This window comes from Limobrevibacterium gyesilva, from assembly GCF_025989185.1.
Taxonomy (GTDB): domain Bacteria; phylum Pseudomonadota; class Alphaproteobacteria; order Acetobacterales; family Acetobacteraceae; genus Limobrevibacterium; species Limobrevibacterium gyesilva.
On record NZ_JAPDNT010000005.1, the window covers coordinates 1 to 115343 of the forward strand.

The 115343-nt window shown below is 67.5% G+C and carries 96 protein-coding genes and 2 pseudogenes (1 of these 98 running past the window's edge); 57 read left to right on the top strand and 41 right to left on the bottom strand.

Annotated features, from left to right (window positions below; translation table 11 throughout):
- Nucleotides 1-541: 541 nt before the first annotated feature.
- The 3 genes and pseudogenes from OL599_RS09095 to OL599_RS09100 form a co-directional block, all read right to left on the bottom strand.
- Complete coding sequence (locus OL599_RS09095) at nt 542-1012, bottom strand: recombinase family protein (RefSeq protein WP_408886926.1); 471 nt, start codon at nt 1010-1012, stop codon at nt 542-544.
- 127 nt (nt 1013-1139) lie between these two features.
- Nucleotides 1140-1631, bottom strand: a pseudogene (locus tag OL599_RS26145) (hypothetical protein); the annotation flags it as partial.
- Nucleotides 1632-2085: 454 nt separating this feature from the next.
- Nucleotides 2086-3198: pseudogene (locus OL599_RS09100) on the bottom strand (IS3 family transposase).
- 290 nt (nt 3199-3488) lie between these two features.
- Between OL599_RS09100 and OL599_RS09105 the strand changes: the two are divergent.
- The 7 genes from OL599_RS09105 to OL599_RS09135 all read left to right on the top strand — a co-directional run bounded on the left by OL599_RS09105 (nt 3489) and on the right by OL599_RS09135 (nt 12301).
- Nucleotides 3489-4988, top strand: a complete 1500-nt coding sequence (locus OL599_RS09105) for an ABC transporter substrate-binding protein (RefSeq protein WP_264713392.1) — start codon at nt 3489-3491, stop codon at nt 4986-4988.
- Between the two features lie 189 nt (nt 4989-5177).
- Complete coding sequence (locus OL599_RS09110) at nt 5178-7001, top strand: hypothetical protein (protein ID WP_264713393.1); 1824 nt, start codon at nt 5178-5180, stop codon at nt 6999-7001.
- Nucleotides 6998-7870, top strand: coding sequence for a hypothetical protein (locus tag OL599_RS09115; protein WP_264713395.1), 873 nt, complete (start codon nt 6998-7000; stop codon nt 7868-7870). The genes OL599_RS09110 and OL599_RS09115 overlap by 4 nt, the downstream gene beginning before the upstream one ends.
- Nucleotides 7871-7880: 10 nt before the next feature.
- A complete protein-coding gene (locus tag OL599_RS09120; protein ID WP_264713396.1) occupies nt 7881-8870 on the top strand; it encodes an alpha/beta hydrolase in 990 nt (329 codons plus the stop codon).
- A complete protein-coding gene (locus tag OL599_RS09125; protein ID WP_264713398.1) occupies nt 8867-9805 on the top strand; it encodes an ABC transporter permease in 939 nt (312 codons plus the stop codon). The genes OL599_RS09120 and OL599_RS09125 overlap by 4 nt, the downstream gene beginning before the upstream one ends.
- 38 nt (nt 9806-9843) lie before the next feature.
- Nucleotides 9844-11385: an ABC transporter substrate-binding protein gene (locus OL599_RS09130; RefSeq protein WP_264713399.1), complete on the top strand. Its 1542-nt coding sequence runs from the start codon at nt 9844-9846 to the stop codon at nt 11383-11385.
- A 214-nt stretch (nt 11386-11599) separates the two neighbouring features.
- Nucleotides 11600-12301: a GntR family transcriptional regulator gene (locus OL599_RS09135; RefSeq protein WP_264713400.1), complete on the top strand. Its 702-nt coding sequence runs from the start codon at nt 11600-11602 to the stop codon at nt 12299-12301.
- A gap of 27 nt (nt 12302-12328) precedes the next feature.
- On the opposite strand, the gene OL599_RS09140 is transcribed toward OL599_RS09135, so the two are convergent.
- Both OL599_RS09140 and OL599_RS09145 read right to left on the bottom strand, forming a co-directional pair.
- Nucleotides 12329-12931 (bottom strand): amino acid synthesis family protein, encoded by a 603-nt coding sequence (locus OL599_RS09140; RefSeq protein WP_264713401.1) that lies wholly within the window; start codon nt 12929-12931, stop codon nt 12329-12331.
- Between the two features lie 70 nt (nt 12932-13001).
- The gene (locus tag OL599_RS09145) at nt 13002-13805 is read right to left on the bottom strand and encodes an alpha/beta fold hydrolase (RefSeq protein ID WP_347403195.1); all 804 of its coding nucleotides are present in this window, start codon (nt 13803-13805) and stop codon (nt 13002-13004) included.
- Here OL599_RS09145 and OL599_RS09150 point away from each other — a divergent pair.
- From OL599_RS09150 to OL599_RS09170, 5 genes are all read left to right on the top strand, one after another.
- Complete coding sequence (locus OL599_RS09150; protein WP_264713402.1) at nt 13796-14851, top strand: aldo/keto reductase; 1056 nt, start codon at nt 13796-13798, stop codon at nt 14849-14851. The genes OL599_RS09145 and OL599_RS09150 overlap by 10 nt on opposite strands.
- 144 nt (nt 14852-14995) lie before the next feature.
- Nucleotides 14996-16474, top strand: a complete 1479-nt coding sequence (locus tag OL599_RS09155) for an aldehyde dehydrogenase (RefSeq protein WP_264713403.1) — start codon at nt 14996-14998, stop codon at nt 16472-16474.
- Between the two features lie 48 nt (nt 16475-16522).
- Complete coding sequence (locus tag OL599_RS09160) at nt 16523-17311, top strand: ABC transporter permease (RefSeq protein ID WP_264713404.1); 789 nt, start codon at nt 16523-16525, stop codon at nt 17309-17311.
- Nucleotides 17308-18327 (top strand): ABC transporter ATP-binding protein, encoded by a 1020-nt coding sequence (locus tag OL599_RS09165; protein ID WP_264713405.1) that lies wholly within the window; start codon nt 17308-17310, stop codon nt 18325-18327. Before OL599_RS09160 ends, OL599_RS09165 begins: the two co-directional genes overlap by 4 nt.
- Nucleotides 18324-19295 carry an ABC transporter ATP-binding protein gene (locus tag OL599_RS09170; RefSeq protein WP_264713406.1) on the top strand — a complete coding sequence of 324 codons (972 nt, stop codon included), beginning with the start codon at nt 18324-18326 and terminating at the stop codon, nt 19293-19295. The genes OL599_RS09165 and OL599_RS09170 overlap by 4 nt, the downstream gene beginning before the upstream one ends.
- Nucleotides 19296-19320: 25 nt before the next feature.
- Here the strand turns inward: OL599_RS09170 and OL599_RS09175 are convergent, their stop codons facing one another.
- Nucleotides 19321-20061 carry an SDR family oxidoreductase gene (locus OL599_RS09175; RefSeq protein WP_264713407.1) on the bottom strand — a complete coding sequence of 247 codons (741 nt, stop codon included), beginning with the start codon at nt 20059-20061 and terminating at the stop codon, nt 19321-19323.
- A gap of 176 nt (nt 20062-20237) precedes the next feature.
- On the opposite strand from OL599_RS09175, the gene OL599_RS09180 reads away from it, so the two are divergent.
- The 11 genes from OL599_RS09180 (at nt 20238) to OL599_RS09230 (ending at nt 31966) form a co-directional block, all read left to right on the top strand.
- Nucleotides 20238-21176, top strand: a complete 939-nt coding sequence (locus tag OL599_RS09180) for a LysR substrate-binding domain-containing protein (protein ID WP_264713408.1) — start codon at nt 20238-20240, stop codon at nt 21174-21176.
- A 155-nt stretch (nt 21177-21331) separates the two neighbouring features.
- Nucleotides 21332-22216: an NAD(P)-dependent oxidoreductase gene (locus tag OL599_RS09185; protein ID WP_264713409.1), complete on the top strand. Its 885-nt coding sequence runs from the start codon at nt 21332-21334 to the stop codon at nt 22214-22216.
- 38 nt (nt 22217-22254) lie between these two features.
- Nucleotides 22255-23676: an MmgE/PrpD family protein gene (locus OL599_RS09190; RefSeq protein ID WP_264713410.1), complete on the top strand. Its 1422-nt coding sequence runs from the start codon at nt 22255-22257 to the stop codon at nt 23674-23676.
- A gap of 136 nt (nt 23677-23812) precedes the next feature.
- Nucleotides 23813-24769 (top strand): branched-chain amino acid ABC transporter permease, encoded by a 957-nt coding sequence (locus OL599_RS09195; protein WP_264713411.1) that lies wholly within the window; start codon nt 23813-23815, stop codon nt 24767-24769.
- Nucleotides 24769-26547 carry a branched-chain amino acid ABC transporter ATP-binding protein/permease gene (locus tag OL599_RS09200; RefSeq protein WP_264713412.1) on the top strand — a complete coding sequence of 593 codons (1779 nt, stop codon included), beginning with the start codon at nt 24769-24771 and terminating at the stop codon, nt 26545-26547. Before OL599_RS09195 ends, OL599_RS09200 begins: the two co-directional genes overlap by 1 nt.
- Nucleotides 26548-26578: 31 nt before the next feature.
- On the top strand, nt 26579-27241 hold the full coding sequence (locus tag OL599_RS09205; RefSeq protein ID WP_456306696.1) for an ABC transporter ATP-binding protein: 663 nt from the start codon (nt 26579-26581) through the stop codon (nt 27239-27241).
- A 44-nt stretch (nt 27242-27285) separates the two neighbouring features.
- The gene (locus tag OL599_RS09210; RefSeq protein ID WP_264713414.1) at nt 27286-28518 is read left to right on the top strand and encodes an ABC transporter substrate-binding protein; all 1233 of its coding nucleotides are present in this window, start codon (nt 27286-27288) and stop codon (nt 28516-28518) included.
- 36 nt (nt 28519-28554) lie between these two features.
- Nucleotides 28555-29790, top strand: a complete 1236-nt coding sequence (locus OL599_RS09215) for an ABC transporter substrate-binding protein (protein WP_264713415.1) — start codon at nt 28555-28557, stop codon at nt 29788-29790.
- A gap of 62 nt (nt 29791-29852) precedes the next feature.
- On the top strand, nt 29853-30245 hold the full coding sequence (locus tag OL599_RS09220; RefSeq protein ID WP_264713416.1) for a carboxymuconolactone decarboxylase family protein: 393 nt from the start codon (nt 29853-29855) through the stop codon (nt 30243-30245).
- 99 nt (nt 30246-30344) lie between these two features.
- A complete protein-coding gene (locus OL599_RS09225; protein ID WP_264713417.1) occupies nt 30345-31178 on the top strand; it encodes an N-acyl homoserine lactonase family protein in 834 nt (277 codons plus the stop codon).
- Entirely contained in the window at nt 31178-31966 is a 789-nt protein-coding gene (locus tag OL599_RS09230) for an SDR family oxidoreductase (RefSeq protein ID WP_264713418.1), read from the top strand. Before OL599_RS09225 ends, OL599_RS09230 begins: the two co-directional genes overlap by 1 nt.
- On the opposite strand, the gene OL599_RS09235 is transcribed toward OL599_RS09230, so the two are convergent.
- The 7 genes from OL599_RS09235 to fdxA all read right to left on the bottom strand — a co-directional run bounded on the left by OL599_RS09235 (nt 31963) and on the right by fdxA (nt 40333).
- Nucleotides 31963-33309: an MmgE/PrpD family protein gene (locus tag OL599_RS09235; RefSeq protein ID WP_264713419.1), complete on the bottom strand. Its 1347-nt coding sequence runs from the start codon at nt 33307-33309 to the stop codon at nt 31963-31965. The two genes, OL599_RS09230 and OL599_RS09235, sit on opposite strands and share 4 nt — an antisense overlap.
- 152 nt (nt 33310-33461) lie before the next feature.
- Complete coding sequence (locus OL599_RS09240; protein WP_264713420.1) at nt 33462-35741, bottom strand: adenosylcobalamin-dependent ribonucleoside-diphosphate reductase; 2280 nt, start codon at nt 35739-35741, stop codon at nt 33462-33464.
- A 458-nt stretch (nt 35742-36199) separates the two neighbouring features.
- Entirely contained in the window at nt 36200-36472 is a 273-nt protein-coding gene (locus tag OL599_RS09245) for a hypothetical protein (RefSeq protein WP_264713421.1), read from the bottom strand.
- A 208-nt stretch (nt 36473-36680) separates the two neighbouring features.
- Nucleotides 36681-37028: a carboxymuconolactone decarboxylase family protein gene (locus OL599_RS09250; protein ID WP_264713422.1), complete on the bottom strand. Its 348-nt coding sequence runs from the start codon at nt 37026-37028 to the stop codon at nt 36681-36683.
- A gap of 33 nt (nt 37029-37061) precedes the next feature.
- Entirely contained in the window at nt 37062-38657 is a 1596-nt protein-coding gene (gene ctaD, locus OL599_RS09255; RefSeq protein WP_264713423.1) for a cytochrome c oxidase subunit I, read from the bottom strand.
- A 126-nt stretch (nt 38658-38783) separates the two neighbouring features.
- Complete coding sequence (locus tag OL599_RS09260; RefSeq protein WP_264713605.1) at nt 38784-39983, bottom strand: NnrS family protein; 1200 nt, start codon at nt 39981-39983, stop codon at nt 38784-38786.
- Nucleotides 39980-40333 (bottom strand): ferredoxin FdxA, encoded by a 354-nt coding sequence (fdxA, locus tag OL599_RS09265; protein WP_264713424.1) that lies wholly within the window; start codon nt 40331-40333, stop codon nt 39980-39982. Before fdxA ends, OL599_RS09260 begins: the two co-directional genes overlap by 4 nt.
- Before the next feature lie 671 nt (nt 40334-41004).
- On the opposite strand from fdxA, the gene OL599_RS09270 reads away from it, so the two are divergent.
- The 3 genes from OL599_RS09270 (at nt 41005) to OL599_RS09280 (ending at nt 43045) form a co-directional block, all read left to right on the top strand.
- Entirely contained in the window at nt 41005-41439 is a 435-nt protein-coding gene (locus tag OL599_RS09270) for a hypothetical protein (protein ID WP_264713425.1), read from the top strand.
- Nucleotides 41440-41718: 279 nt separating this feature from the next.
- Nucleotides 41719-42585, top strand: a complete 867-nt coding sequence (locus tag OL599_RS09275; RefSeq protein WP_264713426.1) for a hypothetical protein — start codon at nt 41719-41721, stop codon at nt 42583-42585.
- Between the two features lie 13 nt (nt 42586-42598).
- Nucleotides 42599-43045, top strand: a complete 447-nt coding sequence (locus OL599_RS09280) for a hypothetical protein (RefSeq protein WP_264713427.1) — start codon at nt 42599-42601, stop codon at nt 43043-43045.
- Between the two features lie 39 nt (nt 43046-43084).
- Here the strand turns inward: OL599_RS09280 and OL599_RS09285 are convergent, their stop codons facing one another.
- From OL599_RS09285 to OL599_RS09310, 6 genes are all read right to left on the bottom strand, one after another.
- On the bottom strand, nt 43085-43663 hold the full coding sequence (locus tag OL599_RS09285; RefSeq protein WP_264713428.1) for a PqiC family protein: 579 nt from the start codon (nt 43661-43663) through the stop codon (nt 43085-43087).
- Nucleotides 43663-45354 (bottom strand): PqiB family protein, encoded by a 1692-nt coding sequence (locus tag OL599_RS09290; protein WP_264713429.1) that lies wholly within the window; start codon nt 45352-45354, stop codon nt 43663-43665. Before OL599_RS09290 ends, OL599_RS09285 begins: the two co-directional genes overlap by 1 nt.
- A complete protein-coding gene (locus OL599_RS09295; protein WP_347403196.1) occupies nt 45351-46679 on the bottom strand; it encodes a paraquat-inducible protein A in 1329 nt (442 codons plus the stop codon). The genes OL599_RS09290 and OL599_RS09295 overlap by 4 nt, the downstream gene beginning before the upstream one ends.
- A 355-nt stretch (nt 46680-47034) precedes the next feature.
- Entirely contained in the window at nt 47035-47478 is a 444-nt protein-coding gene (locus tag OL599_RS09300; protein WP_264713430.1) for a hypothetical protein, read from the bottom strand.
- Between the two features lie 2 nt (nt 47479-47480).
- Nucleotides 47481-48242, bottom strand: a complete 762-nt coding sequence (locus OL599_RS09305; RefSeq protein WP_456306698.1) for a bestrophin-like domain — start codon at nt 48240-48242, stop codon at nt 47481-47483.
- Between the two features lie 55 nt (nt 48243-48297).
- The gene (locus OL599_RS09310; protein WP_264713432.1) at nt 48298-48789 is read right to left on the bottom strand and encodes a hypothetical protein; all 492 of its coding nucleotides are present in this window, start codon (nt 48787-48789) and stop codon (nt 48298-48300) included.
- Between the two features lie 281 nt (nt 48790-49070).
- Here OL599_RS09310 and OL599_RS09315 point away from each other — a divergent pair, with 281 nt between their 5' ends.
- Nucleotides 49071-50519, top strand: a complete 1449-nt coding sequence (locus OL599_RS09315) for a DUF1254 domain-containing protein (RefSeq protein WP_264713433.1) — start codon at nt 49071-49073, stop codon at nt 50517-50519.
- A gap of 78 nt (nt 50520-50597) precedes the next feature.
- On the opposite strand, the gene OL599_RS09320 is transcribed toward OL599_RS09315, so the two are convergent.
- Both OL599_RS09320 and OL599_RS09325 read right to left on the bottom strand, forming a co-directional pair.
- Nucleotides 50598-51398: a slipin family protein gene (locus tag OL599_RS09320; protein WP_264713435.1), complete on the bottom strand. Its 801-nt coding sequence runs from the start codon at nt 51396-51398 to the stop codon at nt 50598-50600.
- 85 nt (nt 51399-51483) lie between these two features.
- Nucleotides 51484-52845: an NfeD family protein gene (locus tag OL599_RS09325; RefSeq protein ID WP_264713436.1), complete on the bottom strand. Its 1362-nt coding sequence runs from the start codon at nt 52843-52845 to the stop codon at nt 51484-51486.
- Between the two features lie 580 nt (nt 52846-53425).
- Between OL599_RS09325 and OL599_RS09330 the strand changes: the two genes are divergently transcribed.
- The 4 genes from OL599_RS09330 to OL599_RS09345 all read left to right on the top strand — a co-directional run bounded on the left by OL599_RS09330 (nt 53426) and on the right by OL599_RS09345 (nt 60421).
- Complete coding sequence (locus OL599_RS09330; RefSeq protein WP_264713437.1) at nt 53426-54250, top strand: hypothetical protein; 825 nt, start codon at nt 53426-53428, stop codon at nt 54248-54250.
- Nucleotides 54241-55620 carry a lanthionine synthetase C family protein gene (locus OL599_RS09335; RefSeq protein WP_264713438.1) on the top strand — a complete coding sequence of 460 codons (1380 nt, stop codon included), beginning with the start codon at nt 54241-54243 and terminating at the stop codon, nt 55618-55620. Before OL599_RS09330 ends, OL599_RS09335 begins: the two co-directional genes overlap by 10 nt.
- Before the next feature lie 22 nt (nt 55621-55642).
- Nucleotides 55643-58810: a lantibiotic dehydratase gene (locus tag OL599_RS09340; protein ID WP_264713439.1), complete on the top strand. Its 3168-nt coding sequence runs from the start codon at nt 55643-55645 to the stop codon at nt 58808-58810.
- Nucleotides 58811-59254: 444 nt separating this feature from the next.
- Complete coding sequence (locus OL599_RS09345; RefSeq protein ID WP_264713440.1) at nt 59255-60421, top strand: Hint domain-containing protein; 1167 nt, start codon at nt 59255-59257, stop codon at nt 60419-60421.
- A 49-nt stretch (nt 60422-60470) separates the two neighbouring features.
- On the opposite strand, the gene OL599_RS09350 is transcribed toward OL599_RS09345, so the two are convergent.
- Nucleotides 60471-62237, bottom strand: a complete 1767-nt coding sequence (locus tag OL599_RS09350; RefSeq protein ID WP_264713441.1) for a Hint domain-containing protein — start codon at nt 62235-62237, stop codon at nt 60471-60473.
- Nucleotides 62238-62906: 669 nt separating this feature from the next.
- On the opposite strand from OL599_RS09350, the gene OL599_RS09355 reads away from it, so the two are divergent.
- Both OL599_RS09355 and OL599_RS09360 read left to right on the top strand, forming a co-directional pair.
- Complete coding sequence (locus tag OL599_RS09355) at nt 62907-65651, top strand: beta strand repeat-containing protein (RefSeq protein ID WP_264713442.1); 2745 nt, start codon at nt 62907-62909, stop codon at nt 65649-65651.
- A gap of 32 nt (nt 65652-65683) precedes the next feature.
- Nucleotides 65684-66910 (top strand): hypothetical protein, encoded by a 1227-nt coding sequence (locus tag OL599_RS09360; RefSeq protein ID WP_264713443.1) that lies wholly within the window; start codon nt 65684-65686, stop codon nt 66908-66910.
- Between the two features lie 66 nt (nt 66911-66976).
- On the opposite strand, the gene OL599_RS09365 is transcribed toward OL599_RS09360, so the two are convergent.
- The 6 genes from OL599_RS09365 to OL599_RS09390 form a co-directional block, all read right to left on the bottom strand.
- Nucleotides 66977-68158 (bottom strand): response regulator transcription factor, encoded by a 1182-nt coding sequence (locus OL599_RS09365; RefSeq protein WP_264713444.1) that lies wholly within the window; start codon nt 68156-68158, stop codon nt 66977-66979.
- A 272-nt stretch (nt 68159-68430) separates the two neighbouring features.
- Nucleotides 68431-70254 carry a glutamine--fructose-6-phosphate transaminase (isomerizing) gene (gene glmS / locus OL599_RS09370; RefSeq protein WP_264713445.1) on the bottom strand — a complete coding sequence of 608 codons (1824 nt, stop codon included), beginning with the start codon at nt 70252-70254 and terminating at the stop codon, nt 68431-68433.
- Nucleotides 70255-70342: 88 nt separating this feature from the next.
- Nucleotides 70343-71350, bottom strand: a complete 1008-nt coding sequence (locus OL599_RS09375; RefSeq protein WP_264713446.1) for an SDR family NAD(P)-dependent oxidoreductase — start codon at nt 71348-71350, stop codon at nt 70343-70345.
- A 53-nt stretch (nt 71351-71403) separates the two neighbouring features.
- The gene (locus OL599_RS09380) at nt 71404-72138 is read right to left on the bottom strand and encodes a sugar transferase (protein WP_264713447.1); all 735 of its coding nucleotides are present in this window, start codon (nt 72136-72138) and stop codon (nt 71404-71406) included.
- Nucleotides 72139-72143: 5 nt separating this feature from the next.
- A complete protein-coding gene (locus tag OL599_RS09385) occupies nt 72144-73268 on the bottom strand; it encodes a DegT/DnrJ/EryC1/StrS family aminotransferase (protein ID WP_264713448.1) in 1125 nt (374 codons plus the stop codon).
- Between the two features lie 47 nt (nt 73269-73315).
- Nucleotides 73316-74056, bottom strand: a complete 741-nt coding sequence (locus tag OL599_RS09390; protein ID WP_264713449.1) for a nucleotidyltransferase family protein — start codon at nt 74054-74056, stop codon at nt 73316-73318.
- 603 nt (nt 74057-74659) lie between these two features.
- Between OL599_RS09390 and OL599_RS09395 the strand changes: the two genes are divergently transcribed.
- From OL599_RS09395 to OL599_RS09430, 8 genes are all read left to right on the top strand, one after another.
- The gene (locus OL599_RS09395; RefSeq protein WP_264713450.1) at nt 74660-75964 is read left to right on the top strand and encodes a glycosyltransferase family 4 protein; all 1305 of its coding nucleotides are present in this window, start codon (nt 74660-74662) and stop codon (nt 75962-75964) included.
- 56 nt (nt 75965-76020) lie between these two features.
- Nucleotides 76021-78051: an asparagine synthase (glutamine-hydrolyzing) gene (gene asnB / locus OL599_RS09400; RefSeq protein WP_264713451.1), complete on the top strand. Its 2031-nt coding sequence runs from the start codon at nt 76021-76023 to the stop codon at nt 78049-78051.
- A gap of 114 nt (nt 78052-78165) precedes the next feature.
- Nucleotides 78166-80343: a GumC family protein gene (locus tag OL599_RS09405; protein ID WP_264713452.1), complete on the top strand. Its 2178-nt coding sequence runs from the start codon at nt 78166-78168 to the stop codon at nt 80341-80343.
- A gap of 65 nt (nt 80344-80408) precedes the next feature.
- Complete coding sequence (locus OL599_RS09410; protein WP_264713453.1) at nt 80409-81920, top strand: hypothetical protein; 1512 nt, start codon at nt 80409-80411, stop codon at nt 81918-81920.
- A gap of 22 nt (nt 81921-81942) precedes the next feature.
- Nucleotides 81943-82716 (top strand): AAA family ATPase, encoded by a 774-nt coding sequence (locus OL599_RS09415; RefSeq protein WP_264713454.1) that lies wholly within the window; start codon nt 81943-81945, stop codon nt 82714-82716.
- An 88-nt stretch (nt 82717-82804) separates the two neighbouring features.
- Nucleotides 82805-84205 carry an oligosaccharide flippase family protein gene (locus tag OL599_RS09420; protein ID WP_264713455.1) on the top strand — a complete coding sequence of 467 codons (1401 nt, stop codon included), beginning with the start codon at nt 82805-82807 and terminating at the stop codon, nt 84203-84205.
- An 88-nt stretch (nt 84206-84293) separates the two neighbouring features.
- Nucleotides 84294-86129 (top strand): tetratricopeptide repeat-containing sulfotransferase family protein, encoded by a 1836-nt coding sequence (locus tag OL599_RS09425; RefSeq protein WP_264713456.1) that lies wholly within the window; start codon nt 84294-84296, stop codon nt 86127-86129.
- A 3-nt stretch (nt 86130-86132) separates the two neighbouring features.
- Complete coding sequence (locus OL599_RS09430; protein WP_264713457.1) at nt 86133-87602, top strand: tetratricopeptide repeat-containing glycosyltransferase family protein; 1470 nt, start codon at nt 86133-86135, stop codon at nt 87600-87602.
- On the opposite strand, the gene OL599_RS09435 is transcribed toward OL599_RS09430, so the two are convergent.
- The 5 genes from OL599_RS09435 to serB all read right to left on the bottom strand — a co-directional run bounded on the left by OL599_RS09435 (nt 87544) and on the right by serB (nt 92499).
- On the bottom strand, nt 87544-88293 hold the full coding sequence (locus OL599_RS09435; RefSeq protein ID WP_264713458.1) for an ABC transporter permease: 750 nt from the start codon (nt 88291-88293) through the stop codon (nt 87544-87546). The two genes, OL599_RS09430 and OL599_RS09435, sit on opposite strands and share 59 nt — an antisense overlap.
- Complete coding sequence (locus OL599_RS09440) at nt 88290-89222, bottom strand: ABC transporter ATP-binding protein (protein ID WP_264713459.1); 933 nt, start codon at nt 89220-89222, stop codon at nt 88290-88292. The genes OL599_RS09435 and OL599_RS09440 overlap by 4 nt, the downstream gene beginning before the upstream one ends.
- Complete coding sequence (locus OL599_RS09445) at nt 89219-90406, bottom strand: ABC transporter permease (RefSeq protein ID WP_264713460.1); 1188 nt, start codon at nt 90404-90406, stop codon at nt 89219-89221. The genes OL599_RS09440 and OL599_RS09445 overlap by 4 nt, the downstream gene beginning before the upstream one ends.
- Before the next feature lie 16 nt (nt 90407-90422).
- A complete protein-coding gene (gene osmF / locus OL599_RS09450; protein ID WP_264713461.1) occupies nt 90423-91367 on the bottom strand; it encodes a glycine betaine ABC transporter substrate-binding protein OsmF in 945 nt (314 codons plus the stop codon).
- 256 nt (nt 91368-91623) lie between these two features.
- A complete protein-coding gene (gene serB, locus OL599_RS09455) occupies nt 91624-92499 on the bottom strand; it encodes a phosphoserine phosphatase SerB (protein ID WP_264713462.1) in 876 nt (291 codons plus the stop codon).
- 38 nt (nt 92500-92537) lie between these two features.
- Here serB and miaA point away from each other — a divergent pair, with 38 nt between their 5' ends.
- From miaA to ilvC, 4 genes are read left to right on the top strand one after another with little or no spacing between them, the layout of a single operon-like run.
- On the top strand, nt 92538-93497 hold the full coding sequence (gene miaA / locus OL599_RS09460; protein ID WP_264713463.1) for a tRNA (adenosine(37)-N6)-dimethylallyltransferase MiaA: 960 nt from the start codon (nt 92538-92540) through the stop codon (nt 93495-93497).
- A gap of 49 nt (nt 93498-93546) precedes the next feature.
- Entirely contained in the window at nt 93547-95370 is a 1824-nt protein-coding gene (locus OL599_RS09465) for an acetolactate synthase 3 large subunit (RefSeq protein WP_264713607.1), read from the top strand.
- 51 nt (nt 95371-95421) lie between these two features.
- A complete protein-coding gene (ilvN, locus tag OL599_RS09470) occupies nt 95422-95940 on the top strand; it encodes an acetolactate synthase small subunit (RefSeq protein ID WP_264713464.1) in 519 nt (172 codons plus the stop codon).
- 31 nt (nt 95941-95971) lie between these two features.
- Nucleotides 95972-96991, top strand: coding sequence for a ketol-acid reductoisomerase (ilvC, locus tag OL599_RS09475; protein ID WP_264713465.1), 1020 nt, complete (start codon nt 95972-95974; stop codon nt 96989-96991).
- A gap of 193 nt (nt 96992-97184) precedes the next feature.
- Here the strand turns inward: ilvC and OL599_RS09480 are convergent, their stop codons facing one another.
- Complete coding sequence (locus tag OL599_RS09480) at nt 97185-98177, bottom strand: NAD(P)-dependent oxidoreductase (protein WP_264713466.1); 993 nt, start codon at nt 98175-98177, stop codon at nt 97185-97187.
- Between the two features lie 314 nt (nt 98178-98491).
- On the opposite strand from OL599_RS09480, the gene OL599_RS09485 reads away from it, so the two are divergent.
- Nucleotides 98492-100072 (top strand): 2-isopropylmalate synthase, encoded by a 1581-nt coding sequence (locus OL599_RS09485; protein WP_264713467.1) that lies wholly within the window; start codon nt 98492-98494, stop codon nt 100070-100072.
- A gap of 69 nt (nt 100073-100141) precedes the next feature.
- On the opposite strand, the gene OL599_RS09490 is transcribed toward OL599_RS09485, so the two are convergent.
- The gene (locus OL599_RS09490; protein ID WP_264713468.1) at nt 100142-100354 is read right to left on the bottom strand and encodes a hypothetical protein; all 213 of its coding nucleotides are present in this window, start codon (nt 100352-100354) and stop codon (nt 100142-100144) included.
- A gap of 217 nt (nt 100355-100571) precedes the next feature.
- Between OL599_RS09490 and OL599_RS09495 the strand changes: the two genes are divergently transcribed.
- The 5 genes from OL599_RS09495 to rodA all read left to right on the top strand — a co-directional run bounded on the left by OL599_RS09495 (nt 100572) and on the right by rodA (nt 106185).
- Nucleotides 100572-101615, top strand: coding sequence for a rod shape-determining protein (locus OL599_RS09495; protein ID WP_264713469.1), 1044 nt, complete (start codon nt 100572-100574; stop codon nt 101613-101615).
- A gap of 104 nt (nt 101616-101719) precedes the next feature.
- A complete protein-coding gene (gene mreC, locus OL599_RS09500) occupies nt 101720-102583 on the top strand; it encodes a rod shape-determining protein MreC (RefSeq protein ID WP_264713470.1) in 864 nt (287 codons plus the stop codon).
- A gap of 17 nt (nt 102584-102600) precedes the next feature.
- Nucleotides 102601-103149 (top strand): rod shape-determining protein MreD, encoded by a 549-nt coding sequence (locus OL599_RS09505; RefSeq protein ID WP_264713471.1) that lies wholly within the window; start codon nt 102601-102603, stop codon nt 103147-103149.
- Nucleotides 103146-105005 carry a penicillin-binding protein 2 gene (gene mrdA / locus OL599_RS09510; RefSeq protein WP_264713472.1) on the top strand — a complete coding sequence of 620 codons (1860 nt, stop codon included), beginning with the start codon at nt 103146-103148 and terminating at the stop codon, nt 105003-105005. The genes OL599_RS09505 and mrdA overlap by 4 nt, the downstream gene beginning before the upstream one ends.
- A 28-nt stretch (nt 105006-105033) precedes the next feature.
- Nucleotides 105034-106185: a rod shape-determining protein RodA gene (gene rodA, locus OL599_RS09515; protein WP_264713473.1), complete on the top strand. Its 1152-nt coding sequence runs from the start codon at nt 105034-105036 to the stop codon at nt 106183-106185.
- A gap of 17 nt (nt 106186-106202) precedes the next feature.
- On the opposite strand, the gene tam is transcribed toward rodA, so the two are convergent.
- The 5 genes from tam to OL599_RS09540 are packed head-to-tail and all read right to left on the bottom strand — an operon-like array spanning nt 106203 to nt 110367.
- A complete protein-coding gene (tam, locus tag OL599_RS09520) occupies nt 106203-106967 on the bottom strand; it encodes a trans-aconitate 2-methyltransferase (protein WP_264713474.1) in 765 nt (254 codons plus the stop codon).
- Between the two features lie 7 nt (nt 106968-106974).
- Nucleotides 106975-107280 (bottom strand): ATP-binding protein, encoded by a 306-nt coding sequence (locus tag OL599_RS09525; RefSeq protein ID WP_264713475.1) that lies wholly within the window; start codon nt 107278-107280, stop codon nt 106975-106977.
- Nucleotides 107281-107298: 18 nt separating this feature from the next.
- Entirely contained in the window at nt 107299-108219 is a 921-nt protein-coding gene (locus OL599_RS09530; protein WP_264713476.1) for a patatin-like phospholipase family protein, read from the bottom strand.
- Between the two features lie 27 nt (nt 108220-108246).
- The gene (locus tag OL599_RS09535; protein ID WP_264713477.1) at nt 108247-109662 is read right to left on the bottom strand and encodes a dihydrolipoyl dehydrogenase family protein; all 1416 of its coding nucleotides are present in this window, start codon (nt 109660-109662) and stop codon (nt 108247-108249) included.
- Nucleotides 109663-109668: 6 nt separating this feature from the next.
- Nucleotides 109669-110367, bottom strand: a complete 699-nt coding sequence (locus tag OL599_RS09540; RefSeq protein WP_408886927.1) for a TVP38/TMEM64 family protein — start codon at nt 110365-110367, stop codon at nt 109669-109671.
- Between the two features lie 207 nt (nt 110368-110574).
- On the opposite strand from OL599_RS09540, the gene rpmH reads away from it, so the two are divergent.
- The 6 genes from rpmH to argB all read left to right on the top strand — a co-directional run bounded on the left by rpmH (nt 110575) and on the right by argB (nt 114821).
- A complete protein-coding gene (gene rpmH, locus OL599_RS09545) occupies nt 110575-110709 on the top strand; it encodes a 50S ribosomal protein L34 (protein ID WP_150040004.1) in 135 nt (44 codons plus the stop codon).
- A 37-nt stretch (nt 110710-110746) separates the two neighbouring features.
- On the top strand, nt 110747-111097 hold the full coding sequence (gene rnpA, locus OL599_RS09550; protein WP_264713479.1) for a ribonuclease P protein component: 351 nt from the start codon (nt 110747-110749) through the stop codon (nt 111095-111097).
- Between the two features lies 1 nt (nt 111098).
- Complete coding sequence (gene yidD, locus OL599_RS09555) at nt 111099-111353, top strand: membrane protein insertion efficiency factor YidD (RefSeq protein ID WP_264713480.1); 255 nt, start codon at nt 111099-111101, stop codon at nt 111351-111353.
- The gene (gene yidC, locus OL599_RS09560; protein WP_264713481.1) at nt 111353-113110 is read left to right on the top strand and encodes a membrane protein insertase YidC; all 1758 of its coding nucleotides are present in this window, start codon (nt 111353-111355) and stop codon (nt 113108-113110) included. The genes yidD and yidC overlap by 1 nt, the downstream gene beginning before the upstream one ends.
- Nucleotides 113111-113136: 26 nt before the next feature.
- Entirely contained in the window at nt 113137-113802 is a 666-nt protein-coding gene (gene yihA / locus OL599_RS09565) for a ribosome biogenesis GTP-binding protein YihA/YsxC (RefSeq protein ID WP_264713482.1), read from the top strand.
- 101 nt (nt 113803-113903) lie between these two features.
- Nucleotides 113904-114821: an acetylglutamate kinase gene (gene argB / locus OL599_RS09570; RefSeq protein WP_264713483.1), complete on the top strand. Its 918-nt coding sequence runs from the start codon at nt 113904-113906 to the stop codon at nt 114819-114821.
- A gap of 141 nt (nt 114822-114962) precedes the next feature.
- On the opposite strand, the gene OL599_RS09575 is transcribed toward argB, so the two are convergent.
- On the bottom strand, nt 114963-115343 hold the end of the coding sequence (locus OL599_RS09575; protein ID WP_264713484.1) for a DUF2336 domain-containing protein. It continues 840 nt past the right edge of the window; only the last 381 of its 1221 coding nucleotides appear in the window; the start codon falls outside the window, past its right edge — the gene reads right to left on this strand; it ends in the stop codon at nt 114963-114965.

Here is a 115343-nt window from a genome sequence, read left to right on the forward strand (position 1 = left end):
GATCGGAGCGCAGGTGGGGATCGCCTGACACCTTGACGAGCACATCCTCCAAACATAGCGCAAAACCGCGCGGGCGCTCGCGCATGTCAGTCCCCGTGACGATCGCCATGGATTGGTAGTGCGACGGGTCTTCCTGAGCCGTGGCTGGTTCCGTCTGCGGCAAGGCGGCGAGGATTGCTGCCGCTGCGACACAGCGAGCGCCAGCCGACGCGGATCTGATGGGTGTGAAGGACATCGCGGGTCACATGCTCGGTGCCAATGAGGCTTGCTGTCGGCCTTCCACTTGGCTGTGGGGCTGCCGAAGTTCCAGACATCGCCCGGTATGCATCCCCGGAGAGCCGGACATAGTGAGGTGGCCCCGAAAAGGCTCCTGGTGCGATTAGCACACACGACCAAACGCGTCCTATTGAGCCTCAATGACCCTACGCCTCAAGCGCGGCGTCCCATGACTGCGCACCCAGTCCGAATATAATACGCTGATATTCATGACAAATTCGGCTAGAGGTCCAGGAAAATCCGATTGCATCCGGGAAATCTGGGATTAGAGCGTTAAGCCGCGCCTCGGATCATCAGGTTCCGTACGGTCGTCGCGTGCCAGTCGCCGCCCCGCGCGGTGCGGATGCCTCTGAGGTTGAACGCCTCTGCCAGTGCGCGAAAACCCCTTCACGCCGACCGCCTCCCGCTCCCGGATGATTGGCAGCACGTTCGCTGCGAAGGCGTCGGCCACAGCCCGATTGGCGCTGGCTTCAGCGAGATTGGTTCGGTTGCCTAGTCTGGCCCCCTGCGCCTTCTTTGCGGCAACGGCAACGGCAACGGCAACGGCAACGGCAACGGCGACGCGCATGCGCTCGGCGATCAAGGCACGCTCCTTCTGCGCCAGCTCAGCGTAGATGTGCAGCATGAACGGGTCGGCATTTGCACCCAGCTCGGCGACAATGAAGGGCACGCGCTGCGCCATCAGGCCGGAGATGAAAGCCACGTCGCGGGAGAGACGGTCCAGCTTGGCCACCACTACGGCAGCCTTTGCCTTGCGGGCCTGTGCCAGGGCGTCGCGCAGCTTTGGGCGGCGGTCCAGCGCGTCGCACCCCTTGCCGGTCTACCTCGACAAACCCGGTCAGCAGATCCAGCCCCTCGGCCGCGATGAACCGCGCCACCGCCTCGCGCTGCGCTTCGATCCCTAGGCCGGACTTACCTTGCCGATCGGTCGAAACCCGGATGTAGGCGACAACCTGACGCATCGTGGCATCCCCCGCCGTGTATAAAGGCCATATGCTTATATTGTCCTTGACCAAACTGACGGTCAGGGGAGGGGACAGATAGATGCCTGCCAGCCCCCGGGTGATTCTGCCGCCCGAGCCGGCCGGAGACATGGCGAGCAGCTCGCGCCAGAAATTCGATCCCGGGCGCCCCGCCGTCGGTCCCCGGCTAGCCAGATCAGCACGGTGTTGATGCTGGAGCCGGCGCGGTCGTCCGTAATCGCCTCGTCCGCAGCCGCGCCTCCAGGCCGCGCCCTTGAGTCCGACGGAGACGGGGACTAGGCGATCGCCGGTGCTGCGCGACTCGGTCGAAGACGTCGGAGCGCACCAAGAAGCGCTCTTCGCGGAAAGGTTCGCCCCCCGAGTCGCCCGCATCGTCAGGGCGTGCGCGGACCCCCGACATCTCGCTCAGACTGCCGTCGCAAGCGCACGCGGAAGCATGTATTTCGTATCTTGTGCACGCTGACACCGACGCTCTCCTCGTCTCATTTGCCGACAAGGTTCAAAACGCCGGCGCCATCGCCACTGACCTGCGAGCCTCGGCGCAGCTGGCTCTCTACCAGGTCCGGCGCAACCGCGTGAGCCGAGCCCTGCAATATGGTGTCCGCGTGGCCGACGGTCAGCAACTCGCCCGAAGCGGAGGCAACTGTCGGTGGTTTCGCGTCCCCGCAACCAACGTTCCCATCACTCCACCAGAACGGCCGTTCTCCATATGGAGAGCGGCTGTTCGCGTTTGGCTGCCATCCGGCGGATCAGGCAGATAGACGAACGCGGCCAGGTCGCCGCGCAACTCCACGCGCACTTCACCGCAAGCCTCGCCCGCCCTCGTTCATAACCAGAGTCCGTTCTGGTTGCGGTCCGTCCTGGACCGGGCTGCGAATTCGTTGGGGTCAGCCCGCGCAGGCTGGTGTGTGGGCGGTGGGCGTTGTAGGCGGCGCGCCATAAGCTTCGATGATCCGCCGGGCCGCGGGCAAGCCCGCAAACACGTGCTCGTTGAGGCGTTCGTCCCGCAGACGGCCGATCAGGCTTTCGGCAAAGGCGTTCTGCACCGGCTTGCCGGGCGCGATGTAGTGCCAGCCGACGCCGCGATCCTGCTGCCAGCCCAGCACCGCGTGCGAGGTCAGCTCGGTGCCGCTGTCGCTCACCACCAGCAACGGCGCGCCACGGAGTTCAATGATGCGATCAAGCTCGCGGACCACGCGATGGCCGCTCAGCGACGTGTCCACCACCAGCGCCAGGCACTCGCGGGTGAAGTCGTCCACCACGACCAGCACGCGGAACCGGCGGCCGTCAGCCAGCACGTCGGAGACGAACTCCAGGCTCCAGCGCTGGTTCGGTCCTTGCGGCAACGTCATCAGCGCCCGCGTCCCGAGCGCACGCCTGCGACCACCGCGGCGTCGCACCGTCAGCCGCTTCTCGCGATAGAGCCGGAACAGCTTCTTGTGGTTGAGGCGGATGCCCTCTCGCCGCAGCAGGATACGCAGGCGACGATATCCGAACCGGCGTCGCTCGGCCGCCAGCGTCCGCAGCCGGGCCCGCATGTCCGCGTCGTCGCCGTGGCGCGAGACGTGACGGAACACCTTTTGCGCCATGCCGATCAGCGCGCAGGCGTGGCGCTGCGAGTAGCCCTTCTCCCCGATCCCCCAGGTCACGGCTTTCCTCCGCGAGCCGGGCGTCAGAAGTTTTTCCCAAGCGCCTCCTTCAGCGCCGCCACGTCCAACATCGATTCCGCCAGCAGCTTCTTCGGCTTGCGGTTCTCTTCCTCCAAAGCCTTCAGCCGCTTGGCGTCGGATACCTCCATGCTGCCATACTTCGACCATCACGCGTAGAATGTCGCGCCGCTGATCCCCTGCTTGCGGCACAGCTTTGCCACCGGCGGGCCGGCCTGGTGCTCCTTCAGCACCCCAATGATCTGCTTCTCATTGAACCGACTCTTCCTCATCTTCCGTCTCCTTCGGAGAACGGATTCTAGCGCAGATCGGGGACAACGCCGGGGGCAACGTCATTATCCACGTGTCCGAATTCCAGGGACCACCTCACAGAGGGACACGCTGCCCGGGCAACCGATAATACGCGAATAGACGAATGACGCCCGTCGCGTCGCTTACGCTCCTTGCGCCGTTTTGGCATACCATCTTATCGTATTCCGACATCAACTGGGGCATGCACTCCCCAGGGGGAACAGGGAGTTAAAAGATGCCGCCGATCCGCGGACGGATTGTATTGGCCGCCATGGCCGTGATTGCTGCATTGGCGAGTCCGGCCGCGGCGCAGGGGGACAAGCCTCAGTATGGTGGCACCCTGACGGTGGCTTTCTCGTCGGACACGAAGACGCTCGATCCGACGTTTTCGATCAACTTTTCCGAACGCCAGCCCCTCTACCTCATCTACAACACGCTGCTCGCCCTGAAGCCGGACTTCTCCGTCGCGCCGGAACTGGCGGAGCGCTGGGAGATCCTGGACAACGGGCAGCGCGTCGTCCTGCATCTGCGCAAGGGCGTGAAATTCCACGACGGCACGGACTTCAACGCCGCGGCGGTGAAATTCAACCTCGACCGGCGCATGGACGAAAAGCTCAATTCGCCGCAGCGCGGGCAGTTGAAGGACATCATCGACAGCGTCGAGGTCACCGATCCCTATACGGCCACATTGAAGCTGAAGGGGGCTTCGCCCAGTCTCCTCGGCATGCTGGCGCAGCGCGAGGGCTTCATGGTCTCGCCGGCGGCAGCCGAGAAATACGGCAAGGATCTCGCCACCAATCCCGTCGGCACGGGGCCCTTCATCTTCAAGGAATGGGTGCCCGGCAACCGGCTCGTGGTCGAGAAGAATCCGGCCTATTGGGAGAAGGGCAAGCCGTATCTCGACCGCATCGTCTTCAGCGAGATCACGACCACGGCGGTGGCGATCCAGCGTCTCCTGACGGGGGAGGCCGACTATGCTTCCGCCCTGTCGCCGATCGACGTGCGCCAGATCGAGAACCGCAAGGGCATCCGGCTCGACCCGAGCGCGGTCGGCCGTTGGTATGCGTTGCAGTGGCAGGTGGACAAGCCGCCCTTCAACAATCTCAAGCTGCGCCAGGCGATCGCCCATTCCATCGATCGCAAGCGCATCGTCGATATCGTGATGAGCGGCCGTGCCGCCATTTCGAACGGCCCGACGCCGGCGGCCTTGTGGTGGGCCGATCCGGCCCTGAAGCCCTATGACTACGACCCTGCCAAGGCGAAGGCGCTGCTCGCCGAAGCCGGCCATCCCAACGGGATCGAACTCAGCCTGGCGACCCCGCAGATCGCCCTGCTGCAGCAGGTCAACCAGCTGGTGCAGGAGCAACTGAAGCCGGCCGGCATCGCCGTGAAGCTCGATCCGGTGGCGCAGAGCGACTGGTATCCGCGCGTCGTCCAGCTCGCCATCAACTTCACGCCCATGCGCTGGTCGCACCGGCCTGACCCGGACGGCCTCATGACGCTGCTGTTCCACAGCAAGGGCGCCGGCAATTCGACGCGTTACAGCAACCCCGAAGTGGACAGCCTCATCGATCGCGCCCGCGCCGTGACGGACCAGGGCGAGCGACAGAAGCTCTACCGCAAGGCGCAGGAGATCATCATGCAGGATCTTCCTTATGTGCCCCTGTTCTTCTCGCTCGAATTCGCGGCGATGCGCGACGACGTGAAGAACCATGTCTGGGTCGCGGACGAGATTCCGCGTCTGCGCGACCTGTGGAAGGCAAAGCCCTGACGGACTGCTGCTCGAGGCGGGCGCCCTGCGAGGGGGCGCCCGCCTCATGCTCAAGCGCGCTACTGCCCTTCGGCCTCGATCGAGCCGCGGCCTATGGCGCCGCCAGTTCGTATCGGGCGCCGGTGCACCTCCGGCACGGCGTGTGGGTCCTGGGAATTGTGTCGCGCCTCACTGGCGTCGCGTCTCGTTGTGGTATACCGTAAGACAGCGGACAAAGAAGAGCGCGCGAGGCACGGTTCGATGCAGCTACCCGACTATCTCGATACGGTTCTCTCCACCTTTGCCGATGCGCCTGGGCGGGAAGCGGTCTTCCGCTGGTTGCGGCGGCCCGAGGACTGCATGACGGCGCTGAGCCTCAGCACGATGAAGGCGACGCGGCTGAGCTTCGCGCCCCTCCTTGCCCGGCGCATCATCCAGGAACGCTGGAGGATCACGCGTGTGCGCTTTCATTGCGACAGCGAGGGCGAGGGGCACGGTGTCTACAGGATCGATGCCGGCGGGCATGTTCTGACCTATATCGCGCGGTGTTTCCGCTGGGACGGCATCGAAAAGGCCGGCCGGCGCTCGGACGGAGCCAGTCGCGACATGTTCGGCGCCATCTTCCTCGGCGTGCCGGACGAGGCGCGCATCGCCAGGGAGTTCGCGACCTTCGACCTGCGCGACGTCGACAGCATGCGCACCAATTCCGACGTGACGGGCTGGACCCCGGCCAGCCGAAGCGCGCGCTTCTTCGATCATGTGGTGGATTCGCTGGCGGCCGGCCGCCAGCCCGATCCCGGCATTCTTGGCAGCGGCACCGGCTATCTGCTGCGCAACGGCGGCTATCTCGGCAGTGGCCGCCAGGGCTCCCTGTCCTTCGAGGGCATTCCCGAGGACCATCCCTTCCACCATCCCTTCTTCGCCGACCTGTTCGGGCTTTTCCTGATACGGCAGGTGTCCATCGATCTCGTCAACGGGATCGCGGCGGCGCGCAGCCCTCATGCGGTCAAGCTCGCCCCGGAGATCGCCCGCTATATCGGCGTCGGGAATTCGTCGGGGCAGGGCATGTGCGTGGCCCTGCAGCGCTGGCCGGAATGGGTTTCGACCTGGCTCACCGTGCGCGAGCTGGCACTGGCGTACGCGAAATCGCAGCCGGCGAACGCCGATCCGGCGCGGGCGGAACGCTTGTCGCGGCTGCTTGCGCGCGCGAGCGCCTATTACGCCTCGATCGAGCTGCAGTGCGAGGATTACGTCGTGCCGACCGACGTCCTGGCCACGAATCTCGAGGTGCTTCGATCGTGGGTCGCGCAGGCGGCGCACAGTCAGGCGCCATGGGGGGAACTGGCCGAACGGGCGGCGGCGGCGTTCGACATGGAGACGGTCGAGCAACTGAATTCCCTCCTCATCGAAACCTATCCGGAGTTCGCCGACGCGCTGGCGCCCTATATTCCCCTCGGCGCCCGGCGGAACCGCGACCTCGTTGCGGACATGCGCGTCGGCGCGCTCAAGGCCTTGCTGCGTACACGCTATGATTGGGCGCTCACGTACGACATGCGACCGTCGAAGACGCGCCAGCACTTCTGGTACCACTCGATCGACAATGGTGAGCAGCGGCGCGGCGAGCGGATCATCGATCCGCACGAGGAGTTCGAGTCCTTCATCGACCACATCGGGCTGATCCAGCGGCTGTCCTGTGTTCTCGCCTCCTATGAGGATGACGCGCCGGTGGCGGAGGTGGTCGCCGATGTGCCGGAGCTCGCTTATGGCGTCGCGCGGGTGCAGTACCTGTCGGGGCTTCCTTATGCGGAGATCCGCGACAACCTGTTGCATCGCGACTTCCTGCCGGCGCATCTGATCCGCTTCTTTCTCGGGGTCCTCGGCATCGAGTGCACCAGCCCGCTCAGCATCCGCTACGTTCGTGGCGTGTTCTTCCAGGGGATGCCTCTGCCCGAAGAGATTGCTCTGGGCGCCAGCGAGGACTGGATCTTTCCCATGCAGCCGCAGGCCACTCCGCTCGAAGGAGCGGTCGCATGACGACCACGACCACTGTCGCGGCTTTCTCCGAAATCATCCGGGTCGGCGGCTGGTCGCTGCGGGGCATCGGGTATCCGTTCGGCATTGCCGAGCGGGCGATCAGAATCCTCGCCTGGGCCGAGGCCGTGCACGGCGGGACAGTGCGGACGTTGCGCGTGGCGGAAACCGCCATTGCCGAGGCCACCACGCGGCCGCGGCTCCTGCGCCAGCGCGACAGTCTGGCGGGCTGGCGCCTCGATGGCCAGGGCAAGCACCTCATGGAGGCAGGCCCGCCCGCCGTCGATCTTCTGACGAGCGATGCGCGCGAGCACGGCTTCGGCCATGTTGTCCTCGCGAATACCATCGGCAGCGGTCTTGTCGCGGCGCTCGCGGATCTGGCGGCGCGGCGGGGCCTGGCGTGTTTCGCGGCCTATCGCGCGGCCGAGGGTGACGTATTGCCCGATGGCGTTGCCCGCGCCGGCTGGCTCATCGCCGTTCCGGCATCGGGCGGTGCGGTTTTTGCCCTCGGCGCAATCGAGGCCGGCGCCGATGCCGTCCTGCAGACGATCCGCTCCGTCTGGCCGATGCTCTCCGAGGCCGGGGAGCGGTTGATCCATGCAGACGTGGCCCAGAGCCTCGATGGTGGTGCCGGGTCCTATATCGGCCTGGCTGCCCTGCCTGCGGATGCCGGCATGGCGGATCGTCTGAAGGCGGGCGATGCCGGTGGCAGCTTGACGCTCGTCGATTACGCGCAACGGCTCGTCGAGGGCTACCGATCGGGCCTGGTCATGGACATGGCCGATCTCCTTCATCTTTACGCTCTGGAGCGGCTGACCTGGGCCCCCACCTCCGAAAGGTCCCGCTCGCAGGCCGGATATGGACGATTCTAGGAAAAACGCCATGCAGAAGCCGGAGTTCGACGTTCATCCCGACATGCACGAGCTCCTGGCGGCGAAAAAGGCGCTGCCGCAGACGCAGGAGCAGGACGGTCAGCGGGCGGGCTGGGCTGCCTATGCGGCATCGATGCAGCGCGATTATCCCGCCGGCATGTCGGTGCGCGACACGTCGTTCGTCTGTCCGGGGGCGGGCCGCGACGGCACCATTGCGGTCCGCATCTATCGTCCCGCCGATGCCCCGGCCTGTTCGCCATGCGTCGTCTATCTGCACGGCGGGGCCTTCATCAAGGGCAGCCTCGACAGCGGCGATCCCATCGCCTGGGGCGTCGCCGATCATGTCGGCTGCGTCGTCATCGGCATCGACTACCGGCTGGCACCGGAACATCCCTTTCCGGCGGGCGTGGAGGATTGCTACGCCGTCGTCCGCCATGTCGCGGAGAACGGGGCGGCCTACGGCATCGACCCATCGCGACTGGCCGTGTGGGGCGACAGCGCCGGCGGCAACATGGCAGCCGCCGTCTGCCTCATGGCCCGCGACCGTGGCGGCCCGGCGATTCTGGCGCAGGCCCTCAACTATGCATGCCTGACGGACGATCTGAGCGCCGAGGCCTATCGCCATTACGCCGAAGCGCCTGTGACAACCGCCTCCATCGACCGCGCCTGGAGCCTTTATCTCGGCGACCGCAGGCCGACATCCGACCCCTATGCCGCGCCGCTGAAAGCGCAGGATCTCGCGAACCTGCCGCCGGCGCATGTGCATCTGGCTGAGATCGACTGTCTCGCCGACGACAGCCGCCAATATGCCTGGCGCCTGACTGCCGCGGGCAACCGTGCCGTGCTGCGGACGGCGCCGCGGATGATCCACGGCTATCTCAGGGCACGCTTTTCCGGCCCCGTGGCGGCCGAGGAATTCGCCGCACCCTGCCAGTTCCTGCGCGATATTCTGTTCCAGGGCCTGCCGCCCGGGAACGCCCGATCCGAGGGCGCCGCATGATCGCTGTCGTGGCGCGCCGGCTCCTCTGGGCAATCCCGAGCGCAATCCTCATCACGGCGTTGCTCTTCTTCAGCGTGGCCGGGCTTCTCGGAAGTCCGGCCGCCCTCATGCTGGGACAGGACGCGACGCCCCAGAGCATCGCGGAACTCAATGCACGGCTGGGGTTCGACCGCCCGCTGCTGACGCAATATGCCGACTGGATGAGCGGCGCGCTGGTCGGCGATTTCGGGCGCTCGTATTCGACGCATCAGACCGCCGCCGCCGCGATCCTGCCCCGCCTGCCGGTGACGCTCGAACTGGGCATCCTGGCCATCGGTCTCGCCGGTGTGACGGCGGTGGTCATCAACAGCATCACCGCAGGACGTACGGTCGTCCGGCCGGTCGCCACGGCGCTGGCGGTCGCCGGCATCACCCTGCCGAATTTCGCGCTCGGCCTCAGCCTGATCTTTCTGTTCTCGGTCAAGCTCGGCTGGCTGCCCTCGATCGGCTGGGCGCCATGGTCGGAGGGGCTGTGGACCCACCTCAAACATATCCTTCTGCCGGTGCTGACGCTCTCGGCCTATTACTATGGCTCCTTCACGCTGGTCTATCGGGCGGAATACGACGCCGTCAGCCGGCGCCTGTTCGTGCGGGTGGCCAAGGCCAAGGGGTTTTCGGAGCGGCAGGTCTCGTTCCGGCACGTGCTTCCCAACGCGATCATGCCCGTGATCACCTATGTGGGCCTCAGCCTCGGCCAGCTCATGGGCGGCGCCGTCGTGACGGAATCGCTGTTTTCGATCCCGGGCATCGGCAGCCTCCTGGTCGATTCCATCCTGTCGCGCGACTACCCCGTCATGCTGGCCATCGGCATGATCACGATCGCAGCGGTCGTGATCATGAATGCCGCCGCGGATGCGCTCTATTCGGTCGCCAATCCGCAGATTCGCCTGAAGTGAAAACGAGACCCTGCCCCCTTTCCTTACTGGAGACGAGCATGCAGTTGAGGCGCGATCTGTTGAAAGCCATGGCCATGACGCCAATTTTCGGCGCGGGCCTCGCTCAGGCGCAGCCGTCCGCGGCGGACAAGCCGCAATACGGTGGTACGCTCACCGTGGCCTTGCAGAATGACGCGAAGTCGCTCGATCCCACGTTCCAGATCAATTTCTCGGAGCGGCAACCGCTTTACCTGATCTTCAATACGCTCGTCGGCCTCGCCCCGGACTTCACCATCCTGCCGGAGCTGGCGGAACGCTGGGAGACGAGCGGAGACGGGCGGCGGCTCGTCCTTCACCTGCGCGGCGGGGTGAAATTCCAGGACGGAACGCCCTTCAACGCCGGTGCGGCCAAGTGGAATCTCGACCGGCGCATGGATGCGAAGGTCAATTCGCCATCGCGGCTGCCGCTGCTCGAGCTCATCTCCTCGATCGAAGCGCCGGACGACAATACTCTTGTCCTCAATCTGAAGGGGCCGGCGCCGAGCCTGCTCGGCATGCTTGCCCAGCGCGAGGGCTTCATGATCTCGCCGCAGTCGGCCGAGAAATACGGTGACGCCGTCGGCCAGAATCCGGTGGGAACGGGTCCCTTCGTGTTCAAGGAATGGAGCCCCGGCGCCCGCATCGTGGTCGAGAAGAATCCGAATTACTGGGAGGGCGGCAAGCCCTATCTCGATCGGATCGTCTTCGTCCTCACGTCCAACTCGGCCGTCGGCATTCCCCGCCTGATTACACGGGAGCTGGATTTCGTGGGCGCGCTGTCGCCGCTCGACATCCGGCCGCTCGAGAAGCAGAGCGGCATCAAGCTGGCGCAGAGTCCGGGAAGCCGCTGGCTGGCCCTGCAGATGCGCGTCGACCGCCCGCCCTTCGACAACCTGAAGCTGCGTCAGGCCATGGCCCACGCCATCGACCGCCAGCGTCTGATCAACATCGTCATGGATGGAAAAGCGACGATCGCCGACGGCTTCACGCCGCCGGGTCTTTGGTGGTTCGATCCGGCGCTGCGGTCTTATCCTTACGACCCCGCGAAGGCGAAGGCCTTGCTTGCGGAGATTGGGCCCATGCCGGGCCTCGAACTGGCGCTCTCCACCCAGCCCGTGGCACTGTACCAGCAGATCAGCCAGCTCGCGCAGGAGCAGTTGAAGGCCATCGGCCTCACCGTCAAGTTGCAGCCGGTGTCGGTGAGCGACTGGTATCCGCAGCTGATCCAGGGAGCGATCAACTTCCTGCCGATCCGCTGGACGCAGCGTCCCGACCCGGATGGGCTGTTCACCTATCTGTTCCACGGCAAATCCGCGGCCAACACCAGTCGCTACGTCAATCCCGAGGTGGACAGCCTTCTCGACAAGGCGCGCGGCCTTAGCGACCAGTCCGAGCGGGCGAGGCTGTACCGCGAGGCGCAGGCGCTGATGACGCATGATCTTCCCTACATTCCGTTGTTTTTCTCGATCGAGTTTGCCGCGATGCGCGACAATGTCCGGAATTTCACCTGGGTTGCGGACGAGATCCCGCGCTTCCGGGAGGTTTGGAAGGCGGCCCAGTAGAACGCGAAGGACCGGGTGGTCCGCGTCCTTTCGGGCACGCACTCACTTCTTGCGTGGCGCGGCCCCCGGCGTATAGGAAGGCGCGGCTGGCTGGAAGGTCCGGCTGGCTCGGACGGGCATTGCCGCAATGACGCGGCCGGCTTCACGAAGCGGAGACCGGCCGCCTGGCATTCGGGTTGGAGCGGCCGAGGCGGGCTCCGGGAGACCAAATACGATGAGTGTCGAATCCGTTCTCTGGGTCGAGCGGCAGGCGGAGCCACTGCGGGAGAAGACCCTCAAAGCCCTGCGGGAAGCGATTCTGTCGGATCATCTCAAGCCCGGCCAGCGGCTCGTCGAGCGGGACCTGTGCGAACAGACCGGGGTCAGCCGCAGCAGTATCCGCGAAGCCCTCCGCTACCTTGAATCCGAAGGCCTCGTGGAGAGCCACGGCCCGAAGGGCATGTTCGTCTCCGTGCTCACGCGCCAGCAGGCAATGGAGATCTATGAGGTGCGCGCCGCCCTCGAGGGCGAAGCCGCGCGGCACTTCGCGGAACGTGCCAGCGAAGCCGCCGTCGCGGAACTCCGGGAAGCGTTCTCCCGCGTCGAGCGGGTGGCATTGAACGATCCCGAGGCCTACGGGCGCGAGATCGACCAGTTCTTCGAGGTCCTGTTCACCGGTGCCGGCAATGCCACCGCCCATGCGCTGATGCGCTCGCTGAGGGCGCGCATCAACTTCATGCGCAACACGACCATCCGCATCGCGCCGAAGACCCGCGTGAAGGGATCGATGGCCCAGATGAAGCGCATCATCGACGCCATGGAGCGGCGCGATGGTGAGGCGGCCGCCGCCGCCTGCCGAGGCTATGTCGCGCGGTCGGCGGAATTCGCCGAGCAGCACTTCAGCAAAATGGCCAAGGACGCGCCCCAGGGCGCGTGAAGCGCCCCTGGGGCGGCCAGAAAGGCGTCAGGCGGCGGCTTTGCCGGTCTGATCGACGCCCATCTCCTTCATGTCCTCGTAGCGGTCGCCGATGCGATGGTGCGGCCGTCCGCTCGTGGACGCACCGAGGGCCACGACGATCTCGTCGGCACCCGGCGCGTCGGCGATGGCGAAGGTGGTCGTGAGGAAATGCGAGCGGGTGCCTTCGGCAGTGATGTGCTTCAGCGGGATGTCGATCGAGCAGCCCGGCCCGGCGCGCTTGTTCGTGAAGGAGAGATAGGACGTGCCTTCCACCGCCTGGCGCAGCTGGTTGCCGAAACGCAGCGTATGGATGAGGGCAGACGCATGCTCGATCTCGCCGGACGTCCCGACCACGGCCGCCTTGCCATAGGCCTCGACCTTGTCGGCGCCGCCAATGATCTCCAGGAGGCGGGGCACCAGGAATTCGCCTAGCCGCGGTGCGATCGCGTCGATCTCGGGTTTCAGGTTTTCGACAAAGCCCCGGCCCACCCAGGGGTTCTTGAGGACCGCCGCGACGGCGACCACCCGATAGGGCTTGGCCACCTTGCGCCCGCCCTCGATCAGAATGTCTTCGGCATGGGCCGTGATTTTCCGCAGCAGCTCTTCCATCATCCGCTTTCCGTCTCGATTGTTGGTGTTCTTCGCCCCGGTGGAGTCATCCGGTGGTGGGTGCCTGTCGTCAGGCGCGAGGTTCCGAAAGGAACTCCATGAGCAGCTCGCCGATCCGCCCAGGGGCTTCGATGAGGACGCTGTGCCTCAGCTCCGGCAGGATGACGAGTCGGGAATCGGCGATGCGCTCATGCAGCAGGCGCGCCATGCGCGGACTGGAGCCGATGTCGTTCTCGCCCGTCACGACCAGCGTCGGCGCCACGATCGCATCGAAGTCGAGGCCTTCGTCCGCCTCGGCAAAGACGCGGTAGGCGGCGGCGTAGGACGGGTGGTCGTTGGCCTGGAGCTGCGCGAGCCGTTGGCGGATGCGGTCGGGATTGGCCGCCTTGAAGGCGGGGGTGAACCACCGGTCCTCGGCCGCGCCGACGACCGCGGCGATGCCGTCGCGGCTTACGATATCGGCGCGCTGCAGCACGCGGGCGCGCTCCTCGGGCGTGCGGGCGGCAACGGTGCTGATGAGGGCGAGGCGCCGCACGCGATCAGGGAAACGCTGGGCGAAGTGCTGGGCGATGAGCCCGCCGAGGGAAAAGCCGACGAGATCGATTTTCGCGACGCCGGCTTCGGCGAGGAGTCCGTCGAGATCGCCGACGAAGTCGTCGATATGGCACGTCGTCATGTGGCCGGACCGGCCATGGCCTCGCAGATCGGCGCGGACCACGGTGAAGTGCTTTGCAAGGGCCGCAGCGACCTCGTCCCAGCTCTCCAGATCGGCGCCAACGCCGTGCACGAGCACCACGACCGGGCCGCTGCCCTCGGTGCGGTAGCGGAGGGAGAGGCCGTCGCTGGCCGAAAAAATCCGATCGCGTGTTTGCACTGGCCACCTCTTTCTGTCTGATGGTATACAGAACTGAAAGAGCCGCGCAAGGAGCCTCTCTGTCCATGGACTACGTTCGTTTCGGCCGCGCGAATCTGCGCATTTCGCGTCTCGGCCTCGGTGCCATGGGCTTCGGCGACCCGAAATGGCGGGCCTGGGTGCTGCCGGAGGATGATGCCCGGCCGATCATCCGCCGGGCGGTCGAAGCGGGCATCTCCTTCGTCGACACCTGCGACTTCTACTCAGGCGGCGCGAGCGAGGCCGTTCTTGGCAAGGTGTTGTGGGAGTTCGCGCGCCGCGACGAGATCGTCCTTGCCACGAAGGCCGGCAATCCCATGGGCAAGCACGCTAATGCCCGGGGATTTTCACGCAAGCATTTGTTCGCCGCCCTCGATGCCTCGCTGCAGCGGCTGAAGACCGATTACGTCGACCTGTTCCAGACCCATGTCTGGGATGCTGCGACGGATCTCGACGAACTCGTGGGGGCCTTCGGCGACATCGTCCGTTCGGGCAAGGCGCTTTACGTCGGAGCCACCACCATGCCCACCTGGAGCTTCGTGCGCTCCATCGCCCTGGCCGAGCGTTTCGGCCGCGCCGGCTTCCAGTCCATGCAGTGCGAATACAATCTCTGCCATCGCGAGGCGGAACGCGAGCTCCTGCCGTTCTGCCGGGACCAGGGCATTGCCGTCATCCCCTTCAGCCCCATGGCGCGGGGTTTCCTGTGCGCCGATCGCCGTCTGCCGGACACCGGGACCGCGCGCCATCGCAGCGACGACTACACGCTGAAGTATTATCATCGGCCCGGCGATTTCGCTGTGCTGGAAGAGGTTGCCGCCGTGGCGCGGGATCACGGCGTGTCGCCGGCGCAGATCGCCCTGGCCTGGACGCTGCATCAACCGGGGGTGACGGCACCCATCCTCGGCCCCACGTCGGTCGGGCATATCGACGATGCCATCGCCGCCATGGCACTGCGTCTCGGCACCGACGAGCTCGCCCACCTCGAGCGCGCCTATCAGCCCCGGCCACCGCGCGGCGGCGGTCATTGAGATCTGCCGTCCGGCACATCTCGCGTTCCCCGACCACATTTTGCGGATAGCCGCGGCTTGCTGAGCAGCGGGTATCTGTATACCGTATGACAAACTGGGGCCCAGTCCCGCCCAAGCCTGCCATGTGCAGCGCCAGGAGTTGCCATGGTTCGATCGTTCGAGATGTATGTTGACGGCGCCTTCAGCGGGGCCGAGCAGGATAGGCGCTTTCTGTCGGTCAACCCGGCGACCGGCGAGCCCTGGGCCTCTATCCCCGATGCCAGCGCCGCGGATGTCGATCGCGCGATCCAGGCCGCGCACCGGGCATTCCGTCAGGGACCGTGGCCGAAGCTCGGCGCGAGCGAGCGGGGCGAGCTGTTGCGCAAGCTGGCCGACCGCCTCGCGCGTGACGGTGATTCGCTCGGCCGCATCGAGACGACGGATACCGGCAAGCTGCTGAAGGAGACGACGTGGCAGGCCGCCAACACGGCGCGGATCTACAGCTATTATGCGGGGCTGGCCGACAAGCTCGAAGGCCGCATCCCGCCCGCGACTGGCAACAAGCTCCTGAACCTCGTCTTCCATGAGCCGGTCGGCGTGGTCGCCGCGATCATTCCGTGGAACTCCCAGCTGCAGCTTGCTTCCTACAAGATCGCGCCGGCGCTTGCGGCCGGCAACACCATCGTCGTCAAGGCTTCGGAGGATGCCTCCGCGCCGCTTCTGGCGTTCGCGCGCGTCATGGCGGAGGTCGGCTTTCCGCCGGGCGTGTTCAACGTCATCAGCGGCCAGGCCGATCCGTGCGGCATCGCGCTCACGCGCCATCCCCTGGTGCGGCGCATCGCCTTCACGGGTGGCCTCGAGACCGCCCGCCGCATCATCCCGAACACGGCGCACAACATCGCCCGCCTGTCGCTCGAGCTTGGCGGCAAGTCTCCGGTCATCGTCTTCGAGGACGCCGACCTCGACAGTGTCGTCAACGGCGCGATGGCTGGCATCTTCGGCGCGAGCGGACAGAGCTGCGCCGCGGGATCGCGGCTCATGCTCCAGGACAATATCTACGACGAGGTCACGGCCCGGCTGGTGGCGCGCACCAAGGCGATCCGTATCGGCGATCCGCTCGATCCGGCGACCGACATGGGGCCGCTGGCCACGGACAAGCAGCGGCAGCGCATCGAGCAGCTGCTGGCGCAATCGCTGACGCAGGGCGCAAAGTTGCTGTGCGGCGGCGAACGCCCTGCCGACCGGGAGAACGGCTTCTACTACACGCCCACCATCGTCGCCTGTGACAGCCAGGACTATCCGATCGTGCGCGAGGAACTGTTCGGGCCGGTGCTCAGCGTCCTTCGCTTCAAGGACGAAAACGAGGCGATCGCCCTCGCCGATGACTCGCAATATGCCTTTGCGGGCGGCGTGTTCACGCGCGATTTTCCAAAGGCGTTGCGCGTCTGTCGAGCCATCCAGGCGGGACGGATCTGGGTCAACACCTACCGCGCCACGGCAGCAAACGTGCCCTTCGGCGGCTTCCGCTCCAGCGGCTATGGTCGCGAAGGTGGCATCGAGGCGCTGCACGACTATACGGAGACCAAGGCCGTCATGATCAACGCAACGGGCGAGCCCGTGGCTGACCCCTTCGTCATGCACTGACGGCGGCTGTTGCATGATCCTTCCCGCAAGCGCGTGCGTGACACAACTATGCTGAGCCTCTTCACCAAGCCGCGCGGGGTCGCCGGCCTTGCCATCGTGCTGGCGGTCGGTCTGATCGTCACCTTCGCTCCGCTCCTCGCACCCTTCGATCCGACCCAGAGCAGCGTGTTCTTCCTGGCACCGCCCGATGCAGAGCGCTGGATGGGTACCGACGACCTGGGCCGCGACACTTTTTCCCGCTTGCTCTACGGCGGCCGCTCCTCGCTCATCGTCGGCATGGGGGCCGCCGTGATCGCGACGCTCGTGGGCGTTCCCATCGGCCTCGCCGCTGGTTACCTGGGCGGGAAGTTCGACGTCGTGGCGCGGCAGTTCATCGACCTGTTCATCGCCCTGCCGGGTCTTGTCCTCGCGCTGATCATCACAGCGGTGATGGGGCCGACTTTGTTCAACCTCGTCCTGGTCCTCGGCTTCGTGAGCTGGCCCAAGGTGGCGCGCCTCGCCCGCGGACAGGCGCTCGCGATCCGCGAATCCGTCTTCGTGGAAGCCTCGCGCGCGGTCGGCGCGGGACCGGCCTGGATCATCCACGCCCATATCTGGCCGAACGTCGTACGCATCATCGCCGCGCAGTTCGCCCTCACCGTCGCCTATTCGATCTTCACCTCCGCCAGCCTCAGCTTCCTCGGTCTCGGCGTGCCGCCGCCGACGCCCGATTGGGGCGCCATGGTGCGCACGGGCTTCGACTATCTCGCCCTCAACCCCAGCATGAGCATGGCCCCGAGCGGCGCGGTCGCGCTCACCGTGTTCGGCTTCTATCTCATCGGCACGAGCATCGAATGACGGGCATCACCGAGGCAGCGCCGCTGCTCGTCGTTGACAACCTGGTCGTCAGTTTCGGTCGCGCCCCGCGCAGCGTCGTGGCCGCCCGCGGCGTCTCTTTCGAAATGCGCCGGCAGGAAGTGGTCGCGCTCGTCGGCGAATCCGGCTCGGGCAAGTCGACCACGGGCCTCGCCCTGCTCGGTCTCGTCGGCGACGGCGCCGCGTCGGTCGAGGGATCGATCCGGATCACGCGCAAGAATGGCATGACAGACGATGTGGCCGCCCTGCCGGAGCGGCGGTTGCGCCAGCTGCGCGGCAACGACGTCGCCATGATCTTCCAGGAGCCGATGTCGTCGCTCAACCCGATCTATACGATCGGCACACAGATCATCGAAGCCCTGACCGTGCACCGCCGCATGTCCCAACGCGAGGCGAGGGGCGAGGCCCTCAGCCTGTTGACGCAGCTCGGCGTGGCAAGTCCAGAAAAATGCCTCGTCAGCTATCCCCATCAGCTCTCGGGCGGCATGCGTCAGCGGGTGATGATCGCCATGGCCCTCAGCGGCAGGCCCGCCCTGCTGATCGCGGACGAGCCCACGACGGCGCTCGACGTGACCATCCAGGCGCAGATCATCGACATCCTGAAGGCGCTGCAGCACGAAACCGGCATGGCGATCCTGTTCGTGACGCACGACCTCGGTCTCGTCAGCGAACTCGCCGAGCGGGTGCTCGTGATGTATGCCGGCCAGATCGTGGAAGAGGGGCCGGTCGACCGGGTCTTCGCGCAGCCACGCATGCCCTATACGCAGGCCTTGATGCGGTCGCGCCCGCGCCTCGGCGGCAAGGGCACGAAGATCGAGGCCATCCCTGGCACGGTGCCAAATCTCGCCGCCTTGCCGCAGGGCTGCAGCTTTCATCCGCGCTGCCCGCATTTCCTGCCCGGCCGGTGCGACGCAACCGAGCCACCGCTGGAGGTGGCCGAGCCAGGGTGGAAAATCCGCTGTATCCGCTGGCGCGAACTCGAAGAGGGCGGCCTATGACGGCGGAACCGCTGCTGCAGGTCCGACGCCTGAGCAAGCTTTACGATATCCGGCAGGGCCTGTTCTCCCGCCTCGTCGGGCATGTGCGGGCGGTGGACGACGTCTCCTTCGACATCGGCACCAGCGAGGTGCTGGGCCTTGCGGGTGAATCGGGTTCGGGCAAGACCACCATCGGCCGCTCGGTGCTGCGGCTCGTAGAGCCGACCTCCGGCAGCATCCGTTTCGAGGGAAAGGAAGTCACGGCCTTCGATCGGCCGCAGCTGCGCGACTTTCGTCGGTCGGCACAGATCGTGTTCCAGGATCCCTACGCCTCCATCGATCCGACGATGAGCGTCGGCGATGCGATTGCCGAGCCGCTGCGCGTCCAGGGCCTGGCCAGCCGCTCCGAGATCCCGGACCGGGTGGAGAAGCTGCTGACGGACGTGGCGCTGCCCGCCGATTTCGCCCGGCGGCGGCCGAGCGACCTGTCAGGCGGCCAGCGGCAACGTGTGGTGATCGCGCGGGCGCTCGCGGTCGGCCCGCGCTTCATCGTGGCGGACGAGCCGGTCTCGGCTCTCGACGTATCGATCCAGGCGCAGATCATCAGCCTGCTCGAAGATCTCAAGAGTCGGCTCGGTCTGGCGATGCTGTTCATCTCGCACGATCTTGCGGTGATGGAATATCTCTCCGACAGGATCGCGGTCGTCTATCTCGGCAAGCTCATGGAGATCGGGCCGAGCCGCGACGTGGTCGCCACGCCGAAGCACCCGTATACCGAGGCGCTGATTTCGGCCGTGCCGGACCCGTCGAGCCGCCGCAAACGCATCATTCTGAAGGGCGACGTGCCGAGCCCGGTGTCTCCGCCCTCAGGCTGCGTCTTCCGCACGCGCTGTCCTTATGCGCTGCCGGACTGTGCGGCCGCGGTGCCGGCCACGCGTGAGGTGCGTCCCGGCCATTTCAAGGCCTGCATCCGCGACGACATCCTGTAGCGCGCGGGTTCCGGCCCCCTGCTCGTCAATACCGGTTGGCAGGGAGGACCATGATTTCGGCGATCTGGACGTGAGGCGGTTGGTCGAGCGCGAAGACGATTACACGTGCGACGTCTGCCGGCTCTAGCGCCATCTTGAACTGGTCGAAATATGCCTGCTCCTTCGCGCGATCACCGCGATAGCGCGTAACGATGATGCCGGTGCGGGTGAGGCCCGGCAGAATCTCGGTGACGCGGATCGCGGTTTCGGCGAGTTCGCCGCGGACCGTCTCGGTGAACATCCGCACGCCCGCCTTGCTGGTCGAGTAGGCCGCCATGTCCGGGACGATCCGGACCGCGTTGATCGAGCTGATATTGACGACGTGGCCACTGTTGCGGGCGACCATCCCGGGCAGGATGGCGCGGGTCACGCGCATCGTCCCGATCAGATTGGTGCGGATGATGTCTGTCCAGTCGTCGGGCGAGCCTTGGTCGAAGCGCGTGCGCCCGCCGATATCGTGGCCGGCGTTGTTGATCAGGACATCGATTGGACGGAACGTTTCGGGAAGGTCGTCGAGAATACGGTCGACGGCCGCGTGATCTGAAATGTCCAGGCAGACCGTATGCGCCATGTTGCCGAGCTCGGCGGCGAACTCCGCCAACGGCCCGGCATTGCGGTCGACCAGAACGACGCGCCGGCCGGTCGCCACCACGGCACGCCCGATCGCGCGCCCCAGCCCTCCGGCCGCTCCCGTCAGGAGCACCACTCCAGTCGTTTCCTGGTCCATCATCATCTCCCTGAACGCGTCCGGGGCGCCTTTCGGCGGGTCTGCCCGTCGTCTTGCCCGGGGCCGACCTTCCCGAGAATGGCAGAGACGCAGGCCTATGTCCGCTACCGGGCCCATGCTAACTGTTATGCTGAAATCAAGGTCACCGAACCGACTCCGAGTGGAATTGGACGCGGATGGATCTCAAGCAACTCAAGGCGTTCGAAACGCTGGCCGAGTTCGGCTCCTTCTCGCGCGCCGGTGCCGTGCTGTCGGTCGCCCAGCCGGTGCTCAGCCGGCAGATCAAGGCGCTTGAGCAGGAACTGGGGATCGAACTGTTCCATCGGAACGGCCGCGGTATCGTGCTGACCGAGGCGGGGAGGCTGCTGCATAGTTATGCGAGCGGTGTCCTCGATACGGTTAGGCGGGCGACGACCGAGGTGATTGCGCTGCGATCGAGCCCACGCGGCACCATCGCCATCGGCATGCCGCCCTCGGTGGGGTCCGTCCTGACGGTGCCGCTCGTCCAGCACTTCCGGTCCGAATTTCCACTGATCGCGATGCGGGTGGTCGAGGGGTTCAGCGGCCACCTCCTCGAATGGTTGATCACCGGCAAGATCGATGTCGCGGTTCTCTACAACGCGCCCCGCACCAGCAACCTGCGGGCGGAGCCGCTCGTCCAGGAGGAGATCAGCCTGCTTGGCCCGGTGGACGACCGGATGGGGCTCGCCGCAGGGCCGGTGCCGGCGTCGCGGCTCGCCGAGATTCCGATGATCCTGCCCAGCCGCCCGCACGGGTTGCGCATCGTGCTGGACGCCTTGCTGGGCAAGGCCCAGATCGTGCCGCGCATCGAGCTTGAAGTGAACGCCATGCCCTCGACCCTGAGGCTCGTCGAGTCCGGCATGGGTTACACGCTGCTGTCGTATGGGCCGGCCCGCTCCCTGGTCGAGGCAGGCCGCCTGCGCAGTTGGTCGATCGTCGATCCCGTGCTCACCCGGCAGTTGATTCTCGCGACCTCCAGCCAACGGCCGACCACCACTGCGACGCGCGCGCTCGCCCTGATGGTGCGCCAGCAGATCCACGATCTCGTCCGGCGGGGCCTGTGGGCCAGCGGCGCACGCACGACCATCCCCTGATCGGGCAGACGCGGCGGCGAATGCCGGGCGCGGGAAAGCTGTTATTCCGCAAACAACGATGCCTCTCACCGGCCGCAACGCTTAACGTCCGCCCCGCGTGAATGGATCGGCGGGCGCCGCCTGTCGGTGAGGGAGAATCGTTGATGGCAAATGAGATGCTTGGCTTCGTGGGTGTCGGCCGCATGGGGGGGCCGATGGCAGGCCGGCTGCTCGATGCCGGTTATTCGCTGTGCGTGTACGACAGGGACCCGGAAGCCGCAGCGCCGTTGGTCGCCCGCGGCGCGCGGCTCGCCCGCTCCCCGGCCGAGGTCGCCTCGACCGCCGAGATCGTGCTGATGAGCCTGCCGACGCCGGACGTCGTCAAGGCGGTGACGCTGGGGGAGAACGGCATCGCCGGTGGCAACCGTGTGCGCAGCCTCATCGACCTTTCGACCACCGGGCCCGGTGCGGCCACGATTGCGGCGCGCGGGATGGCCGAGCGCGATGTAACCTGGATCGATGCGCCGGTGAGCGGCGGGGTCGCTGGTGCCAAGGCCGGAACGCTGGCCGTCATGGTGTCCTGCCCCCGCGAGACCTATGATACGAAAATCGCGCCGATCCTGAAGGTCTTCGGCAAGACCTTCTATACGGGCGACAAGCCGGGCCTGGCCCAGACCGCGAAGCTCGTGAACAACCTGCTGGCGGCGGCGGCGCTTGTCATCTCGTCGGAGGGGATGGCGATGGGGGTCAAGGCGGGCCTCGACCCCAAGGTCCTGCTCGACATCATCAATGTGAGCTCCGGCCGCAACAGCGCGACGCAGGACAAATTCCCGCGTTCGATCCTGCCCGGCACCTTCGATTACGGCTTCACCACGGCGCTCTCCTACAAGGATGTCAGGCTCTGCCTCGATGAGGCCGAAGCCATGGGCATTCCGATGATCATGGGGGCCGTGGTGCGCCAGATCCTGGCTTTGACCCAGGCCAAATACGGGCCGGATTCCGATTTCACGTCCATCGCCAAGCTGTCGGAGGAATGGGCGGGCGTCGAGATCAGGGGATAGCGGACCGCAGGAGCGGGGGCAGGCACGGGACAAGCGGCATGATGACGATCGACTCGCCTGAGGTGAACGGAACCTCGGTCGCCCGCGCGATGCTGCGCTCGGTGCGTTCGATGGAATTGTCGGACCTGTCGGCGCCCGCATGCGACAAGCTCAAGATCTGCCTGCTCGACTTCCTCTCATGTGCGTTCGAGGCGCACGACCTGCCATGGAGCCGGCAGGCGACCGCCATTGCCGCCAAGGCCACGTCCGGCGCCACCATCCTGGGGTCGGACGTCGTCGCGCCGGCGGCCGACGCCGCGTTCGCCAACGCGACCCTTGGGCATGGGCTGGTCCGCGAAGACATGCATGCGGGCAGCATCGGCCATCATGGCGTGGTGATCTGGCCCGTTCTGCTGGCGCTCGCGCAGCGCAATACTGTGTCGGGCGCGCGGTTTCTGACTGCCGCGGCGATCGGCTACGAAATCGGCGGGCGGATCGGGCGGGCGTTGTTCACTGCCGATCTCGCATTGTTGTTCCGCCCGACCGGGATCCTCGGTCCGCTGGCGGGTGCCGCGGCAGGCGGCTACCTGCTGTCGTTGCCGGAGGATGCCGCGGTTTCGGCCCTGGCACTCGCGGCCAACACGGCTTCGGGCCTGAATCAGTGGCCCTATGAGGGCGGCAGCGACATGTATTTTCATCCGGGGTTCGCTGCCCGCGGCGCGATTACATCGATCGCGCTCGCGCAGGCGGGCGCGTACGGGTCCGAAAATATTCTGGAGGGAGAGGGCGGGCTGTTCGCCGCATTTCGGCGCGCGGCGGCGCCGGCTGCGATCCAGCTGTTTCCGGACGGCCAGGAGGAAATTCTTGCCGTCTACAACAAGCCCGTTCCGGCCTGCAATTTCGCGCAGACCGCCTGCCAGGCGGCGATCCGCGTCGCCGAGGAAGTGGACAGCATCGACGCCATCGAATCGGTTGCGGTTCATCTGCCGGAGGCGGCGATCCGCTACCCGGGATGCGACTTCAACGGCCCGTTCGAGCGGGCCCTGCAGGCCAAGATGAGCATCCAGTACGGCGTGGCCGCGGCACTCGTTCGCAAGGCGGTGGCGGAGGAGAACTACCGGCGGCTCGACGACCCGGCGGTGTTGCGCCTTGCCCGCCTGACCCGCCTCAAACGCGACGCGGATTTCACCACCGCCTTCCCGGACAGGCAGGGTGCCGAGGTCGAGGTCTCGCTGTCGACGGGCGCCAGGATCAGCCGCCGCATCACCGACGTCATCGCCGCCACCGAGGGCGAGATTCGCGTGCGCTTCCGCGCCGCGGCGGGCGCCGTGCTCGGGCCGAGCCGGGCCGATGCGATCGAGCAGATGGTGGACCGGCTGGAGCGTGCCGAGGATGCAGGGCGCGTCGCGGCACTCTGCGCGCCGCATCTGCGAGGTGCCAGGCCACGCTCGGCCGCCCGTGCCGCGTCCAGGGGTGACTGACAGGCAGCCGGGTCGGCCGCGCTGACGACGCAATGAGGCAAGCGAGCGGAAAGCTCGAAGGGAACACGAATGGGAGGAGATCACCAATGGGCGACGGGTTGACCGGCATCTCGGCCGGCCGCGCGGGACCGCTCGGATGACGTCGCAGGTCGTCGAGAACATATTGCAGGCACTCGCGGCCGGAATTCTTGCCGGGGCGACGTACGGCCTGATGTGTGTCGGGCTCGGGCTGATATTCGGGGTGATGCGCGTCATCAATTTCGCCCAGGGCGACTTCATGATGCTCGGGATGTACGCGGCCTACTACCTCTTCGCCTCCGCCGGCATTCAGGCGGGGTTCGGCAATGTGGTCGGGCCATATGTGGCAATCCTGCTGTCCGGACCATTGCTGTTTCTGTTCGGCTACTGGATCCACAAGCTGCTGATCTCGCGCGTGACCGGCCAGCGCATGGCCGGGCTCGAGGGCGAGGGCCACTCCGCGCAGCTCATTCTGACGCTCGGCGTTGCCCTCGTGCTGCAGAATGGTGGGCTGATCGTGTTCGGCTCCGTCCTTGCATCGATCCGTACGCCGCTGTCGTCCAGCGCCTGGGAAGTCGGGCCGTTCTGGGGTGACGACATCAGCATCTTCGTCAACAGGTCGCGTGGGATTGCCGCCGTGGTTTCGATCGTCGCCATGGTCGCGCTCGCTGCCCTCATCACGCGGACACGAATGGGCAAGGCGCTGCGCGCCGCGGCCGACAACCCTGTCGCGGCAACCTACATGGGCATCGACATCGACAAATCATATCGGGTCGCGTTCGGACTTGGCACCGCGGTCACCGCCATCGCCGGCGGGCTGCTTGCCACCAACTACCCGTTCCATCCCTATATCGGACTCGACTACGTCATCGTCATGTATGCCGGGGTCGTGCTCGGCGGCCTGGGCAGCATCACCGGCGCCTTCTGGGGCGGCATGACGATCGGGCTCGTGCAGCAGATGTCGACGCTGGTGCTGCCGACGCAGCTGCAGAACGCGGCGATCTTCGTCGTGTTCCTGCTGATCATATTCCTGCGGCCCCAGGGCTTCTTCGGCCGCGCGGTGGAGAGAACCTGATGCAGACGCTCCGGTCTCTCGCACTGCCGCTGCTCGTGGCCGCGGTCTATGCCTGCATCGCGCTGGTCGTTACCAATTCCTATTACCAGCTGATGCTGACGCTGGTTCTCGTGTGGGCGAGTTTCGGCCTCGGGTGGAATATCCTGTCCGGCTATACGGGGCTTGTCTCGTTCGGCCACGCGGCCTTCTTCGGGCTCGGCGCCTACACCACGGCGCTCGGCCAGCTCTACTTCGATCTGACACCGTGGCTGTTGATCCCGGCCGCCGCCGGCGTCGGCGGGGTCGCAGGCCTGCTCGTTGGCCTTCCGACCTTCCGTCTCCGCGGCCATTATTTCGCGCTCGCCATGCTGGCCTACCCGCTGGCGCTGCTCTACGTGTTCGAATGGTTGGGGTATCAGGAGCTCACGCTGCCGATCAAGCGTGAGGCGCCGTTCACCTACATGCAGTTCACCGACCCACGGTTCTACACGCTGGTGGCGCTGGTCATGCTGCTGGCCATCGTCGCCATCACCCGCGCGGTCGAGCGGTCGCGGTTCGGCATGGCGCTGCTTGCCATCAAGCAGAACGAGGCCGCGGCGGAGGCCGCCGGCATCGACACGCTCAACTGGAAGCTCCGTTCCATCGCGCTCTCCGGCGCGATCACGGGCGCGGTCGGCGCGTTCTACGCGGTGGTGCTGCTTGTGGTCACGCCGTCGTCGGTGTTCGGCATGCTCGTCTCGGCGCAGGCGCTGACGGTGTCGATGTTCGGCGGCGTCGGCACCGTGTGGGGCTCGCTGATCGGCGCGGCCGTGCTGATCCCGGTTTCGGAGATCCTGCATGCCCAGCTCGGCGCCCGCATTCCAGGAATCCAGGGAGTTGTTTTCGGGATCGCCATCGTCGCGGTGATCATTGCCGCACCGGAGGGCGTGTACTGGAAGGTGCGTGACCGGCTGCGGCGCGCCGGTCCGGCGGCGGCGCCGACCCCGGCGGCCCCCGCCCGAGTCGACCTCGCGGCGCCGTCCACGCCCGCCCGCGCACAGCGGCCCGACGCCTGGCGGACCGGCAAGGTGCTGCTGTCGGTCAAGGATCTGTCGATATCCTTCGGCGGCCTGAAGGCGGTGCAGGATGTCACCTTCGACATATACGAAGGGATGATCCTGGGGATCATCGGGCCGAACGGCGCCGGGAAGACGACCTTGTTCAATCTGCTGAACGGGTTCCTGTGCCCGGACGCAGGCGAGGTTCTGTTCGACGGCCGCAACATGGTCGGAAGCAAGCCGCACGTGCTCTGCCAGGCCGGTGTCGGCCGCACCTTCCAGATCATGCGCCCATTCCCGCGCATGTCCGTACGCGACAACGTTCGCGTCGGTGCCTATGTGCGTGCGCAAAGCGAGGAGGAAGCCCGCCGCCTGGCCGATGACGCGGTCGATCGCGTGGGGCTGAGCGCGGTCGCCGACAAAGTCGCCGCCGAGCTCACGACCAAGGAGTTGCGCCTCATGGAGCTTGGCCGCGCACTCGCGGGCAAGCCGCGCCTGCTGCTGCTCGACGAGACCTTGGCCGGGCTCGGCCACGGCGAGGCGGACGAGGTCGTGGCGGTGGTCCAGCGCCTCGCGCGCGAGGGCGTCACCATCGCGATCATCGAGCACACGATGCAGTCGATGGTGCGGCTGGTCGATCGCTTCCTGGTGCTCAATCACGGTGCGGTTCTGGCCGATGGCGAACCGGAAGCGGTGACCCGCAACCCGCAGGTGATCGAAGCCTATCTCGGCAAGAAATGGGTGGCCCATGCTGACGCTTGAAGGGGTCTGTGCCGGCTATTCCGTTGTCCCCGTGCTGAAGGATGTGTCGCTGCGCGTCGAGCCGGGGCAGTTCGTCGCGATCGTGGGGCCGAACGGCGCCGGCAAGACGACGCTGTTCAAGACCATTTCCGGCATCGTCCGGCCGAGTGCGGGCTCGATCCAATTCGAAGGTATCGATCTGCTCGCGGTCCCGGCCGCGGCGCGGCCGCATCTCGGCATTGCCCATGTGCCTGAAGGGAGACAGGTCTTTCCCTCGCTTTCGGTGATGGAGAACCTCGAGATGGGGGCGATGACCGCTGCGGGCCAGCGCGGCTGGAAAGAGAACATCGAACGCATTTTCGCGCTGATGCCGGTTCTCGCCGAACGGCGCAGCCAGGTCGCCGGCACGCTGTCCGGGGGTGAACAGCAGATGCTGGCGATCGGGCGCGGCCTCGCCTCGGCCCCCAAGCTTCTGATGCTCGACGAGCCATCGATGGGGCTCGCACCCGCCATTGCCGATTTCATCTTCGAGAAGCTGCAGGAGATCCGTGCGCAGACGAAACTCACGATCCTGCTCGTCGAGCAGCGCGTGGCCGAGGCGCTCGAATCCGCCGATCGCGGCTACGTGCTGGAAGCCGGACGCGTCGTGCTCGAAGGCAACAACGCGACGCTGCGGGCGGACGACCGCATCAGACAGGCCTATCTCGGAATGTGAATGCGCTCGCGGCCCGCAAGGCGAGACAAGAAGGAGGAAGGACGATGACGGACAAGACATTCGCTTTGACCCGGCGCGCTTTGGTTGGCGGTGCCGCGATGGGGCTGGCGACGGCGGCGCACGCGCAGGGACCAGCCAACGTCAAGGTTGGACTGATCGTGCCGCTCTCCGGCCTCTACGCCAGGCCGGGCGCGGTGATGCGCATGGGTGCCGAAATGGGCATCGCCGACGTCAATGCGGCCGGCGGCGTCAAGGCGCTTGGCGGCGCCAAACTGCAGCTCGTCGCACTGGATTGCGGCGACACGGTCGAGAAGGCGAAGAACGCGGCGCAGCGCATGGTGGCGCAGGAGACCGATCTTGTTGCGGCAACGGGGTCCTATCTCAGCTCCTTCACGCTCGCGGTCAGCGAAGTCACCGAGCGCGCGGGCCTGCCGCTGCTGACGCTGTCGTATTCGGATCTGCTGACGGAACGTGGGTTCCGCCACATATTCCAGACCTCGGCGACCGCGGCCGCGCAATCCGAACTCGGCCTGCCGGAGTTGATGAAGCTGGCGGAAGCGGCGTCCGGCAAGCGGCCGAAGACGGTCGCCATCGCCATGGACAACACCGGCACCTCGATTGCGACCGCCAAGGCGCTCAAGGAAAAGCTGTTCCCGCAGCTTGGCCTTCAGCTCGTCATGGACGAGGTCTGGACGCCGCCGCTTACGGACGCAACAGCCTTCATCCAGAAGGTGCGCTCGACCCGCCCGGATTTGTTCCTGTTCATGCCGAACGCAATCTCCGACGCGAAGCTTGGGCTGGAGAAGCTGAACGAGTTCGGACTCGGCCAGGGCCGGATCCCGACGATCTCGTTCAGCATCACGATTGCCGAGCCGGACATGCTCCAGAGCGTCTCGCCGGATGTCGTGCAGGGCATCATGACGATCGTGGCGAACTGGGGCGTAAAGGGTCAGGAGAAACTGCTCGCCGATCTCAAGGCGAAATACAAGGAACCGTGGATGACCCAGAACGTGGTCTCCACCTACGGCGACATGTGGATCGTCAAGGAAGCGCTGGAAAAGGCCGGCAAGGCCGACCGTGCCGCCGTGTCCGAGGCGCTTCATACGCTCGATGCAGGGCCGGCGAAGTATTTCCCCGGTGGCGTTCTGAAATTCGACGACAAGGGAAGGCGCATCGGGGCAGGGGTCGTCGTCGTGCAATGGCAGAACGGGGTGCCCGCGACCGTCTACCCGAACGACCTTGCGGTTGCGACACCGTTCTGGCCGAAACATGCATGAACAACCTACGCAAGAACAGCAACAATGGAGGAAACCATGACGGACCGTAGGGCGCTGTCTCTGACCAGACGCGCGATTCTCGCTGGTACCACGGCCAGCATCGTTGCACCGGCCGCCTTCGCGCAGGCACCCGCGGAGGTGAAGGTCGGCCTGCTGGTGCCGCTCTCGGGCCTTTACGCGCGCCCGGGCGCGGTAATGCGGATGGGCGCCGAGATGGCGATCGATCACATCAACCGGGCTGGCGGGGTGAAGGCGCTCGGCGGCGCCAAGTTCAAGCTCGTCGTGCTGGATTGTGGCGACACGGTCGAGAAGGCGAAGAACGCGGCGCAGCGCATGGTGGCGCAGGAGACAGATCTCGTTGCCGCCAGCGGCGCCTATCTGAGCTCCTTCACCCTTGCCGCGACCGAGGTGACCGAGCGGGCGCAATTGCCGGTCCTGACGCTGTCCTATTCGGACCTGATCACCGAGCGCGGATTCAAATACGTCTTCCAGACGTCGGCGACCGCGGCATCGCAAGCCCGCCAGGCCTTGCCGCTCATCATGAAGCTCGCCCAGAGCGCCTCCGGCAAGGCCCCGAAGACGGTTGCGATCATTACCGACAACACAGGCGCGTCGGTGGCCTCCGCGAAGCCGATGCGCGAGGGCTTGCTCAAGGAGGTCGGCCTCGACCTCGTCATGGACGAGACCTTCACGCCGCCGTTGTCGGACGCGACCCCGCTGATTCAGAAAGTGCGGGCTGCCCGGCCGGATCTTCTGTTCTTCCTGCCGACCGTCATCTCCGACGCGAAGCTCGTGCTCGAGAAGATGAACGAGTTCGGGCTGAGCCAGGGACGGATTCCGACGATCTCGTTCGGGATCGCGATCGCCGAGCCCGACATCCTTCAGACGATCAGCCCGAATCTGCTCCAGGGCGTGCTGACCTGCGTGGGGAGCTGGGCGACCAACGGGCACGAGGAGCTCGTGAAGGAACTGAAGGCCCGATACAACGAGCCCTGGATGACCCAGAACGCGATCTCCACGTACGGCGATATGTGGGTGATCAAGGACGCGCTGGAAAAGGCTGGCAAGGCCGACAAGGTTGCCGTCGCCGAGGCGCTGCGCACGATGGATGGCGGCCCGTCCAAATATTACCCCGGCGGGATCATCAAGTTCGACGACAAGGGGCGGCGGGTCGGCGCCGAGATGACCGTGGTGCAATGGCAGAATGGCATTCCCGTCACCGTCTTCCCCGGACAGCTCGCCGTTGCCGAGCCGTTCTGGCCGAAGCGCTGAAGTCCACCCACCCGGCTGCGAGGCGGGTGGCAGTCTGTAGCTCAACTTAAGGAGAGACCATTATGAGCAAGGAAGTCTTCGATCGCGGCCTGGCCATCCGCAAGGATGTGCTGGGCAAGGAGTTCGTCGAAAAATCTTTCGAGTCCGCCGATGATTTCAACATGCCGATGCAGCACCTCACCACCGAGTACTGCTGGGGCTATGTCTGGGGCCGCGACGGCCTGCCGCGGAAGACGCGCAGCATGCTGAACCTCGCCATGCTGAGCGCGCTCAACCGCAACCACGAATTGCGCATGCATTTGAAGGGCGCGCTCAAGAACGGCGTTACCAAGGCGGAGATCCGCGAGATCTTCCTGCAGGTCGCGATCTATTGCGGCGTGCCGGCGGGGGTGGACTCGTTCCGCACCGCTCGTGAGGTGTTCGCACAGCTGGACCAGGAGGCAGCCGCTCGCTAAGCGGCCCGGCTGGCGCCTCCGCCTCGTTTGTGGAGAGGCGGAGCCGCCAGTTGCGCTCTGGGTCGGGGGTCGCCCGGGAATTCCGCAGGAGCATGAACAATGAACACGACATCGACGAGCCCGGCCGGCCCTGAACCATTCGAGCTTTTCGCGATCCGTTACGGGCGCCACACCGGCCGTCGCGCCTCCGACAACTTCATCGGGGCGGATCTGCACGAGGCTGGCACAGATCTCGAATATTTTGTCTGGGTCGCGCGCCGCTCGGACCGGGTGTTCGTGATCGATACTGGCTTCAATCCTGCCTCGGCCGCCGCGCGCGGCCGGACGATGCTGCGGCTCCCGGCCGACGGGGTGCGCGCGCTCGGCATCGATCCCGACCACGTCGATCAGGTGATTCTCACGCATCTCCACTACGACCATGCGGGCTCGCTCGCCGCCTTTCCGCGCGCCTGCTTCCACGCGCAGGATGCCGAGATCGCCTACGCGACGGGCCGCTGCATGTGCCACCCCTTCCTGCGGCATCCCTATGACGTCGAAGACGTCGTAGGCTTCGTGCGGCACGTCTACGCGAACCGCGTCGCGTTCCACGATGGCTTCGCCGAACTCGCGCCCGGGCTGACGCTGCACAGGGTTGGCGGGCATTCCGCCGGGCTCCAGATCGTGCGGGTCTGGACCCGGCGCGGCTGGGTGGTGGTCGCGTCGGATGCGAGCCATTACTATCAGAACATGCTGCGCGGCATGCCGTTTCCCGCTGTCCACAATGTCGGCGAGATGATGGAGGGGTTTCGGACGGTGCGCGCACTCGCCGATAGTGACGATCATATCGTGCCCGGCCACGACCCGCTTGTCATGGCCATTTATCCTCCCCCTTCGGCGGAACTGGACGGGATCGCGGTCCGTCTCGATACCGCGCCGCGCACTGGTCGGGCCTGATGGGTGCGACGCCGCGCCGGTCCGCCCTCATAACCGGCTCGAGCGGCGGCCTCGGCTACGCGGTGGCGGAGAGCCTTGCCGCCGTGGGATGCGATGTGGTTCTGCACGGGATCGAAGCGCCGGATGGCGTGGAGCCGGCCCGGGCCGCGTTGGCAACGCGGTACGGGATCAGCGCCGCCTACTACCAGGCCGATCTGTCCGATCTGTCCGCGCTCGATCGGCTGATGGCGTTCGTGGCGGACCGGTTCGGCGGGCCCGACATCGTCGTCAACAATGCCGTGGTCCGCCACTTCGCGCCCGTCGAGTGCCTCGCAACAGCCGATTGGCAGCGTTCGCTCGCGGTCAACCTCACGGCGCCGTTCCAGATCATCCGGCTGGCGCTGCCTGGCATGAGGGTGCGCGACTTCGGCCGGATCGTGAACATGTCGTCGCACTATGGGCAACGCGGGGCGACAAACCGCGCCGACTACGTCACGACCAAGGCCGGGATTCTCGGCCTGACGCGGGCCGTGGCGCTGGAGACGGCCGGAACCGGGATCACCTGCAACGCGATCAGCCCCGGCACCTTGCCGACCCCGGCGATCACCGCCCGGATCGACGCCCTGGCGGCAACGCGCAACCTCTCGCGTGAAGAGGCCACGCGCGTCTACATGAAGGAACGTCAGCCGAGCGGCCGCTTCGTCCAACTCGAGGATGTCGGGGCCGCGATATCGTTCCTGTGCGGGCCAGCCGGCCGCGACATCACTGGCGCAGTGATTCCTATCGACGGCGGCTGGTCAGCCGCCTAACCCGCGAGAGCGGCTGTCAGGCGGCTCAAGCCCGCCTTTTCGTCGAGTGTCCAGACCGCCTCGATCACCCTGTCGGCGTCGCAGTGCGGCGAGCCATCGCGCGCAAGTCCGCGCAGCTTCGCTTCGATCTCTGCGTCCGAGAGCGGGCGCTCCAGGCTGCCGCGGGCGTTCACCACCGTCGCGGAGACCGTTTGGCCGTTCGTAAGCGCGACGGTCACCTTTGCGGCCCCGACCGGCATCGTATTGTCGCGTTCGGCCTTCACCTTCGCCCGGAGCGCAACGACGTCCGGGTCGAACACCACCGCATCGGAGAACTCGCGCACGCCCGCCGCGCCGAACAGAAGTGCCACACCAGCGCAATGATGGATGCTGACGCGTGCGTCCCGCGCATTCGCGACAGCCCGGTCGCCACGCGCGAGGAGCAGCGCATCGCCGGAGACGGTCACGGCCGCGATGTCGTTTGCGCGCAGATCGTAGGTGGCGCGCAGATCGAGGCAGGCGTCGATCACGGCGTGCATGACGATCCCGCACGGATACGGCTTGAACGTGTTGCGGGCAAATTCCCAGCGCACACCGAGATCGCCCGTCAATGCCGCCATGTTCAGTTCGTTGCCGCCGGCCCGCGCCCACCCGAGCGGCCCTTCGATGGCGGTGGGCGCGGCTGCCTGTCCCGCCTCGGCGAGCACCGCCGCCAGGATGCCGTTGCGCGCGGCATTGCCGACGCCGGCATTCTTCGCCGCCGTCGGCAGGTTCTCGACGAGCCCCGAGGACAGGCTGGCCGCGATGCCGAGGGCATCCGCCACCTGATCCGCCCTGAGGCCAAGCAGCTTGGCCGCCGCAGCGGCTGCTCCGAACACCCCGCAGGTGGAGGTAATATGCGCACCGCGCGCGTAATGGCCAGGCGAGACGGCAAGCCCGATCCGGCATTCGATCTCGGCACCCGCCACGAAAGCCTCAAGCACCTGCCGGCCGGATAGGTTGCGCCATTCGCCGAGCGCGAGGGCGGTCGGCATCACGGGCGCGGTCGGATGGATGACCGTCGGCAGGTGCGTGTCGTCGAAGTCAAGCAGGTTGATCGCGACAGCGTTGACGAAGGCGGTGCTCGGAGCATCCATGCGCTCGCCACGGCCGATCAGCGCCGCCTGATCTGCACCCGCAAAGCAACGCAGCGTCCGAGCCAGGGTCTCGACCACCGGATCGCGTGCGGACCCGAGGGCGGTCGCAACTCCGTTGAGGAGAGAGCGCTTGGCCGTGTGTCTGACGGAGTCCGGATAATCTTCCCAGCGTGCGTTCGAACTGAATTGGCCGAGCGCCGAACTTGCGGTCTGTTGTTTCGCCAGCATCACTGGAACTTAGAGCCATGCCGTGTGATGCGTAAAGCCGTGCTCACCCACCCAGCCGTACGCATGGCCCGGCTCCACCGTCTCCCGGGCCATACGCGATCTGTCGTCGGCCCCGTCGTTCGAGAAGATGGTGTCGGGCTTTGGGGCAGCCTTCAGCTGCATTTCGACCAGCCGCAGTGCAGGCAAGAGAGGCAGCCGGCCTCCTTGACCAGTCCGGGCTGGCTGCATTTCGGGCAGATCGGGCCGACATGGCTGATGGCCCTGGCCGTCAGGGCGAGCGGCGGCACGGCGTTGTCCGCCATATCGGGCTGTTCCAGAAAGCCGGTCTCGGTCATGTGTCGTTCGATGACGTCGCCGATCGCCGCGACCAGGGAGGGCACATAGCGGCCGTTGCTCCACTGCCCGCCGCGAGGGTCGAACACCTGCTTGAGTTCCTCGGCGACGAAAGCGACCTCGCCGCCGCGGCGGAATACCGCGCTGATCATGCGCGTCAGCGCCACCACCCAGGCGTAGTGCTCCAGGTTCTTCGAGTTCACGAAGATCTCGAACGGCCGGCGCACCCCATCCTGTTCGGTGTCGTTGATGGTGACGTACATCGCGTGCTCGCTGTCCGGCCAGCGCAGCTTGTAGGTGGCGCCGCTCAGTCTGTCGGAACGAAGCAACAGCTCACCTGGAGCCGATGCGACAGGAGGCGGTGGCGCTTCGGCGGGCTTCACCTCCAGCACGGACCCGGTGATCGCGTTCGGCCGGTAGGTCGTGCAGCCCTTGCAACCGCTGCGATAGGCGTCGAGGTAGACCTCCTGGAACGCCTCGAAGCTGATGTCCTCGGGGACGTTCACCGTCTTCGAGATGGCGCTGTCCACATGGCGCTGCACGGCGGCCTGCATCCGCACATGCTCGGCCGGCGACAGGTCCTGCGCGGTCACGAAGTGGTCGGGCAGCTCGGCATCGGCGCCGAACATCTCGCGGAACAGGCGCACGGCGTGGTCCGACACCTCTTCTTCCCGCAGCGAGCCATCCGGTTCGCGGACCCTGCGCGTGTAGCTATGCGCGAACACCGGCTCGATGCCGCTCGATACATTGTCGGCGACCAGCGAGATGGTGCCGGTCGGCGCGATGGACGTCAGAAGCGCATTGCGGATGCCGTTGCGGGCGATCAGGGCGCGCACGTCCTCATCCAGCCCGCGCACCGTCTCCCCGGCCAGATAGGCGTCGCGGTCGAACAGTGGAAAGGCCCCTTTCTCCTGCGCCAGGTGGGCCGATGTTACGTAGGCCGCGCGGTTGATCCGGCGGGCCCAGTCGCCGGCGGCGTGAGCCGCCTCAGGCGATCCGTAGCGCAGGCCGCACATCATCAGGGCATCGGCCACACCAGTCATGCCAAGCCCGATGCGCCGCTTGGAGGTCGCTTCGAAGCGCTGCATCTCCAGGGGGAAGCCCGACACGTCGATCGTGTTGTCCATCATGCGGATCGCCGCCTCCACCAGCTGGTCCAACTGCCGCTCGTCGAGGCGGGCTTGCGGCGTGAAGGGATCGCGGATCAGCCGTGCCAGGTTGATCGAGCCCAGCAGGCAGGCGCCGTAGGCCGGCAGCGGCTGCTCGCCGCAGGGGTTGGTGGAACGGATCGTCTCGCAGTAGGCGAGGTTGTTGCGGGCGTTGATGCGGTCGATGAACAGCACGCCCGGCTCGGCGTAGTCGTAGGTCGCACGCGTGATGCGGTCCCACAGATCCCGCGCCTGGACCGTGCCGTACGTCTTGCCCTCGAACACGAGCGGCCATTCGGTGTCGGCCTCGACCGCCGCCATGAAGGCATCGGTGACCAGCACGGAGAGGTTGAAGTTGCGCAGGCGCCCGGGCTCGCGCTTGGCCGCGACGAAGGCCTCGATGTCGGGGTGATCGCAGCGCAGCGTCGCCATCATCGCGCCGCGTCGCGCGCCGGCCGACATGATGGTGCGGCACATGGCGTCCCACACGTCCATGAACGACAATGGGCCCGATGCGTCCGCGCCGACGCCGTTGACCGGCGCTCCCTTCGGACGCAGCGATGAGAAGTCGTAGCCGATGCCGCCGCCCTGCTGCATGGTCAGCGCCGCCTCGCGCAGGTGCTCGAAGATACTGCCGAGGTCGTCGGGGATGTCGCCCATGACGAAGCAGTTGAACAGCGTCACGCGCCGGTCGCTGCCTGCACCCGACAGGATGCGCCCGGCTGGGAGAAAGCGGAAATCGGAGAGTGCCTCGTAGAAACGCTCCTCCCAGATCGACGGCTCCTTTTCGGAGGTCGCGAGCGCACGTGCGACCCGCCGCCAGCTGTCCTCGATCGTGAGGTCGGTCGGCGTGCCGTCGAGGGCTTTCAGGCGATACTTGGCATCCCAGATCTGCAGCGAGATCGGCTCAATCCGGCTGGCGGCTCCGGTCTCCGCGATGTGGGTGTCCATGACGATCTCCTCGGGGTGTGCGGTTAGTCCAGACGCGTTTCGGTAGCTGGGCCCCGGTCAGTGTATCCGCGAGGACTTTGAGTCGCTACGACGTCGAGGAAGCGGGGCGGCGCAGCCGGCCGGGAGCCCGGCGCGACGTTCAGGTGCGAGCCGCCTGGTGTCGTGCGCATGTCGGCTGCGGCGAAGCGGCGGTCGGGGACGGAAGGGGCAAGCACCGCCTGTCCGAGGCGATGGAAGCCTGGAGGCGGGGGCGCAGGGAAGCGGGCGAGCGCTCGGTACAGCCCCTGGCGTGGAAGGAGGCCGCCGCGGTTCATCGCCGACGACCTGCTGGTGAACTGCGACGACGCGCGGGCCTCCCGGCATACATGCTGCTCTCGCGCCGGGGCGGGCGGCGCGGGCCCGGTCTTACCCTCCCGCGCTCTCTCCGGACGTCGTCGGTAGCGTGACCCCGCCCAGGACTACGCGGCGGTTCCATCGTCCCGTGTCGTTCCGCGCCGCCAGATCCAGGCAGGTGGGTCGCTGGCAGGGAAGGATTCATCGGATGCGACATCGACCGTGTCCGATGGTCCAGCCGGCGCCGGCCGATCCGCCGTGGCCGCCTGGACTTGCCTCACCACCTCCTCGATCAGCACGGCGTGGATCGTGGACAGCTTGCCCTCGACAGCGTCCGAGGCGCCCGTCACGCAGGAACAGAATGTCTCGATAACCGCCCGTTCCGCCAGCGCGTGCAACGGGACAGAACCCTGCGTCAAGATCAGGCGACGTGTTCGCTGCACTGCGGCATCGAACTGCTGGGGGCTTACCGGTTCGTCATACTCGTGCGTCATCAGGGGTCATCCCGACTCGGGGGGCCGGCGAACCGTTGCCCGCCCCACTGGGACCGGAGGGGGCCGCGCGCATGCCGGCCCCACCGCTTCTACGGTCCCGCCTGCACAAGCGTCATGCGGGGTGACGCTCCTCCTCTTCGGCGATCGTGCTCAGCGACAACATGGTATGCGCGTAGGCGCCTCCCGCTCGCATCTCGGCGGCAACCCAGATGGCTTCCATCAACTCCTGCGGCGTGGCGCCGTGTCGCAGCGCCGCCTTGGTATGACCCTTGATGCAATAGGGGCACTGCGTCACATGCGCCACGGCCACCGCGATCACCTGTTTCATCTTGGCGCTCAGCGCCCCATCGGCGAACACGCTGGCACTGAAAGCCTCGAAAGCCGCCTGCGTACCGGGGGCAAGCTCGCGCCGCTTGGCGGCCAGTTCCCGGGTTGCGGCGGGATAGATCGGTTCAGACATGCCTGTTACTCCTTTGCTGCTGCGTTCACGCGGCTACCGGATCTGCGGCAGTTCCTCGAAGGTGTGGAACGGCGGCGGCGACGGGAGGGTCCATTCGAGCGTCGTCGCTCCGTCGCCCCAGTAGTTGGCGGGCACACGTTCGGTCGAGGTGACGGTGCGGTACACCACGTAGAGAAAGACCAGCACGCCCAGACCGCCGATATACGACCCGATCGAGGCGACGAAGTTCCAACCGTAGAATGCGTCCGGATAGTCGGCATAGCGGCGGGGCATTCCCGCCAAGCCCAGGAAGTGCATCGGGAAGAAGGTGAGGTTGACGCCGATGAAGGTAACCCAGAAATGCACCTTGCCCCAGAACTCGGGATACGGGTGCCCCGAGATCTTGCCGACCCAGTAGTAGAAGCCGGCGAAGATCGCGAAGACGGACCCCAGCGACAGGACATAGTGGAAGTGGGCAATCACGTAGTAGGTGTTATGCACGGTCTGATCAATGCCGGCGTTGGCGAGCACCACGCCGGTGACGCCGCCGATCGTGAACACGAAGATAAAGCCCACCGCCCATAGCATCGGCGTCTTGAACTCGATCGACCCGCCCCACATCGTGGCCAGCCATGAAAAGACTTTGATGCCGGTCGGCACGGCGATGATCATTGACGCCGTCATGAAATAGACGCGGGTATCAACGTCCATGCCAGACACGAACATATGGTGAGCCCAAACCACCGAGCCCACGAAGCCGATCGCCACCATGGCATAGACCATGCCGAGATAGCCGAATACGGGCTTCCTGCTGAAGGTGGACACCACATGACTGATGATGCCGAAGCCCGGCAGGATCATGATGTAGACTTCCGGGTGGCCGAAGAACCAGAAGAGGTGCTGGTACAGCACCGGGTCGCCGCCGCCGGCGGGATCGAAGAACGCCGTGCCGAAGTCGCGGTCGAAGATCAGCATCGTGATCGCGGCCGCCAGCACCGGAATCGTCACCAGCAGCATGAACGCCGTCACCAGCTGCGACCACACGAACAGCGGCATCTTATGCAGCGTCATGCCCGGCGCGCGCATGTTGAAGATAGTGGTGATGAAGTTGATCGATGCAAGCAAGGAGCTGATGCCCGTCAGGTGCAGCCCGAACATCGTGCAGTCCAGGCCGATGCCCGGCTGGTAGGTGCTGTTGGACAGCGGCGGATACAGCGTCCAACCGGTACCGGACTCGCCCAGGAGCAGCCCGGTCATGACCAGGCAGAAGGCCGGGACCAGCAACCAGAAGCTGATGTTGTTCAGGCGCGGGAATGCCATCTCGGGCGCGCCGATCAGGATCGGGATGAACCAGTTCCCGAAGCCGCCGATCAGCGCCGGCATGAGCGTGAAGAAGATCATGACCAGCCCGTGCGCGGTCACGATGGTGTTCCATTCCTGGCCGGACGTCACGATCTGCGAACCCGGATGCATCAACTGCGCGCGCATCAGGACCGACAGCAGCCCGCCGACGACGCCGGCAGAGGCCGAGAAGATCAGGTAAAGGGTGCCGATATCCCTGTGGTTGGTGCTGAACAGCCACCGCCTGGCAAAACTCATATTGTGGCTGTCGTGGCCGCCAGCCACCTGATCGTGGGTCGTCACCGACATTTTCGTCCTCCTAAGCACGCAGATCGACTGGGGTACTCAAATCGCTGGGAATCGTCTGGACCGATGCAGGTCGCCATCGGATCAAGATCCGACCCCGGCCTTTGGTCATGAGCGCGCCAGACACCGTCAGGCCGCCTCTCGTGTCTTTGCGGCGGTCACGAGCATGCGGCCGTAGACGATGTCGAACAGGCCGAAGGCGGCGATCCAGCAGATGCCGGACAAGATGAGGAGCGGCATCAGGATGGCTCCGTCCCAGGCGGCCCAGAGCCGCATCAGTGCGGCCAAAGTGACAAGCACGTAGATTGCGATCGTGGCCGGACTCGCGGTCAGCGCCCGTCCCGTATGGCCCAGCGTGACGCGCGTCATGACCGCGAGGATCATGGTGGCGATGGCCCCCGCGGTCAGTGCGTGGATCGCCGCCGAGGTCGGTACCGACGGCACAAGCAGGGAGAGGCCCAGAAGGGTCACACCCAACGCCAGCCACGCATAGCCGACATGGAGAACCAGCAGCAGAGGCTCGGCCGTGGTCGCCGCGCCGCGCCAACGAGAGAGTCGCCAGCCGTTGAACACCCCGCCGATGATGAGGAGGTATCCGAGCGGACGCAGATCAGGGAAAAACGCCCACCCGAGCAGTCCCGTGTGGAGCGTTCCAAGGGCGGCGCGATCCACCCAGTTGCGGCTGGCGGGCGCTGCCCGGCCGCCGTGGGTTGCAAGCCAGTTTCTGGTGAAAAGCGGAACGATCCGACCTCCGATTGCCGAGATCAGGACGATCGCGGCCGTGATGCCCAGTCGCCAGCCGAGTCCGAAGGGTATGGCGACGCCCGCGGCCTCCAGATGCATGAGCAGGTTCGCCAGCGCGAAGACGCCGACCGGAACGGCGAGTGGCAAGTTGCGCCAGTTCCGGGCCGCGACGATCTCGCGGACCACGATGATGAACAGGGCGACCGCAAACGACAGGTCGGCGACGATGGTCAGCCAGGCCGGCATCAGGTCCGAGACCAGACAGGCGGCGCGGCCCAGAACCCAGAGGCCGAGCAGGGCGGTCAATGCCCACCCGTTCACCGGCGGCCGGCCGGTCCAGTTCGGGATGGCCGTGAGCAGAAATCCGGCGACGCTGGCCATCACGAAGCCGAACAGCATTTCGTGGATATGCCACGCCATCGGGCCGAACTGCGTGGGCAGGCTCAGTTGGTCGTTCAGCATGCAGATCCATAGCGCCAGCGCGATCGCGGCCCAGGTTCCGGCGGCAAGAAAGAATGGCCGGAACCCGACGCTCAGAAACGCCGAGGTGCTGCGCCGGGCCGCCCCGGCGACGGCACTGCTCATGTTTCGGAGTCCGGCGTACTCCCCCCGTGCGGCTTGGGACTGAACATGGCCTTCTTTCCCGCAACGCCGTTCCACGCGTCGGCGTCGGCTGGCGGCGGCTCCTTGCGTGCGAGGTTTGGCCATTGCTGCGCATAGGTACGGTTCAACTCGAGCCACGCGGCCGCCTGGCCGTCGCTATCCGGTACAATTGCCTGGGCTGGGCATTCAGGTTCGCAGACGCCGCAGTCGATGCATTCGTCGGGATGGATGACGAGCATGTTCTCGCCAGCGTAGAAGCAGTCCACCGGACAGACTTCGACGCAATCCATGTACTTGCACCGGATACAACTCTCGGTGACCACATATGTCATGGCGTCGCACTCCGACGTACGTTTTGGAATGGTGTGACGAGCGGCGCCCGTGGCGGCGTTCGCCTGGTTCGTTTGGCCAGACGCCGGGCTCGCCCTGTGATGCCTCGATCCGCTCGCGCGCACGATACCTGGATGGAGGAATCGCCCGGCGTCCATGCGGTCCGAGGCATTGAGAGCGCGCCCACGGCCGGGCGCCGCCGGCCTGCAGAGGCAGGCCGGTAAACGGAGGGGCAAACACCCCCTTCGCACCTCTCGCTCCTGCGTTTCATAGCGGCTTCTCGTGTCTGGAAGAGGTATTCGACATGCGTCTTATAGCCGCCCCCGTGCGAAAAGCAATACCTGCGGTACATGTTTTTGAGCGCTGGAACACCGGGCAGAACGGGTGCGTCACGACGCCGTCCGATCAGCGTGCGACGTCACGGGCGCGGGGACAACGAGCCGCCGCGAGGGTTGACTTAGGTTAATGACAAACCGCCTGAACTTCTATTCGGTTGAAGCCTGAGGTCGGCTGCAACCTCGAGAGAGCGTAACCGCCTCGGGCGGCCGCTGGGGTCATGCAATGGGTGGCGCCGGCCAAGATATCACCGCACCTGAAATACGGAGCGCCAGGACAAGCCATGCAGCACCCTAGCTCAAGAAGGCGGCTGGTTCTCACGACAACAGGTCTCACGATGGGCCTGCTGGCGCTTGCCGCGTGCGCCGGCTCGCAATCGAACAATGGCACCCCAGCGGTGCTCAATGGCCAGTCGCCGACCGGCTATATCGACATGTCAGAGATCCAGGCGGCCTATATCGGCAGCGGCACCGGCGGCACGGGCACCCTTCAGTTCGGCGGCAAGACCTATCCCTTCCGCGTCGATGGCGTCGGCATCGGCGGAATCGGCTTCTCTTCGGTGGAAGCGAGCGGCGAGGTGTACAACCTCCTTGACCTCCGGCAGTTTCCCGGCACCTACGCGCAAGGCCGCTACGGCTTCGCCCTGGGTAACGTGAGTGGCGGCGACCTGTGGCTGAAGAACGAGAACGGCGTGGTTCTCCACCTTGTGGCCAAGCGCACCGGGCTGATGCTGAGCCTGGGCGCCGACGCCATCATGATCACGCTGACCTAGAATGCCGTCCCCCGCCGTCCGTCCGGGGCGGCGATGCTCCGGCCTGCGGCGGGCGCCTGGTGGGGCCACGATGCGCGCGCTTCCGATGGCCGTCGTATGGCCCGGCCAGGTACGGGCGGGCGCATACACCGCGCATTTCCACACCGGTGTCCCAACCTTCGCGGAGTTGAGACAGGTGCTGACGGCCACATTCATGCGCGCGGGTATTCTCCGCTCTATGGCATGGCCGGTGGAGACGGAATGAGATGCCGGGTTTCGGGACATGAGGGAACGGTCATCATGTGCGCAAGAACCATTCTTGCCGCCGTCACGGCGCTCGGCGCTCTCACCGCCGCGTCCGCCCGTGCCCAGATCGCGACTACCCAGCCAACCCTGGATTCGAAACCCGGCTGGACCTTCGCTGTCACGCCCTATGTGTGGCTGCCCTCGCTCTCGGCCAAGCTCAACTACAACACCCCGCGTGCTGGGAGCGTAACAACCACGATCAGCGCAGGCCCCGGCGACTACCTCTCCAAGCTCAATTTCGCGCTCATGGGCGGCGCCGAGGCACGCCACGACCGCTTCATCATCATGACCGACCTGGTCTACGCCAACGCCAGCCTGACCACGAGCAACAGCCACTTCGCCTCGTTCAATCCCGGCTCTGGCCCGATCTTCATCCCGCGCGAGCAGCAGCTCGACACCGGCTCGCGGCTGGCGGCGACGGTCTGGTCGGTCGCCGGCGGTTATACGCTGCTGCAAGGCGGCTGGGGCAATGTCGACGCCGTCGTCGGCATGCGCATGCTGGTCGTGGGCGACACCACCAATTACACGCTCACCAACGACATCTTTCTGCCCAACCGGACGATCGGTCTGTCGCGCACCGGCAGCCTCAACCTGAACGATGTCAACGTCGAAGGGGTCGGCGGCGTGAAAGGCCGCATCAATATTCCCAACAGCCGCTTCTACGTCCCCTTCTACGCCGACGTCGGCGGCGGCGGCCTGCCGCTCACCTGGCAGGTCTACGCCAGCATCGCTTACCGCGCCGCGAACTGGGTCGATCTTTCGGCCGGCTACCGCTACCTGGCCTTCGAGACCGGGGGCAACAAAGGCGTGCACAACCTCGACCTCGGCGGCGCCATCCTCGTCGCCAACTTCCGCTTCTAGGCGCGACTCGCGCATGCAGAAGCATCGCCTTCTCCTGGCCGCCTTCGCCCTGACCGGCATGCTCACGGCATGTTCGCCCCGTCCCCCGCCGGCGCCGCCACCCCCCTCCGGGACGGTCGAGCTCAACCCGGGGTCCGAGTTCGATGTTGTCGGCGGCGGTGGCGGCGCCGGGATCTTCTTCCTCAACGGCGGCCGCTACCGCTTCACCATCGACGGTGTGGGGCCACAAGGCGCCGACATCGCGGTTCTGCAGACGAAAGGAGAGGTTCATCGCCTGGCGGACATCCAGCGGTTCCCCGGAACCTACAGGGTCGCCCCTGCTGGCGACGTGCCCGCCGGGGCCCAAGCGGGCGGCCTCTGGCTTGAGAATGGCCACGGTACCCTGTTGCACCTGCTGACGCCGTCTGGCGGCCGCATGCCGCCATTGGGCACGGATGCAGTGTCGATCCTCATGCAATGATGGGCCCGGTGCGCCCGGCGGCCCATCCGCTTCCGGGCATCAGCGGATCATGCGTGCGATCTCATCGGCGAGCTGGGCCATGGCGGTACTCATCGCCGCGACCACGTCATCGTTCGAGTTCGAGGCGGGGTGCTGGGTGATCCGGATGGTCCGGGACGCCGGCGGAATGCGGGTGCCGTCGTGACGAACCGCGACCTGCGCGACCAGCACGACATCGCCCGTCACATCCACGTCGAGACGCTGCATGTCGATTTCGAGAATCGTGTCGGGCTGCATGGAAAGGCCGCCGGACTCGGAGTACACCGACGCATCGGGCAGCCGCATCAGCAGGTTCTCGATCGTCACCCGCTCGATCATCCGAGAGAGCGGCTCACCCCAACGCGCCATGTCGGTGACGACCAGGCGATACGGCGTTGTGGCGCGCACGAGCCCCGGCCGGTCCAGATAGCCGGCCAGCCCGACGCGCCGCATCTCGATGCTGCGGCTCTTCGTCGCGTGCACGACAATGCCGGGCTGCGCCGCCATGGTGTAGAGCGTGGGATCGGGCCCGCTGCTGCAGGCGGCCGGAAGCAGCAACAACAGCACGGCGGCCAGGCGCCGCGACAGGCGACCGGCCATCACTTCTCCCCCGTCGGCGAGGCGTTGCGGCCGCGCAGCAGCGCATCCGGATGCTGGTCGATATAGTCGGCCAGCAGCCGCAGCGAGCGAGCGGTGTCACTGAGCTGCCCCATCATTCGCTGCAGGTCGCGATTGAATTGCGAATTCGAGCCATAACCCGTGTCCATCGAACCGAGCAGGCGCGTCGCCCGATCGATCGTCGCCTGCAATCCCTGCGCCATCTCCGGAAGGCGCTTGAGCGCCGGAGCGGCACCGGCATCCGCGCTGTGCACCAGGTCCTGCACGCCCTCAAGCGTGGCCGTCAGCGACTGCAACGCCTGGCGCAGCTCGTCGCCATTGGTGATCTTGTTGGCCCCGACCAGAATGCTGTTCAGGTTGTCGGTCATCTGCTGCAACGGCAGCGACGCGAGCGACCGGGTGAGCTGGCTGACATTCGAGATGATCCTGTCCAGGCCGCCGGAGACGCTCGGCAGCACCATGATGCCGTCCTCGAACTTCAGCTCGGCCTGTTGTGAATCCGACGCGAATTCCAGCGCGACAAACATCTGGCCGGTCACCAGGTTGGCGCTGCGCAACTCGGCGCGCAGTCCCGCGGCCACTAAGCGGCGGGCCGCTTCGGTCAGGCGATCTTTCGGCACATCTCGATCCGGGAATACGCGATCGCCCTGGAGATCGCAGCGTACCACGACATAAGGCGCAGTGCCGGAGTTCGGATCAAAATGGAGCCGTATGTCGCGCACGACGCCGACCTGGATGCCGAACAACTCCACAGGCGCGCCAACAGCGAGGCCACGCACGGTTCCGTCGAAATGCGTAATGAACGGGACGTTGCGTCGCTGAGATGCGGTGTTTGCGGTCGCCTGGTCCGCATAGAGCGGGAAGGAGCGGACTGCCGCTGCTTTCGGGCTGCGTTCCGCCTCCGGCGAGGTGTCGAAGGACACACCACCGGACAGCAGCGCCTGGAAGCTCTCCAGCCGCACGCTCACGCCGGTCGCGCCGAAGTCGACGGCGAGGCCCGAGGCGTTCCAGAATTGCGTGTCCTCGTGCACGTAGTCGTCGAAAGGCGCGCGGACGAACACCTTGAAGGTGACGTTGCTCCCCTGCGGGCCAAGATCGTAACCCAGGACTTCGCCGACATTGATGTCGCGGTAGAACACCGGCGAGCCGCTGGAAATCGAGCCGATACGCGGTGAGGTCAGGAGGAACGTGCGACCGGGCTCGTCGGAGCGGATCGCCGGCGGCTCGTCCAGCCCGACATAGTTGCGTTGGGAACGCCCGCCGGGTTCCCCGGGATCGATCTCGATATAGGCGCCCGACAGCAGCGTATCGAGGCCGGAGACATTGTTCAGGCCCAGCCGCGCGCGGACGACCCAGAAGCGCGCGTGATCCGTCAGGTGTGCGGTTGCCTGGCGCTGCGTATCCACCGTCACTGTCACGTGGCTCAGGTCCTCGCTTAAAGTGATCGCGCGCACGGTGCCGAGATCCACTGCCTTGTGTCGCACTTTGGTCTGCCCGGCCGTCAGCCCGTCGGCGGTGGGGAAGGTGATGGTGATGGTCGGCCCACGCTCCTGAAGCGCGCGCCAGCCAAGGAAGCCCGCGATCAATGCTGCGACGATCGGAATCACCCAGACGGCCGAAAGGCCGCGCCGGCGGCGCACTTCCGACTCTGGCACGGTTTCGACCGACTTCACCGTGCCGCCGCCTGCGCGGTGCGCATGGTCGCAGGGCCTCGCTGCTCCTGGCGGCGTTCGGCCGCGTCCCACATCAGGCGCGGATCGAAGATCATCGCCGCGAACATCGTCACGATCACCACGCCGCAGAAAGACGTCACCCCCGGGCCAGGGCGAATGGTGGCGAGTGTGCCCAGGCGCACGATCGCGGTCAGGATGGAGATCATGAACACATCGATCATCGACCACCGCCCGACGCCTTCGACGATGCGGTAGATGCGGGTGCGCTCACGCAAGCGCCAGCTGCTGGCGTTCCTGGTCGTGATGACAAGAAGCCACAGGCCGATCAGCTTGAGCACAGGCACGGTGATGCTGGCGAAAAAGACGAGTATGGCGAGCGGCCACATTCCGGCGTCCGCCAGTTCCACCACGCCGCCGAGGATGGTGCTGGGGGAGCCGCTGCCGAACGAGATGATCGTCATCACCGGCAGCAGGTTGGCGGGAATGTAGAGGATCATGGCCGCCACCAGCAGCGCCACCGTGCGGTTGAGACTGTCGGGCTTGCGGGCATGCAGGCGCGAGCCGCAGCGCGGGCAGCGTGGTGCCGCGGGGGTAACCAGGCCACAGCACTCGCAGCCGAGGAGACGCACGCCGGGCACAGGCAGTTGCGGCGCATCGGCGGCGTTCATGGGACGAGCGGTGAGGCCGCGTCGTTGGAGCGCCTCCCAGACGGCCATGTGGTCCAGGGTGGCGTCGGCGGCCGCGGTCGCGAGCATCAGCGCGCCCAGCGTGTAGACGGCCACACCCACCTCCACATGCGCCAGGTCGATCAGCTTCGTGTAGGCGACGAAGACGCCGAGCAGGAACACCTCGACCATCGCCCATGGCGACAGCAGTTCCACCCATCGGAACACGGCGTGCAGATGGCGCGGCGCGCGCCGAAGCTGCAGGCAGCCAAGCACCCAGACCAAGGAGATGAGCTTGGCCAAGGGCGCGAACATCGTGGTGATGAAGACCACGATGGCCAACTCCCACATGCCCTGGGCCTGAAGTTCCAGCGGCCCGCTCTCAAGCGTCGTCTCGTTCACGCGACCGCTGAGGTCGAACACAAGGAATGTCATCCGCGCGGCCACCGCAAACATGAACAGCCCGGTCACGGCGAAGGCCAGTGGCCGGCGGAAGGGATCGGTGCGCTGGCGGCGCAGAACGGCACCACAGCGCGGGCAGATGGCGGCGCCGCCCGCTTTCATGTCCGGAACACGCTGCAACAGCGCGCAATGCGGGCATTCCCGAAGCGTGTGGCCGGGTTTGTCGGCTGTGAACCGGTGCAAAGCTGTGGTGTCCAAGCGACATTCCTTGCATGAGCCGTACGTGCGGTCGTCGGTCGGCTGCGCGGATCTACGTCGTTATGGGCAATCCCGTCTTTCGTACGGATGGCTTGTCCGCGAGGCGCAAAGCCCGAAGCTGGCAGCGGCGAGGCCGGGTGTCGGTGACGAGCAGGAGCCGATCGGCTTCGTCAGGATGCTGCCTTTCCTCATTGCTTTTTCGCAAGCAACGCGACCACGGCAACTGATAACACCGGAGCGATCATCAGAGCGGTCAGCCACGATGGCTGGGCTCAGTACAGTGATCTGCGTCTCCGGCTCGGAGGCACACGAAATTAGACCATCGGGCCGTCTCTGCCAATGAAACAAGCGGCTTCTAGCTCCGTAGAAGCCTGATCCGCCAGCGGCAGACCTCGCCGTCGCCCATGGTGCCGAGGAACTGGCCCTGCGTGAACTGTCCGCGGACCCAGGCCGCGCCGGCTGCCATGCGCAGCGAGCCGTCTGCCTCGATGATCCCGCTCATCTGGCCGTATCGCGCCATGAAGCCGCTGACCTGGAAGCCATCGACGCGCTGCACCGTCTTGCAGGTCTGCGCAGGGATGGAAACATCGGTGATGACGGCGTCGCCGAAATACATGCCGTCCCAGCCCGCCGAAACCGGCGCGGCCGAGGTGGAAGCCGGCGGCGGGAGCAGGCTGGCGGGGGGCGGAAGAGCGTCGGGGGCGGGTGGCGCGCCGAAAGGCGCAGAGAGGTTGCCCTGCGAACAGCCTGCGGCGAGAACGATGCCGCAGGCGAGAAACGCCGCCGTGCATGTCCGCATGGCTAATGGCCGATCACGGCCAGCGCGTCGCGCGCCGGCTCGCTCGAGATGCGCATGAGGCCCGAGTACGGGTTGTCCAGCTCGAGAATCAGGAAGACCGCCCCGGCAACGGATAGCGCGCCGATCAGCAGGGCCGCCACGACGGTCGGGTTCGCGGGTGAGAGCATGCCGAAGCCCCAGAACAGGATGACCAGCCAGAAGATCAGGACGACGAGGAACGGCCATTTGATCGAACTGCCTCTCTGTCCGTACATCAGCAGGCGCGTATGGCCGAGTTCGCTGCCCAGTTGCAGGATCTGGCCGCGCAGGAAGCGTTGCGTGTCGTTCTGTGGAGACAGCCTCACGATCCCGTTGGAGAAATTGTCGAAGCTGGAGCTTCCCGTATTCTGCACAACGCCGATCGGCCGCGCGTCACCCTTGTTGAATACCCGGTCGACCGCAGCCGCAACCGCGTCACGCAAGGCCGCGCGCGCTTCGGCCGTCTCTGGCCCATAGCGTGCCAGGAGGCGGTCGAGTTCGATGATCCCCGCCGAGAGCTGCACGACTTCAGTGCTCTGCGTATCCGACGTTGTTTTCGCCGAAGCGATCAGCAGGCCGAGAACGAGCGCCGACATGGTGGCGACCAGCCCCATGACGAGCTTCACGGCATCCCTGGACTCATCTGCCAGGTGATGGGCCGGAAGAAGTCTACGGCATAAGATGCCAACCAATGCACCGCCGAACATGCAGCCAAATGCGGTCCATGCGACGGCCATTGGGCTCATTCGACCAGACCTTCAGTGCGCAACAAAAAATTATCCGCTGACGCATTCTGCAGCGTCAAGTGTCGTGGCTTGCAAGTGCGCTCACATCGACGTGTGATGCCGCGCCGGCAGGCCAGACGCGCTGCACAACACCGAACATCGACGCCGTGGTCAGGCCGAACAGCAGCATCCCGTTGAGCGCCTCCAGCGCCCCCATCAACCGCCAGTGCGGGGCCAGCGCGATGTCGCTGTGGCCGTAGGTGGTAATGGCGTCGAGTGAATAGAGCACCGCCATCCTGAAGTCCGGCAACGCTCCGAGCGCGATGTACGCGAGTGCCCAGGCGATCGCTTCCAGATCGTGCAAGGCGGTCGCCAGAATGGCGACGCCGGCCATGACCACGACGAACGCAAACATGTAGCCACGGCGGCCCAGTACGACACCCGGAATATGGACGACGCTCTGAGCCATCAGGCTGAGCCCGCAAACATGCGCGACGATGGTCAACACGATGAGCAGAAGGCTCCACGCCCGGTTGCCGGACCAGATGCCTGCTTCCGCCCATATCATCTGTTCCTCCCCGTTTGGTGTTCGCTGGCGTGCCACGGCGTGGACACGCAGATCGGGGCCGCGCAACCAACAGCACACGTACGCCGGCGGGCGGTCATCTCCGGCCCGGGCGCGTCATGGCGGCGGCGTAGCATCGTGAAGCGCGGGGCGGATCTCGCGCCCGTTGCACGCCTGTTGGCAATAAGTTGTCCGTCGGGTCAGTTCTGTCGTTGACCAATGTTAAGCCGAGGCGCTTTGCCGTCTCCTAGACTCGTGTCCGGGTAGCGGGAGTGCAGGCAATCATGACAGGACACTTCGATCGTCCGACCCGGATCGGCAGGCGGATGCTGGTGGCCGGTGCATTGCTGGTCCTCGCGCCAGCTGCCGTGCCGGCCGCGGAACCGATCACCGAGCAGGAAGCCCATGCCATTGGTGTGGACGCCTATGTCTATTTCTACCCACTGGTGACGATGGACATAACGCGCAAGCAGTTCACCAATGTCGAGCCGGGAAAGGAGTTCGGCCGGGCCCCGATGAACATGTTCGCCAACATCCCCGAATATCCACCGGCGGACTTGAAGATCGTGGTCAGGCCCAACTTCGATACGCTGTACTCGGTGGCGTGGCTGGACCTGACGAAGGAGCCGATGATCGTCTCCGCGCCCGATACCGGCGGCCGCTACTACCTGCTGCCGATGCTCGACATGTGGACAGACATATTTGCCTCCCCGGGCTGGCGAACGACCGGGACCCAGGCAGGGAGCTGGGCCGTGGTGCCGCAAGGCTGGACCGGCGCGCTGCCGGCCGGCGTCAGGCGCATCGACGCGCCGACGCCGTATGTGTGGATCATTGGCCGCACCAAGACGGATGGGCCGGCCGACTACGAAGCTGTTCACAAGATCCAGGCCGGATACAAGCTCACGCCGCTGTCGCAATGGGGCAAGCCGCCGGAGCCCGTGCCCGTCAAGATCGATCCAGCGGTCGATATGAAGACGCCGCCGAAGATCCTGGTCGACACCATGTCCGCCGTCAAATATTTCGCCTACGCGGCCGAGCTGATGAAGCTGCAGCCTCCCCACATCACCGACGATCCAATCATCGCCCGGATGCGGCGGCTCGGCCTGGAGCCCGGCAAGAGCTTCGATCTCGACAAGGTCGAGCCCGCCGTACGGAAGGCGCTGGAGAGCGCGCCGCAGGAGGCCCAGCAACTGATGGCGTGGAAGCTGCGCACGCTCGCCCGTGTCGTGAACGGCTGGTCGATGAACACGGACACGATGGGCGTCTATGGCAACTACTACCTCAAGCGCGCGATCGTCGCCCAGCTCGGACTCGGTGCGAATCTGCCGGAGGACGCGATCTATCCGCAGAACCTGTTCGATGCGGCAGGCAGGCCACTGGATGGCGCCAACAACTACACCCTCCATATCGACAAGGGCGCGCAGCCGCCGGTCGACGCGTTCTGGTCGATCACGCTTTATGACCGCCAGGGGTTCCAGGTGGCGAATCCGCTCAGCCGCTTCGCCGTCAGCAGCTGGATGCCCTTCGTCTACAATCCGGACGGTTCGCTCGATCTGTATTTCCAGAACGAGAGCCCGGGCCCGGACAAGCGGGCCAACTGGCTGCCGGCACCGCAGGGGTCCTTCAACCTGACCATGCGTCTCTATGCGCCGAGGGCGGACGCGTTGACCGGAAAATGGTCCCCGCCCGCTGTCACGAGGGTGGAGGGGGCCGCACCCCTGACCGCGCAGTAGCAGGCGCGGTCGACAGCCTCGCCCGGCACAGCCCGGATGGCCCGGCGGCAAAGACTGCCATGGCAGCGCGCCCGGATTTCATGATGGGCCGGATGACGCCGGCGGAATGGCGGGGGGCCGTCCGCCGCCGCCCATGTCCTTGAATGCCTTGATCACATCGAGCGGGAAAGGAAAGACAATGGTCGAGCTGCGTTCGCTGGCGATCTCGCTCAGCGTCCCGAGATAGCGCAACTGCATGGCGCCGGGATTGGCCGCCAGGATCTGGGCGGCCTCGACCAGCTTCTGCGCCGCTTGCTGTTCGCCTTCGGAGTTGATGATCTTGGCGCGGCGGATGCGCTCGGCTTCGGCCTGGCGTGCGATCGCGCGGACCATGCTGTTGTCGAGGTCCACCTGCTTGAGCTCGACATTGGTGACCTTCACGCCCCAGGATTCGGTCTGTGCATCCAGGATTTCCTGGATGTCGGCGTTCAGCTTGTCGCGTTCGGCCAGCATCTCGTCCAGCGTGTGCTTGCCCAGCACCGAGCGCAGCGTGGTCTGCGCGAGCTGGCTGGTGGCCTGCAGGAAGTTCTCGATCTGGATCACCGCCTTGTCCGCGTCCACCACGCGGAAATACAGCACCGCGTTCACCTTGACCGAGACGTTGTCGCGCGAGATCACGTCCTGGCTGGGAACGTCCAGCACCACCGTGCGCAGGTCGACGCGCACCATCTGCTGCACGTAAGGCACCAGCAGGATCAGCCCCGGCCCCTTCACCCCGGTGAACCGGCCGAAAGTGAACACCACCGCACGCTGGTACTCGCGCATGACCCGGATCGCCGAGGAGGCGACGAACAGGATCAGCAGCAGAACGGCGGGATAGACGATCGTCACGAGACCCATGCGCCTTCTCCTTCACGGCATCGCCTTGAACACGTCATGTGCCCGCGTTCCCGGATATTCGCCTGGCCAATGGTGCGGCGGGGCACTATGGCACTTCCACCAGCAGCGTCAGCCCGTCGCGCCCGACCACCCGCACCGCCTGACCGGGCTGCAGCGGCTGTGCGGCGCGGGCGTTCCAGCGTTCGCCCTGCACCAGCACCTGGCCCTCGCTTCCGGCCCAGGCGACAGCCTGCCCGGTGCGGCCGATCAGCGCCGCCGTTCCGGTCACCGTCGGATGGCGCCGGGCGCGCAGCAGCAGGACCAGCACCACGCCGAACAGCATCACGCTCACCGCGGTGGCGCCGGTGATCAATGCCACCGGCGGTCGTGCCCCGGCGGTGCGGAATATCATCAACGAGCCGATGGCGAAGGCGGATGCGCCGCCCAGCACGAACGCGCCGAACACCGGGACGAACGCTTCGGTGACCATCAATCCGAGGCCGAGCAGGGCCAGCGCGAGGCCGGCATAGTCGACCGGCAGCAGGTTGAGCCCGTAACCCCCGATCAGCAGGCAGATGGTGCCGAACACGCCGGGCGCGAACACGCCGGGATGGGACATCTCGAACGCCACGCCGAACACGCCAGCCAGCAGCAGCAGGTAGATGATGGACGGATCGCTCAGCAACCCGAGCAGCCGGTCACGCCATCCGGGCTCGATCTGGACGATCTGCAGCCCGTGTGTGGCAAGCGTCACCGGCTTGCCGTGGACGACCACGGTGCGCCCGTCCGCCTTCGTCAGCAGGTCCGCCGGGTCGTCGGCGACCAGATCGATCACGTGCTGATCGAGTGCGGCGTCGTAGGAGAGGCTGACGGCCTCGCGCACGGCTTTCTCCGCCCAGTCGGCGTTGCGCCCGTGCAACGTGGCGAGGCCGCGGATATAGGCCGCGGAGTCATTGGTCACCTTGGTCAGCAGGGCGTCGCGCGGCGTGCGCGCGGCGGGCTGATCGGTCTTGGCCGGCTGGTCGGCCGGCGGCTTGGCGGGCGTGCCCTGGGGCTCCGGCAGGTCGGTCGGGCCGAACAGCGAAACCGGGGTGGCCGCGCCCAGATTGGTGCCGGGTGCCATGGCAGCCAGCGCCGCGGCATACAGGATATAGGTGCCGGCGCTGGCCGCCCGCGCGCCGCTGGGTGCCACATAGGCCAGCACGGGCACGGGCGAGGCCAGCATGGCGCGGATGATGTCGCGCATGGCGCTGTCCAGCCCGCCCGGCGTGTCCATCCGCAGCACCGCCACCGCTGCGTCCTGCTGTTGCGCTTCACGCAGGCTGCGCACAACATAGTCTGCTGTCGCGGTGCCGATCGGGCCATCCAGCGCGATCACCACGGCGCTGCGGGGGGCGCTGTCCGCCGCCGCGGCCGGCGGCGCACCAAGTGCCAACACGAACCCAAGCAACCCCACCAACCAGCACATGGTAAGCTGGCCTCGTCCTGCCATCGGCCTGCGCCTCCAGGCAAAAGCATAGCGCAATCATGCGGCTGGCAGGCAGCTTTCTTCATCGGGTCGGCGTGCTGGGGCTGATGGCGCCGTCCCGGTCCTTATTGCTGCGATGCGGCGCCGTGAGGTTCACGATGATGTTGGACGATGCCGGTCGCAAATGATCGGCGCCGCGTCGGAACTGTCGTGCCGCGCCGCCATGTCGGACCGGGCCAATGTACCGGCCGCAATGTGCGCAGGACTTGAGCCCGATCGCGCGGGCCCGGATCCTGCCAGGACAAGGCGATTCAGAAACAGCCACAATCAGCATTCATGCTCGGAGACATGGTCAATTTGCGTATTCGTGATCGGCGGTTCTTGTTGATTAAGAAAAGAAAATTTGACGGGTGGGAAATAATATATGTTCAATACGAACGAGCAAGGAATTCATCGATTCTTGGGTACATCAATATGATGAGAAACTTGGCGCGCGCTGGTTGAGTCAAGAATTACACCTGAGGTAGTCTGCCACTGTTTCCTTTCGTCTGGAGATCGGCATCCGAGGGAGGACACGGAAATGGCAAACGAGCCTGCAGGAGGAAGCGGCGGCGGACCCAAGGCGCCCAAGGACCTGCCCCAGCATCCTCTCGTCGAGCAGCTGAAGCCCGATCCGTCTCAACCAGCGCGGAGAGTCGTTGCCCTGTCCGGGTTGCCGGGCAACAGCGACCGGGCCGGCTACCAGCGCCTCTACCTCACGACCAAGCTCGACTACTACGCCGAGTTCCTGGCGACGGACATCCTGCTGACAGAGGCAGTGCCCGCCGACGAATCACCGTTCCCCGGGGTCGAGGCGACCCGCGTCACCATCGGGCGTGACGCCACGATCCATTATATCTGGGCCAAGACGGCCCAGCCGGTCGACGAGTTCGACCTCGACGTCCGGCTCGGCGCGGCGGGCGCTGCCGCGGGGGCGATTCCGATTCCGCTCCCGACCCGAACCTGCCCGGACGGCACGGTGTGCGGCACCTGCGACGGCACCTGCGACACCTGCGGCCGCACCTGCGTCACGTGCGAGACCTGCTTCACGCGCTGCGGCCAGGCCACCTGCGCCACCTGCGAGACGCGGTGCAACCAGGCCACCTGCGCGGCCACCTGTCAGACCTGCGCGACGCAATGCAACCAGGCGACCTGCGCGGGCACCTGCAATACCTGTGCGACGCAGTGCAACCAGGCCACCTGCGCCGGCACGTGCAACACCTGTGCGACGCAATGCAACCAAGCCACCTGCCACACCTGTCACACAAGATGCGGGGGTGCCACCTGCGTCACCTGCCATACCTGCATCGACACCTGCCATCGCACGTGCGTCACCTGCTGCGGGCACCCGTTCACGTGCGTCTAGAAGCGCCTGGACTCGCCGATCTGACGGCGCCCCGGCTGGCGTGGGCGCCGGCCCTGCCGCCCGAACTCGTTGCCCGGGCGGCCAGCGTGGCCGGCGAAGTGGCCGAGCGCCTGCGCGACCACCACCGCGTCGCGCAGGCGATTGCCGCGGCAGCCACGCAGAGCGCGTTCCCGCGCGCGATCGGCTGGCAGCCCGTTGCCCTGGCGCAGGGCGATGCCGGCCTCGCTCTCACCTGCGCCGGCCTCGATGCCTGCTTTCCGGATAGCGGATGGGACCGGATCGGTCATGTCTGTCTGGCAGCCGCCGCCGACGGCGCCGAGCGGGTCACCGCCGTGCCGGCGGGGCTGTTCGGCGGCCTTGCCGGCTTTGCCTTCGCCGGTTTGTCGCTGTCCCGGGGGACCAGCCGCTACCGGCGCCTCCTCTCCACGCTCGACGACGTGCTTCTGCCGCAGGTGGCCGCGCAGGCGGAGGGAGTGGACCGGCTGACGGACGGGGGCGTCGCGTTCAGCGAGTTCGACGTGATCTCCGGCCTGACCGGCGTCGGCGCCTATCTGCTGTGCCGGGTTGGCGATCCGCGCGCAGCCGCTTCCCTGGAAACGGTGCTGCGCGCCCTGACGGCCCTGGCGCAGGACACCGGGGGCCGGCCGCGCTGGTGGACGCCGGCCGATCTGCTCGGCGACGAGGACATGTCGGCCCGCCACCCGTATGGGAATCTCAACTGCGGCCTTGCGCACGGCATCCCGGGGCCGTTGGCGCTCATGGCCCTCGCGCTGTCCCGTGGGGTCGCCGTCCCGGGCCAGGAAGACGCCATCGACCGGATAGCGGAGTGGCTCGCCCTGCACCGGGCGGATGACGCCTGGGGCGTGAACTGGCCCTACGCCGTGCCTTTTGCCGCCGACGGCGCACCGGATTACGCCGGCGCGGCCGGTGAGCCGAGCCGCGCCGGCTGGTGCTACGGCGCGCCCGGGGTGGCCCGCGCGTTGTGGCTGGCCGGCGTGGCAAGGGGACGGCCCGAGTGGCGCAGCCTGGCGATCGAGGCCATGCAGGCGGTCTATCACCGCCCGGTGGCGGTTCGGCACATCGATTCCCCCACGTTCTGCCACGGCGTGGCCGGGCTGCTGCAGGTGACGCTGCGCTTCGCCCATGACACGGGACGCCCGTTGTTTGCCGAAGCGGCCGCCGAGCTCACCGAGCAGCTGCTGTCCGCCTACGAACCGGACAGCCTGCTCGGCTATCGGAGCTGGGAGCCCGGCGGCACGCGGGTCGACCAGCCCGGCCTGCTGGACGGCGCCCCCGGAGTCCTGCTGGCCCTCCTGGCCGCCTCGACCGATGTGGAGCCGGCGTGGGACCGCGCCTTCATGTTGTCCTGACCCGGCGCCCGCGAGGCGGGGCATGAGCGCCGCGGAACGCCGGCCGCTCTACACGCCCTTGGGCTGGCTGCTGGTGCGAGCGCCGCTGCTCCCCGTCGAGGCCTATCTCGCCCTTGGTGGGCGCGTCCCGGCCGGGCGCCTGCCGCCGGATCCCCGTATCCGCGCCGCATTGGCGGTCGGCAGTGCCAACCTCTTCGATGCGCTCGGCCGCGCCGACCCCGCCGGCAAGGACGACCCGGACGCCGCCGGCAAGCTGCTGCGCTACCTCATCCGCATGTCCACCCGCCCGACGCCCTATGGCCTGTTTGCCGGGGTGGCGCTGGCACGGTGGGGGCCGCAGACCGACCTGGCCCTCGCGCCCGATCCGCCGCACACCCGCACGCGGCCGGACATGGACTGGCTGCTGCGCGTCGTGCTGGAGCTGGAGAGCCGGCCGGAGGTGCGGCGGCAGCTTCGCTATCGCGCCAACCCCCGGGCTTTCATCCATGCCGGCCGGGTCTTCCTGCCCGAAACCGCCCCGATGGCGGGTGGTTCGGGGCCGGCCGTCTCGGTACGGGCGACGGGCGTCGTCCGCCAGGCTCTGGCCCTGGCGCGCAGCCCCGTGCCGCACGCCCAGCTTGTCGCGGCGCTGACCGCGACCCCGGGCGCGACCGCCGAGAAGGTAGAGGCGCTGATCGACGGGCTGTGGCGCCAGACCGTTCTCCTGACCGATTTGCGCCCGCCGCTCACCGCGCCCAGCCCGGCCGCCTATGTCGCGGGCCGCCTGCGCGGGCTCCCGGCCGCGGCCGACGCCCTGGAACGGCTGGAAGCCGCCCTCGCCGCCATGGCGGCGTGGGACTCGCTGCCGATTGACGCGGCCGCGGCCGCCTACCGGCAACTGGCGACGCAAACCGGGCCCAGCCTTGCCGAGGAGCCGGCGATGGCCAGCCAGATGGACACCGCCGCCGCCGATGCGCCCCAGGTGGACATGGCCCTGCGGCTGCGCGGCTCCCAACTCGGCCGGGCCATCGCGACCGAGGCCGTGCGGGCGGCGGAACTGCTGCTCAGACTGACGCCGCTGCCGGCGGGCCTGCCCTCTCTGGACGCCTATCGCCGCGCCTTCGAGTCACGCTACGGGCCCGAGCGCGAGGTGCCGCTGCTGGAACTGCTGGACCCCAATTTCGGCCTCGGTCCACTTTCGGCGCATTTCCACGGTGGCGCCCCCGGCGGGGATCCACGCAAGGCGGCCCTGCGTCAGCAGACCCTGTACGATCTGGCCGTCTCGGCGCTGCGCGATCGCCGCCTGGTCATCGAGCTCGACGAGGATGTCCTGACGCGCCTGGAGAGCTGGACGCCCTCCCGGCTTGCCGCCCCCCAGTCGCTGGACCTCTCGTTGTTCGTCCTGGCAAACTCGGCACAGGACGTCGACGAGGGACGGTTCCAGGTCGTGATCGGCCCGAATCTGGGCGCGACGGCCGCCGGGCGGAATCTGGGGCGCTTCGCCGACCTGCTCGGCGCGGACGCGGCCACCGCCCTGCAGGAGGTGGCCCGGGCGGAAGCCGCCTTGCAGCCTGACGGCCTCTGGGCCGAGCTTGTCTACTTCCCCCACAGGTTCCGCTCCGCCAATGTCGCGGTGCGCCCGCATTCCCGGCCTTACGAGATTGCGCTTGGCACCACGCCCGGACGGCCGCCCGGCGAGGTGATCCCGGTGGACGAGCTGGTCGTGGGCATCCGCGATGGCCGGTTCTACGTGCGCTGGCCGGCACGGGATGCCGAGGTGCTGGCCTGCGCAGGCCACATGCTCAACAACATGCAGGCGCCGGACGTATGCCGCTTCCTCGACGACCTCCGGCGCGACGGGCAGGCGCAGATCAGCACGTTCGACTGGGGTTCGGCGGCGGGGCTGCCGGTGCTGCCCCGGGTGCAGGCGGGGCGGGTCGTGCTGTGCCCGGCCCAGTGGCGCATCGATGCCCGCGTGCGCAAGCTTCTGGCGCCGGACTCCGCCGCCGGCTTCATCGCGGCGCTGGGCGCGTGGCGGACGAGCTGGCAGGTGCCGCGGTACGTCTATCTGAGCTTCGGCGACAACCGCCTCCTCCTCGACCTCGACAACCCGGCGCAGGCCGAGGAGCTTCGCGCCGAGCTGCGCGGGCTCGCCGACGGCGCCCAGCTTCTACTGCAGGAGGCGCTGCCGGCACCGAACCATGCCTGGGTCGGCGGGCCCGGCGGGCGCTTCGTCACCGAGTTGGTGGTTCCGCTGGTGCTGCGGCCGGACCGTGGCGCTTCCGACGCCGCCGCGTCCCGGCCGCGTTGCGCCGCCGCCACGCCCGCCGATCGGCTGCGCCCGCCTGGCAGCGCGTGGCTGTTCGCCAAGCTGTACTGCGCGCGCGCTTTCGAGGACGACCTGCTCACCGGCCCGGTGGCCGAGCTGTGCCAGCAGGCGCTCGCCATGGGCGCCGCCGATGACTGGTTCTTCATCCGCTACGCCGATCCCGACCCGCATCTGCGGCTGCGCTTCCATGGCGATCCGGTGCGCCTGATCGGCGAGCTTGCCCCGCATATCTGTGCCTGGGCGGGAGCGCTCGTGGGCGAGGGGCTGTGCACCCGGCTGGGCTTCGACACCTATGAGCGCGAGGTGGAGCGCTTCGGTGGCACGGCGGGCATGGATGCCGCCGAGGCGATCTTCGGTGCCGACAGCCGCGCCGTGATCGAGCTGCTGCGACTGAGCCGCGAGGGGCTGCTGCAGTTGGACATGACATCGCTGGCCGTCCTCAGTATCGACCGGTTGCTGGCCGGCCTCGGCGCGGACGAGGCGGAGCGCCTGGCCTGGTACCGGGAGCGGGTGACCGCGCGGACGCTGGCGGGAGACGACTACCGTCGGCGCAAGGAGGTGCTCCGGCGGCTGCTGGGCGACTCCGAGCATATCCGCGCCCAGCCCGGAGGCGACGCCCTGGCGCGGGTGCTGGCCGCGCGGGGGGACGCGCTTGCCCCGCTCGGCCGCCGGCTGGAGACGCTGGCGGCGGCGGGCGAGCTGTCCCAGCCGAAGGGTGCGCTGTTCAGCGCCTACGTGCACCTGCACTGCAACCGCCTGATGGCGGGCGACCGGTCGGCGGAAGAGCAGGTCCTGGCGCTGCTCGGGCGCACCCGGTACGGGCTCCGCCAGGCGCCGGTGGCCGCCCGAACGGACATGGCCGAGGCCGCTGCAACGGCGTGACTCCCACGATTTGAGTGTCCTGCGAATGTGAGGCGCGGCGCGGGTCTGCTCACCGGCCGCTGCTCAGGCACGCAAGCTGCCCGTCGGGGCGTGTCCTGGTATGTGTTCCCCAACCGGACGATTTTGAATACAAACCGATATTCGCACACGCGAGAGTGAACACATCTGCACTAGTCAGAATATATAATAAAATGCTCGAAAGATACGCCAGGAATTGATATGGAGGATGCTATGTCTGGTCAATCTGTATACGGTGGACCTCAAACGACTCTTCACTATGTGGCCAACGCCAGTATTCAGAATGGCACATACGCACCGGCCAGCCTCGGGTTCAACCTGGTTGATGTCAGTAGTGTCGATGAGCTGAATGCTTTGCCGTCTGGCAGTCTCGGGCTCGTATGGTTGGGCATGACCAACGGTGCGGACGCCAGTTTTCAGGCTGCCGTGACTCCGTTCATCGGCAATCCCAAGGTGTACGGCTTTTATCTTGCTGACGAGCCGGATCCGACTGGCAAGTGGGGACCGCTGGCGACGGCGGCCGATCTGAAGGCCGAATCGGATTGGATCCACGCCAACGTGCCGGGCGCCAAGACGTTCATCGTCCAGATGAACATCGGAACCGACCAGAACCCGGTTTTTCCCTTCACCCCGGCCAACACGGGCATCGATCTGTACGGGCTCGATCCCTACCCGGGCCAGGTGCAGTTCGGCGGCTTCAACTACAGCATCATCCCGACGGCCGTGAACGCGGCCGTCGCGCAGGGCATTCCGTTGAGCCAGATCGTGCCGGTCTATCAGGCGTTCGGCGGCGGCGGCTACGCGAGCTACATCATGCCCGACGCGGCCCAGGCGCAGCAGATCCTGGCGACCTGGGGCACGGTCGTCCCGCATCCCGCATTCGACTACGTCTACAGTTGGGGCTCCCAGACCGGCAACGCGTCGCTGGCTTCGTCGCCGGAGCTGCAGCAGGTGTTCGCCGCTGCGAACGACCCGCCTTGCTACACCGCCGGCACCCGGATCGCGACGCCTGGCGGCGACGTGCCGGTGGAGGAGTTGCGGGCGGGCGTGTCCGTTCTCTCGGTTTTCGGCGGGACCGCCGAGGTGGTCTGGGTCGGCCGGCGCCGCATCGACTGCCGCAACCACCCGCGCCCCGAGCGCGTGTGGCCGGTGCGGGTGCGCGCGCATGCCTTCGGGCCGGGATTACCGTGGCGCGACCTGTTGCTCTCGCCCGAGCACGCGGTGCATGTCGATGAAGTCCTGATCCCCATCGGATGCCTGGTCAACGGCACCACCGTGGTGCGGGAGAGAGTCGAGGAGATCACGTATTTCCACGTCGAGTTGCCGCAGCACGACGTGATCCTGGCCGAAGGATTGCCGGCGGAGAGCTATCTCGACACCGGCAACCGCACGGCCTTCGAAGGGGGTGGGCCGGCGCTGGACCTGCATCCCGATTTCGCCCGCGAGATGTGGGAGGCCGGAGCCTGCGCGCCGCAGGTTCGCTATGGGCCGATCCTGGCCGCGGTGCGCCAGCGCCTGAGCACGCAGGCCGCGGCGCTGGGCATGACCATGACATCGGAGCCGCTGCCGCGGTATCGCGCTGCCGGCGGGTGACGGCTGGCCGCCCGACCGGCCCTGCGGGGTCGGTCGGGCCATCCATGGGTTACGCGCGCCGGAGTTGCTCGTGCTCGCGCTGAATCCAGTACAGTCCGGTAACGGCGACGTCGAATTCCAGGACCCTTGCACCGGCCGGGGTCAAACCCGCATCGCCGTCCGTCCAGCGCAGCCCGGTTTCCGGACCATGCCAGCCCGATGACAGGCGCGGATCGTCGTCGGCGAGGCTGCGCCCGTCCAACCGGACGTTGCTGAGCGCCACACCGAGCAGGCGCGTATCGGTCCCGTCGATACGGGTGTGCGCGGGTGTCCAGGTCCGGGAGCGCAGGCGCAGCTGTTGCACGGCCTGCGGTATGTGCACGCGGCAGGTCCGCCCTTCACTGGCGATCGGCAGGACGATGTTGTCCGCGATGACATGCAGATCCGGATCGCTGCCGATGACATGGCCGAGGTCAGCGGCGCGCTCCAGCAATGCGCCGCGCATGCGCGCAAGACGCTCTCCGCTGAATGTCAGCGGCGCGCACGCCTGCGTCTGCCACACCTCGAGGGCGAAATCCGGATTCAGCATCACCGTCGTGCCGCCATTCGCGAACGCCGCGCGGTTGCCGGTGTCAAGATAACTCTCGGACGGCAACCCTTCGGCCAGGATCACGTCGTGCGCCGGCAGCTCGACATGGAAATACGTGATGTGATCCACGCATTCTTGCGAGATGGTCGCACCGTTGACGAGATACCGGATGGGCACCAACGCGCCATCCACGTACACTGAATGGTCTGGCGACAGCAGCAGGTCGCGCTGCGGCATCAGGGTGCCGAACGCGCCCGCACGCACCCGAACCGGCCACACGTCATGCGGCCGCGGGTGCCGGGCGCAGTCGACACGCCGGTAGCCGACCCATACCACCGGCGCCGTGCCGCCGAATGCCGAGACCACGTGGTTGCCGGCGCGCAGGTCCTCGACCCGCATTGCGCCCGCGGCTGTGGCGATGCGCGTTCCCGCAGCGAAGCAACTGGCACTGAACGCCGCGATGGGAGACGCGGTGGCGGCATTGTTGGGGCCGGTCAGGTTGGACGCGGCGAGGATCGTGCTGAGCAGGTCGTAGTGGTTGTAGGGCTGGCTGTAGATGCCCGGGACGACGTGGGCGCCATAGAGGATCGCCGCCACCTGGTTGCCGGAACTGCCGTCGTTCTCGTCCCATACGACGACCAGAAGCGAATTGTTGGCCGTCGCCCACTGCGCATAGCCATTGATGTTGGCCTGCAGCCACGCATCCCCCTGCGCGATCGTGCCGCTGTGCATGTTGTTATCGTCGGTGGGGATGACGAACGAGACGGTTGGCAGAGAGGCGAAATTCCCGGTCGGGAAGCTGCTGAAGGGTTGCTCGACCGACGTGCCTTCGGGGAAGTATTCCCAGGGATTGTGGTTCTGGTCCGAGTTGCCGGATTCGACGTAGCCGACAAAGCTCTTCCCGGCGCCCTGCAGGATGGTGGCCAGCGTCGGATCGGGCTCGCTGTGGAAATTGTCGTCCGTGACGCCGAACGTGCTGCCGGCATAGAGGGCGAAATAGTTCGGCTCGCTCGGATGCGACAGGGCGGTGTAGTTCGACAGCAGCGCGCCACCGGCCGCGAGGGTGTTATTGATGTAAGGCGCATCGGCGGTGTCGCCGATGATCTGGCTGTAGCCGTGGTTCTCCTCCACGACGACGACGATGTGGCTGTAGGCGGGAACGAGCGAGGTCGCCAAGGGAAGCGCTGCGGCGCTGATGGAAGCGAAGCTGGTCGAGGCAGAAGCCGTGTTGCCGCTGGTGGTCGCCATGTTCAACTCCTCTCGTCATCCGGCGGTCGCGGCGCGCACGTCGCCGCTGCGAATCTCGGTTGTGGGTATGCCTGTGGCACCCGATGGGCTATCGCCGATCCCTTCACGATCATGAGAAGCGCCTTCATCGCATCGGCTCTTTGACATTGGTCAAATCCACGTGAGCGCGTCACCGTGTCGCCTGCCGATGGCTGTCTGGAACAGACGGGCGCCACGCCCCCCGTTTTGCAACACCGGCGCTGCAACGCCGATCTGGATGCGCACGACCTTTGCAACGCACGTCGTCCGTCCTCCAACGCGGCTCGAAGCGCATGCACCGAATTTGCCGCCGAGTTCTGCCCGGTTCCGGGCAGGTGCGAGCGCTTTTGCGCGTATCAGAGTCCGTGTGTTGCCGGGCGTCATATTGCGGACTTGAAGCAATATTCGCCGTTCGCCGTCCCACTGCCTGTCGTCCAGGTTCGTGCTCGTATCGCGACCACGGCGAGTACTAGACCCAAGTGCCAACTTGACCCGTGACGCAATATGCAACGAAGTCACCTCACCATGGCGGCAGCGGAACTGCCGCCGGATTGCGGTGACGACAGCGCGCATGAGGTGTTGTCGTGGAATGTCATTGTGCGGCCGGCAATACCGGCTGCGCCAGCCCGCCCATATCGTGGGGATGCACAAATGGCCAGGACGATCAGCAGCACCATTATCGGCCCGGTTGTTCTCCGTGCCACGGACAATCCCCTCACGATCACCAGCACCGGCTCCGTGATCTCGTTTGGCACCGGAATCGACGGCATCGATGGTCCAGCGCTCACGACGTGGTCCATTGCCAATGACGGCAAGGTCACCTCGTCGGGCGGCATCGGCATATCACTTGCCAGCAGCGGCACGATCAACAATGGGCCGACGCGCGGGATTGCCGCTGCCATCTCCGGGAGCACATTCGGCATCTCGATCGCAGGCGCCAATGGGACCGTCACGAATGCCGGCAAGATATCCGGGCAAACCGGGGTTCTTCTGCAGTCGGGCGGCCGCGTCACCAATGCGTCCGGCGCGTCGATCACATCCAGCAAGTTCGGCGTCCAGATCCAACACGGCGTCGGGGCGGTCGTAAACGCCGGCACCATCGTCGCCACGCCGCCCAACTCCGGCGTGCTCACCTACGGCGTCGCACTCACGGGCGGCGGCACCGTGACCAACACCGGCACGATCCAGGGCAGCGAGGATGGCGTCATTCTACAGGGCGGCAGCGGGACGGTCGTGAATTCCGGTGGTATCACCGGAACGGTCGACGACGGCGTTGCCCTGCTGAACGGCGGCAGCGTCACCAACAATGCGACAGGCAAGATCTCCGGTCAGGGTACGCTCGGCGGCGGCGTCTTCATCACCGGCAGTACCGGTACGGTCGTGAACAGCGGCAGCATCACGGGCGCCAACCATATCGGCGTCCTGCTCTCGGCCGGCGGCAGCATCTCGAACGCCGCGTCGGCGTCGATTGCCGGCTACTCCTCTGGCATCTTCGTGAATGCCGGCGCCGCGACGGTGACGAATTCCGGCAGCATCAGCTCGTCGGGCGCGAACGGTACCGGCGTCTATCTCGAGGGCGGCGGCCTCATCACGAACAATACGGGCGGGAACATCTCCGGCCACAAGTTCGGCGTGTTCACGGAATTCGCTCTCGGCACGATCGTGAACTCCGCCAGCATATCGGGCGGGACGTATGACGGCATCGTCATGGGGCTCGGGGGCAGCATCACCAATAACGTGGGCGGCTCCATCCTGGGCGGCAGCAGCGGCGTCTACGTGAAGTACCGGGCGGCGGGGACCGTCACCAATACCGGGAGCATCCGAGGCAACGCCGGCGCCGGTGTTGATCTGGGGGATGGCGGCGGAGTCACCAACAATGCGACCGGCACCATCTCCGGCAGCCAGTTCGGCGTGTTCGTTACCGGCGCCGCTGCTGCGGTGGCGAACGCCGGCAGCATCTCGGGCGACACGTATCACGGTGTCGTTCTCGGCGCCGGCGGCAGCGTGTCGAATGCGGCGGGCGGGTCCATTTCCGGCAGCCGGGAGGGCATCTACGTCAGATCCGGCAGTTCAGGGTCCATTACCAATGCCGGCCGGATCACGGGGCAATACGCCATCTATTTCGGGTCTGGCGGCAGCGTCACGAACGTGGCGGGAGGGACCATTTCGGGCACCGGCATGGGCGTCGATTTCGGGCACGCCGCGGGAACGGTGGCCAACTCCGGAACCATCACCGGCATCGGCTCGACGGGCGTCCGCCTTGGGTCCGGCGGCAGCATTACCAACGCGGTGGCCGCGTCGATCTCGGGAAACGGTGCCGGCGCCAGCGTTTATGGAGGCGCCGGCAGCCTGACGAACAATGGCGGACTCTCCGGGCAGACAGGGGTCTTCATGACCGGCGGGCCCGGGACGGTCACGAACAGCGGCAGCATCGCCGGCACCGCCAGTTTCGGCGCCCTGCTCTCGGCTGGGGGCAGTGTTTCGAATGCCGTGGGCGCGTCGATTTCAGGGGTGAGTGCGGGCGTCTTCGTCAACGGCGGAGCCGCGACCGTCGCCAACTACGGCCGCATCAGCGCAACCTCCGGCGCGGCGCTCGATATCGAAGGCGGCGGCAGTGTGGCGAACGCTGCGGGTGCATCGATCAGCGGCAGCGCGTTCGGCATCTTCCTCGGCGGCGGAGCGGGGACGGTCACGAATGCAGGCACGATCTCCGGGTCAAGCTACGCCGTGAAGTTCTCCGGAAGTGCGGCCGATCTTCTGGTCGTGAATCCCGGCGCGGTGTTTGTCGGCGCGGTCGGCGGCGGCAGCGGCGCCAACACCCTGGAGCTCGCGCAGGGGCCGACAACCGGCACCATCACCGGCCTGGGCAGCAGCTTCCTCGGCTTCGGCACCGTCAAGGTGGATACCGGCGCAAGCTGGACACTGAGCGGCAGCAACACCGCCGGAACCATGACGAACAACGGCACCCTTGCCATCGCCAACGGCGGCGGCCTCGATGTCTCCACCACTGTCGATCCCGCCAGCACCGGGGTGTTCCAGCTGGCCAACACCGCAACGCTCGAGGTTGCCGCCGATGCGGGATCGGGCAACCAGATGCAGTTCCTCGGACCGTCCGAATTGATCGTTGACAGCGCCGCCCTGTTCGGAACCAATGTAGGTCTGTCGACATACACTGGCCCGCTGCTCGAGAATTTCGGGATCGGTGACCAGATCGACCTCAGGGACGTTGTCCCGACGGGAGTGACCCTCAATTACGCGGCCGCCACCGGACTGTTGCAGATAGCAAGCGGGGGCACCGGCGTCGCGACGCTGCTGTTCCAGAACTCCACCCTTGGCAGCGGCAGCTTCCAGGTCGCGGATGACGGATCGGGGCACGCCCTGATCAAGCTCGGCTGACGAGGTGGCGAACGGGCAGAGGCGGGTTGCAAGTGTTGATCGTTGTGCGGGCTCTCTACGTCACGGCCGTGCTGGCGGTAAGCGTCAGCACGGCGCTGGCCTATGACCATCTGGCGACGGCACAGCCGGTTCCGACACCGGAGATGCCGCGGCCAGGTTATCTGCAGTCCGTGACCGACCCGGCCTTCGGGACACCGTTCACGCGCGTGACCGATCCCGGGGGGCAGGTGCTGCCGACCGCGTCCTGCAGCCCGGACTATTGCACGCACCGCTATGCCACGTCGCAGGCATGGAACGCGGATCAGAGTCTGTTGCTGATCGTCAATGGATGCCAGGAGGCGTGCTCGCTGTTTCTGGACGGGCGCAATTTCGCGCCGGTCTTCCAGCGCATCGTTCCCAATGAGTGCGAATGGCACCCCACCGACGCGGCGCTGATGATCTGTGCCGACCGCAACGAGATCTATACCTGGGCGCCGCGGACCGACACCAAGAACGTCGTCTACGCGCCCAACGGCTACAGAGGCTTTCAGTTCGGGCCGTACAAGGGTAATCCCTCGAAGGACGGCAAACGGCTCGTGGTCCGCGCCACGAATGCCGAAGGGACGATGGTGGCATTCGCGTACGACATCCACGCACGGATGAAGTACCCGGATATCGACCTCACCAAGCTGACGGGCACCAACAGCTACTGCAGCATCTCGCCCTCCGGCGAATACATATTCTGCTTCCAGGAAATGCCGGACGAGACCAACGAATCATACATCTTCACCGTCCGTGGGGCGCAGATCCAGCACTGGACCGGCAATCACCGGCCGGGGCACGGCGACATGACGATCGATCCCGATGGCAGCGACGTCTATGTGGGCATCAGCAAGGCCGACCCGGACAAGTATCACGTCATCAAACGGCGGCTGCGTGACGGCAAGGTCACGGATCTCGCACCCTATGGGGAAGGTCAGCATGCCTCGATCCGCAGCATCAACCGGCCAGGCTGGGTTTTCCTGACCTATACCGGCACATATGCCGAGATCACCGAACACCCGGACTGGGCGCCGTTCTACCAGGAGGTCGTGGCGCTGCGCATAGACGGCAGCGGCGAGATCCGGCGGATCGTGCAGACCCGCGCCGCCAAGCACGACTACTGGAGCGAGGCCCATGCCTCCCCATCACCCGACGGCTCCCAGGTGATCTGGTCGAGCAACTGGGGCCAGGCGGGCGACCCGGTCGCGGACTACGTGGCGGAGCTGCGTTGGCCGTAGGCGGCGCCGTAGCGGTTCTCACCCGGTCTGTTGCTGGCTGAAGCAACGCGCTTGCGGGCGCCGCCTTCAGCTGCCGTTATTTCCGCGCTGCGGCCGCGCCACAACACGAGCGGGCAATGCGATGACCGCTTCATGGGCAGGCATGGATGGCACACCCGCCTGGACGAGGCCGGTGGCGACAACGACCTCGGTTCGGTTCCGCACGCGGAGCTTGCGAATGATATTGTGCACATGCGCCTTCACCGTGCTCAGCGACATCCCGAGCCGGAAGGCAATGAGCTTGTTCGGGGTCCCCTGGCGCAGCAGGTCCAGCACCGCTTTCTCGCGTGGCGTCAGCTTTGCGGGGATCGCGGAGTCTGGCACGGCTTGCAGCCCCTCAAGCAGCATCTGCGCCTGTGGCCGGTCGTGGCCACGAAGACGCGGAAAATATCCGCCGCCGGCGACGACAAGGCGGAGCGCCGCGGCCGCGACCTCGACATTGTTGGACGTCGGGATATAGCCCTGCAGGCCCAGCTGGACGACCATATCCTCGGCGCCGCGTGCTTCGTCGGCATCGACGATCACGACGATCGGCAGTTCCGGGCAGTTGGCGCGCAGCCAGGCGATCTGGGCTTCCAGCCATTCATCGGACTGCACCGGCTTGTCCACGCCGAGGATCACTGCTGCGGCCCGCTTGAGCGCCTCGACCTGGAACGACGTCACGGCGTCGGATCCGGCAGTCACCTCGAACTCCTGGCAGAAGCGGTTCAACCAGCAGGTCAGGCATCCGCGCACGAATTCCCGCCGCTCCACGACGAGCAACCGATTCGGCTTGGCTGTCGACTCGCCGGGGGGGCTCGGCGTTTCGCGAGGCGCTCGGTCCGCAACCAGGATGGGGCTCGCCTGCAGACTGCCGGGAGCCGGCTGGCGGTGACCATAGGTGGCCATCATCTGGATCAGCCGGAGCGGACGGTCGCGGCGCGACCCTGCGTCGACGACCGGCGCATCGAAGCCAGCCCATCGCCAGGTCCAACGCTGCGTGGCGAGTCTCCCGCGCGAGGGAACGGCGCCCGCCAATTGTTCCAGCGGCGCCGTGGCTGCGGCATCCCCGCGAATAGCTACGCGCGTCGCGAGGCCGGCGGCCTGCCCAGGGGCATCGCGACAGGGCACGGTTCGCGCCGGGCCGACAGCCAGCTCGCCATCTTTGACGTTCGCATCCGTTTCTGCGTCTCCGCCATGGAGTCCAGGACGAATCAATACGTTGCGCATCGGAGCTGCCCAGATGACTTAGATTCGCTCTACAACTTGTAGCGTGTCGGTTGCGTGAACCCGGAGGTCGCCGCAGTACCGGTAATGATATCGGACCCGTCACCAATTTGTCACAAAACGAGCCGAAAGATATCGAAACAGCACATAATATGATTGTAAGTTGCACTCCAGCAGACAATCTGAATAGATCGTAAGTCCTCGCGATATTGTGCATCGGGTTCCGGGCGCGACCGCGGGGCCGCATCGGGTCACCTCGGTGGGGCCAGCGTGCCTTATTCGACCGTCACGGATTTGGCCAGATTCCTGGGCTGGTCGACATCGGTGCCCTTCAGCACCGCGACAAGATAGGCAAGCAACTGCATTGGCACCGCGTAGAGGATGGGCGCCACGAACGGATCGACGTCGGGCAGCACCACCGTTTCCGTCGCGATGCCCTTGAGCTTCGCCGCGCCCGCTGCATCACTGAACACGATCACCTGGCCGCCGCGCGCGGCGGCTTCCTGCAGGTTGGACGCGGTCTTCTCGAACAGCGGGCCGGAGGGCGCGACGGCGATCACCGGCACGGTGGGGTCGATCAGCGCGATCGGGCCATGCTTCATCTCGCCGGCCGCGTAGCCCTCGGCGTGGATGTAGCTGATCTCCTTCAGTTTCAGCGCGCCTTCCAGCGCGATCGGGAAGCAGTTGCCGCGGCCGAGATAGAGCACATCGCGGGCCTGCACGAGGCGCGCGGCGATCGCCTGCAACGCCTCGTCCTTTTCCAGCACATCGGCGGCCCGCCCGGGCACCTCCAGCAGCGCGCCGGTCAGCGCCGCCTCTTCGGCCGCACCGATCGTGCCGCGCGCCCGCGCGGCGGCGAGCGCCAGGCACGCCAATACGACGAGCTGCGCCGTGAACGCCTTGGTGCTGGCGACACCGATCTCGGGGCCGGCCATCGTCTCCAGCACCGCCTCGGACTCGCGCGCCATGCTGCTTTCGGGAACATTGACGATCGACAGCACATGCTGCCCTTGCTCGCGCATGTAGCGCAACGCCGCCAGCGTGTCCGCGGTCTCGCCGGACTGGCTGACCAGCAGGCCGAGGCCACCATCCGGAAGCGGTGGCGTGCGATAGCGGAATTCGCTGGCGACATCGCCGTCGGTCGGGATGCGCGCAATCGCCTCGAACCACCAGCGGCCGGTGAGCCCGGCGTAGAAGGCTGAGCCGCAGGCGCTGATGGTGATACGAGGAATGCGCGCGAAGTCGAAAGGCAGCTCCGGCAGCGCGATCCCCCGGGTCGAGGGATCCACCATCCGGCGCAGCGTATCCCCGATGACCACGGGGTGCTCGTGCAGTTCCTTCTCCATGAAGTGGCGGAAATTGCCCTTGCCGATGGCCGCGCCGGTGAGCTTCGTGAGCTTCACGTCACGCGCGACGTGGTTCCCCTTTGCATCGAGGAAACGCGCGCTGCTGCGATTGATGACCGTCCAGTCCCCGTCGCGCATATAGGCGATACGGCGGGTGAACGGGGCGAGTGCCAGTGCATCGGAGCCGACGAACATCTCGTCCTCCCCGAAGCCCACCGCGAGGGGGGCGCCATGCTGGGCGCCGACGATCAGGTCCGCGTGCCCGGCAAAGACCATCGCCAATGCGTAGGCGCCTTCAAGCCTGCGGAAGGCCGCGCTCGCCGCGTCGACCGGGTCCATGCCGTGCCTGAGATTCAGGTCGATGAGCTGAGCCACCGTCTCCGTGTCGGTTTCGGTGGAGAACTCCTGGCCCGCCGCCTCCAGTTCCGCGCGCAGCTCGGCGTGGTTCTCAATGATGCCGTTATGGACCACGGAGACACGCGCGGTGCCGTGCGGATGCGCGTTGCCCTCGGTCGGCGCGCCGTGCGTGGCCCAGCGCGTGTGGCCGATGCCGGTGGTGCCGGACAGCGGCATGCGTTCCAGCACGGCCGAGAGGTTGCCAAGCTTGCCCTCCGCGCGCCGGCGCTCGATACGGCCGTTCACCAATGTCGCGATGCCGGCGCTGTCGTAGCCGCGGTACTCCAGCCGTCCCAGTGCCTCAAGCAGCCGCGGCGCCGCGGGCCGCGTCCCGATCACACCGATGATCCCGCACATTCCTACGCCTCGTTCCCAGCCGTCATATCAGTGCCATGGGTCGCGGTCGCCAAGCCCCTCCCGCCCGGCAGCATGCGGCGCGGCCGCCTCAGGTCATGAAAGTGGCTTCTCGTCGCACCCGGCCATTGCCAAGCCGGGTTCGCCACCACGCAATCGTGCGGGTCAGGCCATCCCGAAATCCGACACGGGGACGCCATCCGACATCCCCGGTGAGGCGGCTGCTGTCGGCCTGCAATGCAAGAACTTCGGAGCTGTCCGGGCGCAGCCGCTCCGCTTCCTGTCGGACAGGCTTGGTGCAACCCGTGATCTCCGCAACCAGCTCGATCATGTCCGCAACAGCGAATGCCTTGCCGGTGCCCGCATTGTACGGGCGCCCGAACTCGACTCCGGAGCCGATGCCAAGGGCCATGAATGCCCGGACAGTATCATCGACGAATGTGAAGTCGCGAACGGTGTCGGTCGCCCCCACCTTGAGCGCGGGGCATTCCGGGTCAAGCATCTGGCGGATGACCGTGGGGATGATCGCACGCTCGCTCTGGCGCGGGCCGAAGGTGTTGAAGGGCCGCAGGATGGCCACCTGGAGGCCGAAAGAGCGGGCGAACGATTCGGCGAGCATGTCGGCGCCGATCTTCGAGGCGGAATACGGCGACTGCCCCTGCAGCGGGTGGCTTTCCGTGATCGGCAGCGTGATGGCGGTGCCGTAGACTTCACTGGTGGACGTATGGACGACGCGCGTGACGCCACACTCCCGCGCGGCCTCCAGGATATTGAGCGTCCCCAGCACGTTGGTTTCCACGTAGGATTGGGCGGCAACGTACGAATGCGGGATCGCGATCAGCGCCGCGAGATGGAAGACCACGTCATGTCCCGGCATGAGGCGGCGAATGAACGCTGCATCGCGAACGTCACCGCGCACGCGCGTAAGGGTCGGATGGACGTCGGCAGGGATGTCGTCCAGCCAGCCATGGGCGTCGAAGGAGTTGTAGAGGCATAATGCCGTGACAGTGGCGCCGCGGTCCGAAAGCGCCTCGGCCAGATGCGAGCCGATGAAGCCATCGGCGCCGGTTACCAGAACTCTCACTCCCCCGTATCCCAAGACCGTCTCCTCTTATAGGGGCCGCGTGTCGCGCATCGTCCAGGGCAATGGCGTCAGCGCACCGTCTCGCGGCGGTTCTCCTGGACCCACCGCTCCACGCTTTCGGCAATGTTCGCGCCCGGGCCCGACAGCGGCGAGCCGCCGAATACGGCAAACGTCCCGCGAAATATCCAGCCGATGTCGCGCCACATGGTTCGTGAAGGATAATATGCCAGGTCGATGCGGGCCTTGGTCGGGAACAGCACATCGCGGTAATACTGCTCCGGGTCGTCAGCGCCTCCGTACAGCGACCCCTCGTTGCGAAACAGCGTCTGACTCGGGCCGAAGATGCCCGGCTTGTAATCCAGCACCCGGCGGCATGAATCATCGAAGCAATCCGCGAAATTGGGCGTCTCCGGGCGCGGCCCGACAACCGCCATGTCGCCCTTGAGGACGTTCCAGAGTTGTGGCAGCTCATCGAGCTTGGCACGCTCCAGAACACGGCCGACGCGCGTCAAACGGGAGTCATTTTCCACGGTGACGGCCTGGCCGTTTGTTCCGCAGCTGCCGTGGAACTTGCGGAATTTATACAGGCGGAACGGGCGACCGCCGCGACCAAGGCGCGTTTGCGAAAAGAAGAGCGGCCATCCGCTATCCGCGCAAATGGCCACCGCGATGAGGATCATGAGCGGCACGAGGAGGACTAGCGCACCGGTCGCTACCACCAGGTCGAACATGGGCAGGGCCTCGGTGCCCATCTCGTACGCGTCCAGCCGCGCAATGTCGGTGATCCGGCCGTCGCTTGCCATCGCCCCTATCCCGCGAGTTCTGTGGTCACGGCATTCGCCAGGACCTGCGTCACCAGATCCACGTGCTGTGCCTCCATCTTGGGATGCAACGGCAGCGTCAGCTGACGTGCCGCGAAATCCTCGGTCAGCGGCAAGGAGACGACGGGCGTGTTGTTCCGATACCACGACAGGCAGTGGATAGGCGGATAGTGGATCGTGGTCTGGATGCCGTCGCTGCGCAGGATGCCGATGACCCGTTGGCGATCAATCGCGCTGGGCAGGACGATCGGCATGATATGGTGCGACGTGGTCCGCTCCTCGGGGAACGGCAGCAGCACATCGGGGCAGCGTTCTTCGAGAAGGTCCCGGTACAAGTGCGCCAGCATCCGTCGCTTCTTGTTCCACTGGTCAAGCTTCCCAAGCTGAACGAGCCCGATCGCGGCGCTCAGCTCGTCCATTCTGTAGTTGTAGCCAAGCATGGTCACGTCGTAGGAAACCGCCTGTCCGCGCAGGCGCTGCACGGTGCTGCTCGTCAGGCCATGGGCGCGCAATTGTCGGATCCGATCCAGCAGCCCGTCATCTCCGGCGACAATCATCCCGCCTTCGGCCGTGGTCATGTTCTTGTTGCCGAAGAAGCTGAAGACAGCGACGTCGCCGAAGATGCTCGCCCGCGCGGTGCCGACCGCGTGTGCGGAATCCTCGATCAGGAACAGCCCGCGGGAGTCCGCAAAGTCGCGCCAGGCGTCCCGGTCCACCAGATAGCCGCCATAGTGCATGACGATGACGGCCTTGGTCCTCGCGGTGCACTTGGCAGCGGCGTCGGCGCATGACATCAGCGGCACGTCCAGGGATTCGATATCGACGAACACCGGCCTCGCGCCGCAATAGACGACGCAGTTCGCCGTCGCCACGAAAGACAGGGAAGGGACCAGCACCTCGTCTCCCGGGCCGATGCCCAGCGCCGCCATCACCAGATGCAGGCCCGAGGTGCAGGAGTTCACGGCGACCGCGTCGGCCATCCGGTGCATGTCGGCGAACGCCCGCTCGAACGCCTGGACGCGACTTCCCATTGTGATCCAGTTGCTGTCGATGACGTCGACAAGGGCTTGCTTCTCATCAGCGCCCAGGCTGGGCTCGGAAACGAGCAACACGGCACACCTCCCCGTATATCGGCCTTCGTGGCCCCGTAATCTCTCCGTCAGGCGACCTCTGGCGTCTCGAACGTGGAGGATGCCGTCTCGAACGCCGGCGCCTCATCGTCCCACCCAAGCTCCTGTGCCCGCTGGAAGTCCTCGACCCGGCCAATGTCGAGCCAGAAGCCGCTATGCAGGAACGTGGAAACGGGAAGCTCCATCTCCAGCATCTGGAACATCAGGTCATCGAAGCCGAAAGGAACGCCCGTCGGGATGTGGTCGAGCATCTCGGGTTCCATGCAATAGATGCCCATGCTGACCAGGTGACTGAGATTCGGCTTCTCCCTGAAGCGGACCACCTTGTTATTCTTCTGTTCGATCACCCCGAAATCCATCCGAATATTCTTCTGGACGGTGGCAATCGTCAGCGCGGCGCCATGCTGGCGGTGCGAGGCGGTGAAGGCGTTCAGGTTCAGATCGGTGAGGACGTCGCCGTTGAGCACCAGGAACGTGCCATCCAGCTTCTCGCGCAGCAGGCTGAGGGGGCCGATCGTGCCGAGAGGTTCACGCTCTTCCGTATATTCGATCCGAAGGTCCCATTGCCGCCCATCGCCGCAGAAGCTGCGGATCAGATGCCCGAGATAGCCCGTCGTGATGTAGACCTGCCGCACGCCGTTCCGCCGCAGCCATTTGAGCAGGAGCTCGAGCACCGGTTTCGACCCGACCGGCATCAATGGCTTGGGGAGCACCGTCGTGTAGGGCCGCAGACGCGTTCCCTTGCCACCGGATTGAATCACGACCTTCATTTCGTTCTCCCGAGCACGCCACGTGCACTTCCCAGAGGCGACGTAAGGCGCAGTCTGGCGACCGGAAGGGATGGGGGCCGAGCGCCAGGAATTTGACCTTGTTCGCGCAGGGCAACAGGGTCAAACCCGCATTGCGATCAATGACCGAAGGTGCCGGAAGGTTATGATTGTGAATCCGTCGTAATGCGCTCCGCTCGTTTCCCTCGGCACTGAACCGGCTCGTTTTGACGAGTACGTGAGCCGTGACCCTGCAGCGGTCAGCGCGGCGGTTGGCGCGCCGCCGATGGCGCATCTGTGCCCTTCCCGTTGCGGCTGGGCAGGCCGGATTTCGGCCGACGGCGGCGATGCGATGGCTCAAACTAGATCCAATGATCGTTGCAGCCCCATCCTTTTGGCTGAGTGGTCAAGCCAAGGCGGGTGGACTGTTATTGCCCCGCTGAGTGGTCGCGCCTGGGCGCATCATGCAGTCCATGTCGGGGCTGCGGACCTTGTTCGACTGTCACCGGATGTGTTCGAGGCAGAAGAATTCACGATGAGCAGGATTGTTCCGCGCAATCTCGAGGAGCCGGCCGGGCGGCAGAACCGGCCGGCAGGACGACGATCGTGAGCAGGCTTGCCGTCCTGCCAGGACCCGTAGCCAACGCGCGCATACGGGCGCCGACGGCCATGCACATACTCTGCGTTGGCGGCGAAGACCACTATCTGCGCATACCCTTCCTGCTCGCCCTCCAGGCCCGCGGCTTGCGTGTCACCGCCGCCGGCACGGGCGAGCCGGCGCCGTTCGCCCGCGCCGGGCTCGCCTACCACCGGTTCCATTTCGATCGCTTTCTGAATCCTTTGGCGGACCGCTCGGGGATCGCGGCACTCAAGCGGCTTCTTGCCAGCACGCGTCCCGATCTGGTGCAGAGCTTCGACACCAAGCCGAACATCCTGGTTCCGCTGGCGGCACGTGGGGTCCGCGACCTGCTGGTGGTGCGGACAATCAACGGCATGGGCTGGGTCTATTCGTCGCGCTCGCCGCTCGCCCTGTTGCTGCGCCCGGTGCAGCGTGTGCTGCATCGCCTGGCGGCCCGGTCGACGGCCGCGACCGTGTTCCAGAACCGGGAAGACCAGGCGTTCTTCGCGCGCCACCAAATGGCTGGTGCGGGCCACAGCCTGCTCATCCCCGGCTCCGGCGTCGACATCGCCAGGGTCGAGCGGGATCTGGCCGCCGGGCCTTCGCCGGCAGAACTGCGCAAGACGCTCGGTCTCGGCACGGCCGAGGTCGTCGTCACGGTGACGCGCCTCACCCGGCAGAAGGGCATTCCCACCCTGCTCGAAGCCGCCGCCCAGGTGCACAAGGCGCGGCCCGGTGTGCGCTTCCTGCTGGTGGGGCCGCGCGAGAGTGAGGGAACCCTGGCGGTGGCGCAGGCCGAGATCGATCGTCATGCGCCGTACGTCGCAGCACTCGGGCAGCGATCGGACGTGCCGGCGTTGCTTCGCCTGGCCGATGTGTTCGCGTTCCCCACGGAGTACCGCGAAGGCGTGCCGCGCGCGCTTCTCGAAGCCGGACTGGCCGGGCTGCCGATCGTGGCGACGGACATGCCCGGCTGCAACGACGTCATTCGCGACGGCTGGAACGGCTTTCTTGTCCCGCCGCGGGCGCCGCACCTGCTCGCGCGGAGAATCCTCGACCTGCTGCACGACCGGCAGGCTGCGCGGGCCATGGGCGTTCGCGCCGCGACGCTGGTGCGGCAGGAGTTCGGGCTCGAACTCACAGTGACCCGGTATTGCCGCTTGTATTCGAAGCTCATGCACCCCCGATCCGTTGTGGAGCAGGTTCCGGCGTCCGGAATCGAGACGGGGGCAGCCGCGGCGCCCCCTGATCTGCGCGACGCTGCCGACTGCGCGCCGGCCGGTGGGCCGTGAAGGATCCGCGATGACACGCGACATGGCGCCTGCGGCGCGAACAGGGAGTTGATGGCATGTGTGGCATTGTCGGCATCCTGCTCGCTCCGCAAGCAGCCGACCCGCGACGGCTCGCGGTCGTGGAGGCGATGGCGGACATGCTGCGGCACCGCGGGCCCGACGGCGGCGGTCTCTGGGCCGATAGCGACGCCGGCGTGGCGCTTGGCCATCGCCGGCTTGCCATCGTCGATCTGTCGGAGGCGGGCCGCCAGCCGATGCGGTCGCATGACGCCAGCCTGGTGATCACCTACAACGGCGAGATCTACAATTTCCCGGAATTGCGGACCGAGCTGGAGTCGCTCGGGCATGAGTTCCACGGTCACAGCGACACCGAGGCGATGCTCGCGGCGTTCGAGAGTTTCGGCATCGAGGCGGCCCTCGGCCGGTTCGCCGGAATGTTCGCCCTTGGCCTGTGGGATCGCAAGCGCCGCGTTCTGCACCTCGTGCGCGACCGGATGGGCAAGAAGCCCCTGTATGTGGCCCTGGTCGAAGGAGCGCTCCTCTTCGCGTCGGAGCTGAAGGCGTTCCGGGCCGATCCGCGCTTCCGTCCGAGCGTGGACCCGGCCGCGCTGGCCGCGGTGCTGCGCCAGGGCTGGATCCCGGACCAGCACTGCATCTGGAGCGGCGTGTTCAAGCTGCCGCCCGGCACGATGCTGTCGGTCAGCCCTGACGACCTCGTCAACACGGACAGCCTGCGCCTGCGCGAGCGTGTTCGTCCCTGGTGGTCGCTCGCCGAGGTCGCCGAGGCCGGCCAGCGCAATCTCCTCGCTCTCGATATTGCGGAAATCGAAAGCGAGCTCGATTCGCTCCTGCGCACCGCCGTCCGCGAACGGATGCTGGCCGACGTGCCGCTGGGGGCCTTCCTGTCAGGCGGAATCGACAGCTCGACCGTCGTCGCGTTGATGCAGGCGCAATCGTCGCGGCCTGTCCGCACGTTCACGATCGGGTTCGATGAAGCCGGCTACGACGAGGCGGACGCCGCCGCGCGGGTGGCGCAACATCTCGGCACCGACCACACCGAGCTTCGTGTCACCCCCGCCGAGGCACGCGCCGTCATCCCTGACCTGCCGCGGATCTGGGACGAGCCGTTTGCCGACGAATCGCAGATTCCCACGCTGCTGGTGTCCCAGCTTGCCCGGCAGCACGTGACCGTGGCGCTCTCCGGCGACGGCGGCGACGAGGCGTTCGGCGGCTATGCCAGGCATTTCATGCCGGCCCGCTTCGCACCGGTTTTCGGCCTGCCGATGCCGGTTCGCCGGGCGGCTGCCTCGGCGCTGCACGTGCTGAGCCCGCAGGCAATGGAGGGGCTCATGCGGGCGCTGCCGCTGCCCAGCCATCTGCGCCGCACGCTGAGCAGCGGGAACCTGCAGAAGTTCACCCGCGTGCTCGATGCCGATGGCGAACAGGACCTCTACGACCGGCTGACGACGCTCAGCGCCGACTCGGTGTCGCTGGGCTCCATCCTGGCGGACGACGCCCCGGTTCCCCCGCTGCCGGACGCCATCAGCCGCATGATCTTCCGCGACATGACGGGCTATCTGCCGGGCGACATATTGGTGAAGCTGGACCGTGCGACCATGGCGGTGAGCCTCGAAGGCCGGTGCCCGCTCCTCGACCACCGGGTGATCGAGTTCGCCTGGCGCCTGCCCTCCAACCTCAAGGTACGCGGCGGAAAGGGCAAGTGGCTGCTGCGGCGGATCCTGCGCCGCTATGTCCCCGATGCCCTGTTCGAGAGGCCGAAGCAGGGCTTCAACGTGCCTGTTGGCGCATGGCTCTCCGGTCCGTTGCGCGACTGGGCGGCGGACCTGCTCGACGCATCGCGGCTCCGGCGCGAAGGCTTCATGGACGCCGCGCGTGTCCAGGACTGCTGGCAGGAGCACCTGACCGGGCGACGGGACCGTGGCAATGAGCTGTGGGCAATTTTGATGGTGCAGGCCTGGCTCGATGCCAACCACGTGTCGGGGATCGAGCCGCCCCCGCCGGAACTGGCAGAGGCCGGCATGCCATCGTCCGCCGCGCGCGCCGGCGACTGGAGGCGCTATGCCTAGGTCGCCATGTGCCATCGCCAGTCGGCACGCTGTCCTGCGCGCGCATCATCATCATGACCCAAAGGCCGGGCGTTTAGCCGCGGCGCGTGCCCGCGGCAGGAAAGGCGGCTGACAATGGGCTCCGACCTGCAGTTCCGCGATCTCGCCAACGTCTTGCGCCGGCGGCGCCGGCTGATCCTGGCGGTCACCCTCTGCGGAACGGCGCTGATCTGCGCCGTCGCGTTCCTGCTGCCGCCGCAATATACGGCGAAGGCCCAGATGGTCATCGAGCGGCAGGTCGTCGGCCTGGTCGGCGGCCAGGCGGCCATCGACATCACGCCGGCGGACGAATCGGCGATCCTCACGGAAGTGGCCGCTCTCACCTCCCACGACCATTTGCAGCGGGTGCTCGACAGTGTGCTGCGGGACCCCGAGTTCCAGGCGGCGGCCGCCCCGCCCGAGCCGAGAGCCGACGCAACGCCAGACGATCGGTGGCATCAGCTGACGGCCTGGATACCGCTGTCATGGCTGCCCGGCACCCACGAGTCCGGAAACATGACGCTTCGGGACCTGCAGCGGCGCCTGAAGGTTTTTCAGGAGATGGGCTCGCACGTCGTCGCCGTCAGCTTCACGTCGCCCAGCCCCGAGGCGGCGGCCATCGTCGCCACCCGGGCAATCCAGCTCTACGTGGACAGCCAGATGGAGAAGAAGCGCGCCTATACGGATCACGCATTGGCGTGGCTCGCCGCGCGCATGCCCGAACTCAAGGGGGATGTCGAACGGTTCGAGACGGCGGTGCAGGACTACCAGTCGTCACGCGGCCTGGCAGACACGCGCCGGACGGCTGTGATCGACCAGCGCCTGGGTGACCTCAACCGCCAACTCGCCGCCGCGGAAGCCGACCTCGCCGCGCGACAGGCGCAACTGGCAAGGGTCCGGGACGTCCAGCATGGCGGGGCGGGCAGGGATGCGTTGGCCGGGAGCCCTGACTCCCAGGTGCTCGTCGACCTGCAACGCCAGGAGACGGCGCTGCTGCAGACGCAGGCCGATCTCACCACCAGCTTCGGCGAAGGCCATCCGAAGATGCAGCAGATCCGCGCCCAGTTGCAGGCGGTGCGGCAGAAGATCGGCCAGCAACTCGAACGCACGGCCGCCAACCTCGCCAACGACGCGCAGATGGCCGCGGCCCGGGTCCAGTCGACGCAGCAGGCGCTGGCCAACGTGCAGGGCGCCAGCGCCGACATTCGCCTGCGTGAGCTCGAACGCGAGGCGACATCGAGCCGCAACCTCTACGACACCCTGTTGCAGCGCCGGGAGGAACTGCAGCAGCAGCGTGAGACGGTCTCTCCCGGTTTGCGCATCCTCTCGCTGGCCTCGCCGCCGGACCGCCCGAGTTCGCCCAATCCCATTCTCTTCATCCTCCCCGCACTGATCGTCTCGGCCATCATTGGCAGCCTGCTCGCGCTGGTCCTGGATCGGCTCGACGGCACGCTGCGCAGCGAGCGCGATGTCCACGATGCGCTGGGCATCCCCTGCATCGGCCTGGTGCCGCAGCTGCGCCGCAGCACACGAAGGCGGCCGCACCAGTACCTCCTGGACCGCCCCTACGCGCCTTACACCGAGGCGATCCGGTCGGTCGTGGCGGCGCTGCAGCTTTCCGCCCCCAGCAGCGCATCCAAGGTCATCCTCATCAGTTCCAGCGTGCCGCTGGAAGGTAAGACCACGCTGGCCGTCAGTTTCGCCGTCTACGCCTCGCAGCTCGGACGCAGCGTGGTTCTGGTCGATCTCGATTTCCGCCATCCTGCGGTGCTGCGGGAGATCGGCGGCACCGCCGAGAGCGGCGTCTTCGATCTGCTTCTCAATGACCGCCCGCCATCGCAGGTCATCCAGCGCCTCCCCGGTCTCGATCTCGACTACCTGGTCGTGCGGCGTGGCCCGATCGATCCGTTGACGCTGTTCGCCAGCGAACACATGTCGCGCCTGCTGCGCCAGTTGCGCGAGAAATACGATTGCGTGGTGATCGACAGCGCGCCGCTGCTCGCGATTACCGAGGCGCGCCTGCTGGCATCCATGGTGGACAAGGTTCTCTTCGTCGTGAAATGGGGCAAGACCCGCAGGGACGTGGCCCAGAATGCTCTGGCGCTGCTGCGCAGCACCGGCTGCCTCGACAAGGGGCGTTCCGATCTGGCGGGCGCCGTCATCATGCAAGTGAACCTGAAGAAGCACGCACGCTATCGTTATGGCGATAGCGGTGAATTCTTCATGCGGTACAAGAAATATTATTCCGAGACGCCGTTGTTGCGAGATTATTGAATCCCGCAGGCGCGGGGCAGGGCGAGCCGGAGACGCCCGGCGGACGAGAACCGGGGATGGCCAGAATGAGAGACGACGCGGTCGCAGAATCGGGCATCGACGGCCCTGTCGTCGACCTCCTCCTGGTGGTCCTCGGTGCATTTCATCGCGACAATATCTCCTATTGCTATTGGAAGAGCAGCAGGCGCATCCGCGAAGTGCTGGCCGGGGAGGCGGACCTCGACCTGCTGGTCGCGCGCGAGGAGCAGCACCGCGCCCGGCGCATCCTGCTCGAATGCCGCCTGAAGCAGTTTCCGTCCGTGCCCAGCCGGAATCATCCGGCCGTCGAGAGCTTTCTCGGCTATGACGAGTCCAGCGGCCTGATCGTCCATCTGCATCTGCATTTCCGCCTGGTCCTGGGCGCCAGGCTGTTCAAGAACCACCGGCTTGCCTGGGAGAAGACGCTGCTTGCGCGCGCCATCCCGCACCCTGCCTTTCCGATCCTGATGCTCGATCCCGCGCACGAGGCGCTGCTGCTGGTCGTGCGTGGCTGCATCGAACTGCGGCGGCGCGATCCCGTGACACTCCGGCACTGGCGGGCCACGAAAGCGAAGTTCGCGCTGGATCACGCACAGCTCGCCGCGAGGCTCGACCGTGCGACAGTCCTTGCCCGTGCCAGGGAACTGGTGGACGACAATCTGGCGGACAGGCTTGCCGACGCCGTCTGCAGCAACGAGGCGTTCGCGAACCGGGGCGGGCTTCGCCGGCGCGTCCACGCATACCTGGCGCCGCACCGCTCCTACAATGCCGCCGAGGGTGGCTTGCGGAGCGCGGCACGGGCCGTTCCATGGCTCTTCGGGGGCCTCAACAAGCGCTATCTGCACGCCCCGCGTCCATGGAGCCGGAAGGCGCCCGGTGGGGGGATCGTCGTGGCGGTGCTTGGCGTCGACGGCAGCGGGAAGACCACGGTCGTCGGAACCATGCGGGCATGGCTCGGTGCGGAGATCGACGTTCTGCCCATCTATTTCGGCACCGGCGGCGGCCGGCCGTCGTTCCTGCTCCTGCCGTTCAAGCTGATGGTCCCGTTGGTCACCCGCTTCATGCGGACGAAGCCGAAGGGATCGTCGCACGGCAAGGTTTCCGGCCGCCCTCCCGGCGCGCTCTACAGCGCGCTGATGATGCTCTGGGCCACGGTTCTGGCGGTCGAGAAGCGGATGAAGCTGCTGGCCGCCCGCCGCGGCGCCGATCGCGGCCTGGTCGTGGTGGCCGACCGATACCCGCAGAACCAGATCCTCGACTACAACGACGGCCCGTTGCTGCCGCGCCTGGCCCGCGTGCCGCAATGGCTGCGCGGGTTCGAGGCGCGGGCCTATGCGCTCGCCCGCCAGTTGCCGCCCGATCTTGTGATCAAGCTGGACGCGACGCCCGAGACCATCGCGCTGCGCGAGCCGGACATGGACGCCGAGATCATCCGCGCGCGCACCGCGGCGGTGATGCAACTCGGCTTTCCCGAAAGCCGCGTTGTGAATGTGGACGCCCAACAACCGTTGGCCGACGTGATCCGCGCGGTGAAGGCGGAAATCTGGCGGATGCTGTGAGTGGCAGCGGCGAGGCCGAACCATGATCATCGAGCTCTTCGGCGCCCCTGGGGTCGGCAAGACCACTTTCGCGATGGCACTGAACGCGCACCTGCAGGCACGCGGCCTCGCCGCGGAACTGATCCAAAGCTACCGGCCCGCCGAGGCCGCGCCGCCGAACGGCGCGCCGGCAGCAGATCCCGCGGCGCATCATGCCACGGCCGCGGTGCGCCGCTTGATCCGGCCGGCCTTCGAGATGCTTTCGACCGCAGGGCACCTGCTGTTCAACGCGCACGAGGCCGGGATCGCCGCGGATCTAATGCGCCTGCTGCCGCCGCGGGATTTCCTCTGGTCCGTCCGGCTGCGCCAATACCTGCTGCGTCTGCTGCATGCCTGGCACCGCGCGTCGCTGTCCGACCACATCGTCATTTTCGATCAGGGATTCGTCCAGGCCGTCTGCTCGCTGGTCCTGCTCGGCCGCGCGTCGGACCGGGCGACCGTCATGCGCGCCCTGGAGGCGATCCCGAGGTCGGATCTCCTGGTCTGTCTCGATGCCCCCATCGACATCCTGACCGAGCGGCTTGCGGAGCGGGAACGGCATCAAGGCAGGATGGAGCGGCTGTTCGAGCTCGACCTGAAGACGAATCTCGAATCCGTGGCCATCGTCGAAGACCTGTGCGCCGCGCTGCAGCTCCAGGGGCGCCATGTCGCCCGCGTCCAATGTGCGGACACGCGGTCTCTCGGCCCGGCCGTCGAGGCGATCGAGCAAGAAATCACGGCCATGTCCGACACCGAACAGGGGATGCAGGTCATATGAACGCCACCGAACGCTTGCCCATCGGTCCGATCCCTCTGCGCGCCCTGCGGCGTCCGGCAATCCGCTGCCCGCCGGGCGAATGACGCGCATGGAAAGCCAGGCAAGCGGCGGCGGCGTGCTCGGCGTGGCACCGGGAAGCGGCGCGCTCACCGGCCGCCTCGCGCGCAGCAGCGTGGCCGCCTTCGCGATCCATGTCGCCGGCGCGGGGCTCACCTATTGCGCGCAGCTCGTGCTGGCGCGGATCGTCGGCGTCGATGCCTATGGCATCTACGCATACGTGTTCGCCTGGATGACCATCCTCGCCTACTTCGCCGCACTCGGCTTCGACGTCTCGCTGCTGCGGCTGGTGCCGGCTTACCGGGCGCAGCATGCCTGGCCCCTGCTGCGTGGGGTGATCCGGTACGCGGAATGGCGAGCCGGCGCCGTCGGGTGCGGCGTCGTCCTCATCGGTTCCGCCATCGTGATGCTGTGGCCCAGCGACCTGCCACGCGAGCTCACCAGCACCTTCATCATCGGCTTCGTCCTCGTGCCGGTCTGGGCGCTGCTGTGGATCCGTTCTTCTGTCGTGCGGGCCTATGGCGGCGTCGTGTCGGCCTTGGCGCCGGATCGCATCGTTCGCGACGGCGTACTGCTCATCCTCGTCGGCGCCGCCAGCCTCGGACGATGGTGGCGCATCGATGCCGCGTCGGCGATGCTGATGACACTGGCAAGCTCGGTCATGGGCCTGCTGCTGGTGAGCCTGGCCGCGCATCACCGCAAGCCCGCCACGATCCACGCGATCGTCCCGGCGTACGACGCCGGGACCTGGCGCCGGATCGCGCTGCCGCTGGTGATGCTCGCGGTGGCGGAAACCGGGTTGAACCGCACCGGCGCCGTCATGCTCGGCTGGCTCCGGCACACCAGCGATGCCGGCATTTATGCGCTCGCCTTCAACATCGCCTTCATGGTCGTGCTGCCGCGCACGGCGGTCAACGCGCTGTTCGCCCCCATCGTGTCGGACCTGTTTGTCCGCAACGACCGCGCCGCGCTGCAGGCGGTGATCACGCGAACGTCGGTATGGACATTGCTTGCCGCGGCCTGCATCGCGCTGCCGCTCGGGCTGCTCGCGGATCCGCTCCTCGCCTGGTTCGGTGCCGCCTTCCAGGCCGGTGTGCCGGCTATGCGAATCCTTCTGATCGGCCAGGTGATCGGCGCCGGCGCCGGCTCCCAGCTCTATCTCATGACCATGACGGGGCACGAGCGCAGCGCCGCCATCCTTCTCATCCTGTGCGCCGCCGGCAATGTCGCGGTCAGTGCCGTGGCGATCGTCCTGCTCGGCGTCACCGGCGCCGCGATCGCCACCACGGCGGCACTCGTCGTGTGGAACCTGGGCATGGGGCTGTTCATCTGGCGCAAGCTGCATCTGATCCCGGGCGTCCTGGCGATTTTTCGATTGTGGCCGGGCACGAACACGCGGATTGCCCGCGAGCCGCGGCGCGCTGCAGAATGACCACACACGGCCGGGTGCCACGACCTCGATGCATGGCACCGCCGCTGGTCGCAATGCCCGGTCCGGATCAGCGGACAGGAGCGCAGGAATGAACGATTCGGCGCCCGCCTTGTGTGCCTGCGGCAGCGGCCTGCGACCGGCGAGCTGCTGCCGCATGGATGCAGCGAAACTCCTGCCGCCCGATGCGACGCGGCATCTGGTGCCGCTGATCGAGCGCGCCATCCAGGCCTACCATACCGGCGCCATCGCCGCTGCCGAGCGTCTGTGCATCGAAGTGCTGGAATCGGCCCCCGATCGCGTCGGCGCGCTGCGGGTGCTTTATGATATCCGCAAGGCGCAGGGCCAAAGCCGGGCCGCCGAAGCGCTCATCCGCCGCGTCGTCGCCCTCGATCCCAACGATCTCGCGGCAACCAACGAACTGGCTTTGATCCTGCTGTCCCGGGGCGACCTGGCGGAAGCCGAGTTGCATGCCCGAAACGCCGTGCGCATCGCCCCCGAGAGCGGCCAGGCGCACAACCTGATGGGCATGATCCTCACTGAGGCCCAACGCCCCGCCGTCGGCGAATACCACTACCGCCGCGTGCTGGAGCTGTCCGAGGGCCGCGACCCCATTCTCCTGGCCAACCTGGCCTGGAACCTCAAGACCCAGGGGCGCATGCAGGAAGCCCGCGCGCTCTACAAGGAGTCGGTCGCGGCCGCGCCCGCCATCCGCCAGACGCTGCTGGGCTGGGCGCGGCTGGAGGAAGCCGACCGCGATTTCACCGCCGCATCCGACGTGCTCGACCGCATGGAGCGGCTGTTCCCCGACGACGCCGGCGTGCGGATTTCCCGCGCGGTCCTGCTGGGCCGCATGCGCCGATATCCCGAGGCATTGGCGGTGCTCGACGCCATGGCCGCGCGCAGCCAGAACGGAATGCTCGGCCCGGACGAGTTGCTGGAGAAAGGCCGGCTGCTCGACCAGATGGGCCATTTCGAAGACGCCTTCGCCGCTTTCACCGAGGGCAAGCGCCTGGCGCGGGCGCTCAGCGGCAACCAGTATCTCGACCAGCAGGCCGGCCAGCTGATCGACCGGCTGCGCGGCTTCTTCACCGCCGGGCGTCTGCGTCTCCTGCCGCGCGCCACGGTGCGCACGGACGTACCGCAGCCCGTCTTCATCCTCGGCTTCCCACGCTCCGGTACCACGCTGGTGGAACAGACAGTGTCGGCGCATTCCCGCATCTGCGCCGGCGACGAGCTGCCCCTGATCAACGACATCGCCAACCTGATGCCGCGCATGCTCGGCAGTCCGCTGAACTATCCCGAGGCGCTGTCCGAGCTGTGGATGGGCGATCAGCGCGACGGGCTCGACAATCTGCGCGATCACTACCTGCAGAAGGTCCGCCAGATGGGCGTCTTTTCGCCGGGGGCCGACTGGTTCACCGACAAGATGCCGCTGAACGAGATGCATCTCGGCCTGATCGCCCTGATCTTCCCGCAGGCGCCCCTGATCCATGTGGTCCGCCACCCGCTCGACATCATGGTCTCGGCGATGTCGAACCATTTCACGCACGGCTTCTACTGCGCCTACGCGCTGGAAACGGCGGCGACGCATTACCTGCGCGTGATGGAGCTGGTGCAGCACTACCGCGCCGAGATGGCGCTGCGCTATCTGCCGATCCGCTACGAGGACATGATCGACGACCAGGAAGGCAGCGTCCGCACGCTGCTTGCCTTCATCGGCGCGGAATTCGAGCCGGGTTGCCTCAGCTTCCACGAGAACCGCCGCTACGCCCGCACCGCCAGCTACGCCCAGGTGACCGAGAAGCTCTATGACCGCTCACGCTTCCGTTACCGCCACTATCTCAAGCATCTCGCGCCCGTCATCCCGATCCTGCAGCCGGTGATCGAGCGTCTCGGCTACGGCATCGACGGCGATGGCGGGTGAGTGATGCCGCTCGGCAGCGAGCCGCCGCCGATACTCCATGCCGCGACGCCGATCGCGGTGCCGTTCGGCGAGCTGTTCGCGCTCGCCGTCGCGGCCGAGCAGGCCGGCAGGCTGGATGAGGCGGACCGCCTGCTGGGGCATATCCTCGCCGTCGCCCCCAACGAGCCGGAAACGCTGCATCTCGCCGGTGTCGTGGCCTTCCGCCTCGGCCGCCATGCCGACGCGCTCGCCTTGATGGAGCGCGCGATCGTGCATGGCGGCAACACGGCCCTCTACCTACGCAACATCTGCGAGCTCTACCGCACCCTCGGCCGTCCCGACGACGCGCTGGCGGCGGCGTTGCAGGCGACCGCCATGGCGCCCCACGATCCCGTCTGCCTGCACAACCTCGCGGTCATCCGCTACGAACGGCTGGAGATCGACGCCTGCATCGCCGCCGCCCGCCGCGCCCTGGCGCTCGACCCGGCGCTGCCCGGCGCGCATTTCGAACTCGCCGAGGCACTGCTGCTGCGCGGCGAGATGGCGGAAGGCTGGGAGGAATACGAATGGCGCTTCCGCATCGCCGGCGCGCCGTCGCTGATGCCGCCGACGGACAGGCCGCAATGGGACGGCGCGCCGCTCGCCGGCCGGACCCTGCTGCTGATCGCCGACCAGGGCTTCGGCGACGTGATCCAGTTCAGCCGCTACATCCCCTGGGCGCGGGAACGCTGTTCCGATCTCGCGATCGCCTGCGGCGCCGAGATGGCGCCCCTGATCTCGCAACTGGGCCCCGGCATCCGCCAGGTCCGGCGCTGGGAGGATTGCCCGCCTTATGCGGCCTTCTGTCCGCTCTCCGGCCTGCCGCGGCTGCATGGCACGCGCGTGGACAGCATCCTGGCGCCGGTCCCTTATCTTCGCGCCGACCCGGCGCGTGCCGAGGCCTGGGCCGACCGGCTGGGCCGGCTGATCCCGCCCGGCTTCCGGCGCATCGGCATCGTCTGGGCCGGGCGGCCCACGCACACCAACGACCGCAACCGCAGCGCCAGCCTCGCTGCCTTCGCACCGGTCGCGGCGCTGCCAGGCATCGCGCTGGTATCGCTGCAGAAGGGCCCGGCGGCGCGCCAGGCGGGCAGCTTCTTCGCCCGCGCCCCGCTCGTGCATGTCGGCGCCGAGATCCAGGACTTCGAAGACAGCATGGCCATCCTCGACAACCTCGACCTGCTCGTCTCGGTCGACACGTCGGTGGTGCATCTCGCCGGTGCCATGGGCCGGCCGGCCTGGGTGATGCTGCCCCGCGCCCCGGACTGGCGCTGGCTGCTCGACCGCACGGACAGTCCCTGGTACCCGACAATCAGGCTGTTCCGCCAGCGCGCACAGGGCGAATGGCATACGGTGGCGGCGGACGTGGCGCAGGCGCTGCGGCAGCGGTTCGGCCTTACGACGGCCGCCGGGGCAGCGCCCGCGCCAGCCGGGCGAAGCCGAGATCCAGAATGACCGCCAGCAGGCCCAGCAGGATCGCCCCCTGCAGCACATACGCGGTATTGCCGCCGCTGAGCCCGAGGATGATCGGCGAGCCCAGCGTCTTCGACCCGACGGTGGACGCGATCGCCGCGGTGCCGAGATTGATGATCACCGATGTCCGGATGCCCGCCAGGATCACCCCCGCGGCCAGCGGCAGTTCCACCTGCCACAACACCTGCATCCGGCGCATGCCCAGCCCCGCCGCCGCCTCGCGCGCCGCCTCGGGCACGTCCGCCAGCCCGACGATGGTGTTCTGCATCACCGGCAGCAGCCCGTACAGGAACAGCGCGATCAGCGCGGGCGGCTCGCCGAAGCCGAGCGCGGGCACCGCCAGCGCCAGCACCGCGACCGGCGGAAATGTCTGGCCCATAGCGACCACGGTATCGAGCACGCCGCGGAACGCGGCCCCTGCCGGACGGGTGACAAAGATGCCCGCGAGAACCCCCACCACCACAGCGGCGCCGCTGGACACCGCCACCAGTTCCAGATGCGCCAGCACCAGCGAGACGAAGCTTTCCTGCACATAGACAGGGCGGTCGAGATAGGGGAACAGCGCCGCGAAAACCGGCCGCAGCGCCGGCATCCCCAAGGTGAGGGCGATGAAGGCCACGACCAGCCAGGCCAACGGCCCCGGCAGATGCAGTGCCTGGCGCGGACTCGTCATGCGGGCCGGCGCACCATGTCTTCCAGGAACAGCCCGCCGACCGGGCGGCCGCCTGCATCCGTCACCGCCAGGCGGTCGCAACCGCGCGTCATCATCTCGGACAGGGCCGACCGCAGCGACATCGTCTCCTGCACCGGCGCGCCTTCCACCGTCGCGCCCGCGCGCAGCCGCGACGCCACCTGCTGCACGGCCAGCAGCCTCAGCCCATGATCCTCGCGGCCCACGAAGTCGCGCACGAAATCGCTCTCCGGCCGCGCCAGGATGTCGAGCGGCGTGCCGACCTGCACCAGCCGGCCGCGATTCATCAGCGCGATCGTCGTCGCCAGCTTCAGCGCCTCGTCCATGTCGTGGGTGACGAAGACGATGGTCTTGCGGGTCTCGCGGTGGATGCGCAGCAACTCATCCTGCAGCGCGTCGCGGGTCACCGGGTCCAGCGCGCCGAACGGCTCGTCCATCAGCAGCACGTCGGGGTCCGCGGCCAGCGCCCGCGCCACGCCCACGCGCTGCTGCTGCCCGCCGGAGAGCTGATCGGGGTACTGGTCGCGCACCCGGGCAGCGTCCAGGCGCAGCAGCGCGAGCAGTTCCTCGACGCGGGCACGGATCCGCGCCGGCGGCCAGCCCAGCAATGCCGGCACGGTGGCGATGTTGCGCTCCACCGTCCAATGCGGGAACAGCCCCACGGACTGGATCACATAGCCCATGCGCCGCCGCAGGTCCTCGGGGCGGAAATGCTCGATGTCCTCGCCGGCAAAACGGATGGTGCCGGCACTGCGCTCCACCAGACGGTTGATCATGCGCAACGTGGTGGACTTGCCGCAGCCCGACGGGCCGATCAGGGCGCAGAACGCGCCTTCGTCGACCGCCAGCGAGATGGCGTCCACCGCGGTGAAATCGCCGAACCGGCAGGTGAGGTCCTGCAACTCGATCATGCACCCCTCCGGGTCGTCAGCGCGATCAGCAGGCGCATCAGCAGGTCCACCAGAACCGCCAGCAGAATGACCGGGATGGCGCCGAGCAGGACCAGGTCGAGCGCATTGGCGAACAGCCCCCGGAACATGATGGCGCCCAGGCCGCCGGCGCCGATAAGGGCGGCGACGGCGGCGAGGCCGACCGCCTGCACCGCGGTGATGCGCACGCCGGACAGCAGCACCGGCAAGGCCAGCGGCGCGTCAATGCGCCAGAACACCTGCCCGGGCGTCATGCCCATGCCAAGTGCCGCCTCGCGCACCGGGGCGGGCACGCCCGCCAGGCCCGCCACCGTGTTCCGCACCACCGGCAGCAGCGAATACAGCACCAGCGCCACCACCGCTGGCGCCATCCCGATGCCGCTGATGCCCAGGCCGGCGAGCCACGGCAAGGCATCCGCGAGGCCGGACAGCGGCGCCATCAGCAGGCCGAACAGGGCGATCGACGGAATGGTCTGGATGATATTCAGCACTGGAAACAACACCGACCGCAACGCACGGCGGCGATGCGTCGCCACCCCCAGCGGGATCCCGGCCAGTACCGTGGGCAGCAGCGCCGCCACGACGATCTCGCCATGCCGCACGACCGCGTCGAAGAAGATGTCGCGCTGGTTCGCGTATTCCTTCGCCAGCGACAGCTGGTCAACCGCGCCAGCCGCGATCACGGCCGTGGCCGGGCCGGCGATCGCGGCGGCGGCCAGCAATGTCCCGGCCGGCCCGAGGCGCAGGCGTGCCGCGGCATCGCCGGCCAGCAGCAGCGTGCAGGCCAGCAGCACCCAGCAAGCGGCGCCAAGCGACGTGCGCGCGACAGCCGGCCCCTCCGCCGCCATGCCCTCGGCGTAGCTTCCGGCCAGCCACAGAACCGCCGCCGCGCAGCCCCCCGCGGCCAGGATGACTGCCCACTCCCAGGCGGCCCGGCGCGGCAGGAACGGCGAGGCGAGCAGCACGAGCCCGGTCACCCCGAACACCGCCGCCGGTCCCGGTGATGCCGCCAGGCGCATCGCCGGCACCACCCCTATGGCCGCGCCGGAAAGCAGCCGGTTGGGCGCGTACGAGACGAAGCCCAGCGTGGCGGCGACCAGGCAGGCCACGACCACCAGCATCGCCCGCACATGGCTCCAGCCCGGTGTGGCGCCGACCGGACTCACCGTGCGGTCTTGCGCCTCACTTCAGGAAACCCTTGGCCTTGAGATAGCCGGAGGCGACTTTCTGGATGTCCTCGCCCTCCACCGCGACCTTCGCGTTCAGGCCACGCAGGGTGGGCGCGTCCAGCGACAGGAACACCGGCGCCAGCACGTCCTTGATCGCCGGATACTGCGCCAATACCGCCGCGCGCACCGTGGGTGCCGGCTCGTAGACCATCTGTGCGTGTTTGGTGTCTTCCATCACGACCAGGCCAAGGGCCGCGATGGCCCCATCGGTGCCATAGACCATGGCGGTGTTGACGTTGGAGGTGCCCTCGGCGGCGGCGCGGATGGTCGCCGCCGTGTCGCCGCCCACCAGCACCAGCGTCTGGTCCGGCCCAAGCTTGAAGTCGTAGATGGACTGGAACGCCGGCAGGGCCGCCTGGCTCTCCACGAACTCGGCGGAGGCGGCGATCTTCACCTTGCCGCCGTCGCGTGCCCAGCGCGCGAAATCTTCCATCGTGGCCAGCTTGTTCGCGCTGGCCACGTCCTTGCGCACCGCGATGCCCCAGGTGTTGTTGGCCGGCGCGGCCTGCAGCCAGACGATCTTGTTGGCGTCCAGATCCAGCTTCTTGATGCGCTCATAGCCGTCCGCCGCGTTCTTCCACACCGGATCGGCATCCATGTGGAAGAAGAACGCCCCGTTGCCGGTGTACTCCGGATAGATGTCGATCTCGCCGGCCATGATCGCCCCGCGCACGATCCGGGTGTTGCCGAGCTGAATCTTGTTCACCGTCGGGATACCGTTGCTCTCGAGCATGAGGCGGATCATGTGGCCGAGCAGGCCGCCTTCGGTATCGAGCTTGGAGCTGACGCGCACCGGATCCGCCGCCGCCGCGCCGCTCGTCGGAAGGCCCACGGCGATGGCCGCGGCTGGCACCACGATGGCGGCCAGCGCCTTGCGTCGCGAAATCGTTGCAGTCATGTGTTCGCTCCCATTGCTCGCCGGCCTGCATGCTCCGGCAGGCAGGCGTGATTCCGCCGCGGCTGCCGCGGCCCGTCGCGTGTTGGACCGATACGTGCCACGCATTCATATGCTGCCATCGGAACGCTATTCGATCCAGAAGGCGCGCCCCGTGACGCACGCAAGGTTGTGCCACCAAATGACGGGCGACGCGATCACGACCCTGCAATGCCTTGCGGCGGCCCCGATTCCGGTCACGGCGGCGCTGACGCGAACGTCACCCCGGGAGGATGTCGCTGCTATGGTAGCCTTGGGCGAACAGCAGGGCGCGCAACGTGCTGTGGCGAACCTGGGCCCGGGCCTCGGCGGCGACGATGGGCTTGGCACGGAAGGCCACGCCGAGGCCGGCCTCGCGCAGCATCGCCAGGTCGTTGGCGCCGTCGCCCACCGCCAGTGTGGCCGACAGCTTCAGGTTCCGGGCGGCCGCCAGCTCGCGCAGGGTCGCAAGCTTGGCGTCGCGATCCAGGATCGGCTCGCCCACTTCGCCGGTCAGCGCCGCGCCATCGTCCAGCAGCGTGTTGGCGCGATGGACGTCGAAGCCCACCAGCTCGGCCACGCGCCCGGTGAAGAAGGTGAACCCGCCGGAGACCAGCGCCGTGGTGGCGTTGTGCGCGCGCATGGTCGCCACCAGTTCCCGAGCGCCGGGCATCAGCTCGGTGCGCGCCCAGGTCTTCTCCAGCGCATCCAGGGTCAGGCCCTTGAGCATGGCGACGCGCTGGCGCAGCGCCTCGGCGAAGTCGATCTCGCCGTTCATGCTCATGCGGGTGATCGCGGCGATGGCGTCTTTCAGGCCCGCATAGGCGGCGATCTCGTCCAGCGTTTCCGTGGTGACGATGGTGCTGTCCATGTCCGCCACCAGCAGGCCCTTGCGCCGGCCACGGGTCCTGGTCGTGATGGCGTCCACGGGGGCGCCGTCCAGCGCCGCTTCCACCTGCGCCGGATCGGGTAGGGCGGGGCAGGGGATGTCGGCGGCCTCGCCCGGGGAGAGGACATCCGGCGCCCCGCCCTGGATGGCGTCGCGAACGCGCGCAATGATGGCGTCGGAAAGGGTGGTGGCGGTGCGGTCGACGACCAGGGTGAGGACATGGCTCATGCGGGCCGTATGCGGCGATCGGCGGCGAGGGGCAAGATATGGCTGAGCTGCCGCACGCGCTGATCATCGCGGGGCCGACCTGCAGCGGCAAGTCGGCGCTCGCGCTGGACGTGGCCGAACGCCTGGGCGGCACCGTCATCAACACGGATTCCATGCAGGTCTACCGCGAGCTCCGCGTGATCACCGCGCGTCCGTCGGCGGCGGAGGAGGCGCGCGTGCCGCATGTCCTCTACGGCGTGCGGCCGGCGGCCGAGCCGGGCAGCGCCGCCTGGTGGCGCGGCGAGGCGTTGCGGGAGATGGCTGCCGCCGAAGCCGCCGGCCGGCTGCCGATCCTGTGCGGCGGCACCGGCATGTATTTCGCGGCCCTGATCGACGGCATCGCGGCGATCCCGGATCCCGGCGACGCCGCCCGCGCCGAGGCGCGCTGGCTGCTCGCCGAATTCGGGCCGAAGGGCCTGCACGCCTCGCTGGCCAAGGTCGACCAGGCCACCGCGGCGCGGTTGCGCCCCAGCGACAGCCAGCGCGTGGCCCGCGCCTGGGAAGTGTGGCGCGGCACCGGCCGCGGCCTCGCCGCCTGGCAGGCGCAGGCGACGCAGCCCGCGCCCTGGCGCTTCTCCGCCATCCTGCTCGACCCGCCCCGCGACGCGCTGCGGGCGGCCATCGCCGGGCGCTTCTCCGCCATGCTGGTCGACGGCGCGCTGGACGAGGTGCGCAGCCTGCTCGCCCTGAAGCTTGATCCCGCGCTGCCGGCCATGCGCGCGCATGGCGTGCCCGAACTGGCCGCCCATCTGCGTGGCGAGATCACCCTGGCCGAGGCAGCGCGCCGGGCCGAGCTGGCGACCGGCCAGTACACCAAGCGCCAGGCCACCTGGTTCCGCCACCGCCGCCTCGCAGATCCGGCTCGCACGCATACGATCCATGCGCGAATTGCGGGCCTAAAGCAATTTTCGGAAAGCCAAAAGGCTGATTTGTTCTCTTTTATTCAAGTGGTGGGTTGACGCAGTGCAACGTGGCGGATTAGGTGATGCGATCATGACCGAGACAAAGATGTCCTCCGGGACCGCCCAAACCCCGATCGGCGACACCGAGCTGCAGGCCGGCGCCGAAGTCCTTCTGCGCGCGCTGAAGGACCAGGGCGTCGAGGTCATCTTCGGCTACCCCGGCGGCGCGGTCCTGCCGATCTACGACGCGATCTTCCAGCAGAACGCCATCCGCCACATCCTCGTCCGCCACGAGCAGGCCGCCGTGCACGCGGCGGAAGGCTACGCCCGCAGCACCGGCCGGGTCGGCGTGGTGCTGGTGACCAGCGGCCCCGGCGCCACCAACGCCGTCACCGGCCTCGTGGACGCGCTGATGGACAGCATCCCCGTGGTCTGCCTCACCGGCCAGGTGCCCACGCACCTGATCGGCAACGACGCCTTCCAGGAAGCCGACACCACCGGCATCACCCGCCCGGCCACCAAGCACAACTATCTGGTGAAGAAGTCCGAGGACCTGGCCCGCGTGGTGCACGAGGCGTTCTACGTCGCCCGCAGCGGCCGCCCCGGCCCGGTCGTGATCGACCTGCCGAAGGACATCCTGATCGGCAAGGCGCCGTACCAGGCGCCGCCGTCCGCCGCGCATCGCAGCTACCGCCCGCAGACCGAGCCGGATGCCGGCCAGATTGCCAAGGCGGTGGCCTTGCTGAAATCCGCCAAGCGTCCGGTGATCTACACCGGCGGCGGCGTGATCAACGCCGGAACCGCCGCCAGCGCCGCGCTGGCCGCGTTCGTGCGCAAGACCGGCTTCCCCTGCACCAGCACGTTGATGGGCCTGGGCGCCTATCCGGCCAACGACCCGCAGTTCCTGGGCATGCTGGGCATGCACGGCACGTATGAAGCCAACCTCACCATGCATGGCTGCGACGTCATGCTGAACGTGGGCGCCCGCTTCGACGACCGCGTGACCGGGCGGCTGAACGCCTTCAGCCCCGGCTCGCACAAGATCCATATCGACATCGACCCGTCCAGCATCAACAAGAACGTGCCGGTGGAGGTGCCGATCGTCGCCGATGCCGGCCGTGCGCTGCAGGCGCTGCTGGCGGCCTGGGACGCCGATCCCACCCCGGTAGACCGCCCCGCGATCGCCGCGTGGTGGAAGCAGATCGACGGATGGCGCGCCATCCAGTGCCTGCGCTTCACCCAGGACATGACCAAGGGCGCGATCATCAAGCCGCAATACGCGATCCAGCGGCTGTACGACATCACCCGCGACCTCGGCCGCGAGATCTTCATCTCCACCGAGGTCGGCCAGCACCAGATGTGGGCGGCGCAGTATTTCCGTTTCGACCATCCCAACCACTGGATGACCAGCGGCGGCCTCGGCACGATGGGCTACGGCCTGCCGTCTGCGATGGGCGTGCAGGTCGCGCACCCGGACGCGCTGGTCATCGACATCGCCGGCGAGGCGAGCATCCTGATGAACATCCAGGAGATGTCCACGCTCGCCCAGTATCGCCTGCCGGTGAAGGTGTTCATCCTTAACAACCAATACATGGGCATGGTTCGCCAGTGGCAGGAGCTGCTGCACGGCTCCCGCTATTCCGAAAGCTACACCGCCGCCCTGCCGGACTTCGTGAAGCTGGCCGACAGCTTCCACGGCGTCGGGCTGCGCGCCACCAGCGTCGATCAGCTCGACGACGTCATCCGCGAGATGATCGCGCTCGATCGTCCGGTGATCGCCGATATCTGCGTGGACCAGACGGAGAACTGCTTCCCGATGATCCCCAGCGGCGCCGCGCACAACGAAATGATCCTGGGCGCCGAGCATGGCGGCAACCTGCAGGCCGGCGGCGCCGCCGGCCTCACCGACGAGGGCCTGGTACTCGTCTAGCACGCCGGGGCTAGACCGGATTCACCTTTCCCTCAAGCAGCGAAGACCCACATGCCCAGTCCGATCGATACGACGTTGCGCTCCGCGACCATATCCGTGCTGGTGGAGAACGAGGCCGGCGTCCTTGCCCGCGTCATCGGCCTGTTCTCCGGCCGCGGCTACAACATCGACAGCCTCACCGTCGCCCCGGTCGAGGACGGCCGCAACCGCAGCCGCATCAACATCGTCACCTCCGGCACCGAAATGGTCATCGAGCAGATCAAGGCGCAGCTCGACCGCCTGGTGCCCGTGCACCGCGTCGCCGACCTCACGCTCGAAGGCCCGCACATCGCCCGCGAGATGGCGCTGATCAAGGTCATCGCCACCGGCAACAACCGCGCCGAATCCTTGCGCCTGGCCGATGCATTCCGCGCCCGCGTGGTGGATGCCACCACCGAAAGCTTTGTCTTCGAAATGACCGGAAGCACCGACAAGCTCGATGCTTTCGTCGAACTGATGCGACCGCTGGGCCTGGCCGAAGTGTCCAGGACCGGTGTCGCCGCGATCGCCCGCGGCGCGCGCATCATCTGACCAAACCGAGAAAGCGAGAAGGAGACTACCGATGCGCGTCTATTACGACCGCGATGCGGACGTGAACCTGATCAAGGCCAAGAAGGTCGCGATCATCGGCTATGGCAGCCAGGGCCACGCCCATGCCAACAACCTCAAGGACAGCGGCGCGACCCAGCTGGTCGTCGGCCTGCGCCCCGGCTCCACCGGCGTGGCCAAGGCCGAGGCCGCCGGCCTGAAGGTGATGGACCCGGCCGCCGCCGCCTCCTGGGCCGACGTGGTGATGGTGCTGACGCCCGACGAAGGGCAGGGCGACCTGTACCGCGAGAGCCTGGGCCAGAACATGCGCCCCGGCACCGCGCTGGCCTTCGCGCACGGCCTCAACGTGCACTTCAAGCTGCTCGACCCGCGCCCGGACATCGACGTGTTCATGATCGCGCCGAAGGGCCCCGGCCACACTGTGCGCAGCGAATACCAGCGTGGCGGCGGCGTGCCCTGCCTCGTCGCGGTGGACCAGAACCCGTCCGGCAATGCGCTGGAGATCGCGCTGTCCTACGCCTCGGCCATCGGTGGCGGCCGCGCCGGCATCATCGAGACCACCTTCCAGGAAGAATGCGAGACCGACCTGTTCGGCGAGCAGGTCGTGCTGTGCGGCGGCCTGGTCGAGCTGATCCGTGGCGGTTACGAGACGCTGGTGGAAGCCGGCTACGCGCCGGAGATGGCGTATTTCGAATGCCTGCACGAAGTGAAGCTGATCGTCGACCTCATCTACGAGGGCGGCATCGCCAACATGAACTACTCGATCAGCAACACCGCCGAATACGGCGAATACGTCACCGGCCCGCGCATCATCACCGATGAGACCAAGAAGGAAATGCGCCGCGTCCTCGCCGACATCCAGAGCGGCCGCTTCGCCCGCGACTGGATGCTGGAGAACAAGGTGAACCAGGCCAGCTTCAAGGCCATCCGCCGCCGCAACGCCGCCCACCCGATCGAGGAAGTAGGCGAGAAGCTGCGCGCGATGATGCCGTGGATCGCCAAGAACAAGCTGGTTGATAAGACGAAGAACTGAAGGCAAGGCGAGGGGCCTTGCCCCTCGACCCCAGTCAAGGCGAAGCCTTGACAATCCTGGACTCTCTTGGCTGCGTCAGCGTCCTTCAGTTGATATCAACTGAAGGTCGTCGATCCAGCCAAGAGAGTAATGGTTTCCAAAGGCCCATGACCTTTGGCGGGTCCAGGGCAGCGCCCTGGACTTTCTTTTTCACCTAAGGCGCATTCCGCCCCAACACCTCAGGGTTCACGGTGTACCCGGGGTCGATCTTGCCATCGAAGAAGTCCAGCAGGTTCGCCACCGCCCGGCGCGACATCTTCGCGTAGCATTCCAGCGGCGCCGCCGCGTTATGCGGGCTCAGCACCACGTTGGGCAGCGTCAGCAGCGGGCTCGCGGTATCCAGCGGCTCGCGTACCAGCACGTCCAGCCCGGCCGCCTCGATCGTTCCGTTGGCCAGCGCGTCGGCCAGCGCCGCCTCGTCCACGATGCCGCCGCGCGCCGTGTTGATCAGCCATGCCGTCGGCTTCATCCGCCCCAGGAAATCGGCGTTCACCATGTTGCGGGTCTGGTCGTAGAGCGGGCAGTGCAGCGTCACCACATCCGCCTCCGCTACCGCCGCCATCAGGTCAGGCGCCGGGATGTGCCCGTCGGCGGCGATGCGCGGGGTGGGGAAGGCGGGGTCGTGCACCATCACCTTCATCCCGAACGCCGAGCACAGCTTCGCCACCCTTGTGCCGATGCGGCCATAGCCAACCACCAGCACGCTCCGCTCGGACAACTCGTGCATCCGCCGCCCGGTCTGCACCATCCAGGTGCCGGCGCGCACGCTCGCATCCATTTCCAGCGTCCGCCGCGCCGTCGCCAGCAGCAGCATCATCGCGTGCTCGGCCACCGACAGGTCGTTGGCGCCGTTCACCACGCCCACCAGCACGCCCCGCCGTGTGCAACCCGGGATGTCCAACGTGTCGAAGCCCACGCCGAACCGGCTGATCACCCGCAGCCGCGGCGCCCGCGCCAGCAGGTCCGCGTCCACCCGCTCCAGCCCGACCATCACCCCGTCGGCGTCGCCAATCACCTCGGCCAACTCTTTCTGCAACGGAGGGCCGCGGAAATCCGTGGTCAGGATCCTGACATTGATGTCCTTGCGCGCTTCCAGCATGGCCATGGCGGTCGGGTGCAGCGCGCGGCAGAAGACGACGTTGTACATGCGTTTCCGGTTCCCTCGGCTTCTTCGTTGTCGCAATGCTTGCATCATCGGACCGGCGCGGCTAGGGTCCGCGCCATGATTTGCGGCGCCCACATCGCATGCCGTGCCGGCCGTGCGCTCACGCACGGCGCCGCGCATGCGCGCCTTGGCCGCCTTCCCGCCCTCGGACTGCTCCTTCGACTTAGCCGCCCCTGGGCGTGACGCCGCGCATCTGAACGCCGGCATCGCTCAGGGGATCGGGCGCCGTCGCACGTGTGATGGCAGCCCGCCGTGGCTACAGTCCCATCCAAGAACATGCCCCGAGGACGCCTATCATGAGCATCGACCATCCGAATTTCGGCAAGCTGGCCGACGACCGCGTCATCATCTTCGACACCACCCTGCGCGACGGCGAGCAGTCGCCCGGCTTCTCCATGAACCTGCAGGAGAAGCTGCGCATGGCCGAAGCCCTGACCGAACTGGGCGTCGACGTGATGGAGGCCGGCTTCCCCATCGCCTCCCCCGGCGACTTCGAGAGCGTCAAGGCCATCGCCGAGCTGTACGCCCAGGGCGGCCCCGTCATCTGCGGCCTGGCCCGCACCGGCCGCGACGACATCCTGCGCGCCGCCGAGGCGGTCAAGCCGGCGCAGCGCAAGCGCATCCACATCTTCCTGAGCACCAGCCCGCTGCACATGAAGTACAAGCTGCGGATGGAGCCCGAGCAGGTGCTGGAGCTGACGGTCAACTCCGTTACCCTGGCCCGCCAGCATGCTGACGACGTCGAATGGTCGGCCGAGGACGGCAGCCGCACCGAGCCCGATTTCCTGTGCCGCTGCGTGGAAGCCGCCATTGCCCACGGCGCCACCACGATCAACATCCCCGATACCGTCGGCTACGCCCTGCCCGAGGACATGGAGCGCATCTTCACCATGCTGCGCAACCGCGTGCCGGGCGCGGAAAAGGTGATCTTCTCCACCCACAACCACAACGACCTGGGCCTGGCGGTCGCCAACACCATCGCCGCCATCCGCGCCGGCGCCCGGCAGGTGGAGTGCACCATCAACGGCATCGGCGAACGCGCCGGCAACGCAGCCCTGGAAGAGATCGTCATGGCGATCCGCACCCGCCCGGACTCGGTGCCGTGCAAGCCGGCCATCGCCACCCAGAACATCCTGAAGACCTCGAAGCTGCTGTCCACCATCACCGGCTTCGACGTGCAGCCGAACAAGGCCATCGTCGGCCGCAACGCCTTCGCCCACGAATCCGGCATCCACCAGGACGGCGTGCTGAAGAACGCCGCCACCTACGAGATCATGACCCCGGAAAGCGTCGGCTGGACCAAGTCCAACCTGGTCATGGGCAAGCACTCCGGCCGCGCCGCCTTCCGCGACAAGCTGCGCGCCCTGGGCTATGGCGAAATCGGCGACAACAAGCTGAACGACGCCTTCCGCCGCTTCAAGGACCTGGCCGACCGCAAGAAGGCCGTCTACGACGAGGACATCTCCGCCCTCGTGGACGATGAGGTGATGCGCGACAACAACCGCATCAAGTTCGTGTCGCTGGACGTGCGCGCCGGCAGCAAGACCCCGCCGACCGCGGTGCTGGAACTGGAAGTGGACGGCACGCTGCATACCGCCACCGCCACCGGCGACGGCCCGGTGGACGCCACCTTCATCGCCATCCGCTCGATCTTCGCGCATGACGCCACACTGCGCCTGTACTCCGTCGGCGCCGTGACCGAAGGCACCGACGCCCAGGCCCGCGTGACCGTGCGCCTGGAGGAGGGCGGCAAGATGGTCGACGGCCAGGGGGCCGACACCGACACCATCGTCGCCTCCGCCCGCGCCTACATCCACGCCCTCAACAAATTGCTGGTCAAGCGCACCCGCACCGAGCCAGCCGCCCTGTCCGCCTGAACGCCGGCGCACCGGCCCATCCGGACTGTCCGGATGGGCCGGTGGCCTGCTGCGGCAACTTCGGAGGGATCAGTGGGCTGTCACCGCGCCGCCCACGGCGCCTATGCCGCCCCCAATCAGGGCGCCCTTCGCAGGATTGCCATGCGTGACGGCTGCCACGCCCGCACCCGCGCCGGCGCCCATCAGGCCGCCGGTCACGCCGCGCGTCAGCGGATCCGACCCGCAAGCGGACAGGCCCAGGATCACCAGGCCGCAAATAGCGAATTTCAAAGCATGTCTCATCTTATGATCTCCTGTCGCATGATCTCCCGTGAAGGGCATCGGCACCCTCGGCACCCAGTGTGGCGACACTGCGGCGCTCCCGTGCCGGATCGGAGAAACGTGAAGGCCCTTGTCCGCGCCCGGCCAGGGGGCTAAGCCCACGCCCGCGGCAACCCCGGGCCATCCCCCGAGGTTCCATCCCGTTGGGCCTGCCACCCCGCCATGAGGGTCTTTTTTTATGTTCTCACGCTTGCTTGGCCTCATGTCAGCCGACATGGCCATCGATCTCGGCACGGCGAACACGCTTGTCTACGTGAAGGGTCGCGGCATCGTGCTCGACGAGCCCAGCGTCGTCGCCATTGCCGACGTGCGCGGCAAGAAGCAGGTGCTGGCCGTCGGTGAGGAGGCCAAGCAGATGCTCGGCCGGACCCCGGGCAACATCCAGGCCATTCGCCCGCTGCGCGACGGCGTCATCGCCGATTTCGAGGTGGCGGAGGAAATGATCAAGCATTTCATCCGCAAGGTGCACAACCGCCGCGGCTTCGCCTCGCCGATGATCATCGTCTGCGTGCCGTCGGGGTCCACTGCGGTGGAGCGCCGCGCCATCCAGGAGAGTGCAGAGAGCGCCGGCGCCCGCAAGGTTCTGCTGATCGAGGAGCCGATGGCCGCGGCCATCGGCGCCGGCCTGCCGGTCACCGAGCCGTCGGGCAGCATGGTGGTCGATATCGGCGGCGGCACCACGGAAGTGGCGGTGATCTCGCTGGGCGGCATCGTCTATTCGCGCAGCGTGCGCGTCGGCGGCGACAAGATGGACGAGGCGATCATCAACTACATCCGCCGCAGCCATAACCTGCTGATCGGCGAGAGCTCGGCCGAGCGGATCAAGATGGATATCGGCTCGGCCGCCCCGCCCTACGAGGGCGAGGACGGCCCGTATCGCGAGGTGAAGGGCCGCGATCTCATGAACGGCGTGCCGCGCGAGATCGTGGTCAGCCAGCGTTCCATTTCCGACAGCCTGCTCGAGCCGGTAACCGCCATCGTCGAGGCGGTGAAGGTGGCGCTGGAGAACACGCCGCCCGAACTGGCCGCCGACATCGTCGACAAGGGCATCGTGCTGACCGGCGGCGGAGCGCTGCTCTACCGGCTGGACCAGGTGCTGCGCGACGCCACCGGCCTGCCCGTGGTGGTGGCCGAGGATGCGCTGCAATGCGTGGCGTTGGGCACCGGCCGGGCGCTCGAGGAAATGAAGCGGTTGCGCAACGTATTGACGTCGATGTATTGACGCGCCCGTCACGAAGCGCGCCGTACTGAGCCGTTGCCGTCGGCGCCACGACGGCGTCCAATGCGGGTGTGTAATCCTTAGAGCGCGGGGAGTAGGGCGGAGTCGTGATCCGGCTGTCCATCCCGGTCCGGCAGGCATTGGCCAAGCTGACGCTGCCGGTGCTGATCGCCGCGGCATTCGGCCTGATGCTGCTCGGCAAGGCCGATGCCCTGCTGGCAGAGCGCGCCCGCATGGCGCTGGCCGACGCGCTGGCGCCCATCTACGGCGTGGTGGCGGAGCCGCTGGCCCGCGTGCGCGATGCGGTGGACAACGCCCGGAACCTGGTGGCGATCTATCGCGACAACGCCCGCCTGCGCGAGGAGAACGAACGGCTGCGGCGCTGGCAGGCGGTGGCGCTGGCGCTGGATGCCGAGAACGCCACGCTGAAGGCCAATCTGCGCTGGATCCCCGATCCCACGCCCAGCTATGTCACCGCCCGCGTGGTCGCCGATGCGGGCGGCGTGTATGCCCGCGCCGTGTTGCTGTCGCTCGGCCCCAATCACGGCATCACCAAGGGCCAGATCGCGCTGGACGACCGTGGTCTCGTCGGCCGCGTCACCGAGGTCGGCGCCCGCAGCGCCCGGGTGCTGCTGATCACCGACATGAACAGCCGCATCCCCGTCATCCTCGAAAGCAGCCGGGCGCGCGCCATGCTTGTCGGCACCAATGGCCCCCGCCCGCGGCTGATGTACTGGCCGGAGGGCACCCAGCCGGCCGAAGGCGAGCGCATCGTCACCAGCGCCGAGGCGAATGCCTTCCCGGCCGGGCTGCCGGTGGGCACCGTCCACTACAGCACCAGCAATGCCCCCGAGGTCGAACCCGCCGCACGGCTGGAGAGGCTCGAGGTGGTGCGGCTGTTCGACTACGGCCTGCGTGGCGTGGTGGCGCCCGAGACGAGCGCGCCGCGGCCGACGGACCGGCGGCGCTAGCATGGGGGCAGCACCCCATGGATGACCGGCTTCCCGGAATCCGGCCGCGACCCAGCCTGTGGCGGCGGCTGGACATGTCGGCCCGGCGCGGCTTTCCGGCGGCCACCACCGCCTTGCTGTTGCTGGTCACGGCCGCACCGCTGGGCCTGCCCGGACAGGCGGAGCTGCTGGTGGCGGTGGCGCTAAGCTGTGTCTTCTTTTGGTCGCTGTTCCGTCCCGCTTCGTTGCCGCCGCCGGTGGTGTTCCTGCTCGGGGTGCTGTGGGACCTGCTGGGCTACGCGCCGCCGGGGGTGGGCGTGCTGATCCTGCTGGTGGTGCACGGGCTGGCGCTGCGCTGGCGGCGGTTCCTGGTGCGCCAGGGCTTTCTGCTGGTCTGGCTGGTCTTTGTCGGCATCGCCACCGGCGCCGCGGCGGTGGAATGGGCGCTGAGTTCCCTGCTGATCTTCCGCGTACTGCCGCCGGCGCCCGCCGCGTTCCAGGCGGCGCTGACCGCGGGCCTGTATCCGCCGCTGGCGGTGCTGCTCACCCGCGCCCACCAGACGCTCGCGGAACCCGGCCTGTCATGAGGCGCGAGGCCAAGCGCACCGGCGTCTTCACCCGCCGCGCTCTGCTGGTGGCGGGCGGGCAGGTTGCGGCGCTCGGGTTCCTGGGCGCCAAGCTGTACCAGGTGCAGGTGATCGAAGGCGACCGCTACGCCACGCTGGCCGAAACCAACCGCATCAGCGCCCGCCTCATCGCCCCGCCGCGCGGCCGGCTGCTCGACCGGTTCGGCACCGTCGTCGCCGGCAACAAGCTGAACTGGCGCGCCCTGCTGATCGCCGAGCAGACCGAGGATGTCGGCACCACGCTCTACAATTTCAGCCGCATCGTCCCGCTGGCCGAGCACGAGCGCGCCCGCATCGAGCGTGACCTGCGCCGCCACCGCCGTTTCATTCCGGTGACCGTGCGCGAGTTCCTGAGCTGGGAAGACATGGCGCGGATCGAGGTCAACGCGCCGGACCTGCCGGGCATCCTGGTCGATGTGGGCACCACGCGGCAGTACCCGCTCGGCCCGACGCTGGCGCATGTCGTGGGCTATGTGGCGCCCCCGAACGAGAACGACGTCGCCGACGATCCCATGCTGGCGCTGCCGGGCATCCGGGTCGGCCGCGCCGGCATGGAGCGCACGCACGACACCAATCTTCGCGGCCGCGCCGGGGCGGTGCAGCTCGAGGTCAACGCCGTCGGCCGGGTCATCCGCGAACTCGATCGCCAGGAGGGCACGCCCGGCCAGGACGTGGCGCTCACCATCGACGCCGAACTGCAGAAATCCGTGCTGCAGCGCCTGGGCGAGGAGAGCGCCAGCGCGGTCGTGATGGACGCCCGCAACGGCGAGGTGCTGGCGATGGCCACCAACCCGTCCTTCGACCCCAGCCTGTTCAACTCCGGCATCTCGCAGGCGCAATGGGTGCAATGGACCAACAACCGCCGGGCCCCGCTGATCAACAAGGCCGCGGCCGGCCTGTATGCGCCCGGCTCCACCTACAAGATGGTGGTGGCGCTGGCGGGGCTGGAGGCGAAGGCGATCACCGCGAGCGACCGCGTCAACTGCCCCGGATACCTCGATTACGGCGACCGCCGCTATCATTGCTGGAGCAAGGGCGGCCACGGCATGCTCGATCTGCACGGGGCCCTGAAGCACAGCTGCGACGTGTTCTTCTATGAAGTGGCCCGCCGCACCGGCATCGACCGGATCGCCGCCATGTCCAACCGCTTCGGCCTTGGCACCAAGTTGGGTATCGACCTGCCAGGCGCCCGCCAGGGCTTCGTTCCCACCCGCGCCTGGCGCACCGCCCAGGGCAAGGCGTGGAACATCGGCGACACCATCGTCTGCGGCATCGGCCAGGGCTATCTTCAGCTCACCCCGCTGTCGCTTGCCACCATGGCCGCCCGCCTGGCCACCGGCCGCGCCGTGGAGCCGCATTTGACGCGCAGCATCGGCGGCGTCGTGCAGTCCGGCGCGCGGTCCGAGGACTGGCCGAGTCTCGGCGTGCCCGAACGCGCGCTGCATGCGGTGCGCGAGGGCATGTGGGCCGTGGTGAACGAGCCGCAGGGCACCGCGCCCCTGGCCAGGCTGCCCATCCAGGGCGTGCAGATGGCGGGCAAGACCGGCTCCGTGCAGATCCGCAACGTCTCCCGCGAGCAGCGCGAGCGCGGCTACAAATCCGAGAACCTGCCATGGGAACTCCGCCCGCACGCCCTGTTCGTGGCGTTCGCGCCCTATGACGCGCCGCGCTATGCGCTGGCGCTGGTGGTGGAGCACGGCAATGCCGGCGCCCAGGCGGCCGCCCCGATCGCGCGCGACATCATGACCGACGTGCTGACGCGCGACCCCGCGGGCCGCAACGAGCCGCCCGGCCAGCGCCTGGCGGACCGCCGGTGAAAACGCGGACGATGCGAGAATCTGCGACATGAGCCTGATGGAACGCCGCCTGATCCGCGAGACCAGCTTCGGGCTGACGAGCAAGCTATGGCAGATCAGCTGGCTGTATGTGCTGCTGCTGTGCGCCCTGGCCAGCGTCGGCTACGTCGCCTTGTATTCCGCCGCCGGCGGCTCGTCGGAGCCGTATGCCGCCCGCCACATGCTGCGCTTCGCCTTCGGGCTGACGCTGATGCTGTGCATCGCCCTGGTCGACATCCGCTTCATCGCGCGGCTGTCCTGGCCGGCCTATGCGGGGGGCGTGATCCTGCTGCTCCTGGTCATGAAAATGGGCCATGTCGGCAAGGGCGCGCAACGTTGGATCGACATCGGCGGCATGCTGTGGCAGCCCAGCGAGCTGATGAAGCTGGTGCTGGTGCTGGCGCTCGCCTCCTGGTTCCACAAGGCATCGTGGGAGCGGATGGGCAACCCGCTGTTCCTGATCCCGCCGGCGGTGGCGGTGCTGGTTCCGGTGGGCCTGATCCTGAAGGAGCCCAATCTCGGCACCGCCGTCATCACGGCAGTCGTCGGCTTCGTGGTGTTCCTGGGCGCCGGGGTCCGCTGGTGGAAGGTGGCGCTGCTGGTCGCCCTGGTCGCCCTGGTGGCGCCGATCGCCTACGACCATCTGCACGACTACCAGCGCGCCCGCATCACCACCTTCCTCAACCCCGAGAGCGACCCGCTGGGCGCCGGCTACAACATCATCCAGTCGCGCATCGCGCTCGGCTCCGGCGGCATGTGGGGCAAGGGCTTCCTGCAGGGAACGCAGGGCCATCTGAACTTCCTGCCGGAGAAGCAGACCGACTTCATCTTCACCATGCTGGCCGAGGAGTTCGGCCTGGTCGGCGGCCTCGCGCTGCTCGGGCTGCTATGCCTGATCATCCTCGGCGGCATGTTCATCGGCCTGCGCTGCCGCCACCAGTATGGCAGGCTGGTGGCGCTGGGTATCAGCACCAACTTCTTCATGTACGTCTTCGTCAACGTCGCCATGGTGATGGGCGCCATCCCCGTGGGGGGCGTGCCGCTGCCATTGGTGTCACATGGCGGCTCGGCCATGATCATGGTGATGATCGGCTTCGGCCTGCTGATGAGCGTGCACGTGCACCGCGACGTGGAGTTCAGCGACGGGCGCGACGAGATTTAAGCCGCGCCTGCCCCGTTTCAGACCGTCGCCATGATGAACAGCCGCCGGAACGGCAGCAGCGTCGTGCCGTCGGCGCGTCGCGGATAGATCGGCCGCACCGCGTCGCCGTAGGCGCGCAGGTAGTCCCGCCGCAGCTCGGGCGGCAGCTTGTCGAGGAACGGCTTCAGGCTGGTGCCGCTGGCCCATTGCACCACCGCGTCCTCGCCCCGCAGCGCGTGCAGGTAGATGGTCTCCCAGATATCCAGCGACGCCGATAGCGGCTTCAGCAGGTCCCAGTAGGCGCCGGGCTCCAGGATCGGCGGCGCGCTGTCCACATCGGTCAGCAGCTCCGCCCAGGGGCCATTGGCGGCGATGTCATGCTGCAGGGCGCGGATCGGGGCGTCGTGCATGGCCGGCATCTGCGCCGCCAGCACGCCGCCGGGTGCCAGCAGCGACAACAGGCGCGCAAACAGTGCCGCGTGCCCGCCCAGCCAGTGCAGCGCCGCGTTGGAATACAGCAGGTCGGGCGGCGCATCCGGCGTCCAGGCGGCGATGTCCGCCTGCACGAAGCGGCATCCCGGCGCCGCCGTCGCGGCCTTCGCCAGCATCGGTGCCGACCCGTCGACGCCCGTCACCTCCGCCTGCGGCCAGCGCTGCTTCAGGATGGAAGTGACATTGCCGGGGCCGCAGCCGAGATCGACCACGCGCGAGGGGGCGTCGAGCGGCACGCGCGCCATCAGGTCCAGCGCCGGCCGCAGCCGTTCGTCGCCGTAGCGCAGATACTGGCCCGGATCCCATTGCATCTCTCGTCTATCCCCCCTGCTTGCCTTTCTTCGCCAACGTCGACGCCGCCTTGGCCAGGCTCGCGGCCCGGTCCATGGCCTGGGCGACGACGGTGCCGGCCTGCTTTACCGCCGGATCGGCATTCGCCTCCAGCCGCTCGGCCATGAGCAGCGCCGGCGACAGGGCCCCGCGCAGGTCATGCCCCAGCCTGGACAGCGCTGCCGCCAGCTCGGTTTCCCGCGCCTGCGCGGACCGCAGCCCGCGCTGCGCCAGCAGCCACGCCGCCGCCGCCCCAGCCACGGCGCCGATCACCAGCATCGCCAGCATCATCATCCAGCCCTCCAACATCGCCTATTTCGCGGCCGCCTGGGGCGCCAGCAGGGCGGCGGCGCGGCCGGCCTCGAACAACTCGGTCAGAAACGCCGGATTGGCATTGAACTTGGACGAGAGCGGCAATTCCGCCAACACCTTGTCGGCATCGTAGGCACTGACGCGCACGCGGCCGGGCAGGGCGGCCAGCTCGGCCTCCAGCACGCCGTGGCACGCGATCTCGTTCAGCCGGTTCAGGATCTCCGCGGGCGTGCCAGGCGCCCCCGGCCGGTGTGCCGGCTGGGCACGGATCAGCACCAGCTCCGCCGGCGGCCGCGGCAGCAGCAGCGGGCCCAGCGGCGGATTGCCGGAATATCCACCATCCCAATAAGCCCGCCCGTCGATCTCCACCGCGTGGAACACGAAAGGCAGGCAGCACGACGCCAACAGCACGTCGACCGTGATCTGCGCATTGGTCCAGCGCACCGACGCGCCCGTCTCCACGTCGGTCGCAGCCACGGTGAGCGGAATGGCCGACGCATGGGTCAGCGCGTCGCGATCCAGCACGTCGGCGATCACCGCGCGCAAAGGGTTGTGGCCGAAGGGATTGAGCTGGGCCGGGCTGAACATCCGCAACGCGGTCTCCACGCCCTGCCACACCAGGTCGCTGCTCACGTCCCAGCCCCACAGCCAGCTTTCCAGCGGGCCGCTCTGCAACGGGTTCAGCGAGTTCGCCTGCGATACCCGCTCCCACAGCCGGCGCATCTCCTGGCGCGCGCCGGCGGCGCCGTCCTTCACCAGCCCCTGCACCAGCATGGCCGCGATCAGCGCCCCCGACGACACGCCGCAGACGCGCCCAACCGCCAGCCCGTCCTCCAGCAGCCGGTCCAGCACGCCCCAGGTGTAGGCGCCGTGCACGCCGCCGCCCTGCAGGGCCAGGGCCACGTCCTCTCGATGTGCCATGCCGCGCAAGGTGGGCCAGCGCGCGCCTTACGGCAACCGGGCCAGCAGCCGCACCAGCCGCTTCGTTCGGGCCGCGAACAGGCTTGCAGCGAAGAAGCTGCCGGCGGCGCGCTTCGGCGCCTCGGCGAGCGTGGGGTAGGGGACGATCATGCCGGCCAGCGCCGACAGCGGCACCTTGCGCGCGATCGCCAGCGTCCAGGTCCCGATCATCTCGCCCGCGTGGTGTCCGAGGAGCCCTGCGCCGAGGACACGGCCCTTGGGCGTCACCACCAGCTTAGCCAGCCCCTCCGGCCGGCGCTCGGCCTGCGCCCGGTCGTTCTCCGACAGCGGCCAGCGCAGGATGCGGATCGCGTGCCCGGCGGCCCGCGCCTCCGCCTCGGTCAGCCCGACCTGCGCCAGCTCGGGCGCGGTGTAGATCACCCGCGGCAGCGCGGCATAGTCCACCCGTGCCGGCAGGCGGAACACCGCCCGGCGGATCACGATGCTGGCATGGTAGCTGCCGACATGGGTGAAGGCGCGCGGCCCGATCCCGGCGGGATCGGCGATGTCGCCCACTGCGAACACGCGCCGGTTGGTCAGGCTGCGCAAACCGGCGTCGGTGGCAATGCCGCCGGGCCCCGCCCGCACGCCGCCGGCGTCCAGCCCAAGCGCCTCGATGTTCGGCCGCCGCCCGACGGCCACCAGCAGGTGGCTGCCGGCCACACGCCGCCCGCCAGCCAGCACCAGCGCCGGGCCGGCCTCGACCCGTATGACCTGCGCCCCCTCCAGGATGGCGATGCCCTGTTGCTGCAGGGCCGTGCGCAGCCCGTCCACCAGCTCGGCGTCGTCACGCCCGGCGATGCGTTCGGCCTCCACCACCGTCACCCGGCAGCCGAGCCCGGCATGCGCCTGCGCCATTTCCAGCCCGACCGGCCCACCGCCGAGGATCAGCAGATGCGCGGGCCGCTCCGGCAGGCCGAAGATGTCGGCGTTGGTCATGTGCGGCACATCGGCCAGGCCCGGAATCGCCGGCACCGCGGCGCGGCTGCCGGCGGCGACGACGATCCGGCGCGCCCGCAGCCGCCGCCCGTCCACGGCCAGCACATCCGGCCCGGTGAACCGGGCATGACCGCGCAGCACCGTGGCGCCGATGGCGGTGAACCGGGCCTCGCTGTCCATCGGCGCGATTCCCGCGATCACCCCCTGCACGTGGGCCTGCACGGCGTCCCAGTCGACGACGGGCTCGGCGATGCGCAGCCCGAAGCGCCCGGCCGCCTGCGCCTCCTGCACCGCATGCGCCGCCGCCAGCAGCGCCTTGCTGGGCACGCAGCCCGTGTTCAGGCAATCCCCGCCCATGCGCTCGCGCTCGATCAGCGCCACCCGCAGGCCGAGCTGTGCGGCCACCGCCGTCACCGACAGGCCGGCCGCGCCGGCGCCGATCACCGCGAGATCGAAGTCAGGCATCCGGCATCACACGTTCTGGCCCTTCCACCGCCGCCAGGCCACGGGCAGCAGCGACAGCGTCGCCAGGCCCAGCAGCGGCAGCAGCACCGGCGGCGACAGGATCACCGTCAGGTCCGGCCGCCCGCCCGCCGCCAGCACGTCGCCGATCCCGGCGCCGAGGCTCGCGAACACCGTGGTGGCCGGGATGATGCCAATGCAGGTGGCGGCCGCGAACGGCGCCAGCCGCACCCCCAGCAGCGCCGGCGCCAGGTTGACCAGCCAGAACGGAATCACCGGTATCAGCCGCATTGCCAGGATGTAGGAGAACGCGTCGCGTTGCAGCCCGCTGCGGAACCGGTCCAGGAACGGCCCCGCCCGCGCCGCCAGCAACGGAGCGAGCGCCGTGCGGGCGGCCAGGAAGATCAGCACCGACCCCGTGGTGGCGCCGGTCACCGTCAGCAGCGCGCCCAGCGCGGTTCCGAACAGCAGCCCGCCCGCCACCGTCAGCACCACCGCGCCGGGGAACGACACTGCGACGGCGGTGGCATAGGTCGCGACGAAGGCCAGGCAGGCGGCCAGCGGATGCGCCGCCACCAGCGCCCGCAACATCGCGTGGCGCGCCGCCAGCGTGGCCCAGTTCAGCTCGTGCTGCAGTCCCAGCGCGTAAGCGCCGGCCACAACCAGCAGCACCGGCAGCAACGGCCAGAATCGTCTCAATACGGGCATACGGACCTTGTAGCAGCGCGCGGCACGTTCGCCTCCTCCATCCGCGCATTTTTCAAGAGTCTTCCATGCCCGCGGTTGACGTGACAGCCTGCACCCTCCTATAAGCCGCCCCCTGCAACGGGACCCCGATTTCGGGTCCCGCGTATGTCCGTACCACGGCGCAGCCCCTGCGGCGCGGCCGGACTCCACGCGAAATCGGAGAGTGTCGTGAAGCGCACGTATCAACCGTCGAAGCTGGTTCGCAAGCGCCGCCACGGCTTCCGCGCCCGGATGGCAACCGTCGGTGGCCGCAAGGTTCTGGCCAACCGCCGCGCCAAGGGCCGCAAGCGCCTGTCGGCCTGAGGACGTCCCGGGCATCACTCAGTCGAGGGCACTGGCCATGGCGCAGGCGCCGCAGCGCCTGAAGCGCCGTGCGGAGTTCCTGCGCGTCGCATCGAAAGGCCGCAAGGCGCCGGTCCACGGGCTGGTGCTGCAGGCCCTCGCACGCGACGACGATGGCCCGGCCCGCCTGGGCTTCACGGTGACCCGCAAGGTCGGCAACGCCGTGACCCGCAACCGCGCCCGCCGCCGCCTGAAGGAAGCCGCCCGCCTGCTGCTGCGCGACCGCCCTGTCTGCGGCGTCGACCTCGTGCTGATCGGGCGCAACACCACCGGCACGCGCGATTTCGTGGCCCTGCAGGACGACCTGCGCCGTGCGCTGGCGAAGCTGGGTGTCGCCGATGCACGCTGACATGAGCCCGGCCGCCGTCGTGCTGCGGGGCGCGGTGCGCGCCTACCAGCTGACGATCCGCCCCGTGATCGGCGCGCATTGCCGCTTCGAGCCCAGCTGCAGCCACTACGCCATCGAGGCGCTGGGCACGCATGGCGCCCTGCGCGGGACGGCACTTGCGGCCCGACGTATCCTGCGCTGCAACCCCTGGCACGAGGGCGGCTACGACCCCGTTCCTCCACCCAGTTCCACCCTCAAAGGCCGGACGGCATCCTGATGGACCAGAAACGCCTGTTCCTTGCGATCGCGATCTCGATCGCCATCCTCATCGGCTTCCAGTACCTGATGCCGCGCCCGCCGCATCCGGTGCCGGCGCAGGACGTCGCCACCACCGCTGCGCCCGCCACGCCGGGCAACGCGCCCGCCAGCCAGCCGCCGGCCGGCGCCGCCGTCTCGGGCGCCATCCCGGCACAGGCCGCGGCCACCGCCGTGCCGCGCGAGGTGCCGCGCCTGAAGATCGCCGGCACGCGGGTGCAAGGCAGCATCAGCCTGCTCGGCGCCCGCCTCGACGACCTGGTGCTGCGCGACTACCGCGAGACCATCGAGCCCAACTCGCCGCTGGTCCGCCTGCTGGAGCCGCGCGCCGATCCGCAGCCCTATTTCGTGCAGTTCGGCTGGACCGCGGCCGGCGACGCCAAGGTCGCCGTGCCCACCGACGACACGCTCTGGTCCGCCAGCGGCGAGCTTGCCGCCAGCAAGCCGCTCACGCTGTCCTGGGACAACGGCCAGGGCCAGGTCTTCGAGCTCGTGTTCTCGCTCGACGACAACTACATGTTCACGGTGCAGCAACGCGTGCGCAATACCGGCGCCGAGGCGGTCACGCTGTACCCCTGGTCGCGCATCCGCCGCGACTACACGCCCGTCACCGCCGGCTACTACATCCTGCACGAGGGCATGATCGGCGTTCTCGACGGCCGGCTGAAAGAGACGAAATACAGCGACGCCAAAAGCGAGGGCGCCAAGAACAACGGCATCGCCCTCACCGCTGCCGCCACCGGCGGCTGGGCCGGCATCACCGACAAGTACTGGCTGACCGCGCTGGTCCCGGACCAGGCGTCGAAGCAGACCGCATCGTTCCGCTACATCGACCTTCCCGGCGGTTCCTATCAGGTGGACTTCCTCGGCCAGGAACCGCTGGTCGTGGCCCCCGGCGCCGCCGCCGCCTCGTCCACGCGCCTGTTCGCGGGCGCCAAGGAAGTGCACCTGCTGGACCGCTACGAGAGCCAGGACGGGATCCCCAGCTTCGACAAGGCGGTCGATTTCGGCTGGTTCTACTTCCTGACCAAGCCGATCTTCTACGCGCTCGACTGGCTGAACCACCATCTGCACAATTTCGGCCTGGCCATTCTGGTGTTCACCGTCTTCGTCAAGGGGCTGTTCTTCCCGCTGGCCAACAAGTCCTACCGCTCGATGAGCAAGATGAAGCTGCTCGGCCCGAAAATGACGGCCCTGCGCGAGCAGTACAAGGAAGACCCGGCCAAGCTGCAATCGGCGATGATGGCCCTGTACAAGGGCGAGAAGGTGAACCCGGCCAGCGGCTGCCTGCCGATGCTGATCCAGATCCCTGTCTTCTTCTCGCTCTACAAGGTCATCTTCGTCACCATCGAGATGCGGCAGGCGCCGTTCTTCGGCTGGATCCACGACCTGTCGTCGGTCGACCCGACCAACGTGTTCAACCTGTTCGGGCTGATCCCGTTCGACCCCGCTGCGTTCTCGCCCATGCTGCACCTGGGCGCCTGGCCGCTGATCATGGGCATCACGATGTTCCTGCAGCAGAAGCTGAACCCGCCGCCGCCTGATCCGGTGCAGGCGAAGGTGTTCCAGTTCATGCCGGTCATCTTCACGTTCATGCTGGCGCATTTCCCGGCCGGGCTGGTGATCTACTGGAGCTGGAACAACCTGCTGACCATCGGCCAGCAATGGCTGATCATGCGCCAGACCAGCCTGTCCAAGCCCAGCCTCGCGCGCGGCTGATCCACGCCGTGGCGACGGATCAGCCGGTGGACGACTTGCAGAAAGCGGCCGCCCTCGCCGCCGAGCAGGCGGCCGCCATCGAGGCCGGCCGCCTGCTGTTCGCGGCGGAATGCCAGTTCTTCTTCGCCACGCAGCAGCTGGACCAGTTGCCGCCGCCCGGCGGCCCCGAGGTCGCCTTCGCCGGCCGCTCCAATGTCGGCAAGTCCTCGCTGATCAATGCGCTGACCGGGCGCAAGGCCCTGGCCCGCGCGTCCAGCCAGCCCGGGCGCACCAGGCAGCTCAACTTCTTCGACCTCGGCGGCCGGCTGGTCCTCGTGGACATGCCCGGCTACGGCTACGCCCAGGCCGCCAAGGACGTGAAAGAGGACTGGCAGGGGCTGATGTTCGAATACCTGCGCGGCCGCCCCACGCTGCGCCGGGTCGTGCTGCTGCTGGACGCGCGCATCGAGATCAAGCCGTCCGACCTTGCGGTCATGGACCTGCTGGACCGCGCCGCCGTCACCTACCAGCTCGTGCTGACCAAGGCCGACAGCGTCAAGCCCGCGGCACTCGGCGCCAAACGGGCCGAAGTCGCCGCCCTGGCCCGCAAGCACCCGGCCGCGTACATGGACATGATCACCACCAGCAGCGAAACCGGCCTGGGCATCGCCGAGCTGCGCGCCGCCCTCGCGGCCCTTGCCGAGCCGGCCTGACCGCCACCCGCGCCGCCGGCCGGCTTGCTTGACCCGAACGCCCGTCCGCCCCAAAACCGCCGGCCACGACACGGGCCAGAGCCCGCCGCAGGAGACGCACCATGACGGACACCCAGACCCGGAGCGACGCGCCCGCCGGGAAATCCGCCGAGGAACAGGCCCAGATCCTCGCCCATGCGCTGCCCTTCCTGCGACGCTACGCCGGCGCGACCATCGTGGTGAAATACGGCGGCCACGCCATGGGCGAGGACAACCTGGCCGAGATGTTCGGCCGCGACATCGCGCTGCTGAAGCAGGTCGGCGTGAACCCCGTCGTCGTGCATGGCGGCGGGCCGCAGATCAACGCCATGCTCAAGCGCCTGGCCATCCAGTCCACCTTCGTCGACGGCCTGCGCGTGACCGACGCCGCTATGGTGGAAGTGGTCGAAATGGTCCTGGCCGGCACCGTCAACAAGCACGTCACCGGCCTGATCAACCGCGCCGGCGCGCTGGCCGTGGGCATCTGCGGCAAGGACGGCAGCATGATCCGCGCCCGCAAGCTGCGGCGCACGAAGCAGGACCCGGACAGCAACATCGAACGGGTGCTCGACCTCGGCTTCGTCGGCGAGCCTGAGCACGTGGACGTCCGCCTGATCCACGCCCTGACCGGCGCCGGACTCATCCCCGTGATCGCGCCCGTGGGCGTGGGCGAAGGCGGCCAGACCTACAACATCAACGCCGACACCGTGGCCGGCGCCGTCGCCGGCGCGCTCGGCGCCACCCGCCTGCTGATGCTGACCGACGTCCCCGGCGTGCTGGACCAGAACAAGCGACTGATCCCCGAAATGACCGTCGCGGACGTCGAAGCCGGCATCGCCAACGGCATGATCACCGGCGGCATGATCCCGAAAGTCGAGAACTGCGTGGACGCGGTGCGCCGCGGCACCAAAGGCGCCGTCATCCTCGATGGCCGCCAGCCGCACGCCTGCCTGCTCGAATTGTTCACCGAAGGCGGCAACGGCACCATCATCCGCGCCTGACGCGCAGGGGAGGGATGGAAGGCCAGGGCTCTGCCCTGGACCCGCAAAGGGGCAGAAGCCCCTTTGATCCCATCACTTATGTCTGGGGTTCCAAGGGCCCCTGCCCTTGGCGGGGTCCAGGGGCAGAGCCCCTGGCCTTCCTTACCTCCCCATCCGCGACAGGAAGTCGATCTGCCAGCGCATTTCCTCGATGGCCAGGGGGAAGCCGCCGTCGCAGGTGCCGCGCAGGATCCGCTCCGGCGACAGCCGTGCCAGCAGGGTCTGCAGCGGGCCGGCGGCGCGCATGGAGAAGCCGGCTTTCCACACCAGGCTGACCAGTCCCTTGGCGCTGCGCAGTGTCGCCGCCCGGTCCACCACCGAGGCCGGCACGTCGGCCGCCACGGCCAGCAGGGCGGTGGCCAGCCGCGCCTCGCCCTGCTGCACCGCGCCCAGCAGCGCGCCCTCGTTCAGCTTGCCTTCGGCGTAGAGGTGCTGCGCCTCGGCCATCGCCTGCGCGATGTTCGGCTCGGGGCGGGCCGCGTG

Excerpts from the sequence above, each read along its gene's own strand:
- OL599_RS09105 (WP_264713392.1), top strand. The coding sequence starts at position 3,489 with ATGGCCGTGATTGCTGCATTGGCGAGTCCGGCCGCGGCGCAGGGGGAC.
- OL599_RS09115 (WP_264713395.1), top strand. The coding sequence starts at position 6,998 with ATGACGACCACGACCACTGTCGCGGCTTTCTCCGAAATCATCCGGGTC.
- OL599_RS09120 (WP_264713396.1), top strand. The coding sequence starts at position 7,881 with ATGCAGAAGCCGGAGTTCGACGTTCATCCCGACATGCACGAGCTCCTG.
- OL599_RS09125 (WP_264713398.1), top strand. The coding sequence starts at position 8,867 with ATGATCGCTGTCGTGGCGCGCCGGCTCCTCTGGGCAATCCCGAGCGCA.
- OL599_RS09130 (WP_264713399.1), top strand. The coding sequence starts at position 9,844 with ATGCAGTTGAGGCGCGATCTGTTGAAAGCCATGGCCATGACGCCAATT.
- OL599_RS09135 (WP_264713400.1), top strand. The coding sequence starts at position 11,600 with ATGAGTGTCGAATCCGTTCTCTGGGTCGAGCGGCAGGCGGAGCCACTG.
- OL599_RS09140 (WP_264713401.1), bottom strand. The coding sequence starts at position 12,931 with ATGGAAGAGCTGCTGCGGAAAATCACGGCCCATGCCGAAGACATTCTG.
- OL599_RS09155 (WP_264713403.1), top strand. The coding sequence starts at position 14,996 with ATGGTTCGATCGTTCGAGATGTATGTTGACGGCGCCTTCAGCGGGGCC.
- OL599_RS09160 (WP_264713404.1), top strand. The coding sequence starts at position 16,523 with ATGCTGAGCCTCTTCACCAAGCCGCGCGGGGTCGCCGGCCTTGCCATC.
- OL599_RS09165 (WP_264713405.1), top strand. The coding sequence starts at position 17,308 with ATGACGGGCATCACCGAGGCAGCGCCGCTGCTCGTCGTTGACAACCTG.
- OL599_RS09170 (WP_264713406.1), top strand. The coding sequence starts at position 18,324 with ATGACGGCGGAACCGCTGCTGCAGGTCCGACGCCTGAGCAAGCTTTAC.
- OL599_RS09175 (WP_264713407.1), bottom strand. The coding sequence starts at position 20,061 with ATGGACCAGGAAACGACTGGAGTGGTGCTCCTGACGGGAGCGGCCGGA.
- OL599_RS09180 (WP_264713408.1), top strand. The coding sequence starts at position 20,238 with ATGGATCTCAAGCAACTCAAGGCGTTCGAAACGCTGGCCGAGTTCGGC.
- OL599_RS09185 (WP_264713409.1), top strand. The coding sequence starts at position 21,332 with ATGCTTGGCTTCGTGGGTGTCGGCCGCATGGGGGGGCCGATGGCAGGC.
- OL599_RS09190 (WP_264713410.1), top strand. The coding sequence starts at position 22,255 with ATGATGACGATCGACTCGCCTGAGGTGAACGGAACCTCGGTCGCCCGC.
- OL599_RS09195 (WP_264713411.1), top strand. The coding sequence starts at position 23,813 with ATGACGTCGCAGGTCGTCGAGAACATATTGCAGGCACTCGCGGCCGGA.
- OL599_RS09200 (WP_264713412.1), top strand. The coding sequence starts at position 24,769 with ATGCAGACGCTCCGGTCTCTCGCACTGCCGCTGCTCGTGGCCGCGGTC.
- OL599_RS09210 (WP_264713414.1), top strand. The coding sequence starts at position 27,286 with ATGACGGACAAGACATTCGCTTTGACCCGGCGCGCTTTGGTTGGCGGT.
- OL599_RS09215 (WP_264713415.1), top strand. The coding sequence starts at position 28,555 with ATGACGGACCGTAGGGCGCTGTCTCTGACCAGACGCGCGATTCTCGCT.
- OL599_RS09220 (WP_264713416.1), top strand. The coding sequence starts at position 29,853 with ATGAGCAAGGAAGTCTTCGATCGCGGCCTGGCCATCCGCAAGGATGTG.
- OL599_RS09225 (WP_264713417.1), top strand. The coding sequence starts at position 30,345 with ATGAACACGACATCGACGAGCCCGGCCGGCCCTGAACCATTCGAGCTT.
- OL599_RS09230 (WP_264713418.1), top strand. The coding sequence starts at position 31,178 with ATGGGTGCGACGCCGCGCCGGTCCGCCCTCATAACCGGCTCGAGCGGC.
- OL599_RS09235 (WP_264713419.1), bottom strand. The coding sequence starts at position 33,309 with ATGCTGGCGAAACAACAGACCGCAAGTTCGGCGCTCGGCCAATTCAGT.
- OL599_RS09240 (WP_264713420.1), bottom strand. The coding sequence starts at position 35,741 with ATGGACACCCACATCGCGGAGACCGGAGCCGCCAGCCGGATTGAGCCG.
- OL599_RS09250 (WP_264713422.1), bottom strand. The coding sequence starts at position 37,028 with ATGTCTGAACCGATCTATCCCGCCGCAACCCGGGAACTGGCCGCCAAG.
- ctaD (WP_264713423.1), bottom strand. The coding sequence starts at position 38,657 with ATGTCGGTGACGACCCACGATCAGGTGGCTGGCGGCCACGACAGCCAC.
- OL599_RS09260 (WP_264713605.1), bottom strand. The coding sequence starts at position 39,983 with ATGAGCAGTGCCGTCGCCGGGGCGGCCCGGCGCAGCACCTCGGCGTTT.
- fdxA (WP_264713424.1), bottom strand. The coding sequence starts at position 40,333 with ATGACATATGTGGTCACCGAGAGTTGTATCCGGTGCAAGTACATGGAT.
- OL599_RS09270 (WP_264713425.1), top strand. The coding sequence starts at position 41,005 with ATGGGCCTGCTGGCGCTTGCCGCGTGCGCCGGCTCGCAATCGAACAAT.
- OL599_RS09275 (WP_264713426.1), top strand. The coding sequence starts at position 41,719 with ATGTGCGCAAGAACCATTCTTGCCGCCGTCACGGCGCTCGGCGCTCTC.
- OL599_RS09280 (WP_264713427.1), top strand. The coding sequence starts at position 42,599 with ATGCAGAAGCATCGCCTTCTCCTGGCCGCCTTCGCCCTGACCGGCATG.
- OL599_RS09285 (WP_264713428.1), bottom strand. The coding sequence starts at position 43,663 with ATGGCCGGTCGCCTGTCGCGGCGCCTGGCCGCCGTGCTGTTGTTGCTG.
- OL599_RS09300 (WP_264713430.1), bottom strand. The coding sequence starts at position 47,478 with ATGCGGACATGCACGGCGGCGTTTCTCGCCTGCGGCATCGTTCTCGCC.
- OL599_RS09305 (WP_456306698.1), bottom strand. The coding sequence starts at position 48,242 with ATGAGCCCAATGGCCGTCGCATGGACCGCATTTGGCTGCATGTTCGGC.
- OL599_RS09310 (WP_264713432.1), bottom strand. The coding sequence starts at position 48,789 with ATGATATGGGCGGAAGCAGGCATCTGGTCCGGCAACCGGGCGTGGAGC.
- OL599_RS09315 (WP_264713433.1), top strand. The coding sequence starts at position 49,071 with ATGACAGGACACTTCGATCGTCCGACCCGGATCGGCAGGCGGATGCTG.
- OL599_RS09320 (WP_264713435.1), bottom strand. The coding sequence starts at position 51,398 with ATGGGTCTCGTGACGATCGTCTATCCCGCCGTTCTGCTGCTGATCCTG.
- OL599_RS09325 (WP_264713436.1), bottom strand. The coding sequence starts at position 52,845 with ATGTGCTGGTTGGTGGGGTTGCTTGGGTTCGTGTTGGCACTTGGTGCG.
- OL599_RS09330 (WP_264713437.1), top strand. The coding sequence starts at position 53,426 with ATGGCAAACGAGCCTGCAGGAGGAAGCGGCGGCGGACCCAAGGCGCCC.
- OL599_RS09340 (WP_264713439.1), top strand. The coding sequence starts at position 55,643 with ATGAGCGCCGCGGAACGCCGGCCGCTCTACACGCCCTTGGGCTGGCTG.
- OL599_RS09350 (WP_264713441.1), bottom strand. The coding sequence starts at position 62,237 with ATGGCGACCACCAGCGGCAACACGGCTTCTGCCTCGACCAGCTTCGCT.
- OL599_RS09355 (WP_264713442.1), top strand. The coding sequence starts at position 62,907 with ATGGCCAGGACGATCAGCAGCACCATTATCGGCCCGGTTGTTCTCCGT.
- OL599_RS09365 (WP_264713444.1), bottom strand. The coding sequence starts at position 68,158 with ATGCGCAACGTATTGATTCGTCCTGGACTCCATGGCGGAGACGCAGAA.
- glmS (WP_264713445.1), bottom strand. The coding sequence starts at position 70,254 with ATGTGCGGGATCATCGGTGTGATCGGGACGCGGCCCGCGGCGCCGCGG.
- OL599_RS09380 (WP_264713447.1), bottom strand. The coding sequence starts at position 72,138 with ATGGCAAGCGACGGCCGGATCACCGACATTGCGCGGCTGGACGCGTAC.
- OL599_RS09390 (WP_264713449.1), bottom strand. The coding sequence starts at position 74,056 with ATGAAGGTCGTGATTCAATCCGGTGGCAAGGGAACGCGTCTGCGGCCC.
- asnB (WP_264713451.1), top strand. The coding sequence starts at position 76,021 with ATGTGTGGCATTGTCGGCATCCTGCTCGCTCCGCAAGCAGCCGACCCG.
- OL599_RS09405 (WP_264713452.1), top strand. The coding sequence starts at position 78,166 with ATGGGCTCCGACCTGCAGTTCCGCGATCTCGCCAACGTCTTGCGCCGG.
- OL599_RS09410 (WP_264713453.1), top strand. The coding sequence starts at position 80,409 with ATGAGAGACGACGCGGTCGCAGAATCGGGCATCGACGGCCCTGTCGTC.
- OL599_RS09415 (WP_264713454.1), top strand. The coding sequence starts at position 81,943 with ATGATCATCGAGCTCTTCGGCGCCCCTGGGGTCGGCAAGACCACTTTC.
- OL599_RS09420 (WP_264713455.1), top strand. The coding sequence starts at position 82,805 with ATGGAAAGCCAGGCAAGCGGCGGCGGCGTGCTCGGCGTGGCACCGGGA.
- OL599_RS09425 (WP_264713456.1), top strand. The coding sequence starts at position 84,294 with ATGAACGATTCGGCGCCCGCCTTGTGTGCCTGCGGCAGCGGCCTGCGA.
- OL599_RS09430 (WP_264713457.1), top strand. The coding sequence starts at position 86,133 with ATGCCGCTCGGCAGCGAGCCGCCGCCGATACTCCATGCCGCGACGCCG.
- OL599_RS09435 (WP_264713458.1), bottom strand. The coding sequence starts at position 88,293 with ATGACGAGTCCGCGCCAGGCACTGCATCTGCCGGGGCCGTTGGCCTGG.
- OL599_RS09440 (WP_264713459.1), bottom strand. The coding sequence starts at position 89,222 with ATGATCGAGTTGCAGGACCTCACCTGCCGGTTCGGCGATTTCACCGCG.
- osmF (WP_264713461.1), bottom strand. The coding sequence starts at position 91,367 with ATGACTGCAACGATTTCGCGACGCAAGGCGCTGGCCGCCATCGTGGTG.
- serB (WP_264713462.1), bottom strand. The coding sequence starts at position 92,499 with ATGAGCCATGTCCTCACCCTGGTCGTCGACCGCACCGCCACCACCCTT.
- miaA (WP_264713463.1), top strand. The coding sequence starts at position 92,538 with ATGGCTGAGCTGCCGCACGCGCTGATCATCGCGGGGCCGACCTGCAGC.
- OL599_RS09465 (WP_264713607.1), top strand. The coding sequence starts at position 93,547 with ATGTCCTCCGGGACCGCCCAAACCCCGATCGGCGACACCGAGCTGCAG.
- ilvN (WP_264713464.1), top strand. The coding sequence starts at position 95,422 with ATGCCCAGTCCGATCGATACGACGTTGCGCTCCGCGACCATATCCGTG.
- ilvC (WP_264713465.1), top strand. The coding sequence starts at position 95,972 with ATGCGCGTCTATTACGACCGCGATGCGGACGTGAACCTGATCAAGGCC.
- OL599_RS09480 (WP_264713466.1), bottom strand. The coding sequence starts at position 98,177 with ATGTACAACGTCGTCTTCTGCCGCGCGCTGCACCCGACCGCCATGGCC.
- OL599_RS09485 (WP_264713467.1), top strand. The coding sequence starts at position 98,492 with ATGAGCATCGACCATCCGAATTTCGGCAAGCTGGCCGACGACCGCGTC.
- OL599_RS09490 (WP_264713468.1), bottom strand. The coding sequence starts at position 100,354 with ATGAGACATGCTTTGAAATTCGCTATTTGCGGCCTGGTGATCCTGGGC.
- OL599_RS09495 (WP_264713469.1), top strand. The coding sequence starts at position 100,572 with ATGTTCTCACGCTTGCTTGGCCTCATGTCAGCCGACATGGCCATCGAT.
- OL599_RS09505 (WP_264713471.1), top strand. The coding sequence starts at position 102,601 with ATGGATGACCGGCTTCCCGGAATCCGGCCGCGACCCAGCCTGTGGCGG.
- mrdA (WP_264713472.1), top strand. The coding sequence starts at position 103,146 with ATGAGGCGCGAGGCCAAGCGCACCGGCGTCTTCACCCGCCGCGCTCTG.
- rodA (WP_264713473.1), top strand. The coding sequence starts at position 105,034 with ATGAGCCTGATGGAACGCCGCCTGATCCGCGAGACCAGCTTCGGGCTG.
- tam (WP_264713474.1), bottom strand. The coding sequence starts at position 106,967 with ATGCAATGGGATCCGGGCCAGTATCTGCGCTACGGCGACGAACGGCTG.
- OL599_RS09525 (WP_264713475.1), bottom strand. The coding sequence starts at position 107,280 with ATGATGATGCTGGCGATGCTGGTGATCGGCGCCGTGGCTGGGGCGGCG.
- OL599_RS09530 (WP_264713476.1), bottom strand. The coding sequence starts at position 108,219 with ATGGCACATCGAGAGGACGTGGCCCTGGCCCTGCAGGGCGGCGGCGTG.
- OL599_RS09535 (WP_264713477.1), bottom strand. The coding sequence starts at position 109,662 with ATGCCTGACTTCGATCTCGCGGTGATCGGCGCCGGCGCGGCCGGCCTG.
- OL599_RS09540 (WP_408886927.1), bottom strand. The coding sequence starts at position 110,367 with ATGCCCGTATTGAGACGATTCTGGCCGTTGCTGCCGGTGCTGCTGGTT.
- rnpA (WP_264713479.1), top strand. The coding sequence starts at position 110,747 with ATGGCGCAGGCGCCGCAGCGCCTGAAGCGCCGTGCGGAGTTCCTGCGC.
- yidD (WP_264713480.1), top strand. The coding sequence starts at position 111,099 with ATGAGCCCGGCCGCCGTCGTGCTGCGGGGCGCGGTGCGCGCCTACCAG.
- yidC (WP_264713481.1), top strand. The coding sequence starts at position 111,353 with ATGGACCAGAAACGCCTGTTCCTTGCGATCGCGATCTCGATCGCCATC.
- argB (WP_264713483.1), top strand. The coding sequence starts at position 113,904 with ATGACGGACACCCAGACCCGGAGCGACGCGCCCGCCGGGAAATCCGCC.